We start from the raw sequence: 115343 nt of genomic DNA, 5'->3' as shown, positions 1-115343 counted from the left end.
ATAAATGAAATATCCTATTCACAACAAAGTCACACAGGGCTAGCTCATGAGTTTTTGAAGTAATTGTTTCTAATTTATTAAGAAGAAGTATTTGCCTGATTCTGCATGTATATACGCAATGGATTTCAAGTTGCATCGCGGCGGCAAGGGAATGAATCCCCGGGAGCATAGATAACTATGTGACCGGGGTGAATGAGCGCAGCCAACAAAGAGGCAACTTGAAAGACGAAGGGTATAGCAATCTTAATTTATGTTATACACACAAATTAAATGCAAAAAACGTTCATGCGTTAGTCCTGAGTATTTACATGGCATTTAGAGCGCCAATTAATCTAAGGGCGGTAGCTTACCGGTAATCATTCACTGGGTAACCTCTAAAACTTTTCATAACCGCCTAACTGAGTCACATACACACAGAACACATCTTTTGTAGGTAATGCTACCATCATACTCCCACTTTGTTCTGCTTCGAAAAAAGGAAAATTGGCAGCCGGATATCATCGCCAGAAAATAGATGAATTAGGCGACATATTGCTTGGGCTTGATAAGTATGTTGATTTTTCAGCGCTTGCTGAAACGGTTGACCTCACGGTACTGCGCCCTGTTTCTCCTAAAGGTGGGCGCCCGCCGTTTTCCATTGAGGTGATGGTTCGCATCATTATCCTGAAACATTTCCATAATCTTTCCGATGAAAAAATGGAATATCAATTGATTGGCCGAATGAGCTGGCAACATGTTTTTGTCATTTAACCCATGTTATTAATATCCCGGGCCATACACACGATTTGATGTTTCGAAAAACATATCGGACAGGAAGAGAGCAATACCTTGTTTGAAAAAGCGAAACATCAACTCTCAGTACAGTAGCCCATTCCTCTGGCGATCAACAAACGATGCCAGAAAAGCCCGAGGCAATCTGAACAACAAAATAGGGTAAAAGTTATTTTGGTTACAAATTCACCATTAATGTTGATGTAAAGTACAAAGTCATTCGTCAGATCTCGGCAGGCGCTATCGCTGCCCATGACAGCCAGTATTTTTAAGCTGTTTTGGATAGAGTCAATACGAGTCGGGATATTTATGCTGACAAAAGGCATGTCTTTATGACAGAAAAATACCCATAATTTAGTTTCAAGTTTGAGAATGTAAGAATATCTTCCCGCATAGCGCGAAGACGGAATCTATTCCCTTTTCTCCAGATAGTTTATTAGACTTTTTCTGAGCCTTAACATTCGGTAACACCAATTGACTTCATCGAGTTCACCGTTATAGCCGTGTAGTGGTATGACAACTCCGGACATCTCAAAACTGATGTCGCCCCTAATTTCGGGCACTGTCATTGAGATGATATTCTCACTTCCACAACAAACAAGTGATATAATGCAAAGACATTTTAGTTCAGAATTTAAACGCACTGATACTTAAGCCAAGTTATTCTATTGCCGAAGCTGCTAAGATAATAAACATCAGCAAGTCTGGGTGAGTATTACAACTACATCCGCTCCCGTAGTTTCAACAGGGAGATTTCTCCCGCTGAATACGAAAGACAGTGGAAAGCGGCTAAAAATGTGTCCGGAAGTTCTTGGCCACTACATGTTTTGAGAGGTTTAAATATGTTTGAATATATTTTGAATGTTTCAGAAGAAACAAATGTGATTGAAGGTAGAAAATTTATTAACTTAGACTGGAATAATCAGCATCAGCCAGATTTAATATTTAAGGATTGTACTATCGTTGATTCTGAATTTTCAGGTTCAAATTTAAATGGATTGCATTTAATAAATTGTAAGGTATTTAACTGTGACTTTAGTAAAGCCGACATCTCAACTGGTGAGTTTGAAAATACCTTGTTTTATAATAAAGATACCCAAAAAGGCTGTGATTTTCATAGCGCAGATTTACGCAGTTCGAAGTTTTTTTGCTGTGATATTTCAACAAGTAATTTTTATCGTGCTGAACTATTTGATATCACAATTGATAGATGTCAGGCTCTAGGATGTAATTTTGAGCTTGCTGATTTTACAAAAGCGGCCAGTCGGAAGGTGATATTCAGCTTAGCGACATTAATAAAATCAAACTTTAAATATTCAAATTTTGAAGGAGTATATCTCGAAAAGTGTGATTTATCAGAAAGCAATTTGGTTTCAGTTGTACTTTCAAGAGTAAATCTCGAGGGTGCAAATCTAACCAATACTATTTTTTCCCCATCGAGATATGATGGATTGTCAATATTTAAAGCTGATTTAAGGAATGCGGAAATATACAATATAAATGTTAGATCGTTAGATTTCTCTGGTGTTGAAATATTTGAATGGCAAATGATCCCTTTGATGGAGGAAATGGGGTTTATTATTCATCCCAATAATTAAAATAGAAACCATAAGTAATTTTTTTAGTTCAAATAAAATCTGATCTTATTTTTACACTGTGATTGGATGATGCATTTTCATTTGATTGTTAACATTCTTTGAGTGTTTTTATGATTTTTATTTTAGTGTCTTAGAGCTAAAGACCAAAAGGGGTTAAGTGAAAAATGAAAGTAAGAAAAGATATTGCTGAAATGAAATTTCAAAAAAAATCTCTGATAGAGAAAGAGTTAAATAAAAAAAGAACAGATAATGATAAGGCTGAAACCAATCAAAAATTAAAAGAGTTATTAGATTGGATTAGATTAATTGATAAGTCAGATTTTAATGCTCTCAAAGATAAGGAAATATCGAAGGAATTTATTTATAGTGCGGGTAGGTCTGGGCTTTTTGGAATGAAAATACCAAATGAATTTAATGGACTTGATATTTCTATTTCAGAAACTGCTAAAATAATCCAACAACTAGCCTCTATAAATATTACTATTGCTGCTTTTACTATACTCCAACACTCATGTAGCCATTTGATATTAAAACAAGCTAACCCAGAAATAAAACAGGAATATTTACCTAAAATATCAGCTGGTAAGGTGATTGGATGCTTTGCCTTGAGTGAGTTATCCGCTGGTTCAAATCCGCGAAATATGGAATCTATTCTGATAAAGAATGATGATGACTCCTGGATATTGAATGGGAGTAAATGCTGGTTGGGAGGGGCTTCTATTGCTGATGTATTTATTGTATTTGCAAAACATCAGTCTGTCGATGAATCAGGAATTAGCTGTTTTGTGATCCCAGCATCTGCCTCAGGTGTAGAAGTTGGTGAAGAACAGAATTATTTGGGAGTCCGAGGTCTTGATTTGCGTACTGTCACTTTTAATAACGTGATTGTTCAAAATACTCAGCGACTAGGTGAATTGGGAAAAGGCATGCAAGTTGCCGCAAGTGGTTTACTTTTGGGGCGCACACTAGCGAGCTCACTGACCATTGGGGTAATGAAGCGGTGTGCTCAATTGATGTATGGATTTGCTTCCCAACGTCAAATTAGTACCGGGCTACTGATAAACAATCCAGTGACAGAATTACAACTGAGTTGGTTAACTCATGCGATAACAAGTGCAACTGCAATATCGGATCAAGCATGTGAGGATTTCGATCATGGTGTATTTGTTCCTGCGAGTTTATGCATTGCTGCAAAAATTTTAGGCTCAGAATTTGCCTGGAAAGCTACGGATAATTTAGTCCAATTGATGGGGGCAAGAGGATTGGATGAAAAAAATGTGGCATCTAGTTTATTGAGAGATAGTCGATTTTTAAGAATAGCCGAAGGACCAACTGAAACATTATTAATGGAGATTGGTTCAATATTATCAACCAAAGATGAAGAAGATGAGTTTTATTTTGTTGAAAAACTAGGTGCCAAGGAAATTTGGAGTAAATTGTATTTATCAATAAATGAAATTACAAGATTATGTGAAACAAAAGAAAAAGGTCTAGAATCAGCCTACTATTATTCTGGTAGAATTGGAATTTGGGCTATTTTGCATGCCTGCGTAGAGCATCGACATCCTTCAGCACAGGATACTATCATTGAATGGATAAAAGATAATTATAACCAAGAGTTAACAATTATTAAAAATGATTTAAACAGAACAAAACCTGGAAGCCAGATTGATTATCTTTTTGAAAAGATAAATAATTATGGTTTAGAACTGGATTTTCAAAATGAAGCGATTACGGAAAATATCAATAATACCACCTTTTTTTCTCCCAATAGATGGGTCAATAATAAAGAAAGCAGATTTACTAATAGAGTGGATAAATCCTATAATGATAACAAAAAAAATGAAGCCCCTTTAATAAGCATTATAAAAGACACATTATTACCTTCAGAGTTTACATTGAAGAAAAACATCACGAAAATTTTACTTGATGAAAAAACAAAAAACAAAATTAATAGAGTCGCTAAAATAAATAAAAAATCTGCGATAGAAATTATATTGACCTCGGTTTCTGTATTATTAGCCAGAATATCCAATCAAGAATCTATTTCCATACTCGTTTTTAATGTCAAGGAACACTCGACATATTTTTTAACTTATCAATATAAACCTAACGATTCAATTGAAAGTAACTTAGTTACCTTAACCGGTAAAGTAAAACAGTGGTCAACTCCAAATGAGGCGATTATAGATGTCATTGATACATCAAAAAATGATTCTCCATTAATGAGTTTGACTACAACGACAGTTTGTTTTTGCATTGGACTTCCAGTGCAATATAAAGAGTTGGATGGCATTGATGTTTGTATTGCTTTAGAAGAAAAAAATACTGAGCAATCCATTAATTGGATTCATTCAACTGCTTTTAGACAAGATACGATAAAAAGGCGTGCAAATAATTTAATAGAATTAATTAATTCTATTGAGACACCGAATTTACCAGTAGCAAATTTATCGATTATTCCTGATGATGAAAAAGAAGAAATTAGGAAATATAGTAGTATAAAGAGTACGACTGAAAGTAGAAATAAAACGTTACCTGAATTGTTTTATCAATGCCTGGAATTAAATCCCAGAGGAACAGCATTAGTCGGCCTTAATGAAAATCTGACATATCAGCAATTAGAAGAAAAAACGAATCAGATAGTAGCTATTATGCAACAGGCTGGCGTAAAGGCTCGTGATGTTGTATGTCTCTGCATGGGGAGAACTACCAACTTTATAGCCAGTTTATTAGCTATTGCTAAGATGGGAGCCACTTTTGTTGTGCTTAACGTAAGACATCCTGTGGAAAGAAATCGAGCAATAATAGCTAATACGCGTTGTTCAGTAATCTTGATTGAGCGTTTACTTGCAGATATTGCAAAGGAATTTGGCGAATACGTAATTGAGATTGATAGTGAATTAAAATACGGTAATTTACCTTCTATTTCACTGGGTAACCAAGCTACTCCTGATTCCATTGCCTATATTTCTTTTACCTCTGGTTCGACGGGTGAGCCTAAAGGGGTAATGGTTAATCATGGTGCACTTTGCCTGCAACTGGAAAATCGTAGGTCAATCTTGAATCTTTGTAAAAGTGATAGATTGCTATATTCAGCAGCTCCGAATTTTGATGTTGCTATATGGGAGCTGTTTGGTGCTTTTCCAGCGGGCTGTGCATTGATTTTAAATGGCGACAACCAATTTAATTGGGACCCGAAGGAAGCTATAAACACGATTATTCATTATGGCGTTACTCATCTCCAAGTTCCACCTACTCAGCTTGGCCTACTCATTAATGAAAAAGATATTGAAAAATGTTCTTCTTTAACTTGCATTATTACTGGCGGAGAGTTACTGCCAAGTAACGTAAGAGAAAGTATACATTCAAAGATAAAGGTAAACCTGTATCATTTTTACGGGCCGACTGAGGCAGTTATTGACACCAGTTACTGGCAATGTCAAATAGATGAACAACAATCTTCTACCTATATTGGTTTCCCTTGTCCACACAGGCAGATATATATACTTGACCAAAATATGCAACAAGTCCCAATTGGTGTACCTGGAGAAATGTATATTGCGGGAAAACCTCTTGCAAATGGATATCTATCAAAACCAAAAATGACAGAGTCTCTGTTTATTAGAAACCCGTTTACTGAGAAAGAGGATAAAGATTCATTCATGTATAAAAGCGGCGATAAAGCCCGCTTTATATCTGGAGGTGGATTGGAATTTTTAGGCCGAATTGACCAGCAGATTAAAATTAATGGTATTAGAGTAGAACCTGGAGAGATAGAGAATGTATTAGAAAGTCACACATCTATTATGCAACTGAGGGTTGCATTAAGAAATTTGGGGCAAGATAAGGTTAGTCAGTTCTTGGTTGCTTATTATGTACCATTTGAAGGTTCTACAGTCGATAAAAATGAGCTTAGAAAATTTGCAAAAAAACGGCTGCCAAAGGAAATGGTACCAAGTTTATTTGTCGAGCTAAAAGCTCTACCCTTAACTTCAACAGGTAAGTTAGATATCCGTGCCCTACCAGAAATTTCTGATTTGCATAAAATAGAAGCCCAAGAAATTGATCTTTCTTCAACTATAGGTAAGGTTCGCTATATATGGCAAGAGGTGCTTGGTAGATCCGTTAATGATGAAAATGTTGATTTTTTTGAAATTGGCGGTCACTCGCTGACAGCGGTGAAGGTACTTACTCAGTTAAGAGAGACTGTTTCAACAGATATTAAAATGAGTGATTTTCTGGAAAACTCAACAGTACAAGGATTAGCCAGAATTATTGAAGGAAAAGGGACCAATATCCATGTAGGAAAGCCTATTCCAACGTCAAGGGAAGGAACTATTCCTTTATCAGGTACACAAGAAAACCTCTGGTATCTCTACAAGCTTAACCCATATTCTGCGGCTTATAATTGCCCGGAAGCATTTCGGTTGTCAGGAAAGATTTGTTTAAGTAGTTTAGAAAAGGCATTGAATGATATTTTCAAGCGCCACGAATCCTTAAAAACAACATTTTATGAATTGAATGGTATTCCTTATCAAAAAATTGTACCAATTTCAGAATTTAAACTCGATGTTAGGTATTTTAATAATATATCTGAACAACAGTTCTCGGAAGAGTTTGAAAAAATTGTAGATAAGGAGGCTGCCAGACCATTTAATTTAGAGAAAGATTGTCTATTTAGGTTTTTATTCATTAGTAATCATGACGAAAGTGTTATTTTTTGGAACTTCCACCATATTATTGCTGATGGTACGTCTTCCGCCAATCTATTCACCAATGAACTTAACCAACTTTATAATTATTATTTAAGAGGAGAAAATGTTTCTCTGCCGGATATAGAGATACAACCTATTGATTATATGCGCTGGTATAACACTTTTATGAGTGAACCGAGACATAGTGAAAAACTGAATTTTTGGCGTAATATGCTGGATGGAGCGCCAGCTGAAGTTGACATCACACTCGGGAATGATTTTGTAAATAATATTAGTGATAAAGGCTGTCGGTTCTACTTTCAATTTTCAGAAGAAATTGTGGCTAAACTTGATGAGTTTTCAAAAAATAATGGATTAACCCAATTTGAAATTATGATTGCTGCCTTTTCAGTCCTTATTTATGTTGTCAGCGGCGAAGATGACTTCACTATTGGAACCGTTGTAGCTGGGCGACATCATAGTGCTATTGAAAATAGCATAGGAAACTTTGCCAATGTTGTGGTGACAAGGCATAATGGTTTTAAACAGACGACAATCTTAAATTACCTTGAATCCACAAGAAATAAATTAACAAATATATTTGAGCATTCTGACATTCCTTTTGATGAAGTTGTTTCAGCAATATGTCCTAATCGTAAAAAGAATAAAAACCCATTATTTAATATTTTCTTTTCTCTTTACAATGGAAAAATAAATCACGTTAATATTGGCAATAAAACACCCCAAGAAATTTCATTGAACACCGGCAATTCTTTATTTGATTTAAGTTTGAATTTATTTTCGAATATAGGCTCTATTAATGGATACATAGAATATAAAGTCGATCTCTTTGATAAAGAGACAGTGAATCGACTTTTTCGTTATTATATAAAAGCCCTTAACTATATTTTGACTAATCCAGATCATCGTGTTGATTATATTGAAATAGTTGACGATGAAGAAAGAAACACTCTCGTTAAGTACTGGAATAATGTTAGAGGGCCTGTAGCAACAGACAAAACTTTATATGAAATCTTTGAAGAGCAAGTTAAACTATATCCTGATAATATTGCAGTTAAATTTGAAGATAACTATTTAACTTATGAAGAATTAAATAAAAGAGCTAATATATTAGCACACTATTTAAATAATTATGGCGTCAATCCTACTGATTTGGTTGGCCTTTGTGTTCAACCCTCTATTGAAATGTTTGTAGGTTTGCTAGGAATTGTAAAGGCTGGTGCCGGGTATGTACCATTAGATCCTGCACTTCCTGCAACCAGAATTGATTTTATAGTGAAAAACAGTGATTCAGTTGTGATTTTAACGCAATCAACTCTAGCTAAAACAGTTGCACATTGTGGCATTGACCTAATATTGCTTGACAAAGAAAATCCGTCAGTTAATGAGTATAAGGAGACAAATCCTTCGCACTCGATTCCGGCTGATAGCATCTTATATATGATTTTCACATCAGGATCGACCGGCATCCCGAAAGGTGTTCAGACTCAGCACTATAATGTTGCGGCACTGGTTTGTAATACCAATCATATGGAGTGTGACAAAGAAGATATTTTTGCAAAAGTTAATAACTTTGCATTTGATATTTCTACATGGGAAATTTGGGCGCCGTTATTGCATGGTGCATCTATTACGGTGGTTCCCGATAATATCAAGCTAATTCCACAGGAATTTTCTGCTTTTATTAAACAACAGAAAATAACCATGCTTTACCTTCCCACAGCGCTTTATCATACGATCGCTACCGAGTTGCCGGAAAGTTTTGGTGGGCTTAAATTGCTTGTTGTGGGCGGTGAAGCACTTGACCCGACAAAAGCCCGCTGTGTTTTGGAAAGTCAAACACCACCAAAAGGCTTTATCAATGCTTATGGCCCAACAGAAGTGACATGTTCATCAGCATGGTTTAATGTTAAAGAACTCAATAAATGCGCAAAAAGGGTTCCAATTGGGAAGCCGATCACAAACACACAGTTTTATGTATTAAATAACGAACAAAGAGTGCTTCCGATCGGAGCCAAAGGTGAATTATATATTGGTGGTGCGGGTGTCTCAAAAGGTTATAGGAAACGTCCTGAACTGACTGAACACCACTTTCTAAAAAATAAGTTAGGTTCTGATATAAGATTTGACAAACTTTACCGTACTGGGGATATCGTTAGATATTTATCTGATGGAAATCTAGAATTCATGGGTAGGACTGATCACCAAGTTAAAATCAGAGGGTTTAGAATAGAAATTGGAGAGATAGAAAATGTATTAAGAAAGCACCCATTTATAAAATCCGCTATTGTTTTGGCTCAGGAGGAATCACCAGGAAATAAACGTTTAGTCGCATTTATTGAATTTCACGAAGGGCATAAAAATACATCAGTAAATACGATAAGAAAATATCTATCAGAAAAAATACCAGCCTATATGATTCCTTCGATAATTAAAGATTTGAATGCCTTACCATTGAATAATAATGGTAAGATAGATAGGAAAAAGCTTAATCAGATTGAAATAGAATGGGGTAATGACTGTGGCGGTTTGTACTATCCTCGGAACCATGTAGAATTATCACTTTGTCTTATTTGGGAAGAGGTTGTCGGATTAAAAAAACCAACGTTAGATATAAACTTCTTTGAAAGTGGTGGGGACTCCCTTCGGGCAGTACGCTTAATTTCTGAAATAAATAAAACTTTTGGGAAAAATTTACCTTTAGATATATTGTATGATGGCGGTAATATTGAATCTCTGGCATTAAAGATAAAGAGTAATGATATAGATAACGAAAAACGTATCTTAATACCTCTTGTAAATAATAAATCTAATAATAAGCCCGTATTTATCATTCATCCTCTAAGTGGTAGTGCGATGTGTTATATCCCATTGGCTACGATGTTAGATAACCCAGTTTATGCTTTCCAAGCACCGTTACTCTATAAGCAGTGGGGGCATGAATCAATAAATACAGTTGAAACCCTGGCTTCACTATATATTGATGAAATGCTAAAAATTCAAGAGCAAGGGCCATTTGTGCTTGGGGGATGGTCTTTTGGGGGAATTATAGCTTTTGAGATGGCGAGGCAACTTGAATTAAGTGGTCATGAAGTATCTAAACTATTCTTGTTTGACAGCGCAGCGCCCAGTAAAGCCCATAAAGAGTTGAATATGGTGAAAGTTCTTGGCCTTTGTCTCGAAGAGATTGTTGAGCAATTTGGTGCTCATATCGATATTGATTTAGAAAGCATGAATCAGCTAACTCACAAAGAGATACTTGATGTGGTATTAAATACCATTAAAGAGCATGGCGGATTTGCCCCAGATGCTGATGTCACTATGCTTGAGCGCATGATTGACACTTGCTTGGCTAATTCCAGAATGTCATCAAAATACACTGCTGGTACTGTAAACACTGACACGATTCTTTTTCTTGCTAAGGACCGTTCTCATATGGAAGAGATGCTGGTATTCCCTAATGAGGTTAAAGAAAGATGTTTGGGTTGGAACCAACATATTTCTGGCAATCTTATGATTGAGGATATTGATGGTCATCATATGTCGATAATGTTTCAACCTAATGTTAACGCTATTTCCGGGGTGATAAACAAATGTATGGAGAATAGTCATTAATTGGGAACATAATTATTAAAGTAAAACTTATGTCATATTTTATTATCTTTGAAATTGCACGTGATAAATACTTACCCCATAGTTTAAATTAATACATTTAAAAAACATGAATACTATTTAAATAAAAAAAACAAATTAGTGCTAATACTTATTCTTAAACATAAAAATAAGGTGTGATGCTATGAATGTAATTGGTATCTCTGCAAATTTTCATGATTCTTCTTGTGCACTAATCAGCGATGGCCAACTAATAGCGGCTGTTTCAGAAGAGCGATTTTCCAGATTCAAAAATGATTCCCGGCTACCCATCAGAGCTTTCAGATATTGCTTAGAAGAGGGAGGAATTAACATTACGGACATCGACTGTATTGCTTATTATGAAAACCCCTATAAGAAGTTGTCTAGGCAACTTGCCTCCAATTTCAATTTTTCTGCTACTAACGGGCTTCATTGGCTGGATTGTCACAAGCCATTTCGTGATATTACTGAAGTATTGGGGTATGAGAAAGAAATCAAATTTTATGATCATCACATGGCACATGCCGCCGGGAGTTATCTATTTTCTGGCTTTACTGACGCGGCTATATTGACTTCTGATGGCGTGGGAGAGTGGGAAACCTCTACTTTTGGTTATGCACAAGGTGACAGCATCAATTTGTTTGAGAAAATTGAATATCCCAATTCAGTGGGTCTTTTTTATAGCACAGTTACTAATTACTTAGGATTCCGAGTACTCAGTGGTGAATATAAAGTCATGGGATTAGCGCCTTATGGTAAACCAATATATACCAATAAGTTGCGAGAAATGTTCAGTATGGAGAAAAAATTCAGCTTTAAGCTGAATATGAAGTTCTTTGATTTTTGCCAGATAAATAGAATGTATACAGATGCTTTTATCGATTTGATTGGTTTTCCTCCAAGAGAACAAGAATCTGTGATGCTACAACATCACATGGATTTAGCGAAAAGTTTGCAAGTGGTGCTGGAAGAGATTCTTATCAAACAAGTTCATGATCTACAGGAAAAGGTTGTTTCAACAAATTTATGTCTGTCAGGAGGTGTAGCTCTAAACTGCGTTGCGACACATGCCATCCGTAAAACGGGCCTATTTAATAATATCTTTATTCCTCCTGCTGCCGGAGATTCTGGTTCCGCTTTAGGGGCTGCTGCATTGGCCCATATTGAGTTAACAGGAAAACGACACAGTTATGAGCCATTTAAAACGCCTTACCTCGGCCCAAAATTCAGTAACGACAATATCTTGGAGATGCTAACTTCAATGGAGATTGAAGCGTTGGATTTCCGTGAAGATAAAGAAGGTTTTGAGCAGGCCATCGTTAAGATGCTCACGGATGGAAAGGTCATTGGTTGGTTTCAGGGGAGGATGGAATTTGGCCCCAGGGCCTTAGGAGCACGAAGCATTATTGCGGATCCGAGAGATCCTTTTATGCGAGACAGGCTAAATGCATTGGTCAAAAAGAGAGAAGGATTCAGGCCATTTGCACCAGCTCTTTTGGAAGAGGAAGCCGCAAATCATATTGAATTATCAATTCCAACACCATTCATGCTTGAAACGTGTCAAGTCACCTCAAGCCTCAGTTTACCAGCAATCACACATGTTGATGGCTCTTGCCGGCCACAAACAGTTAATGCTGATACTAATCCAAAATTTCATTCTTTACTAAAGGCGTTTTACAACGCAACAAACTGCCCAATACTGGTGAATACTTCATTCAATGTGAGGAGTGAACCTATCGTTTGTACTCCACTTGATGCGATAAGATGTTTTGGTAATTCAGGAATTGATGTTTTAGTACTTGAAGATTTTATTATTGAGCGAACGATGCTTCCGGAAGCATTTTCTAAGATGGCGGAAATAGAGTTTAGTTTTATTCAGCCACCACAAGATTTATTTACAGGGCAATCAATAGAAGCCATCTATACTTTTATCTAGAATAACCTTATGTTTTAGGAAAATAATATGAATCGTTCTAACGTCAATACCGAAAAATTAGCGGGATTTCTTTCCGATAGCCAAGAAAAATCTTTAGAAGTTATGCGATTAGCTCAAATATATTTGAATAATGAAGAGCAATATACAAATAATTCCGAATTTTACAATAATATCCCTTCATGCAGTGAAAATGTTGATGGATATACTGCCATCGGGACTTGGCACCCAACGAAAATTGATGATGAAGTCATTTTTATAAGGCGCAATCAGTCTGACTCTATTTTTTGGGAAAGTTCACAGCAGCAACTGACTGTGAATAAAAAAAAGGGGGTGAAAAGGGTATGTTTTATCGGCGAGTCGGCGGCACTCGGCATGTTTTTCACCCCTAATATTACACCTACTAAAACATTATCTTACTTGCTTAACCAATATTCTGATATTGAATGGGAAGTTATCGATCTTGCAAGAAGTTGCATGAATGCCGGTGGCTTATTAGATACCTGCAAGGCAAGTTTACAATTACAACCAGATTATGTGATTATCCTTGCGGGTAACAATTGGTTTTCAGATGTGTTGTTTGAGCATAATGCACCTTTAGAAAGACGAAAAAATTATGCTGATGTACTCGCAAATTCAGGCCCTAGCGGAATTGCGGCTAAATATAAAGAAAAATTAGAAAATAATGCAAAAATATTGATAAATAAAATTGATGCAATATCTAGAAAAAGTAATGCTAAGTTTATTTTCGCCTTACCTGCATCAAATTACACAGACTGGGAGCGTAAAACACCGCTCCACTGGCTAGGTAACGGCAAAACTGCCGAATGGTATGAATTATACCGGAATGCATCGCAATTCATAATGAATGGGCAGTATATTGAGGCCTTGGAATTAGGCCTTAACATGGTTGAGATTGATGGTGGTGTATCAGCGACTTCTAACCGTATTGTGGCTAACAGTTTGATTGCATTAAATCGTATTGAAGAAGCGAAATCGTATTTGGATGCAGAATGCAGCTATGCACTGATGCATGATCTTGTTACATCATTCCCTAGCACTCCTTCATTTGTTAAAGAATGTATTACCCAGCAAGATGTTGATATTAATGTTATCGATCTAGAGTATTATTTCTCTAAATATTTAGGTTCTAATATGCTCGGTGACTCATTTTTTGTTGATTATTGTCATATGACTCCAGAAGGTTTTAAAGTTGCAATGTCTCCTATAGCAGAACGGTTAATTTGTCATGAAAAAGATAAACCAGATATAAGCTGGGAGGTAATGGCAAAAAAAAATATTGAATCAGAAGTATCTGCGTATCAATTGGCTGTTTCTTATTTCTATATTGCTTTATATAATAGTCATATGAATCGCCCCGTCAATGAAATTGCAGAAAGAGAGAGAATAGTTAAATTATTTGAGAAACCCGTTCAATATTCAGAGGAAATACTGGATGTTATGGAGCTTTATGTTAAAGCCAGAAGCTGTGAAAAGGGAGCCGGATTTGGCCTAAGCCGAGCAGGTCAAAAACTACTTGAACTTGTCAATTCCCCGCTCGATTTTCCAGTGGCTCAATCGTCACCAGGTTCAGATGAACAAACTATTGACGCAATTTGTGAAATATTTGATAAATACAGCCGTGATGGCAAGATATTAAAAGAATATTATCAAAAGAGTTATATCAACCAACTTAAATATAGTGTAGATTTGACAGAGCCTCAATATATTGAAAAAGTTGGATCAATTATTCGAGTTTCTAAAGATCCTGAAGCAAATACACGAAGAAGTATTCCATATTTTAAATCATGGTGGCCAACATCCTCATTTACTTTGATTACCAGCGGCAATCATGATCTGAATATAGAGATGACGAGTAGAGTTAAGAAGTACATCGAAAAAAACAAAGTTAGAGTTTCAATTAATAATAAATTAATTAAGGATGTTGAGCTATCATCAGAATGGTCCTGTCATAAGCTTATAGTTCCCAGTAATTTTACTAAACCGGGTTTTAATAAAATCACTTTGGAATGGCCTAAATTGGAACAGGATGAAGAAAATGAAGTGTTAAATATATCATCCCGATACAACAAAGGTTTAAAGACTGAAATTTTTCCCATTTTTGGAGAGTTATTCTATCTGAAAGTATCTTTCTCAGAATAACCTAGTTTTATAGTTCTTGTATGATCTGCCGTTAATCCAATAAATATACATTATAGATATTGTTTAATGGCAGTTTTTTTATGTTTATGTTGCATAGGATTTATAATGTTTAGAGGTAAAATAATATGGCACCGTTAATGTTAAAGTTATTACCTATAATACTTATCATTGGAATGGTTCCGTCATTTATAGAAGTTGACATCACTTTGCCAGCTTTTCCCCAAATGCAGAGATTTTTTTCTGCGACTGAATCGGCAGTGCAATTTACTCTAATAGTAAACTTCTTAGGGCTGTGTATATTCACGCCTATTTTCGGCCCACTTTCAGAAAAATATGGGCGAAGAAAAATCATCTTAATTGGAGCTATTCTGTTCTTGATCGGCAGCCTAGGTTGCTCAATCGTGGTTGATCTTAATCAGTTGTATTTATTTAGGTTTATCCAAGGAGCTGGGTGCAGTGCCATTTGGGTTGTCGGGTTCATCATTTGTTCGGATACTTATAAAGATGAGGAGTCAGTACAGGTTTTTGGCGTTCTTAACGCAGCAATATCAGTGGCCCTCATTATTGCTCCCATTGCTGGTTCTCTTATTGTTGAACATTATAATTGGAGATTTACCTATCACCTAGTCGCTTTACTGAGTTTTTTTTCTTTTATAGCAGTATTGATCATTCCTGAAACAAATTATCATACGGTAAATTTAAGTGTAAATAAGGTCGCCAGAAATTATTGTCAACTTATATTAAATAAAAGGTTCTTAATATATTCTTTTACGCCCGGGATATTAGTATCTGCATGTATTTCATATGTATCTGTTGTGCCATTTTTATATGTAGATATAATGGGCATGAGTTACTACATGTTTGCATTTCATCAAGCTATATTAGGCGTGTGTTTAGCTGTAGCCGGATTTTATTCAGGCGCTTTGAATAGAAAAATTGGCTCTGCCAATTGCATTTATCTGAGTATTGTAATTTGTTTGATAGGCTGTGGTTTATTAATTACATTCAGTAATATTTATCCCGAATCTGCAATGCCTTTTACATTTTCCATGGCGGTTATCTGTATAGGTTCTGCTTTTCAATATAGCATGGTGTTTTCTCGTTCTTTGGAGTTGTATCCTCAATTAGTTAGTTCAGCATCATCTTTATTAACTTTTTTTAGACTTATTTTTTTCAGTCTCAGTGTCTTTATTTCAGGATGGGCATTTACTGGAGAATTATTTAATTCAGCAATTATAATATCATCAATAATTTCTATTGGTTTGTTATTTTCATTACTTATTTTAATTGATTTTAGAAAAAATATAATCAATGGATAACTTAATGATAAATAAAATATTGTTTGATTAAATAATCACTAGTTACAAGTGGTGGAGTTATCTTTCCAATAATATTTATTAATGTCTATTTTGTTGAGGTCATTTATGAAAATTAAAGTTATTGTTCCACTGTTGACGTCAAAATATAATTCAGCGGTACAAGAAGAACTGCTTCCTTATATTGCACCCGATGTATCAATTACTGTTGTTAATTTAGCATCTGGCTCTTCATCAATTGAGTCCCGTTATGATGAAATATATTCAACTCCTGAAATTGTTAACAAAATTGTTGAATCCGAAGAGGAAGGATATGATGGTGTTTTCGTGAGCTGTGTCAGTGATCCCGGTATTTCGGTTGCGAGAGAGATAGTTGATATTCCTATCGTGGGAGGGTTCGAGCCTGCCGCTCTCAGTGCTGGCATTATCTCGAAGCGTTGGGGAATAATTACAATTTCCCAATCTTGCGCACGCTTGATTAGAGATCTTGCAACATTAGCGGGTATTCATCAGCAATTGGCTTGTATTTGTAGCATTGATCAACCTATTAATGAATTACACAAAATGCCAGGACAGCTAGAAGATGTTCTCCTTACTAAAGTCAAAAAGATGATTGGGGAAGAGCAGGTAACAGCCATAGTATTAGGTTGTACCGGCATGATGGGGATGGCAAAGTATTTATCCAACGAGATGAAAGCGGTAGGTATCCCGATTCAAGTAATTGATCCTACAGCAGTTGCATTGGGTTATCTACAGATGATGATAAGAGCTGGCCTTACTCATAGTCGTTTGGAGTATCCAAAGCTGACGTTAACAAAAATTAATGATTAACGAGTACTACAGTCGTACACTCCATTCCACCAAACCGCAACTCACCCAGCCGATGCTGGAACGTGCATTAGATGCCGGTGTTCCTTGTCGCTGGGTGACGGTAGAAGCCGTTTATGGTCAAGATCGTCTGCATAAGCGCCACCTTAAAAGATAATGCCGTCCGATTTCGCCAGCAGCCCAATCACCGCAACCAACAGCACTACACCAACCACGATGATCGAACTAAATTGTATTCAGGTGGCTTTGCCGCCCCGCACTTCGGAGAAGGTTTCAACCCCCGTCTAGACAACCTTAAAGAACGCGACCACCACTTTTCATTATGTTCCTTGCATCAGTTGGTAAACTCGCTCTGTGAGGGAAGCGTTCTTACCGGACATTTGTATTCTGGGGCCGGAATTCCCTGAGTAATCGATGAATTGTCGAGTAAAATGTTATACCCACGCCCATAAAGATCATCAAGCATTCCCTCATCAGCCATATGTCGGATACGCTCAATACCAGCCAGCATGAAATCAATTTTTATCCCATTGCTATAATTATCCCATTGCTATAAATAGCAAGGCGCGTGGCCTATTCCTGATGTTCATCTGGATCAAAACTAAGCACAGTAATTAGCTCACTGAACTCATACAACCATTGCCCATCTTGCATCAATAATGCTGGGTTAGATGTAATAATTTCAATATCGATATCTGAAAGGTCATCGCTGGAATGATCCTTTCGGGCCAGAGAGCCTGTTTGAATCAGAGCTTGGACATGATCTACACTTTCTGCCCATTTGATAATGCCTTTCAGGCAGTTATCCCGTAATTCCATACTACTTACCTCATTTCACTAAATATATAATTAAAACAATCGGAAAAAGCCTTTTTAGCGATAGAGGATTTTGCAAAAAACCCTTTGGAACCATCGAAAAGAATAGATTGGATTAATACTAAACACATTGATATAACAGAGAAATATAAACTTTTGGGGTTAGATGGCCTAGGGGATTGAGAGGGAATATGCTCTCCCATCTTATTTTAATCACTCTTATACGTCCTGATACTTCCCAATCAATTCCTGCATTCTGAGCTTAATCTCACTGATTTTCTGCCTCTGGCGTTGATACTTCGCCAAGCAGCACTTTCAATCTTTCCCATATCCATCTGTAAAACCGGATTAGCGGCTGCAACTGACGAACATTAAAACTCTTAAAAAAAGGTGAATGCTGAAAGGTTGCTCTGGCGGCCATAGCCACGACAAAGACAGCCATGTCTCATTAAATATCAATTGATTAAATCCAGTAAAGGAAATAAGGCATGAATCAGTCAATGTCAATGGCATGTGGGCTTTCAATTGTGGGGTTGCGAAAAATATCCGCCTTCGCAATCTGAGCAATGGACGCTATTGCAAACAGGATGCATTCATATAAACACCATGGAAAAATACATAATTCTAAGAAAACCCGGTACACAGGAAAACGAGATTGATACTGGTTTGATGTCTCCAGTACTGTCTATAGCACAACTCGACAAATAGGACAGACCAACATTGAAGGAAAATACAAGGTTGATGATTTTTCCAATAGTCAGGTCACACTAGCCGCTCCCGGTGTTAATATCACTTCAGCGTGGCCCGGAGGAGAGCTGGGGAGCATGAGTGGAACAAGCATGGCATGTCCTCATGTTGCAGGAGTAGCCGCTCTTTGGTGGGAAGAACGCAGACAAGCCGGGGTTGCACCCGATGTGAAAAATGTTGCGGCAGAATTGCTCTCTTCAACCCGAAGAAGGGTATTTGATGAAACAACAATCGAAATTGACATAGGCCAGGGATTGGTTACGGCTCCACAATGATTGGTATCATGGCTTGTATTGCCTGTATTAATGCGATACAGGCCCTTAAATTGACTCCAGAGCGTATCACTGGCAACTGTACAGAGCGACTTAACCCCTCTCTTGTCATGGTGATCAACAAAACTGGGTTCATACCCGCGTCATAGCACCGTAAACCCTGCCGTAATTTGCTCAACTTATTGACCCTTCTTAGCCTTAGTTTCATCACAACGGATGCCTGAATCAGTTACAGCAACAAAATTGATTTAAGCAAAGCCCCCTAAGGATGCATTAGCTATTTTTTTTCCGGAAAGACTATTTTTTTCCGGAAAGACTATTTCTTTTCCGAAAGGAAAATGAAGATATTCCAAAATCTCTTGCGTATACATTTCTCGTCTTGCGCGATAATCTGATTGGTGCGTTGAATTATTATTCAGGAAAAGAACACGATTATATTGCCGGGATCAGTTTGAGAGTTGAGTTATCCATCGAAAATTTACTTTTAATTTAGAGGAAAAAAGAGCGCCCTTCCGACTAACGATAACGGCTGGCATTTGAAATTATTGATGCACCATGGCAATAAAGGGGAGAACATTGATCTCAAATATTTCTCTGCTCATCTGTTCGCCCCGAATGTGTTTTTGCAAAACGTAAAGACAACATCAGCAATGGCTGTCTGCGCCTAAAACCAAGAGCAATGCTCTTAGCTCAGGTTTATGCCTGTTTGGACCGCAAGTCCCTGTCAGGATAACTGCTCAAGCCTCAGATTTTCCAGGGTTTCATAATCTGTGGATTCCCCGGGGTAGAGGATCTGAATATCTAATTCAACATCCTGAACCGGCGTAATCACATGACCAGAAACGCTGTCCAGATAAACCTCACCATTAACGGATTTTTCAGTGTCAAGGGTGATCCAGCTACTCTGGCTCACCAGCCAGTCAGGGTCCGGCTCAGCGCCCTCAGGGAGCAGGAATGACAGTTCCCATGCATATACCGGGTCCTCAGCAGAACTTAATGTGAGTTTATAACTGTAGATATATTCTGGTTTACCCCACTCTTTTTGCCAGTGTGTTATATATTTCTGTGTAACCTGCAAATATCTTGGTGCTGTAACTGTAATAGCAGTGTCCGCTGTATTATCGCCATTATTTATAATCCCTAACGGCGTATACAGCCTGCAATTTAACGTAGCTACCCCTTGGCCTACACCGGTTATGGGAATACGGGCAGAGGAGGCTCCATTGGCGGGGATATCCTCTGCCCACGAAACTAGGCCAACAGTAAAGACGGCTGAATCGCTGGAACTTGCCTCAATGGTCGCACCTGTGACAACAGCGCTACTGTCGTTCTGAATCTGAAGTAAAGCTGAATATTCTTCCCCTGTCTGGATACTGATACCACTCTCCAGAGTCATCTCCAGGTTTACTGTGGTGACATCAGCTGAAACAACAGAGTTGACTGCATCATTCCATGTCCCTGATCCAAGTGGATAATTAACCAGAGACGGGATTTGTTTTCCTGCACTGACCGTCAAAGTTTCTCCGTCCAGATAAAGGCCGGAAATCAAAGTGGCATTCTGGCTCATGTTGTTGACAACACTGGATATGCCGTCATGCCCGCCGACAATGAAGCCATAACCCTCTAATTGCTCGGTATCCAGTTGGATATTTGGGGATATAATTAATATGTCCCCAATTTCAGATTGATTAAAGTTTATGTTTGTATAAAGGGCCAGTTTTCCGGCTGGGCATTTATCCGCACCGGATTCTTGGCTAATAAGGTAAACATCATTTTCAGTCATAAAAACATTCTCTATAATGATAAAATGGTTATTGTTTTTTTATTGAATAAAGAGCAATAAATAACACTCTCATATAAAAGGGGTATAATGTCACCCCCCGAATATAATGAGCTATTTTATCGAAGTGTCATTCATTAAATTTTGACAACTGCATTTCTATCCATAACCCCCAATATATTATTTTTTATTTCAGGACAGCTGATTCTGAAAAAAACAAAATGTGGCAAAATTCAATAAAATTATAAATCGATTAAATTATTGCTCCAATAAAATGCGATATAGTAAAAAAACCGAATAGATCATTTAATTTATCAGCCTGCTAATTTTTGTTTTAGTGAATGGGGATGAACAAGTGACAACAAAAAGAGAATAACGATATAATACCATAAGTTATAAAATAATCAGGCAGTATCATTTACATGCAATACAGGTATTTCAGCACTGTTTACATTTATTAGGGATATATGGATTTATGATATAAACAATATAATAAAACACCATTTTTAATGGTGATTCACTGTATATGCTGAAAAATAAGATCTGTTAATTTTATTTTATACCCAATTAATTTGGAGAGGCTGGCTTTAAAATATGAAAACTCTCATTTAGCCAATAAATGAGTTCTCTAACTCTTTGTGTGCCCATGAAAAGGTGATGAATTATCTCACGAAAACATTTATAGCATATTAGGGAGATCTATCATGTCAAGTTCCAAAAATTCAAGCCTGAAAGACAATCAATTCGTTATCATCCCCGATCCCGGTACAGAAACCAAACCCGGTGATATTTGGGGGGCTGGTGCCACAGAAAAAACCTATGAGGTGAATGAGTTTGATCCCTCAACCGCCGACAGTGATTTAAGTTATACACCAGGTCGAATTGCCAAAAATGTATTTAACCACTATGAATCAGTCTCAGGTTTTGAAGTTTTCGGTTACTTATCTGACTGGGGAATTTATGATTCCCGTTACGGTAATGCACCCGGTGATACCGATGTGGATTATAGCGAAGGCGGCCGTGGCACCGATATTATGCGGCTGCTGGACGAAGGCAGCTCCCTGCCTTATTTTGACCGCATTATTGTCGGGTTCGCGGGTATCATCGGCGATGAAGGGTTGAACGAAGAAACCATTAACCAAGCGGCAATCGATTTCAAAATTGCATCTGATGAAAGCGACATCCCCAATCATATAGGTGCAGCCACGTTTACCGATTATTGGGGCGATACCGGTGCCTACCTCAACTGCGGTTTCCCCGGTTGGAAAGAGACTGATTTTACACCAGAGAACGCACAGGGTGTTTTAGGCGCGCTGGTAAAACTACACAAAAAATACCCCAATATGCCGATTGGCCTGAGTCTGGGAGGCTGGTCGATGAGTCAGGCTTTCCATTTTATTGCGAAAGAACCCGATCAACGCCAGCGCTTGGCTCAGTCACTGAAAAAAATCTTTGATCTCTTCCCCATGTTTACTGATTTGGATCTCGATTGGGAATATCCAAACTACAAAGGTGAAGAACACAATTGCTATGATGAAACTGATCCAGAGCACTTTGCCGAACTCATTAAAGACATTCGCGAAGTACTGCCTGATATTACCATCAGCATTGCCACCATTGCCGTTCCGGATGGGCTGAAGGCCGCCAATATTCCGCTGTTGCTGGAAGCCGGGGTCGATAAGCTTAATGTCATGACCTACGATTTCTTCGGAACACCGTGGGCCGAGACATTAGGTCATCACACGGCTTTAAAACTTAACCCCGATAAAGAAAAGACCCAGAACTCGGCAGATAAGGCAGTCAGTTATCTGCTGGATGAGCTTCATGTCGATCCGAAGAAAATTAATATCGGCTATGCCGGTTACACCCGGAATGCACAGCAAGCATCAATACCCAGCATTTCCCCGATCTACGGCCGCTATACGCCGAGAGACAATATTGCCTTGGGCAGCTTCGAATCAGGTACCACCGAATGGCCGGATTTATTACGTAATTACCTTGACAGCAATATGGATGGCATCAACGGCTTCACCGTATATACCGATGAAGTTGCCAAAGCTGAGTTCCTTTATAACCAGGAATCACGCCTGTTCATGTCACTGGATACCCCGTACAGCGTGAAAGAAAAAGCAAAATACGTCAAAGAAAAAGGGCTTGGTGGCATGTTTATCTGGATGATTGACCACGATAACGGCCTGTTGACCAATGCCGCCCGCGAAGGGCTCGGTGCGACGACTGTCGGTACACCGCGGGTTGATATGGCCCCTTTGTGCCTGTCCGCAGCGGAAAAGGCAAAAAACAGGGCAAAGTAATCTCTATTTATTCCAATCAGGCCACTCCTTAACTAGCGTATTGGATTAATTACCCAACCCAACCAATGCGCGGCGTTCAACGCTGAATCAACAGGCTGTGAACGCCGTGATTTATCTTAACGGGTGATATAAAACATGAATACAACATCGACAGATGAGAAAACGGTAACGCCTCTGCTGGCGTCCGCATTTATGCAGGCCCAGCATGCTGTTCAACGGCTGCAATCAATAGAACAGAGCCACAGTGAGCTGAGTCGTTGGGGATATTTCTCGGTATTTGATATTGTCAAAGTCGGGCCGTCACGCTTCAAACGCCGCCACAAACATCATTTTAACGGTCAGGCAGAAACGCTCTATCAAAACGCACTCAGCTATGCAACCCAACTGATCCACAGCGCCCGCGAACGGGGATTGCGTGATGCCGAAACGCTGCGCATGGCCCGTGTCGCTTCCGGGCAACCGGAACTCCCCAACTATGCGGATCTCTTTCCGGAACCTTGGGACAATTTTTGTAAACCCGGTGCACTTGAGGCACTGAACTCCCCTGCTGCTTATCTGGTGGAGCTATATCAGTTCGCCCGCCAGCTTGAGCTGGATGCAACTGAAGGTGCAATGGCCTTTGCACAACGACGCCCGGATATTCCGGAATTATTGCTGGATCGCGATAACACGGATCAGGAGCTGCCGGCGTTACAGATAGTCAATGAAATTCTCTCTTTTATCGCCGCTGATTATATCGACCACAGTCAGGATACGGGCAAACCCGTTAACCAAGTGCTGGGGGAAACCTACTATCCTTACACTCTGCCGTTCAGCCTTGCGACGCTACAGACCACACTGGGTTTAGCTGATAAAAATACTTCTCTGGCCAGAGTTATTCAGGCACTTCATCAGGAGTTGCCGGATTTTTGCACAGAAATACAACCCGGTGCCGCCAACAGTGTATTGCTGGCAGCGACTCAGCTGAGTCAGGGGCAAATGGAACTGCTCACCGCAGAAACACCTTTTCCTGCCACCAGCCTGACACAGCCTGAGCTGGTTGCCCAATACCGCAGTGGCAGTACCACTGAAACGTCGACGGATCTGGATCTTTCCCAGCATGGTTATATTGTTCCTCAGCAACAGGAAGCACAGGGTCCCGCTTCACTGACCTTAGCACCGCTGCCTGCATCGCAGGAACCTTACGATGAAATTCATATCAAATGTCAAAATAAAGACGGGCAATCAGCGACTGTCACACTGCGCGGGCAATCTGTTCTTATCTGCCAGCGGGCGAAACGCCGGTTAAAACCGTTCAGCGACAACCCGCCCTACCCGCGCCAACTCCAACTGAGCTGGCATGACGAAGACAATAAAGATGTCGACCTCTCTCTCGGTCCGTGGTTCGGTGAACTGACCATTCAAGCACAAAAATGGGATGACCCACAATCTTTTCTGACCCTGAAATACCATCTGGTGTTATCCGACAAAGCATTACCTGCTGAACAGCTTTACCCTCAGGCAGAGGATTTCTTCAGAAAGAACTATGGGCTGGAACTCAGTGAGCGTGACAAACTGCCGGAAATCCTATTTCTTATTGACCGAATCAAGGGGCAAGCCGAAGAGATCGAGCAAGCCATTGCCTGGGGTGATTTCAGCCCGGTCGTTTCCGCCAATATCCGCTTTACCAACCCGATATTTTCCAATAAACAAAGCGAATTACGTTTTCCGCTTCCTTTTCAGGTTGGTGCCTGTTACCTCAATGCCGGCCAGCCTGACGCCGTTGGCATTGATGTTCAGCGCCCACGCAGCCTGACGGCAACCACCAATCCGCGTTTCGATCGACTGCAAAGGCTCATTCGCTTACAACGCTGGCTGGAAATACCGCATCATGATCTGGATGGGTTGTTAACCTGTGCAATGCGGGCAGAAGGTGAGGAAAACCTGACACTGGAGATCAATTTTAATACGTTGCGTGCATTAGGGTTATTCCGTCATCTCAATCAGCGTTATAAATTGTCGGCACCTGCTTTCGCAACTCTCTTACATACACTCTCACCGTTTGCTGTCAGTGGAAATCCCACGTTTTTGGATCAGGTCTTCAATCAGCCCAAACTCTTTGATGAACCTTTCTTTGTTGATAATCGGACGTTTGATTTCAGCGCCACCCGTGGCGGTGATGCGCGAACGATCAAGCAGTTGTGCGCCGGATTGAAAATTACCGCAGCGACCTTCCAATTATTGGCTGAACAGGTAAATGCCGCCTTTGAGCTGCCATCCGGCAAATTAACCTGTTCACTGCCCGTTATTTCCGCCCTGTATCGTCTCGTGACCGTTCCCCGGTTATTTAATTTAACGCCTGAACAGGGAATGATGCTGATTAACGCATTAAGTGCCAGCGGGAAATTCTCACCTCATATTCTGGCTGGCGAACCTCAGTTAAGCCTGTTGACACCCGACGGCTCGGATACCACAGAAGTCGACTTGCTGGATATTATTTTGCTCTTGGAGGAAATGGCTGCCTGGCTGCAACAGAGCAAACTGAAACCGGAAGAATTTTGCCTGATGCTGCAAAGTGTTATGTTGCCGGTGGTTGCCACTGACAGCAGTGTGACATTCTTCGACAACTTGCTGCAAAGCATTCCCAAAACCTTACTCACCGAGAATAACTTCAACGCCGGGGACATTCCCAAACTCCCTGAAGGTGAAAATTGGTTTGACACACTTTCAGTGCTGGTGACCCGCGACGGGCTTGTCAAAGTTTACCCACTCCATTGGGGACAGAGTGATGAAGATTACCTGAAATCAGTACTGACGCCTATCGCCGAACAACTTGTTGGCGATCCGGACAGTGTGGTTATTGCTGTTTCCGCCTTAACGCAGGTCATCACTCAGGCAAAAACTGCGCAGGAAGATCTGGTTTCCGCCAGCGTAACACGGGAATACGGTACTGCACGCGATATCGTTCCGTGGTTATTACGCTGGACTGGCAGCAGTGTCCCCGACTTTCTGGGCAAGATTTATGCACAGAGAACCCTAGATGGCGGATACCTGCGCACCCCACGGGATATCAGCGATGAATTACTGCATGTCACCTATCATCTGGCGATGAATAACATGCTGATTAAGCAGTTACGACTCAAAGCGCAAATCGTTTCATTGCGCATCATCGTCCCTGAATGGCTCGGTCTGGGATCGATAGACGGCAGCCCGCTATCCGTGCATGAGATTTGGGCACTGAGCCGGTTCCGCAATTGGGCGACCGGTTCATTGTTCAGTGAAGACGAGTTGATCGAATATTTCGCTTTTGCCAATCAGCCGGAGCAGAACGTCCGTAACGAGGAAAATTTTAATCGGGACTGTGCTGAAAAGCTTGCCGACATACTTGAGTGGGATGCTGATGAAATTGAGCTGGCAACCCGACATTTCGACCCGGCACCAACGCGTGCCAGAAATATGGAACAAATTGACTGGCTGCGCCGTGTCATGGCGTTGTCACGTCAGACTGGCTTGTCAGTGACTCCATTAATGATAGCCGCAACGTTACCGCCTTTCCCGCCCTATGACCAGATAACCCACTTAGGTGAGGCGATTATTGCGGCAACCCAGTATCCATCAGAGGAGTAAGGAACGATGAGTTCAGTTACCCAACCTATCGAAGAGCGCTTGCTGGAATCACAGCGCGATGCATTGCTGGATTTCTACCTTGGGCAGGTCGTTGCCCATTCCCCTGACATGGCAGCTCAGCGCGACAAAATCAAGGATGTTGACGATGCCTGCGACTATCTCCTGCTGGATCTGCTGACTTCCGCCAAGGTTAAAGCGACACGGCTTTCGCTTGCGACCAATTCATTGCAGCAATTTATTAACCGTGTGTCACTGAATATTGAACCCGGTTTGTTCATGACCGCTGAAGAGAGCGAAAATTGGCAGGAATTTGCTAACCGCTATAATTACTGGTCTGCGGATCGTTTATTGCGGACTTATCCGGAAAGCTATCTGGAACCGCTGTTACGCCTGAATAAAACAGAATTCTTTTTCCAACTGGAAAGTGTCCTCAATCAGGGAAAAATTACCGAAAATTCGGTACAAAAGGCTGTATTGGGTTATCTGAATAATTTTGAAGATGTCAGTAACCTGAAAGTTATCGCGGGCTATGAAGATGGCGTTGACATCAAACGCGATAAATTCTTCTTTGTCGGACGCACCCGTACACAGCCATACCAATATTACTGGCGTTCACTGAACCTTTCGATACGCCACCCTGATACTGATGCACTGTCTCCCAATGCCTGGAGTGAATGGAAACCTATCGACCTGCCGCTGGGCAGCGTGGATTCCAATTTGATACGCCCCGTCTTCCTGAACAATCGTCTGTATATCAGCTGGACCGAAGTTGAAGAACAGCCAGAAGAAAAAGACCCGACCTCATTATTGCTGCGTAGCCAAAACAGGAGCAACCAAAACAGCAACCAAGGCGTTGAGCCAGCGGCGAGTGATTGGGTGCCTACCACACCATACCTGACCCGAATCAAAATCGCTTATGCCAAATATGATGGCAGCTGGAGTACCCCCACCGTTTTGCGCGAAGACAAGCTGCAATACCGGATGACCCAGATGGTTGCAGTGATGGATATACAACAGGACCCGCACAATCCATTGCTGGCCCTTGTTCCGTTTGCCCGCATTCAGGGAACGGATGCTGACAGTCAGCCTTATGATTATGACGAAGCCTTCGGTTATGTCTGCGATACGCTGCTGGTGGAAATTACCGATCTGCCGGACGATGAGTATCCTGATGGGCGAAAAGGGAAGTATGTCGGCAACTTGGTCTGGTATTACTCACGTGAGCACAAAGATGCGGAAGGCAATCCCATTGATTACCGTACCATGGTGCTCTATCCGGCAACCCGGGAAGCGCGCTTTCCCATTGCCGGGGAAGCCAAACAGGAAGGCAGCCCCGATTTTGGCAAAAACAGCATCAAACTGATCGTCAATTTTGTTCACGGCACGGATGATACACTGGAGATAGTCGCTCAGTCTGACTTTGAGTTTGGGGCTATTGAGGATCATGAGTATTACGACGGTTCTTTCCGTCTGATGCATGATGATACGGTATTGGACGAGCAACCCTTAGTGCTGCACGAAAAAGTCCCTGATTTGACGTATCCATCAATAAAAGTGGGGGCAAGTAACCGTATCACACTGAAAGCCGAACTTCTCTTCAAGCCCAAGGGGGGCATTGGCAATGAAAGTGCCACCTGTACGCAAGAGTTCAAAATCGGTATGCATATCCGCGAACTGATTAAACTCAATGAACAGGATCAGGTGCAATTCCTCTCTTTCCCCCCAGATGAAAAGGGTAACGCAGCACAAAACATTCGCCTCAACACGCTGTTTGCCAAAAAACTGATCGCCATTGCCAGCCAGGGCATTCCGCAGGTACTGAGCTGGAATACCCAGCTTATTACAGAGCAGCCCATGCCCGGCGCATTCCCGACGCCCATTGACTTAAATGGCGCAAACGGGATCTATTTCTGGGAACTGTTTTTCCACATGCCATTCCTGGTCGCATGGCGACTGAATATAGAACAACGATTAAAAGAGGCCACCGAATGGCTGCACTATATTTTTAACCCGCTGGAAGATGAACTTGTTCAAACCAGCAGTCAGAATAAACCGCGTTACTGGAATTCACGCCCGATCATTGATCCCCCGCCCACCGTGTACCGCATGCTGACGGAACCGACTGATCCGGATGCCATTGCTGCCAGTGAACCCATTCACTACCGGAAGGCAATTTTCCGTTTCTATATCAAAAACTTGTTAGATCAGGGTGATATGGAATACCGTAAGCTGACATCCAGTGCGCGCATTGTCGCCAAACAAATTTATGATTCTGCCAGTATGTTGCTGGGCACCAGCCCTGATATTCTGCTCGCGGCAAACTGGCAACCCCGTACGCTGCAAGATGTGGCCCAGCATGAAACCAGTGAGGCGCGGTCACAGGAATTAAGGCTCTCTGCCGGAACCCTGCCACTTCTGGCAGCCGCATACGATACCTCCGTCTCCACTGTACCGCCTGATTTATTTGTAAAACCGGTAGATACGGAATACCTCAAACTGTGGCAAATGCTGGATCAGCGGCTGTATAACTTACGTCATAACCTGACCTTGGATGGCAAAGAGTTTCCGGCTGGGTTATACGACGAACCCATCAGCCCACAAGATTTGCTCAGGCAGCGTTACCAGCGTGTTGTCGCGAATCGCATGGCGGGAATGAAACGCCGGGCAATCCCGAATTATCGTTTCACCCCGATCATGAACCGGGCAAAAGAAGCGGTAGAAACATTGATCCAGTACGGCAGCACGTTACTGAGTTTGCTGGAGAAAAAAGACAGCACCGACTTTGAACACTTCCGCATGCAGCAACAACTGGGGCTGTACAGTTTTACCCGCAATCTGCAACAGCAGGCGGTTGACATGCAACAAGCCTCACTGGATGCACTGACCATCAGCCGACGTGCCGCTCAGGAGCGCCAGCAACACTATAAATCGCTCTATGATGAAAATATCTCCACCACTGAGCAGGAAGTGATCGCATTACAATCAAGTGCTGCCGATGGTGTGATCGCTGCCCAATCAGCCGCCACCGCAGCGGCCGTGGCGGATATGGTGCCCAATATTTTTGGTCTGGCGGTCGGGGGCATGGTCTTTGGCGGTATGCTGCGGGCAATCGGTGAAGGGATACGCATTGATGTTGAGAGTAAAAATGCCAAAGCCACCAGCCTGAGCGCATCAGAAAATTACCGCCGCCGTCAGCAAGAATGGGAGCTGCAATACAAGCAGGCGGATATCAATATTGAAGAGATTGACGCACAGATTAATGTTCAGCAACGCCAGTTGAATATCAGCACAACCCAGCTGGCACAACTGGAAGCCCAGCATGAACAGGAGAAAGTTCTGCTGGAGTACTATTCGAACCGTTTTACCAATGATGCGTTATATATGTGGATGATCAGCCAAATCTCCGGGCTTTATCTGCAAGCCTATGATGCGGTTAATTCCCTCTGTTTACTAGCTGAGGCTTCCTGGCAGTATGAAACCGGCCAATATGATATGAATTTCGTCGAAAGTGGCCTCTGGAATGACCTGTATCAGGGGTTGCTGGTCGGCGAACATCTGAAATTGGCATTGCAACGGATGGATCAAGCGTATTTGCAACATAACACCAGACGTCTGGAAATCGTAAAAACCGTATCGGTGAAATCATTGCTGACATCATCACAATGGGAGATTGGCAAAAGTACGGGATCATTCACTTTCGCACTGAGTGCCGAAATGTTCCTGCGTGATTATCCGACCCACGTTGATCGGCGCATAAAAACGGTGGCACTGTCATTGCCCGCATTGCTGGGGCCTTATGAAGATGTACGGGCCTCACTGGTTCAACTTAGCAATACGCTTAACAGTGTTGCCGATTTAAAGACAGTCGATTATCTGCTTAATCCTTTGGAATACACCAAGCCGGAGAATGTCTTGCTGAATGTACAGGCTAATCAGGGCGTGGTGATATCAACGGCCATGGAAGACAGCGGCATGTTCAGGCTCAATTTTGATGATGAACTGTTCCTGCCTTTTGAAGGGACAGGCGCCATTTCACAGTGGAAGCTGGAATTCGGCTCCGATCAGGATCAACTGCTGGAGTCACTGAGCGACGTTATCCTCCATTTACGCTATACCGCTCGTGACGTGAGTAGCGGAAGCAGTGAACTCAGCCAGCAGGTTCGTAGCCGTCTGAATAAACATCAATTAAAACAAGACGATTCCAACTAATATCAGGAGCTGGCCCCGGAATATAACGGGGCCGGAAGTGAAATTATGTCTCAACATGTTTATCGATACCCTTCAGTTAAAGCGATGTCTGACGCCAGCGGCGAAGTAGGCACATCTCTGGTCGCCTGGCAAAATCAATCGGGTGGTCAAACCTGGTATGTCATTTACGATAGCGCTGTCTTTAAAAATATCGGCTGGGTGGAACGCTGGCATATTCCCGACCGCAATATTTCCCCTGATTTGCCGGTTTATGAGAATGCCTGGCGGTATGTCCGTGATGCGACACCAGAAGAAATTGCTGCTCACGATAATCCCAGTACGCCATCCGTACCGCCGGGAGACAAGACAGTGATATTGCAATACGATGAACTGACAGAAAAAACGTATCAGGAGGTGGGATACAAACCTGATGGCAGCGGAACGCCTTTGAGTTATTCCTCGGCACGTGTTGCCACGTCCATGTACAACGAATATGAAGGTGATCCGGAAATTACAGAACCGCTGCCTAAAATCTCGGCCTATATTACCGACTGGTGCCAGTATGATGCGCGTTTGTCTCCGGAAACACAGGGGAACGCAGCGCTGGACAGCGACAACGCCCCCGGCCGTGGTTTTGATCTGGAAAAAATCCCGCCCACAGCTTACGACCGCCTGATTTTCAGTTTCATGGCTGTCAACGGTGATAAAGGCAAATTATCCGAACGGATTAATGAAGTGGTGGCTGGTTGGAATCGGCAGGCAGAAGCCAGCAGCGGCCAAATTGCGCCCATTACGCCCGGCCATATTGTGCCGGTCGACCCTTATGGTGATTTAGGGACTACACGCAATGTCGGCCTGAATTCTGATCAGCGTCGTGATGCCGGCCCGCAAAATTTCCTGCAATATTACCATCAGGAAGCGGCCTCGGGTTTGCTGGGGGGATTGCGTAATTTGAAAGAGCGTGCAAAACGGGCAGGGCATAAACTGGAACTTGCATTCAGTATCGGTGGCTGGAGCATGTCAGGCTACTTTTCTGTCATGGCCAAAGATCCCGCTCAACGTACTACCTTCGTGAATAGCGTCATCGACTTCTTCCGGCGCTTTCCCATGTTTACTGCGGTGGATATTGACTGGGAATACCCCGGGGCTTCAGGTGAAGAAGGCAATGAATTCGATCCGGAAAATGATGGCCCAAACTATGTTTTGTTAGTGAAAGAACTTCGTGAAAAGCTGGATATCGCCTTCGGAACCCGGGCACGCAAAGAAATCACGATAGCCTGTAGTGCCGTCGTTGCCAAAATGGAAAAATCCAGCTTCAAAGAAATCGCGCCTTATTTAGACAACATTTTCGTGATGACTTACGACTTCTTTGGTACGGGCTGGGCGGAATACATCGGCCATCACACGAACCTGTACCCGCCTAAATATGAATATGACGGCGATAACCCGCCTCCCCCCAATCCTGATCGGGAGATGGATTACTCAGCAGATGAAGCAATCCGTTTTTTACTGTCACAAGGTGTGCAACCGGAGAAAATTCACCTCGGGTTTGCTAACTACGGACGTTCGTGTCTGGGCGCAGATCTGGCAACGCGTCGCTATAACAGAACAGGGGAGCCACTGGGCACGATGGAGAAAGGTGCGCCGGAATTCTTCTGTCTGCTGAATAACCAATACGATGCCGAATATGCGCTTTCCCGCGGGAAAAATCAGTTTGAACTGGTAACAGACACGGAAACCGACGCGGATGCACTCTTTAATGCTGACGGTGGGCACTGGATCTCACTGGATACCCCCCGCACTGTGCTGCACAAGGGAATTTATGCCGCCAAAATGAAATTGGGCGGGATCTTCTCCTGGTCAGGCGATCAGGATGATGGCCTGCTGGCAAATGCCGCTCACGAAGGCGTGGGTTACTTACCTGTTCCCGGAAAAGAGAAGATTGATATGGGGCCTTTATATAACAAAGGGCGCCTTATTCAACTTTCTAAAGTCACCCGGAGTAAGCCGTAATTCGTAGGTTATAGGTTATAGACTGTAGTAAGCAAAATTTTCCCGGTGGCCTCACAAGGGTCACCGTATCATCCCCGTACCCTCATTTTGTTCTTCATATTCTATTGACATCCATAAAAAGTGAACCGGTGTACCTATTGAAAAACATTTACACTACCTTGGTGTGATGACCAGCAGAGAGGGTTTCTCTATATCTGATAGGCATAGAGAAACCCTCTCTTTTTTATTGAATGAATAAAGCGATAAATCAGCGTTAATTTGATTAAAGGTAATATTTTTTATCATATTATAATCATAATCAACTTTACCTACCCTAAAGTCATTAATCATTTAATTGACAACAACTTAAGGATTTGAATGATGGAAATTAATGAACTATTAGATAGAATAAATAAAAATAGATCTAATGATATTTTATTATTGACAAACATTTCGTTTATGTCTTTCAGCGAATTTCGTCATAGAACAAATGGAATTTTGACATGGCGAGAAACAGACTTTTTATATCAACAATCTCATCAGGAATTAAAACAGAATAAACTCGAAGAGTTACGCATATTGTCCCGTGCGAATCCACAATTAGCCAATACCGCCAGCCTTAATATTACCCCCTCAACATTAAATAATAGTTACAACGGTTGGTTTTATGGCCGCACCCACCGTTTCGTGAAACCGGGTTCCATTGCTTCCATGTTTTCACCTGCGGCTTATTTAACTGAATTATATCGGGAAGCCAAAGATCTTCATCCTGCAAACTCTCAGTATCAACTGAATAAACGACGCCCCGATATTGCTTCTCTGGCCCTGACTCAGGCGCATATGGATGAAGAAATCTCCACCTTATCCTTATCTAATGAACTATTGCTGCATAATATTCAGGCATTAGAGAAAACGGACTCTCACGGTGTAATAAAAATATTGTCCACTTACCGGCAAACCGGTATGACGCCTTATCATCTGCCGTATGAATCAGCCCGTCAGGCAATTTTATTGCAAGATAAAAACCTCATCGCATTTAGCCGTAACCCAGACGTAGCGAAATTAATGGACCCAACATCGCTACTGGCCATCAAAACTGATATCTCCCCGGAATTGTATCAAATCCTTGTAGAAGAAATCACACCGGAAAATTCAACCGCATTGATGAAGAAAAATTTCGGTACAGAGGATATCCTGATTTTTAAAAGTTATGCAGCTCTGGCCCGATACTATGATTTGTCTTATGATGAACTCAGTTTATTTGTCAATCTCTCTTTTGGTAAAAAAAATACCAATCAACAGTATAAAAATGAGCAACTGATAACCTTGGTCAATGACGGGAATGATACGGCAACCGCAAGGTTGATTAAGCGAACCCGCAAAGATTACTACGACTCACATTTAAACTATGCAGAACTCATTCCAGTAAAAGGCAATGAATATAAATATAATTTCAGCGTAAAGAAAACAGAACCTGATTATATGGAATTTCGTCTCCAGAATGGAGATAAAGAATATATATACCAAGATAAAAATTTCGTCCCCATTGCCAATACCCATTACAGCATTCCCATTAAACTGACGACAGAGCAAATCAATAACGGCATAACACTGCGCTTATGGCGGGTTAAGCCAAATCCGGGGCAGGCTATCAATGCCAATACGCACTTTAAAATGATGGAATTCCCCGGTGATATTTTCCTGTTAAAGTTGAATAAAGCGATTCGTTTGTATAAAGCCACAGGCATATCCCCGGAAGATATCTGGCAGGTAATCGAAAGTATTTATGATGACTTAACCATTGACAGCCGTGTGTTGGGCAAGCTGTTTTATGTTCAATATTATATGCACCACTATAATATTGGCGTCAGCGATGCATTGGTCTTGTGTGATTCAGATATCAGCCAATATTCCACTCAACAACAACCCAGCCACTTTACAACGCTGTTCAATACACCGTTATTAAATGGTCAAGAGTTTTCCGCCGATAATATAAAACTGGATTTAACCCCCGGTGAATCAAAAGATCATTTTCACTTGGGAATAATGAAACGTGCTTTCAGAGTAAATGACACTGAACTGTATACGTTATGGAAACTGGCCAATGGCGGAACAAACCCGGAATTTATCTGTTCCATTGAGAATCTCTCTCTGCTTTACCGTGTTCGCCTGCTGACAGACATTCATCATCTGACAGTGAATGAATTATCCATGTTGTTGTCGGTTTCTCCCTATGCAAACGCGAAGATTGCCCGTTTCCCTGATACAGAATTAACACAGTTAGCCAGCTTCCTGTTCCAATGCACACAGTGGCTGGCGACACAGAAATGGTCTGTCAGTGATGCATTTCTGATGACCACCGATAATTACAGCACCGTTCTTACGCCGGATATTGAAAACCTGATCACAACACTAACTAACGGATTACCAACACCGTTATCCGGTGGTGACGAACTGAACCGGGCGGCTGCACCGCTGATTGCTGCCAGCATTCAAATTGATTCAGCCAAGACAGCAGAAACTATTTTGCTGTGGATTGATCAGATAAAACCACAAGGACTGACATTCGATGATTTCATGGTCATTGCGGCCAACCGTGATCGCTCAGAGAATGAAACCAGTAACATGGTGGCCTTTTGTCAGGTGCTGGGGCAGCTTTCTCTGATTGTGCGCAATATTGGACTCAGCGAAAACGAACTGACCCTGTTGGTGACAAAACCGGAGAAATTCCAATCAGAAACCACAGCACTGCAACATGATCTCCCCACACTGCAAGCACTGACCCGCTTCCATGCTGTGATCATGCGTTGTGGAAGCTACGCGACAGAAACGTTAACCGCATTGGAATTAGGCACACTGACTGTTGAACAATTGGCGGTGGCGTTAAGATTTGATGCCCAGATCGTCGCGCAGGCATTGCAACAGACCGGCTTGGGAGTCAATACCTTTACCAACTGGAAAACCATGGATGTCACCCTGCAATGGCTGGATGTCGCCGCGACCTTGGGCATTACCCCGGATGGGGTTGCTGTACTCATAAAATTAAACTATGTCGGTGAACCGGAAACCCCGATGCCGACATTTGATGACTGGCAAGCCGCCAGTACTTTGTTGCAGGCGGGGCTGAACAGCCAACAATCCAACCAGCTTCAGGCATGGCTGGATGAGGCCATGGCAACAGCGGCCAGTGCTTACTACATCAAGAACGGCACACCTCAACAGATCAAGAGCCGGGATGAGTTGTACAGCTATCTGCTGATTGATAACCAGGTTTCTGCCCAAGTGAAAACCACCCGTATCGCAGAAGCCATTGCCAGCATTCAGTTATATATCAACCGGGCATTAAACAATGTTGAAGGGAAAGCAGTAAACTCAGTGAAAACCCGCCAGTTTTTCCGCGACTGGGAAACCTACAACCGACGGTACAGTACCTGGGCCGGCGCCTCTGAACTGGCTTATTATCCGGAAAACTATATCGACCCGACAATACGTATCGGTCAGACAGGCATGATGAGCAACCTGTTACAACAACTTTCCCAAAGTCAGTTAACTGTCGATACCGTTGAAGATAGCTTTAAAAATTATCTGACTGCATTTGAAGATGTCGCTAACTTACAGGTGATCAGTGGCTATCATGACAGCATCAATGTCAACGAAGGACTAACCTATTTAATTGGCTATAGCCAGACAGAACCCAGAATATATTATTGGCGCAATGTCGATCATCAAAAGTGCCAGCACGGTCAGTTTGCTGCCAATGCCTGGGAAGAATGGAAAAAAATTGAAATACCCATTAATGTATGGCAGGAAAATATCAGACCTGTTATTTACAAGTCACGTTTGTACTTACTGTGGCTGGAACAAAAAGAGCTGAAAAATGACAGTGAAAATGGCAAGATAGATATCACCGATTATATATTAAAACTGTCACATATCCGTTATGACGGAAGCTGGAGTTCACCGTTTAATTTTAATGTGACGGATAAAATAGAAAAGCTGATTAATAATAAAGCCAGCATTGGCATGTATTGTTCTTCTGATTATGAAAAAGACGTCATTATTGTTTATTTTCATGAGAAAAAAGACAGTTATGCTATTAATAGTCTTCCTGCAAGAGAAGGGATGACCATTAACCCTGATATGACTTCCTCTATTCTTACGGGAAATGATCTCAACGCCATTGTTAAAAGCACACTGTCAGAACTTGATACCAAGACCGAATACAAAGTCAACAATCAATTTGCGACAGATTATTTGGTTGAATATAAAGAATCGACAACCTTACAAAACAAACTAGCCAGTTTCACCGGCAATATTTTTGAATTATCCTATACGTCACCAACCAATGGCCATCTTAATTTAACGTTCAATCCTTCAATGGAAATCAACTTTTCCAAAGGCAGTATATATAATGATGAAATTAAATACCTATTGTCGTTGGTAGAAGATGAAACAGTTATTTTATTTGATTATGATAGACATGATGAAACGCTTGGAAAAGAAGAAGACTTTTTTTATTTTGGAACTTTGGATTTTATTATTTCCATAGATCTTAAAAATGCCGAATATTTTAGAGTGTTAATGAACCTAAGAACCAAGGAAAAGATTTCTAGAAAATCAGAACTTGGAGTTTTTATAAATTATGATTTTGAATCAAATGATGCTGAATTCACACTCGATACTAACATAGTATTAGATTGGAAAGATAACACAGGAGTATGGCATACTATATGTGAATCATTTATTAATGATATTTCAATCATTAATAACATGGAAAATATTATAGCAATGTTTTTTCGTCAGGATCCATGCTTGTATTTTTGCTCAATAGCTACAGATATAAAATATGTTTCATCTATGATCAAACAAATCCAAGATAAGCATATTAAATTTTTATTAAAAAATGATAATGATATTTTAGTGGAGTTAAATGCTGAAGACCATGTAACTTCTAAACCTTCGCCCGAATCTGATCCTGTGGTATATGATTTTAATCAAGTAGCCGTAAATATTGAAGGCTATGATATTCCTCTGGTAAGTGAATTTATTATCAAGCAAACCGACAGCGGTTATAACGATATTGTTATTGAATCCCCCATTCATATAAAACTAAAATCCAAAGATAAAAGTAATGTTATCTCTCTGCATAAAATGTCATCCGGCACACAATATATGCAGATTGGCCCTTACAGAACCCGGTTAAATACGTTATTTTCCAGAAAATTAACCGAGAGAGCCAATATTGGCATTGATAATGTTCTGAGCATGGAAACGCAAAATTTACCCGAATTTCAATTGGGTAAAGGTTTCTATGCCACTTTCACCCTGCCACCTTACAATTCAGCGACGCATGGCACCAACCGGGAATTCCAGCTCAACCTCAAACATGTGGTTGATGATAATGTACATGTTATTTACGCAGGGCTGTTGCAGGACACCGAGCTTGCTGTTCGGCTCTTTATTCCTCTGGATGATACACCGCGTAGTAGTGAATTCATTGCCAAGGTGTTTTTAACCACTCAGAAGAACAAAAATGACACTGCATGGGCAGGGCCACATTTTACGAATAAAGACGGCGTAATAGGTATCCATAAAAGCTCAAATGTCAGTATGTTTGCCAACATACAAATACATAACGGCACTACCGAACCCATGGATTTCAACGGTGCCAATGCAATCTATTTTTGGGAATTGTTCTATTACACGCCCATGATGGTATTCCAGCGCTTATTGCAAGAACAAAACTTCACCGAAGCGACACGCTGGCTGCGCTATATCTGGAACCCGGCCGGATATTCGGTTCAGGGAGAGATGCAGGATTATTACTGGAACGTCCGCCCATTGGAGGAAGATACATCCTGGAATGCCAATCCGCTGGACTCGGTCGATCCGGACGCCGTGGCCCAGAATGATCCGATGCATTATAAAGTGGCTACCTTTATGAAAATGCTGGATTTGCTGATTACCCGCGGAGACAGTGCCTACCGCCAGCTTGAACGGGATACCCTGAACGAAGCCAAAATGTGGTATGTACAGGCGCTTGCTTTGTTAGGTGATGAACCTTATTTCTCATTGGAGAATGATTGGTCAGAGCCACGGCTGGAAGAAGCAGCCAGTCAGACAATGCGCCATCAATACCAACACAATCTGTTGCAACTGCGTCAGCGCGTTGCATTGCCGACAAAGCGCATGGCAAATTCGCTGACCGCGTTGTTCCTTCCTCAAATCAATAAAAAACTGCAAGGTTATTGGCAGACATTAACGCAACGCCTCTATAACTTACGCCATAACCTGACCATCGACGGCCAGCCACTGTCATTACCTCTCTATGCTGCGCCCGCCGATCCGTCCATATTACTCAGTGCGGCGGTCACGGCCTCACAAGGCGGCGGGGATTTGCCTCATGCCGTGATGCCGATGTACCGCTTTCCGGTGATTCTGGAAAATGCCAAATGGGGAGTCAACCAATTGATGCAGTTTGGCAATACCCTGCTCAGCATCACTGAACGGCAGGATGCAGAAGCCCTGGCTGAAATACTGCAAACCCAGGGCAGTGAACTGGCCCTGCAAAGTATAAAAATGCAGGATAAGGTCATTGCTGAAATTGATGCGGATAAATTGGCGCTTCAGGAAAGCCGCAATGGTGCACAATCCCGTTTCGACAGTTTCAATACGCTGTATGACGAAGATGTTAATGCCGGTGAAAAACAAGCCATGGATCTCTACCTGTCTTCATCGGTCTTAAGCACCAGCGCCACGGCCCTGCATATGGCTGCCGCGGCGGCAGATCTCGTTCCCAATATCTATGGTTTTGCCGTCGGCGGTTCCCGTTTTGGTGCGCTTTTCAATGCAAGTGCAATTGGCATCGAAATTTCTGCGTCAGCAACACGTATTGCCGCAGACAAAATCAGCCAATCAGAAGTCTACCGCCGCCGCCGTCAGGAGTGGGAGATTCAGCGCAATAATGCCGAAGCTGAGATAAAACAAATTGATGCCCAGTTGGCAACGCTGGCTGTACGTCGTGAAGCGGCCGTATTGCAAAAAAACTATCTGGAAACCCAGCAGGCACAAACGCAGGCACAGTTAGCCTTCCTGCAAAGTAAATTCAGCAATGCCACATTATACAACTGGCTGCGCGGAAGGTTGTCCGCCATTTATTATCAGTTTTATGATTTGGCAGTTTCACTCTGTCTGATGGCAGAGCAAACGTATCAGTATGAATTGCATAATGGGGCGGCACGCTTTATTAAGCCCGGCGCCTGGCATGGCACTTATGCGGGATTATTGGCAGGTGAAACCCTGATGCTGAATTTGGCACAGATGGAAAAAAGCTATCTGGAAAAAGATGAACGGGCACTGGAGGTCACCAGAACCGTTTCTTTAGCCGAAATGTATGCGGGCCTGACAGAGAATAGTTTCATTTTAAAGAATAAAGTCATTGAGTTGGTCAATGCCGGAAAAGGCAGTGCGGGCACAGCGCTTAACGGCCTGAACATCGAAGGGGCGCAACTGCACGCCAGCCTTAAATTATCGGACCTGAACATTGCGGCCGATTATCCTGATGGTTTAGGCAATACGCGCCGCATCAAACAAATCAGTGTGACATTGCCTGCCTTGCTTGGGCCATATCAGGATGTCCGGGCCATACTGAGTTATGGCGGCAGCACAATCATGCCACGTGGTTGCAAAGCAATTGCCATCTCACATGGAATGAATGACAGTGGTCAATTCCAGATGGATTTCAATGATGCCAGATACCTGCCATTTGAAGGGCTTCCTGTGACCGATACAGGGACATTAACCCTGAGTTTTCCCGATATCAGTGGCAAACAGAAAAAATTATTGCTCAGCCTGAGCGATATCATTCTGCATATTCGTTACACGATTTGCTCTTGATCCATTGTTCTCAAATCTGGTTCTTGAATCCAAAAATGAACTGAACAGTGACCCTGTACGGGGTCACTGCCCATCAATAGGCAAAATCCACTTTGTCATCCATGACAAAGTGGAAATCAACATGATTGTTATGCTTCGGATTCGTTGTTGCGTGCAGAGGCATTAAAGAAGAAGTTATTGAAGGCCCGCTTAAAACCGCCCCATGTCACCCGGCTGGCGGCATTGGCAACATCTTCTCCAACGGCATAATGAGCTGCCGCGGCTGTCCCGCCAATGGCTGCCCCCGCCCATTCACTTGGTGTACGGCTATAAGGCAATACTAATTCAGAAACATTTCTCGCTACACTTTCTCCTATCATCCGGCCAAACCATCCCCTGGAACGGATAGCGTGGGAAATCGCAGCACTAATGCCACTTCTGAGCAGTAATCGGCCGATATACCGATAAGGGCCATCCCATAGATTACCAATGCGCCTTCCCCATTTAGCACCGTACATCGCGCCAATCGCTGCCCGTTCACCAAGCTCAGAGCTTCCCTGATGGCGGCCAAGCAACATTCCGCCAATAATTGCGCCTGATAGCGCCCCTAACCGCTCCGGCGCACTGACATTACCGGGCCTGAGCGTATCCAGCGTACCTTGTCCGGCGGGTGTGGCAATACTGATGGACATGCCCGTATTATGTTCTCCGGCCAATGCCATTAATCCTCCCACGGCCGCCGCTGTTGCTGCGGAAATGACGGTACCTGTCGAAGAGCTGTTAAAGAGAGCAGACGTCACAAGCGATGTGACAACAAAAGCGCCTACCTGAACGGGAACAGAGCGTTTGCGCGTCAGGTAACTCAAAACTTCCCCAATTTTTTCTGAGATATTGTTCGCGAAAAACCCCATGATTGCCCCGGAGACAAAACCACCCACTGCCGCCCCGACGATCCCCCAAGGTGTCGCTCCTGCAATCGTGGCAGCCTTAACCCCCAGACTTGCCATTCCCACACCCAGAACAAAAGATCGCAGTCCTCGGTTTAATTTCAAGAACGTATCAAAGGAAGCGCCTTGTTCGAGAAGATGTTCTGTCGTGATGTTGACTGCCTTTCGATACGCTTTTTTCCCTATCCAGGCAAGAACGCCCTGACCGGGGAAACGGCCATCAGAATCCGAAAAAACGATGGGGTTGTTCCTGCACATCCGGAACAAATTGAGACCATCGACCTCACCGGCAGGATCGACACTCAACCATCTCCCTGTCCACGATTGATAATAACGATAGCCATAGTAATACAATCCTGTCGCATCCCGCTCTTTGCCAGAATAACGCACGGTTTTGTAATCGGCTTCTGACTGGCTTCGGGCTGCCCACACGGCGGTTCCGCCATAAGGGTAATACTCTTCCTGACTGATGATCTGCCCGTCACTGTCCAATTCCAGCCCACTGCTGCCAATCAGGTTGCCATAACTGTAGCGCAGCTGATCATTGCTGATGTCCGCCGGTTTGCCTGTTTCCCAATGCAGCACCCGGACTTGTGCCTGACCCGCTTCACCAACCGTGATGACCTGCAAAAACTCTTTCAATGCCTCGCCGCTATATGTCGTGCGCCATTCCAGCTCCGGCAAATATAACGTTCGCTGTATTTGTTCATTATTACCTGTCTTCTGAACATTAGTCTTAATGACACGCTGACTGTCTGCGTCATAACGGTAGAATTCCTGATCAGGTGGCGCATTTTCCCTATTGACCAATATCACTTGTTGCAATTCATCGCGGGGTGTCCAGGAAAGATCCTGACCGGGAACAAGCCGGGTTTGATGCCCGCCGGGGGTGAACAGCATATCCACCTTGGCGGGATCTTCCGCCAGCGCTTCCAGTACAGCCCGGTTGCTGTAATCCGAGACTGTCATGTTCGTTGTGTAGTTATTGCCGGTGATCGGCGAATTGTGGCGGATTTGGGTCAGGTTCCCCCCACGATCGTAGTCGTAACTGCGGGAGTAATTCGTATAAGTATTGTTATCAATCAGCGCGGGGATGGGTAACTGGTTTTTTTGCCGGCCAATATTCGCCATTTCACGCCCGGTGACGGAAACCAGCTGGTACAGGCTGTCGTAGGTATAGGTATTTTCCGGCACAATTTTCTGGTTGCGCCAAAAGCGGGTAGTTTCAGCATCGTTCGTTGATTTCAGCACATTGCCGACAGGATCATATTCATAACGCAGGTTCTGTAACACTTTCTCCCCAGCGGCATGACCGGCAGGCCGTTCTGTTTTGATACCAATAATTCGTTGCGTCTCGGGTTCATGGATATATGTGGTCACTACCCCGTTACCATGCTCCTCCCGTAGTTTCTGGCTGGCGGCGGAATAAGTCAGGGATTTCACGATCACCTGTTCTTGTTTTCCCTTAAGCGCCAACCAGCTGCCTTGAAGCAGACCGGCCACATCATAGGCGATACGTTGCTTGTTTCCGGCCGCATCTGTACTCGTTAATACCGTACCGGTGGCATCGGTTGTGCTGGCAGAAGTGAATCTTTCCGGCGCCAGCGCGTTTTTCCAGCCGGATTCATCCGTACCTTGCCAATTTGCTTCGCTGTCATCTTTCAGTAATTGCTGTGTGACAGACAAGGGGATGCCGGTCAACGATATGCTGTTGGTTTGATTCATTCCGGTGGGATCATAGTGAACCACACACTGCCCGGCCAGATTGTTGTCTTTTTCTGCCGGCGTATTTCCTGACCAGATCAATCGCTCCGTGATACAGGCTTTCCCCTCTTTTACCTGCTCGGTAATCGTCAGCAAGCGTCCCGGAAGGCTGTCACTTTCATACTGAAACGTTCGGCTGACGCCATTGGCGCTGACCGCCAAAACGGGGCGTCTGGCAACATCATGCAGGGCGACACTGGTTCCGGCATCCACACTTTGTGTACGCAATGCTTTCTTACTGAGTGATGACAGGCAAATAAGATTGGGTGTAACGGCGTTCTTGTCACCCTCTGCCTTTTGGCGTTCATAAAATCGCGGATCAATACTCTGGATCAGCGCGCCTTGGGCATCATACTGATAACCGGTGATGCGCTCATCGGTTACCTGAGGGGTATCGGGGTGCCGATACCAAGCTATTTCACGTACTGTCTGACCGCGGTTGTCCAATGCGGTGACGGATGGCGTATTACTGTGAACGAAGTTCTTCATGATTCATTCCTAAATGAAGTGATGCCTGTTCAGTGAACAGGCATCACTGAACTTTATGCTGTCATTTCACCAGCAGTGTCATTTTCATCTTCATTCACCACAAACCAGGGGGTGAATAAGGCCCGGCGTAACCCGCCCTTAGCGGTGATAACCTGATATTCACGCCCCAGCGGATCATAACAATGGGTATCGGCATACAGATCCTGCCGGGCGCTGTCATCACGGACATACTGCCAACTATTCAAGAAATACGGTTGATACGTCCGCAAGGCCTGACCTTTTCCGTCATATTCTGTACGTCCGGAAACGGCCCAACGGAAATCCGTCATGGCTGTTTCAGGCATGCCGTGGCTGTCAGCCACAATGGCACCGTGCTCATCACGCACCCAGGCTTCCCCGTTTTCATGACGTACTGCTGTCTGTAATGTCCGCCCAAAGCCATCACTAAACGTAACCGTTTGACGTAATTGTTGTTCCGGATCGCTATCATAGCGGTCAGTGATCACGCTCAGGATATGGGGTGGGTTCTGTGAATTGGCTTGCACTGGCATGGCGGCGGCAGGATTATTTTGTTGCCAACGACGAAAAGCAAGCGACAGGAGATAGCCATCTTCAGTGATGATCCCGGCTGATTTCAGCTCGCCATAAAGCTCCCCATCACCATAATTAGAAAAGCTGGCCTGAACCATCCAGCTCAGAGGGGCATAAACCATCAATCCCGCAACAGGTATGCCGGGTTTCAATGCCAGGGCATCATCCACCGTTGTGGGGACAATAAAGGGGGTGGTTTCATTTTCCTGAGGGGTATATCCTTGTTCTTCACCGTTTTCAGTCCCCCAGAAACGGAAGCTGGTTACCCTTCCCAAAGCATCAAACGTTGCGGTGTGATGGTTGTCATTGATATCGGTGGTGTTATCCGCAACCATGAATCGATAATCATAATGCGCTTGCATACGCAGGCCAGCCGCATCCTCTGTCGCGGTGACAACACAGTAATGGCTATCCCACGTGACTGTCGTTTTACCCGTGAGCTTGGTTTCCCGTTGCACCAATGGCCGATAGAATCCGTCTGCACCGGCATATTCCGTGAATTCCTTTTGTCCCGCCCAGACACTGAAATCTGCATGTTCACTGAACGGCACATTTGCCGTATTCCAGCCAGCATCTTTCAGCTGTTTTGTCAGTTCCTGCTCATCCATGACCCCCCTAAACGCCGCCAGCGATCGTTCATCGAACTCTGCGGTTTCAATGTAAGCCACCAGCGGAGGAATGGCGGGCCGCTCTTCCGGGCCGGTATATGCCACACGTTGATGTCCCAGATAATCGGCTGCGGCATCCGGCAACAACAATGCCCCTGCACTTGTGGCAGAAAACCATTCAAGGGAAAATCCACCGTCCGGCACTTTGTCTGCATGATAAATACGGGCGTCACTGCGCGAGGCGTCCATAAGCCCTGTGATCCACGTATCATCATCATTCAGATGATGGTAAGAAGAACGCTGGCGTGTCAGGCGAAGGCACATCTGTTGTTCGTCATAACTGCTGGCGAAAAGTGTTTCGGGCAGGGTATCCGGATAAGGCGATAACTCAGGCTGTGGGCGTCTCGGATAGGCAATTTCGAGATTGTCCTGCGGAAATCCCAGCGCATCAGATTTAAGGACGATCTTTTGGCTGCACTGTGGATCTGTTGCAACCCGTTCATATCGGTATTGGCGGGATTCAGCCACCGAAACCAGTACCGCAGGAACGTCCGATGCCATAACCGGCAACAAACGTACTTGGGGGCGGGACTCATCCACTGAATAAGGCGTACCGGCCAGTATAGAATCATCATCCCCATACAACTCACTCCGTAAACGCTGTCCTTTTAACGCCCGAAGCAACCAGTATTCTTCCTGTTCTTTCGGTATGACAGCGATATCATCACCGGATTTTTCGTCATAACGGGTAAAGCGCGGGGTAAAATGAGGAAATGCCTGCTGATCCCCCAGCCAATACTCCCCGGGCAGAAGAATATCAACCTCCCGTACACCAGTGCCGTACCAATTCACCGTGCGTGAAGCGGCGGGGGGTTCGGCCTGTACACCCTGCGTCGCACTTGAGCGTGAATCAATGTCAGTTTGCGTCACACGTCCAAAGCCACGAAACTCCCGTTCCAGGCCATCCCAGGTACCATGTGAATAATTATAATGGCTGGACAATCGGTTACCGGAAATTTCATCCAGAACTTCCGTGCGCCACAACACATGCACGGGGAACGGTAAGTAGCTGACCGCCGTAATCCCGGATTCCGAAGCCTGCAATTTCTCATCCAGCCAGAACTGGGCAGAGCTGCGGTAACACAGTGTGGTTTCTGTGCCCATATTGTTATTGACGGTATTCAGCAGCCAAGGCTTGAATGTGGTCATATCCAATCGCCAGTGCTGCACATTCATATGGGGGACAGTCAGAATAATGCTGGCAGTCCCCAATCCTTGTGTATCCGCAACTTGTAACCGGCAAGTATTGTCAAAACTTACCCCATCCGGCAGGTCAATACGCTGGGGTTCAGCAAAACGATTGCCGCTTTCATTGGTATAGAGTTCAAGGTGGGTATTGCGGGCATAAAGAAAATCGGTGGTGCCTGAGCCATCTATGTCGACCATATACAGCCTGTCGGGGTTAAACGTTTCCCCGCTAATCCGGAAGCCGGTCATCATCAGCGGCTCGCCAAATTTTCCATGCCCCAGGTTCGGCCAGTAACGCACGCTATCTGCCGTCACTTCCACCAGATGTGATTGCCCGGAGCCGGTCATATCACTGAATGCGACAAGATGACACTCATTTCTGCCGGGAACCGGCAATGGCATATCTGACAAATGAATCACATCCTGAGCGCTGTCCCACCCTGTCCGGTTATTTGACCAGACGCGCACACTATTGGGACCGATAAGCGCTAAATCAGGCAGCCCCGCCCCGTCAATGTCAGTCAGTTTTGCCTGCGGATGGAAATACTCCATTGGCACAGCGGATAATGGAATAAAGGGTGTCCATTCCCCTTCCGGCGTCATGGTATGGTAGCCCCGTAACCCTGTTGCCGTAATCACCCAATCCAGACGCCCGTCACCGTTTATATCCAGCAACATCGCGCTTTCTTGTTGTACCGGAATATGTGGCAGTGGTTTTGCCTCCTCATAAGTAACCGCATTCGTTTCTTCCGTTCCCTCGGCAGTGGTATCCCGTACCGGAGCACGATACCACCAGGCTTTCCGGACATCCTGATAGAGCACGCCGGAAATTCCTTCCCCGTATAAATCAACCATTTGGTATGGCTGCAACGTATTCAGTTTTTCCAGCTGCGGCATGGCCTGCCAGTTCAGAGCCACGCCATGATTAACACGTTGGTAATCCATTTCCAGCGGGGACATCATCACTGGCGTACCATCCGCTTCATGTGCCAGTCTGCGGGCAGTTTGCAGTAAGGAAACCTTGTTGTTCAGGTCATAATCCAGAATCAGGCGGGAAACCAGTGCTGGTGTTTCTTCTGCAACATGTTCCCCTGCCAGTGCGTTTAACTGATGAAACATCAGAATCTGGCGACACAAGCGGCGGGTTCGAATTTCAAATCCGTATTCATAGCGGGAGAAACTATCCGGGCGACAAAGCCATTTTCCAGGCACATTGAATTCTGGTATGACGTTTAAGGAAGATGAGCACTCACCGTAATCAAATACCAGATGAAACAACCAGTCATTATCAGCAGGAATACCTGATTTTACAGCGAGAAAAACGGTTTCCGGCTGAATATTGCCATAACTGACTTTTGCCAGATAACGCTGGGCCGTAACACCTGAATGCTGGGCAAGTTCATTCTCATCACAGCCGAGATCGTCTTCTGCCCGATAGTGATAGTAAATATGTTCTCCGGTATGGGTGACGGTTTCCTCTATCAGCCAGCGGGCAATTCTGGTTTCATCTTGCGGGTCAGCAATACGTGCATGGTGGTGCTTACCAAATAGATGCATTAAACCATCCGCAGTAAAAAGCACCCAGAAAGCCGCCTCTTTTTTGCCCCCCTGCTGCGGCTGCCAGTGCTCTAGACGAACGATTTTCTCTGCCACGCGGGGCTGATAACGGGTAACGGTATGGGGTTGTGCCAGAACAGTGCCCAACAGTGAGGTTGCAGTGCGTTGCTCTGGTTGCCCTTGGCTGTCCGGCACAATACCCAACACTTCCCCATCCGGCCCGAGATATTCGTCTTGTCCGGTATATTTGTCTTGTCCGGTATAGCGCGGAACGCCCTTGGCGGTACGCAGGCTGATAAAGCCAGCCCCACACTGCCACCCCATCCCGAATGGCCCATTGCCTGCCGCACTGCTGTAATTCAGCGACAGCACCGGCACCAGACCACGCCCGACAGAAACCGGCAAGGGCAGTGAAAATGACGCGACGCCCTCTGCACCGACGGCATTGAATGCTTCTCCCATTCCTTTTAGTGATCCGCCTCCGGAGGGCAATGACGGTACTTCAAGTTTCAAAGGTGTTGAACCCTGCATAAAAACTCCTTGGGCAGGCTCCCTCAGGAGCCTGCCTGTCACAATGTTTTAAATTAAGAACGAATGGTATAGCGAATATGCAGAATGATATCGCTCAGGCTCTCCAGCAGCGCTTTCTGCCGATCCGTTGAATCCGGGAAACTCAACGTCAGACTGCCATTGTCATTCACCGGAATACCTTCAAATGGCAAATAACGAGTGTCGTTGAAATCCAGTACAAACTGACCGCTGTCATTCACGCCGTGGGAAAGCGCAATGGCGCTGCAACCGCGTGGCATGACTATACTGCCCCCATAGTTCAGCACGGCCCGGATATCCTCATACGGCCCGATCAGTGCCGGCAAGGTGACACTCACCTGTTTCAACTGACGGGTAGTGCCAAGGCTTTCGGGGTAGTCGCTGAAAATGTTCAGGTCGGACAAACGCATTGAGGCTTCTATCTGGCGGTTACTGAGTTTTAATTCATTGCCGGAAGAGCCTGCGTTGCCTTTCCCTTCACGCAGGAATTGAGTGAGTTTCTCTGCCAGATTGAAGTTGTCTGAGGATAAGGCTTGATAGAACTGTGCCAACGATACGGTACGGGTCACTTCCAATGCCCGCTCATCACGCTCCAGCCACGCTTTTTCCATTTCTGCCAGATTCAGTGATAGCGTTTCCCCTGCCATCAAACCCGCGGTAGTCCCGTTCCAGGCATCGCCCCGGATAAAGGTGACGCCGCTGTCATTCAGTTCGCGGCGCAGCGCTTCCTGTGCCATCAGACTGAAGGATTGGGTCAGGTCAAAGAATTGGTAATAAATGGCGCTCAGTTTGCCGCGCATCCAACTGTAAAGGGCTTTGTTGGTGAATTTACGCTGTAACAGCTCTAATTGAGCCTGAGTATGGGCCTGCTGGGTTTCCTGATATTCCACTTGCATCTGTGCGGATTCGCGACGGATTTTCAGTGCCTCCAGTTGGGCATCCATTTGTTTGACTTCACCGTCAGCATTATCACGCTGAATTTCCCACTCCTGACGGCGGCGGCGATAGGTTTCTGAACGGCTGATTTTTTCTGCGGAAGACTGGGAAGCGGCTGCGGAAAGCGACAGCACAGAGGCGGAAGCACGCAGTGCTGCCCCCCAACGGCTTCCGCCAGTGGCAAAGCCGAACACGTTTGGTACTAAATCAGCCACCCCTTCTGCGATTGAGAGCGCCTGCCCGGCCAGAGACTGGCCTGCTGCCGCATCGAGCAGTGCCATTGCCCGCTGTTCTCCGTGGTTGATGTCTTCGTCATACAGCCGCTGGTATTTATCCAGACGGTTCTGCGCACTGCGCCGGCTCTCTGCCAATACAGCGATATCCGCATCCACTTCATCCACGGTGCGTTGCTGAATGCGGATGCTTTGCGTCGCCAACTCCATGCCCTGTTTCAGTAACAGTGTGGTGAGTTCATCGGCATCATCATGCTCTGCCATGCTGAGCAGGGAAGTCCCGAATTGAGTCAATTGCGCCACCAGATTGCGGGCACGCTCCAGCATCACCGGGAAGCGGTATAACGACAATGTGCCGGGCAGCACTGCACTTCCGCCCTGAGAGGCCTGTACCATACTGGTAAGCAGTGCTTTCGGATCGGTAGGTTCGGCGTAAATCGCCAGCGATAGCGGTTGTCCGTCAATGGAAAGATTATGGCGCAGGTTAAACAGGCGCAATCGCAGGGTTTTCCAGTAATCGGTGAGCGCCGGGTTATATTCCGGCAGGAACAGGCCCACCAGCGAGTTAGCCGTGCGGAGATTCTTGGGAACCCCGCCACGGCCCAGCATCGTAAGATCCTGCTGGTAGGCAGCCTGCACGGTTTGGCTCGCCGCGACGGAAAGGGACGGAGCTGCCCACTGGCTGCTGCCGTAATCCTCCGGCTCATCACCCAGCAATTCCAAAGCGCGCACGTACCACATTTTGGCTTCATTCAGCGCATCGCGGGTCAGTTCACGATAAGCCATATCGCCGCGCAGAATCAGTTGATCCAACAGGCGCATAAAGGTGGCAACTTTATAATGCGTCGGGTCATTTTGGGCCACGGCATCCGGATCAATGGCATCCAGCGGATTGGCATTCCATGAGGTGGTTTCTTCCAGCGGCCGGCAATTCCAGGTCCACGGCGCGATTTCCCCGTTAACGATATAGCCGGCAGGATTGTAAATATAGTTCATCCATTTTGTGGCTTCGTCGAACTGTTTTTCCTGTAACAGGCGCTGGAAGCACATCATCGGGGTGTAATAGAAAAGTTCCCAGTAATAGAGGGCGCTGGCGCTGTTGAAATCCAGAGGTTCGGTAGTAGTGCCGTTATGTATTTGTATGTTGGCAAACATACTGACATCTGAGCTTTTATGGATACCTATTACGCCGCCTTTATTCGTAAAATGTGGCCCTGCCCATGCAGTATCATTTTTGTTCTTCTGAGTGATTAAAAACACTTTGGCAATGAATTCATCACTACGCGGTGTATCATCCAGAGGAATAAAGAGCCGAACAGCAAGCTCGGTGTCCTGCAACAGCCCTGCGTAAATAACATGTACATTATCATCAACCACATGTTTGAGGTTGAGCTGGAATGCCTGGTTGGTGCCATGCGTCGCTGAATTGTAAGGTGGCAGGGTGAAAGTAGCATAGAAACCTTTACCCAACTGAGGTTCAGGCAGCCGCTGGGTTTCCATTGTCAGGATAGTATCAATGCCCGTATTGGCTCTGGATACGAGTTGGGGTGCCAAAAGCGTATTAAGACGAATGCGATAAACGCCGAGTTGCATATATTGCGCACCCGAACGGGTTTCGCGCAGAAGCAGAATGTCATCCGGATTATAATTCACCCGTTTCACAGACAGCGTATTATTGATTTTACCCAGCACCCGTCCGTCTTTGGCCCTGGCCTCAAAAATGATCTCCAGCGGAGCGATATTATTGGTAAAGGCCAACGATGAAGCATCAATTTCCAGCGGTTTAAAGGTGTACGGCATGGCATCAAAACTGTTTGCCGGCAAGGAGGCAACATGGTTACTGGCCGTAAAGGTGTGGGTTTTACTGCCAGCTACCACCGTAATTTTGATATCGGTATTATTAACTCCCGTATTAATAAACAACCAACCGGATGATTGATAAGAACACCATATATGGAAGTCATTGGCAGGCCTTGCGCCATCAATAGAATATATACACTTTTCAAAATCACGGCTCTTCATATTGCCAACATCAAAAACTGCGCGTAGGGCAGAGGTTGGGGAAAATGAAAACTCGAAAAGTCGAGCATAATAACTTTCGATTTTCCCTATCGCACCGTTTCCCATATCAACAGGTGTTAGAATCAAACGCCTCATGTTGGTTGAGCTGTAAATATGATCTTGAACTGATGCAATATAGTTTTTCGTTTTGTTATAAACGGTGATTGGTCCCCCCAGATCAGAGTAACCGCCATAATGTTTGAAGGTATTTGCGATGATAAATGCATTGCCGTACTGGGATTTTCCATCCACCCCCGTCAGCTTCATGGCACTGATTTGTTTGTTTCTGATGGCATTGCCACTACCATCATACCTGACGGTAAAAGCGGCATTATGTAGCGTAATAACAAGGTCATCACTGGAATATTTACTGGTTATCTGCGGAATATTCCCGTTCTCCATAACCGTCAAACTATAATCACCGATGGCTGAACCCATCTTCAACAAGGTAGGTACTTCAAAATCCTGAGCGAAACGATAGCTGGCCTTTCTGACTAAGTCTTTATCTTGAGTATTGTCATTACCTTGAGCATTAATGACATCAAAGGTATTTTTCAGTTGGCTATAGTGGCTGAGTACGGTGTTCTCCATTCTTCTCACAGAGCCATCGCCGTAAATGGTCATGCCTGCCACATTTTTGTTGTTGCCGCCAAAATCGTTGTAATCTTTCCCGGTCTTGTACACAAGCACCAGTAGAGTGTCTTCGCCCTGAAAGCCTGATGCCGCCAGCCCCAGCCGTTCAGCGTCAGGGTTGTTACCAGTAACAGCTGTTACCTGTGTGGTAATATCGTAAGACCAAGGGGCACTCCAACTGCCATCATGACGCAAAAACGCCAGTTTCAGTGTAAAACGGTCATAGGTTTTTACCGGATCAGTGCCGTTTTCCGCCACTTCATCTTTTTCTACCCAGATAAGGTGCAGGCGCTCCCTGAATATGACCGGCCGTATTGCATCCCTGTAGGGGTTGACCGCGGTATCAATCTTTGTCCACTCTTTCCAGGCATTGGCTGCCAGTTTACCCGCCTGCATCCGTGATATATCCACGTTACGCCAATAGTATTCCGGCAGGTTCTCCCGTGTTTGGCCAACAAACCAGGTCAGCCCGGTGTTGCTGTTGACGTTGTCGTGATAGGCACTGACCACTTTCAGGTCTGCCACGGTTTCAAAGCGGGTCAGATAGGTTTTGAACGCCTCTTCTACGGTGTCCCGGCTAAGCTGACTCTGGCTGATATTCTCCAGCAGTTCATCCATCATGCGGGTCTGCCCGATACGCTGGGTCGGGTCAATGTAGTTTTCCGGATAATAGACCAGCCGCGAAACCCCGCCCCAAGTGCTGTAACGGTTATTCACCGTCCAGTCGGTGAAAAATTGTCGGGTTGACACATCGGCACGGGCATTGGGCTCTATCCGGTTCAGCGCCCGGTTGATGTAGAGCTGAATGCCGGCAATCGCCTCTGCCAGTCGGGTGATTCTCACGGCAGAAGAGACCTGATTATCGATCAGGAAATAGCTGTACAAATCATCCCGGCTTTGCAGGGACACACCTTCTGGCTGGATATTCGCCAGAAACCAATTGCACAGCACGCTACTCAGGCGCTCTGCGGTATAATCCTCCAGCGCCTGAGCCTGTTGTGTACTCAGACCGGCTGCCATATTTTCTGCCAGCGTTTGCCACTCATCCCAAGAAGGGAGTTCTGGCACAGTTTTGCTTGGTTCAGTCACGTAGCGGATATTCACCAGTGTGCGGATAACCGACGGCATCGTGTGCAGTTCTGATGCCACATCTATCCATTGCAGTACGGTGTTGATATCTTGCCAGCACTGAAGGCGGTTTACGCCGGCGGAAACCATGGCCTGCGTTACCATACTGATGTCCAGCCCCATCACTGCGGCCAGCCTGTCTGCCGCCAGTGTCTGCTGGCGCAGCATATCCAGCGTGTCAGAGCCGGGATTGCCCAGCCCATTAATCCACTGGTGGAATCGGTAGAGTGAAAACAGAGTATCAATATTGTGCTGTCCGGCGGGTTGGCCTTTTGCCCCCAGCACGGCGAAGCCGGAGATGACCAGCACGGAAAGTTCCGCTTCACTGAGGCGCAGTGTCTGTACGGAAAGCGATAACTGTGCCATCACATGGCAGAATTGTACCAACTGGGCCGTTTCACTGGCATTTAACGATTCTCTCAATACCAGTGTGATAAACCCGGCAATATCCAAACTGCCCGGTCGCAGGTTATCGGTCCACAACAGGATATAACGCGCCATATCCGGTGACGCCAGATGCAGCGTTGCGGCAATAAACGGTGCCAGAATTTCAGCCTGAAGTTCTCGATTGTTACTTTGTGCTATATCTTCACTAAGACGCGGCCGGAGGGTATTAAGCAGATTACTGATTTCCGGTGAAATATTCCCGCTGACCTCCGGAGTACATAACAACCAGAGCATTTCAGTGGTTATTTCCGCTTCGGTCAGCCATTGCGTCACCTGATAGAACCAAATGACCAGCCGTGACAACTCACCAGCAGACAATGAAGCTGTTGTTTTGCCATTGAACGGCGAAAAGCCATAAAGCATACCGAGTTCATTGACCGTCAGATGATGGCTGCGGGACAGTAACGTAAGGCGATAAAGTGAAGAGATAACAGAGACAGAAAGTGTAATGTTATTTTGTGCGTCCAGTACCCCCGCCAGTTTGCCCAACTGGTACAGTTCACCACTGTTGACCCCCAAACCACGCATCAGGGCTGAACGGGCGAAGGTGGCCTGCCCCTCACCCGGATCAATGCTGACTGTGCTGCCGTCGGCTTCAAAGATTTTCCCTTTCAGCGGAGGTGTATTAAAGATACGGTTAAAATGACTGGCCCTGTCGTCATCGGCATATTGATTGATGACCGATCCATTCAGCACCTGTGCATCATCAACGCTCAATGTATAACGGTTACTGTAGAACAGAGTATGAAAAACTTTAGTCAGAACTGAATCGGTTATGACGCCCTGTGCATTATCACTGCGTACAATCGTTTGCAGTTCATTCGGCGAAAGCCCGCTAGCCAGACACAAGCGAATGGCTTTATTCAGTTTGAGCGCAAATATTGTCAGGGGATAAGATTCAAAAGTGAATATCCCGCCACCCTGATTTTCGGCGTAGCTGGAAGAGGTATAGCGATAGGCGTATATCTTTACACCGTTTTTGTATTCGCTATCAGATATGTTCGTCAGATAATTACTTTTAAAACTCGTATTGGCAATCAGAGGCCCGGCAAGATTACCGACAATCCCACTTGTTCCTGAATTTTTTCTGAGAGTCGCCCCAAATTCTCTTGAAACTTTAAAATTGGCCCGTATAAAAAACTGATTATTTCCTTCATACATCAAATCAAAATAATTCACATGCTTGTCATAATCATCTGTTTTTACACGTGTTATTTTATAAGCTTCAAGTTTACTCTCATTATTTATTACCAAGCCCGTTGAAATATTATCCACATAAGCAGAGGCGCCGTCAGAATAGCCATTCTGCAACATCCCGAGGTATTTCTGCACTTCGGAAAGCTCAAGACCATAATGCTTGGCTATCCACGATTGTGACGCGAAATTCTCGGGTGTGACATTTTCACTGAAGTTTTTCGCAAATAAATCATCAGCGTTCTCTTCCGTAATCTCTTCAGTCAAGATGTCATAAAGCTCCGGAGAGATATTAGCCAGGATCGCCAGTAATGAAGCCCCTTCCGCCTGTCCCATCACCTCCGGGTTACGGGACAGCGCTGACAGCGTACTGTCATGCGACATAATGACCTGACGGACAGTCTCATAAGGCTGGTGGTAAGGTGTATCAATGGCTTGGCGGTAAGTTGACAGGCTCTCCATCAACGCATCCGAATTCCTTCCGGTCTTGCGGGTAATATGTTCCAGCAACAGTTCGTTGGACAACGTCAGGGTGGAGATTTCCGTATCCATATTATTCTGACTCAGAGTCAGGTCAGCCAGATCCGGGCGGCGATTATCAAGATGATAAGCAGAACTTGTAAAATGCAAGTCTTTTGCTTCACGATACAACTCTGTGAGATAGCCAGCCGGTGAAAACATGGAAGCCACTGAACCCGGTTTCACAAAGGAAGAAGAACGGGAGCCAAACATTTCATCATAGCTGCGTGAAGCACTGTCTTGTTCAATTCCCAGACGGACAGCAGCGGATAATTGCGGGTTGGTGCGGGTGAAAATACGCGCTTCCAACAGGCGATTACGTTTTTTTTGTTCAGCAGCTTCGCGATAGAGATAGTGAGCTTCTCCCCAGCTAAGCTGTTGTTCGAACATACTTCTCAATTCATGGAATGAGAAAGGCTGAAGGTCTGCGAGAGTCATTGCTTGGCTATCGCGGGTTTGATTGATTTTGTTCAGTAACAAATCTGTACTGTACATAATAACCTCAATGGTTTTATAAAATAGGATTGTTGGTTAAGCGTTCAGCTGGAAATTTTGTTTATTTTGCAAGCAATTATTTGTTTTAAATGAGATTAATGATATTAAAGAGGATACCATTCCAAATAAGGAAATAACGTACGGTTTTCTGCTGAAATTTCGCTTTAATCATAAAATTTATCACTGGCTTGAATGCCAAGGCTGTCATCAATATTGTGTCATGCAGGCTTCTTCTTCTCTTCCTTAAAATAAAGAAGAGTACCAAAAGGAATACATGCTCAAGTCCAGGATCGAGCACAAATCCACATATTCTTTCCATCAAGAGTAATTAAATTTTATTTATCATTGATAAATAGGATTACGGCCCTGATCCTGATTTGGCGAGGCCAAGAGTTGATGGGCCCAAGTGACAGCCAGACAAACGTCATTACGGGTTAAATAACCATTTTTAAACTTATCCCTTCAAGTTAATGAGGTATATCTGGCAGGCTTAGCAACGTTAAAGGAATTGTCACGACGACCACCGTTGTTTTATGGGAAGGTTTTATGGGCAGGTTTTATTGGCAATGGCGACAGAGTTGGGTACGCTTTTGCGTCGCGAAATTAACCCCTCTTTAATTCGTGTCATCAGATTTTCCTTCTATATATTTATATTTGTTTCTTGTTATTTTCTGTAAAGTTAATTGATAACAGTCACCTATATGATAATAATAATCAATACGATTTATTATTGGCAATATATGAACGGAATCACGCGATGGGCATGACAATTGACAAAGACTGTATATCTGCTAATGCATTGCCATTTACCCTTGATTATTGCCTGTTATTGTTGCAGAACCCTTCTTCCAATCAGGCTCTGCCTCTTTATACTGCTTCACCTGAAATCTTCCCCATTAACGAACTTGAAACCAGAAGGGACAAGAAGATGATCCTGTCATCTTCCCGGCAAGGTATTGATTTTTTAACTTATGCCGCAATAGCCCGCTTTATATGGGTTTTAAGCCCGGCAGTACGCTTTGCAGATGGAGGATTGAATTATTGCTCAGGCGAGTTGATGCATTTGCCATGACTATATTTAGCCATATTTAACCATGACCATATTTAACGTGTTGTCACCCATAAAGTTTATCAATAGGACAGTAGGAGCCTTTGAGGAGAATTATCATGCCGAATAATAGCTACCAATCTCTGCTTATGTCAGCGCAGGCGACTCTTAAAGAGATACAGCGAAAACCGGATATCAAGGTGTTGATTCAGGCGATTAAACAAGGATTCAGCGAAAGCGGTCATAAATGGACCCCTGAATTGATCGGACAGCAGAAAATGCTGGAGAAGACGTTAGAGAAAGATGCTTACATGCGCTACAGCAATGACAAACCGGCTGATATCAGCGGCCTCAATGAAAGTGAGCAACGGTCATTTGTCAATGATATTAAGACGCTGGCAGCACGTACGACTACGGCCGATATCTTGGTACAAGGCAGCGAGAATACCGCCTTGTCCTCTCAAACCGATGCTGCCCTGGGCACTGCCGATGCTTTCCGGGTCATTCCCAAAGATTTCAAACAACGCCATAGCACTCGCTCCAAGGTGGGTGCCAGGCTAACCATTAACGTTGACAAGGCACATTTCAGCTCGCTTGCCAGTGCGCTGACCCGATTGTTCAATGATGACAACCGTGGCTGGCTGGAGCAGGCCAAAATCATGGGGCCGAAAAATCTGGGCCGCCGTACCGACCAAGCCGTGATCTACCTTTCCAATGCAGGGGTCGAGCATGCACATGCTATCGGCCGTCAGCTCAATGAGTTACTGCCGGCGACAGCCTTTATCAGACATACTCCGATTGGCATGTATCACGTAGACAAAGGCATTTCTTACTCTGAAACGGTTGAAGGTGAATCGAGCAGTCATGGTCAATCCCGGGCACGACTGATCGCAGCGGCAGCAACAGAATCCCTGCTCACCAATGCCCCGCTCGAGAAGACCCTGGGGAAAACCTTGCAAAGGCGGGGATACGATGTATCCAACCCGGCATTGCTGGCACAAGCGGTACGGGATCGTGAACTCAAAGGGGGCTTAATGCCTATAGGAAATGGCACCGAATCCCGCGAAGGGAGTGCCGATATTCAACAATTTGCCGCTGATCCGGTATCGTTCGCTGAATCCAATACCATCAGTGTGGAAGCATTGGTCAGGGCAGGACAACTCCCGGCAGAGGGACACGCTCAATTGGTGAAGGTCAAGCCAGGCCTATACGAAGTTGAATACATTGATCTGGGTACAAATAATGTTGCGGGCAGCACGAACAGCGTACCCGCATATTTCCTCGGCTACAACGGCGCAAATCAGGCTAAGGCGTTGCCTGCCTATGTGGATATTCCTAAACAGGCGGTTCCGGGAAGTTTTCTGTTCACGGGATCATTGTCGGGATGTTCAATCGTGGTGACCCACCTTGATGACAATACTTATCGAGTCTACCACGACGGCCGGGTTAACAGCTCGTTGCTGTATGATAATGTGGTCATGGCCGTGGACTATCAGGATTATCAGGTCGCCGGTACGGCTGAAGGTCTTGCTGCGGCTTACATGCAATACGTTGATGGTGAATGGCAACTGGTGTTCCAGCGTCAGGAGTACCAGCGAGAAGGTCATATGCTCTGGCCGAAGCTGCGCAACGGCGAGGAGCCGCTGTCAATTCAGGTCGCTGACAGTCAGGTAACTGCTCATGGTCAGGCAAAATTCACTGATTACCGTGAAAAAATTCACCAAAAACTCAAAGAGGTTGCTGATCAGTTCGGAATATCAACCGAGGGGATCTCTGATGGTATATATAAAGAAGGGGAATTTTCTCCGCACCATTCAGCGATTGCCGCATGGATTGGGCTGCGTGATAAGGTTCAGGACAAAATCACAGCAGACACTCAACAATTAGTGGACAAGCGAAGCGATCTCTATCAGCTCCGGAACAGCACCAGAGACAGTGCCAAACTTGCCTTTATTGACCAACAGATAAAGCAGCTCAATATCACGCTGGATTTCTACAAAGAGCAATACGATTCCGTTTTGCGTGAAGTGTTCTCCGTCGAACAAAGCTGGTTGTGGCAGCAGATAAAATCCAAGAACGGTATGGATGCCGTGTTGCAGATTAATGATACCGCTATTCAGGGTGGTGGTCAGGAACACAATCTCAGCCTGGGCGAACGTTATGCTATCGCCGAAGCTTATCAACGAAGGGAAACGCCCCCTGAATTTATTGATGGCTTGCGTCACTTTCAAGATGTCAGCATTCCGGGTTTTGACGATAGAATGTCGACACTGGAGATGAAAGACCTGTTTTTTGACAGCCAGCTTACCCCCAAGCAACGGGGAGCCTTAGTCGGCCGCATCACTAAAGCGAGCCAAGCTGAATACATTGATAAAGTCCTGAACCAGACCGCCGTATTCAGCGAAGATTTTCAACGTGCCGGCAGTATCTCCAGCCAGCTGGTACCACAAGATTTCTATCTGTCATTGGTCGGAGATGTCTCTGGCGGCCGTTGCTATCCGTTGGTCAGGGCCATGGCGGTGGCGTTGTCCGGCAATGGTGAGGTGGGTGTCAACAGTCTGGTGGAAAAACTCTTTTCGGCCGCGGCTTCCCCTCAGGAAGGCAGTTCCACGCTGCTAAAAAACAGTCTGGCAAGACTCCACTCCAATGTTGAGGCCGTACAGGCGTCAACGGCGCGGGGACAGGTTACTTTACCCGAAGTTAGTTCCCTGCTGAAAGAATCGGCTGGCACCTCAACCTTCGCCCTCAATACCCGAAATCACGCAATGATGGTGGGAGTGACCGTTGGAGCTGAAGGACGCCGGTACTATTTCTATGACCCCAATGTCGGAATTTTTGCATTTGACAACGTGGAAAATTTCTCCCATGCCATGGAGAAACACTTAGTGACACGCAAATTGGCCGTGCATTATGGCGCATTTGGCAGCAAGTCGACCCCCGCCTTCAACTTGGTGGAGATCGATCCTGCCAAGATGGCAAAAGTACCGGTAGGCAATGGGTTGGATGTTGCTGACTTGACCCGCCCCGATGAACTGGCCACCGTCATAGAGCAACGTCAATGGGCCAAACAAGTCGTCAATACCCAAGAAAAGGTTGCCGAAAGCACCCAGTTACGTACTGCTTTGGTGACCCTTGATGCTGAGCTGTGGGGAGAAAGATTCGACAACGCCATAACAGAGCTTGCCAGGGAAAATGGACTTGACCAGCGCTGGATGCCGGTGATTGACAATATCAAGGAACAGGATGAAGGCCCTTATCGCATCCAATTCATCAATCGCGATAACCTTGAAGAAATGTGGATAAACAGCAGCGATGATACCTTTATCAAATTCCGCCATTTTATTGATGAGCATATGCGCACGTTGGGTCAGCATTTCACCCTCGAACGCGGCCAGATACAGCACAATGGCGGGGTTGGCGAAGCCGCTCCCGTTGATGGGCTGAACGCAGGGTTTGCGGTACAGACGCTGATCCAGTGGTTTGCCAACAAGAACCGCAACGATGCTGCACAAGGGATATCTTCGCCAGATCTGGCCACTGCACTCAAGATCCACAGCTACCTTAACTACGCCCAAATGGCGCACAGCAGCATCAACGATGTGGTTAAAGTGACTGAGCTGGTGCGTACCGCATTGCGCGGTGAAGTGGTGGGTGCCGAAACATCACTCAAGGAGTTTTCTTCCGCTCTAGCGCATACTGCCAACGAAGGCATAGGCTTGCTTTTTGGTGGCGCTTTTGTTGGGTTAGACGCCTATGAACTCGCCCATGCAGAAACGGATACACAGAAAGCGGTATTTGGAACTCAACTGGCGTTCGATTCCGCCAGTTTCGTGACCGGTGCTGCCGGATTTGGTGCCGGCATGGTCGGAGCATCAACAACTGCGGCCGTTCTCGGTGGTGCAGGGGTAATCCTTGGCGGGCTTGCCGTGGGCTTCACCGCACTGGCCCAGGCTTTTGGGGCAGTCGCCGAGGATGCCAAGGCTGTGGGGCGTTATTTCGATCTGCTCGATAAAGCCTACGCGGGTAATGGTTATCGGTATGACAGCGGGCAAGATGTGTTGGTGCCTCTCGCCGGCGCTGTCATCAAGACGTTAGATCTGCGCAATAAACAGGTGGGCTTCGACAGCCAGTACATCTACCGTACCCATTCTGGCCCTACAGGTTCAGGGAAAATCAATTATTTCTTTTGGGTCGGAGATTCTCCGAGAATGGTGCACGATCGCAGCCAGGCAATCGAAGTGCGCAGTGGAATCGGTCATAAAGAGGCTTCCCATAAGCTCGACCACAATGACAGTAATGTGCTGATCTTGCCGGGTACACCCAAATCCTTCATCAAATACGAATATATGATACTCCCGGGGGCAACTACGCGCGGTGATACCGGCTTCGATGTGATCCGCAAGCTCGAAGATGATAAGCGCTTTGACTATGATTTCTACGTTTTCCCGAGTGAGTATACGATCCGCAGGATCCATCAGGAGTATGTGGCGACACCTGTTGAAGTCATACTCGACCAGCGCAGCAGGAAACTGATAGTGCCGGAGCTTCCCAAGGAGCTGCGTGGCTACCTGCATTACGAAATCAAAGGTGCAGGCGGCGAGTACCTGATCGGGTTGAACGAAGGGGCGAGTGTGAAGCTCATGAGCGACGTTATCAAACCGGACGGCACGTCACGCTGGATCATTGATAGCAGCCAGCTTGACAGCGACACGATCAAGGTCACGAAAAACCGACTGGAAATCGGTGGGGTTGTGGTGGAACTTGACCCGTCCCAGAACGGACAGGTGCTGCTGGTCAACAGCAATAACGAAGTGCGCGAAATCAACTTCTCCACACTGACGGCTGATGTGATCAAAGAGGATGCGAGCAAGTGGCAAGTACCCGGCCAGCAAATCGAGCAGCATTTAAGTGATCTTGCCAAAGCGCATCAGTTGCACGGGCAATATGTGGTGGTGGAAAACTACAGCCACAATGGGCATGATGTCGGCCAAGCCTTCTATGATGTCGCTAAAGATCGGATGATATTCACTGACACGACCCAAGAACAGGCCAAACACGCCCAGCTGGGCGCAGTGATGGGCGACCACGCTTATTTCTACGACGCCGACAACGCGGCGGCATGGCGGGTAGACATCGCCACCGGACAGGTTGATGCGCAGTTTATGCCATGGTTCAACCATAATGCGGGCAAGATCAGTCGGCTATGGCAAGAAGGAAATGCAGTTTATCTGGCACGCCATTATCAATTGAAAGAGAGGGCAGCCGAGCTGGGTTACCGGATCGTCGGTGACCGAATGGAGCTCGTCAGTGTTGTGGGTGACCATGAGTTGCTCCAACAGTTGGCAAACACCGACAGACATGGTGATGTGCTCGGTGCGATACGCCAGAGCTACGAGAGCAACAGCACCCGGGGTGAGTTGTCGACATATACGCTGGGCACACAGCAGGTTCAGCCGACGGGTGCGGACCTGATCACGGTATTTGGCGTAGATGCAGATAACGTGAAGCACCGCTACTGGATACGCACCAACGACGGGACGTTGATCAAGCCAAATCTGGCTCCGCCAGCAGATAACACCCTGTCCTTAGAAGAGCTTAAACAAGCCCGCAGCCACTGGCAAATTCCGGCTGATCTGGTATTAGCAGGCAGTATCACCACCCCTGCTGGTAAAGAAGTGTTCTTCTTCTACAGCCATGAGCAAAAGGTCCTGTTCCGTCAGGAAGGCCCGGGGCAGACAGAACTTGACGCCAGCCATCCCACAGCATTGCGCGTCAGCACTCCCCCACTGGCTAACGTGGTCAACCTGAATGGTGGCTTGCTTGCCATCACTGAAGATGGGCGTGTGGCTCAACTCAATGCGTCGGGACAGCTTAACTACGAAGCCGTTAACGAACATTGGCTCAAGGAACGGACTCATTGGTGGCAGGATCTGGCCGGCGTCGCTGGCAGCGGAGCTACCCTGGCCGTGTTTGGCGTCAAAGGCACCGATGGCAAGAGCCAATTGCCGGTGTGGTATCACAACGGACAAGTGGTAGTCGCTTCAGCAGAATTACAGGGCAAGCCATTACAATTTCTGGGATTCGAAGCGGGTAGCACCTCCGCACGGTTCTTTGAACCTGAAAGCGGTAAGCTATATTACCAGCCTGCCATGACCGCAAGTGAGCTGGCTGCCGCTTTTGGCTCTGACCAAGTGCTTGACACATCGGCGCAGATCCCTGTTGCCAGTGAATTGACACCTGAATTGTCCCTAAAAGAAGTACAGCTGGTTGATGTCGGCATGCGCCTGACCACAACCAAGGGCGAGATTTTGTTCCGGGCCAATAATGGCAAGTTGCAGTTAATTGGTGTTGACGAAGTATGGCAGAGCAACAACAAAACTGATCAGGCGCAGGCACTCTCTGAACTTGCCAGTCAGTGGCATGCCCAAGGGGCACTGACCTTACAAAGCCACAACACACCAAGCTGGTTTGATGTTGGCAGCGGTCAGAAATTTGTAGGCAATGGAATCCGAACCTCAGATCATCTGAGTTTTATCGGAGCCGATGCAAAAAATAAGACGGCGTATGTGTATGATCAGACGAATCAGAAACTGTACTGTCTCAATGATGACAAAACCTTAACAATCAATAAACTCAATGACGTAGAACGAATTAATTCCTCTTTGCTGCTTCAAGGAGGGGAAGCCGATGACAATCTGACACCACCACTTATTGACGGTGTCGATAGTCTGCTGCTGTATGGTGGAGCCAATCACGACTCCTATAATTTCACTAGGGAAGCGTGGGATCACTACCGTACCGTGATCATCGATAATAATGATCCGGCACAAAAGTTGGATCGCCTGATCCTGCCGATAGCGAATCCGGAAAGCATTCTGGTGAGCCAGCACAATGATGATTTGATGTTGACTGACACAGGCAACGGGACAGCATTGGTGGTGCGTCAGGCATTTGACCACAAGGTAAAGACCCATCTGCATATCAATCTGGAGGGAACCTCATCAATGATTAACGTGGATGATCTGGTCAAACGCTTAAGCAAAGCAAATGACACTCAAGGCTCTCAGGACATGCTGATGGATTTATCCTGGGCTAGCCGCCAAGCTGTCAAACCTGCCATGATGGCTGATGCAGTTGCTACTTTCTCAGAAGAAGAAAACTTGATCCTGGGAAATCTGGTTGGCGCAATGGCTGCATTCCCTGATGCCGGAAGTGTTCAAGGGAACACGCTGCAAAACCTTCAGCCAGCCGAGGCCGAACAGCCGCTGATGTTGCCTAACCCCAAAATTTCCTTACTATAAATACAAGAAACAACAGGAGGGGCAATCCCCCTCCTTTTTTCAATACCCAACCTTTTCCAATACCTTCCCTGACTCGCTCTCATGTCATCACTGTCGAATAAATTCCGGTATTGCTGGTTTGTATATCGGCTTTCTGTATCCCTAGAAAAACACAGCTGCACCAACAATAAATAAGCCTGAATTGCCGGCATCCAAAATAGGAAACAATTCCCCTATGCTGCCCCGAGGTTTGTGAAATCTGAATAGTTGTACTTGGGTCGATGAACTGGCCATTCCGATAAATTCTTCATTAGGAATAATCATATTCCACCAAATATTGAGTGTAATCTGGTTCACATTTTCTTCATGTCGGAATGTGGTATTTAATTCCTGTGCATAATCAAAATCCCGATAGTGGCAGCTATAGTTAGGGCTTAATTCTTCCAGCAGATCTTCATATTCATTGAGAAACTCACTGTATCGGTAGTCACGGTTATTTTGTAGAATCGCCATGACACCATTATCTGCCAGACTGCTTCTGGCTAACTCTAATACCCTTTCCCGATCCATCCATTGAAAAGATTGTGCGGCTATAATCAAATCTGGATTATTCACATTGGCGAGATGTTGTTCAGTACTACCATGTAACCAATTGACCCATATTAATTATCTGGAACAGCAAAACTAATTAATATCATTTAACAAAGCTAATCACCATAACCAACACGATGGAGTTTTCCTATATAACACATTAATAATGTCATCATTTCTTACAAGATAACCAACATTAAATATTAATCCATAAAAAAACAATGACATTAATTATTTAAAACCCGATTAAAAATTGGCTAAAAATATAAACCTTATCTCTCTATAATAAATAACAACAAATCAATATTTATTCAATACCATTAAAGGAAGCTCCCCATTTGTTCTAATTTAAAGCTTATATTCCCCCTTACCTTTATCTGAATCACCAGACATAATCTGTTTATTGTCAAACTGTTTACTGTCATCTGTAAAATATACATAACGCCCATGTTGAAATATGTAATTCACAATATCAGAAGCCCCCTTTTGGCTGAAAGTCACTTTGATATAATGGCCGGCGTCAATACTTTGCTGACTATCACACCACGGAGTCCACATACCACCGGTAGATGAATCATTTCCCGGAGAAACAGTCACATGGTCAGGAAAGAGGGGGAAGAGTTTATTTTCTGACTCCTGATTAAATAAATTCACTTTGTATTTACAACCAAAATTATTATCAACATTAATAATATTTCGAATATCTGACATGTTAATCACTCCTTAATATACCTTAAAGGGTTTTTAGTTTTACTACATACCAAAGGAACAATAATACCGCCTATACAAACCACTCAATAATTACCTCTACAGGATTATCGGATGATATACCACTATTAAAGACAGGTCAGGCTCACAATTACAAAACTTTAATACTTTTATTGTTAACGGAAAATAAAATTTAATCTGTCGCTATACCATTCGTTATTTTATTGTTGAAGATATTTTTATTAACAGAAAATAAATATGAAAAATAAACAAATAACGCTTAATCAGGCAAAAGAATTTTTCTGTGATGGAATGACCATTATGGTAGGTGGGTTTATGGGCGTTGGGACACCACAACATTTAATTACCGCGCTATTGGAAACCAATGTAAAAAATCTAACCATCATCACCAACGATACTGCGTTTGTTGATACAGGTATAGGGCCATTGATTGTTAATAACCGGGTAAAAAAATTAATTGCATCCCATATTGGCACTAACCCAGAAGCAGGCCATCGCATGCTTTCCGGTGAAATGGAAGTGCAACTGATACCACAGGGTACGCTGGCAGAGCGGATTCGGTGTGCTGGTGCAGGCTTAGGTGGTTTTCTGACACCAACGGGTGTAGGGACTATCGTTGAAGAAGGCAAAGAGAAAAAAGTCATCAATGGCCGGACATACCTTCTTGAACTCCCGCTATATGCTGATCTGGCATTGATTCAGGCCCACCAAGCCGACACTTCCGGCAACCTGACCTATCATCTCAGCGCACGTAACTTTAACCCACTCATTGCAATGGCTGCGGATATCACTCTTGCTGAATCCGATGAAATCGTACCGATGGGTTCCCTCGATCCGGACTGCATTGTCACACCGGGAGCCATCATCGATCATATTATTATTCGGTAAGGAGGATCCACCATGAACACTAAGGAACTGATCGCCCGCCGTGTTGCCCTTGAACTGAATGACGGCGATATTGTTAACCTTGGCATCGGCCTGCCCACTCAGGTAGTGAACTATCTGCCTGAGGGGGTACATATCACCCTACAGTCTGAAAACGGTTTTCTCGGTTTGGGGCCTGTCACGCAGCCGGATAAAGATCTGGTCAACGCAGGAGGTCAGCCTTGTGGAGTACTGCCGGGAGCATCGATGTTTGACAGCGCCTTCTCCTTTGCACTGATCCGCGGAGGTCACGTTGATGTCAGTGTGCTGGGCGGGTTGCAGGTCGATCAACACGCCAATCTTGCTAACTGGATGGTGCCGGGTAAAAAAGTATCTGGCATGGGGGGTGCCATGGATCTGGTAACCGGTGCCCGCAACGTCATCATTGCAATGGAACATTGCGCAAAAGATGGCTCAGCCAAAATTCTGCGTGAATGCACGATGCCACTAACAGCGGTCAACGCAGTGGATACACTGGTTACTGAACTCGCTGTATTTCGTTTCGAAAATGGCCGGATGGTGCTGTGTGAATATGCACCCAATGTGGACATTGACACCATCAAGGCAAAAACAGAAGCCGAATTTATTATCTCTCCAGACGTGAAAATAATGCCGATTAATGTCGCTGGAGGCCACCTATGATCGCCCGCATTGCTCGTGTGATGACACGGATTGTCAGCCGTTATCTGCCCGATCCGCTGATTTTTGCAATGCTGCTCACTATTCTCACTTTTATCACCGCCCTGTCGTTAACACCAAGCACACCAGTGAATCTGGTCAAAATGTGGGGAGATGGTTTCTGGAACCTGCTTGCTTTCGGGATGCAGATGGCGCTGATTATTGTCACTGGTCACGCACTGGCGAGCTCTGGTCCGGTTAAGCGAATCCTGAAACTGACAGCCTCGCAGGCAAAAACCCCCGGACAGGGGGTAATGCTGGTGACTTTCTTCAGCGCTGTCGCTTGTGTCATTAACTGGGGTTTCGGGTTGATTGTCGGCACGATGTTTGCCCGCGAGGTTGCTCGCCGGGTGCCTGGTTCTGATTATCCGCTTCTGATCGCCTGCGCTTACATCGGTTTCCTGACTTGGGGTGGCGGTTTTTCCGGCTCAATGCCTCTGTTGGCAGCAACACCGGGTAACCCGGTTGAACATCTCTCAGGGCTGATCCCTATCAGCCAGACTCTCTTTACCCCTTACAACATTTTTATCACTCTCAGCCTCATCATCATCATGCCGTTTGTGACCCGTATGATGATGCCGAAGAAAGACAATATTGTGATGATCAACCCCCTGCTACTGGAAGAAGAACCTGATTTCCAGAAAAAAATAGCGCGGGACGCCCCATTCTCTGAACGTATGGAAGAAAGCCGTGTTATCACGTGGATCATCGCAATACTGGGTTTCACCTACCTCGGCATATACTTCAGCGAAAACGGATTCAACATAACCATTAACACGGTCAACATGATTTTCCTGCTGATTGGCTTATTACTGCATAAAACTCCGATGGCATATATGCGTGCCATTGGGGCGGCGGCGAAAAGCACGGCAGGGATTCTGGTTCAGTTCCCCTTCTATGCCGGTATTCAACTGATGATGGAAGGTTCAGGACTCGGTGGCCTAATTACTGAATTTTTTATCAATGTCGCCAACAAAGACACCTTCCCAATCATGACGTTCTTCAGTTCCGCACTTATCAACTTTGCCGTGCCATCTGGTGGTGGTCACTGGGTCATTCAGGGACCATTTGTCATACCTGCCGCTGAAGCATTGGGGGCAGATTTGGGTAAATCCGTTATGGCCATCGCCTATGGTGAACAGTGGATGAACATGGCACAACCGTTTTGGGCATTACCCGCACTGGCTATCGCAGGACTCGGTGTACGCGATATGATGGGTTATTGCATCACAGCCCTGCTTTTTTCTGGTTTGATATTCATTATCGGCCTAATCTTGTTTTAACGAGAATATGCATTAAGCTAAAGATATGAGATATTCAAGCTTCAAAATCTCAACCCTCATTTTTAATTTCAAGGATTTTTCATATTAAAAATTAGATTTTAATGAGCAGGAAGATCTATAAAATATGAAGCGCTCCAAAAAAATTGACAGATTAAACTAAAATTCTAATAATGCCTGAGATAGAAATTAAACTGGACTCAAGCTATTTAATTTTAGGGGCTGTCCTCGATAACTAATATAATCTAGCCCCCCCCTTTCTGTTTACTTAATTAGCGGGGTTGGTATAGGCCGTTTGCTTTACTTTAGAGAAATTGGCGTAGATATATGGCAAGGTTTGCAAAACATCAATGAAAGCTTGATGGATTAGAGATTAAAGTTTATCCTGAACATATAGAAATACTTTAAGATAAAACTACTGCTAACACCTTAGAACTCCACTATATTAAAACATATTGGAGAGATCTTAGTCATATGCAACCATATAATCAGGCATATCATTAATATTAAATTTTCAATTGTTGTTGTTTCCAAAAATAGGGTTTATACAAAAGCTTACAAACGTGTACTTGGTGATCTTAAACTCTGATAGGAAAACTTGAAAAAGTTGATATAAAATGTCCTATCGGTGATTCAATATTAATTATGGTCAGTGATGAAAATATTTTTCATATCTGGGAGTCAGAATTTATCTGATTATAGATATGCTCTGCTTTTCTTTGTGATTATGCAGAATATGAGAGCAAAGCACATGATAATGGTAGTTTTTGTGATAGCCATTATATTTATAATAACATAATTTCTAAAATTATGTCTGTGTCAGGTAATGGATTAAAGTCTTATATTTCTCTTTATTTAGACTATGATACTTAGAAGATGCCTATTGCGATAATAAAACAAGAAAGTTTTATAACTATTCTACAAAAACGTAGATGAAAAATATGACCTCATTTTATCTGGATCAAATTCATTAAATGAGCAGAGAAATCACCATTGATTTCCTTGTGTGATATTAACAATTATTGCCTATCGTTAATCAGCTTTCGCTTTGGGAAAAATTTGGCTGTCGAGTGACCAGCAAATTTGCGATACATTAAAATAAAAATATTTTGGCAAATCTGAACACTTAAACCAGATATAACTTGTTAAAGTCAGTACCACCAGTTGCCTTGTCTCATCGGTGTCCATCAGTCTTACGCACTGCATGATTACCATATCACCGAATATCTAGCCTTGATGCCATCTGCCGCTTGCAACCTCGCTATATAAGTGATCGAGACGAATAAAATGCGACTTAACAAGCAACTTTATAGCTTACCTTTTAATTTCGATATAAAGTGGATTGTAAAATAAGAAAGTCTATAATCTTATTATAAATTTATTAGTATGAAGATTTTCATTAGTAATCATGGCACATAAAAATGTACTGTAAAAATAGGTGAAGAAAGATGAAGAGATTAATAGGTGTGTTATCAATGTTAGCAATAATTATCTCAGGTTGTGTTTCAGTACAAAAGCCTTTTTCGATGGATTATAAAACCAATGACTCAACATTTCATTTAACTAAATCATGTATAGAGCAACTTATTCCGAAAGAAAAAAGCAATATGATTTTCATGAAAATAAAAAACAGTGCTGATTGCAGCAAGCCATTCAATCTATTTTGGGAAAGAAATGTAGGAAAAGAAGTGTCTGTTTTCTTTAACGGAAAACCGGCGTTTAAAAATACCAATATAATCAATCCCATTCATACTGAAAATGGGTTTGATCAAGCTGTTGAATCTAACGCAATATTAAATGATATAGTTAGCAAACTAAATTAATATAAATTAATGGCTTCTTTTTTGCCAAAGAAGCCATAAGATAATCATATTAATAATTAATTTATTTAAATAACTATTAATAAGTTACTTCTATTGTTTGACCTATTGAATGACTCTTGAAACGAATACGATCTGTACCAGCGCCATCATTACCTTGAATCGTATAAGAGCCTGGCCCTATCGTACTGACTTGTATCATCCCTGAATTTGATGCAAATTCAATCTCAATATCAAATGATGAGGGCGCTTCAGAAATAGTATCAAATGAAACAGTATAAGCATAAGGTCCTACATGTTCAGCTAAGTCAACCCATGGTCCCCATGTAAATGGAGGTGCCCAAGCTTGTTTTCTCATAATAACCTCTCATTTTAATTAATGAACTTAATAAACATAATGAACTTTATTTTTATTACATAACAACAAAGTAAAATTAATGCATACTACTTAACGCATCCATAAAATGGATGTAACATAAAGAAAAATAAAAGCCAAAAATTTATTTCAAATAAAGTTCACCCAAAATATAAAATAATATAATTATGACCATTAATAATAAAGATAAAACCTCCAGTATAAATCATTTATTATTCATCATAACAACCAAATAAAATAAACCGATACGAAATATTAAATTTTTAATAGTGACTATTATCATATGTTTCGTAAAATATAAATAAAATAATGTAATTAGAATTTACTTGAAATTATTATTTGTCGCAGATAAAATATTCGTACAGTTAACTAATCACATCAAAACAATTAACCAATGTTGCATATCGACCACTCAATGCAGCCATTGCTGCTTTATGTACTGAATCTGCATCAATTAATGAACCATCAATATATCTGAGATCACGACTGGCACATATATCTGCACAGACAAAATTCTCATACCCTAATTCTGACGCTTTAATCGTCGTAGCCGTTACTCACATATGCTTATAAAACCAGCCAACACTAACTGATTATGGTCAGTCAGTGATAATAAATGACTTAATTCAGTATGGTGAAATGAGTTAGGCAGTGATTTAACAATGATTTTTTATTCACAATGAGCCTTAATGTCATTAATCAAACTGACTTTATCTGTTGATAGGATCAAACACGGCAGAACCGGGTTTAGCATGATGTACAATGAAATACAGGAACATGATTTTTTCTGGTATAGACTCACTGTGACGATGTGACTCTTATCTGTGAATGAGATGCACAATGGTCTTTTGTCGGTAACAAAAAGCAACGTCATTGGCTTTGGTATGCGTTTGATACAAAAAGAAAACAGGTAATAGCACATGTATTCGGCCCTCGAACTGATGCGACCTGTCGCAAATTGCTCGACTGACTGATGCCTTTTAGCATTCGTTTCATCACCACAGGTGATTGGGGGAGTTACACCAGAGAAATTGAGCCTGAAAAACATCATTATAACGCTTTGGAGTCATGACCCAAAATTTATTAAGCGACATGCTCTGTGCCAAATCTCATCACATTTATTTTAACTCACTTTCAATATACAGGGTTACTGCCTATCATCGCTAAAAAAGAAGAATAAAAAATATAGGTTTATTATCAATTTTATTTTTCAAGATAATAATAGACAGTATCAAGATCATTATTGATTCTGTTGAGAATAACAAATGAATCTGTCACATATTTCTACGGACTTTGAAATAGAACGTGTTTTACAAGCCAATCTTACCAAGTACTGATGAAAGCTCAGAAGGTTGCCCCTCTATGAGTTATGTATAACGCTTGTTGAGTATTTGCCGTTTCTCCCGTGCTTTTCATTTCTTCTCCAAGCATTGACTTTCAGAAAAAACAGTGTCCAAAAAAAACTCAAAATGTAAACAAACGTAAATTTAATGTTGTTTTTGTTTGTTTATTGTAATTTCCTATACGTCTCGTTCACCAATTGTATTGATAGATACTTATTGGAGTATAGAAAATGACACATGTAAAGGAAATCAAACCGAGCCTAAATGAACGTAAGGCTATCAAGGCATTAATAGATCATATTTTATTTGATGAGAAGTTAGATAACCAATACCGTTTTCTAGAAAAATCTTCTATTTTCGCTCAGGAGTTACCTCGGAGTATTAGAGAAGAGTTTTACCGCTTCAAGCGAGATGAAGAATATGCTGCTATTCATGTCAAAGATAACCCTGTCCTAATCAATGGCCCGGGGCCAACGCCAGGCAGATTAATAGAGTTAGACGATGGATATAAAATTAATGATGCACAAATTTTATTAGGTTTATATGGCTCTTTATTAGGGGAAGGGATAGGATTTACTTCTCAACGAAATGGTAATATCTACAACAACATTATTCCTTTTGAAGAATTAAAAAAAGTCTCTAATCTAAGCAGTGGTTCTGATAAAGATTTCAAATTTCATGTTGAAGATGCCTTTCATCCGGCAAGAGCCGAGTTTTTAGGGTTGGTCTGTATGAGGAATGAAGAAAAAGTCCCGACTACAGTCTCTTGTATTGATGGCATTGAGCTTACGGATCAGGAAATTGATTTACTTTTTCAGAATAGGTTTAATATTTCTCATAACGCGATTCACTTAACGTCAAATGTTATTAATGAAGAAAATCAAGCAATACTCTTTGGCGCTAAAGAAAAACCTTATGTAAGAATTAATACAGCAAATTTGAATTTAGATGAAAATTCACCAGAAGAAATAAATGCAGTAAATAAATTAATTGAACTCCTGGGTAAAAACAAAAAAGAAGTTGTTTTGAATTCATCAGATTGCATATTTGTTGATAATTTCAGATGTGTACATGCCAGAGATGCTTATAAACCTCTTTTTGGAGAAAAAGCTCGCTGGTTAATCAGGGCTGTTTTTACCACTGATTTAAAGAAATCGAGAGGAATGCGGGAATCTGTTCAGAGCCGGGCTATTATTACTTAGTATTTTTATAAAAAACATAAAACTTTATCAGTTTGATAAAGACATTGTGAAATAAACAGCATATCTGGGATATTGATTTTTGACACGAAGATAGGCTTCCATTCTTAATCTGTATATATATTTTCTATAAAATCAAGGTCCTTATCTTTCAGACAATAAGTTTTACCCCTATTCTAATAGGGGTAAAACTTTATTAAGTGATAGTTTTTATCCGGTATGAAAAATAATTCATATCAAAGTCGAACACATTAACAATACATGCCTTAAATTAATTGAAGGAAATTTAATTTTAAAAAAGTTATGCTAAACTGAATTAAAGAGCTTTTCTGAAGCTAAACTAGAATGGTTCTAATTAAAAATTGGGATGTGGAATTAATATGTTTATTTATACATATAAAAACACTATTTTTATAAAAATCATTAATAGTATTGATTCGTGATAAATAAGAATATTGAAAATTACAAATGGGTAGTTTTATTTATAGCCACAATAACTCAAGCATGTGCGTGTTTTTTTGTTCAAGGCATAGGCTCTATCGCCCCGCTATTGCAACAAAAAATGTCACTGTCTGCATTTCAAATTGGGTTATTAGTATCCTCTGCCCAATTTGCTCCATTGATGGGTTTATTGATAGCCGGCGAATTACTTGATCGATTCAATGAAAAATATGTCGTCAGCATCGGTATTTTTTTAGTCGGAATATCGCTGTGTTTTACTCTGTTTTTCGATAGTTATTATGCGATCCTCTTACTGTTATTCATTCTTGGCATTGGATATAGTTCAGCACAGCCCGGAGGGGCTAAATCTGTCTCTAATTGGTTTCCAAAAAATCAATTGGGTTTTGCCATGGGCATCAGGCAAGCAGGGTTGCCTCTGGGAGGTGCACTGGCAAGTTTGATGTTGCCATTTTTGGCAATACATTTTGCTTTCTTTGCAAGTGGGTGCATAGCTATTTTGGGTGCTTGCTTATTTTTTATTTTCTATAAAGATAAGGATCAAAAAGAACAAAAAATACAAAACGTCAATATTAAATCAACCATAAAAAACAAAATTTCAATGATTAAAGAACCGATAATGTTTAATATTATGTTATCTGGCGCTTGTTTAACCGCCATTCAATATAGTGTGGTTATTTATCTCATTTCTTACTTTCATGAAGAGTTAGCAATAACACCAAGCATGGGTTCTATATTATTATTTGCAGCGCTAGTTTCTGGAATTGCCGGAAGAATAATTTTAGCAGCCTGGAGTGATAAAACGAAAACGAGCAGATATTTTCAAGTATTATGTTGTTTATTGTTTTCTTTAGTTGGTATTGCCTTGTTATTTTTCATAAAAAGCAATAGTTATTATTTTTTGTTCCCATTAATGATATTACTTGGCTTTTTTGGCATTGGCTGGTATGGCCCATGGGTTGCCTATATAGCAGATACCGCACCGAAAGATAGAATAGGGTTTGCTTTAGGGTTAGCAATGACCGCTAACCAAATTATGGTGGTGATTATTGCCCCACTAATTGGGTTATTAAGGGATATAACAAATAATTATAATTTTTCATTGATATTACTGATGACTTTCACTTTTTTTACATTATTCATGACCTATTTTAGAAATAAAAAGATCTTACTAAGAAAATATTAGCTTCAGGATTTAATCCATTGGGCAAGAAAAATTCACTCTCTTGCCCTGAACGAATATCAGATCGTTACTCTCCTTTGCCAATTCCTCTGACAAAGGAGAAGTGATTCAGGTTATTTTCTTTCAATTATTCTTCATTCACAAAGTGAATCTAATTCATCACTTAATCTGAATTAATGGATGTCGCTTTCCAATGTTCCTTCTCTGAATCCAAAAGATAGTGGAAATTTTTATCAACCGCCGTATTCCATGTTAATTGACGAAACGCAGCCCCATCGATAGGCAAATATTGCAACTCAAATCCACTTTCAGTTCGTGCTAAAAACCAGATTTTGTCGCCGGTCTGTATCAAAAAATTAAAAAATTCTCATCATGGCCGGCACTCCAAAACATGAATTTGTTCCGGTCGCAGCCCGTTTGCAATTTGATATTTATTATATTCAAACATATTGTCGACCCAGATACCGCTGCCATCTGTATAAAACGTCAATTGCCAATCATGGCAAAGGCGTTTAAATGTCAATGGGTTTGCATCAGAAATGGGATTTCCTTCATCATCACAGGGTCCGGAAACATAAAGTGACTACACTCATCACTCCAACTTGTTTCATCTTTGGATGACATGAATGTGCCACTAATGTTTTCGCCATGCCAAACTGTTGCACTCGTTTTTTCATCCATAAAAGGCGACACACTGCGCAACAGCGCCAGCAACTGCATTAAATCGTCTTCCAGTTCCTGATAATTTATCAAAAGCGCGCAACGTAATCTTAATCCTTTAGTATAAATAATATTCTTATTTCACATACACACGATCCACAATGGATTCCAAAAAGCGAAGCGCCGGAAAAGGAAGGCCATCCTGAGAAAAGAAAAATTTAAGGATTAACCGTTTATAATTGGATTAAAAGAAAAATTAAATCTGTTTAAACTAAATTGGTGAAAGGCTAATACGTTAATATCATATAAAATATTTGCACCCGCTATCAATACGCAAAGGAATGGAGGAATCAATAATGCGTGACAATAAGTTCAGTCGCTTTATCAAAGAATTTGGTGAAGCGACTCAACACAGGGCTGTGCCTAATGAAGCAATAGAGAAATGGAAAGGCAGGTTGCCGGATCAACTACTGCATTATTGGGAAACTGAGGGTTGGAATAGTTATCAGGATGGGCTATTTAGCATTGTGAACCCTGATGATTATGAAAATATTGTTGATATGTGGCTGAAAGATACACCTTTTGAGTCGATGGATCTCTACCATGTCATCGGAAAAAGTGGTTTCGGTGATCTTTGCCTATGCGGCGAAGAAAGGGGCACGAATCTGACCATCTCATGTGCATTTAACGCGATTTACTACAATCAGAAAAACGCTTATGTGAAAAATAAACAAGACGCTGATCTTGATATTTCTACGTTCTTTTCAAGCCGGGCAGCTGATCTTTTTGACCTTGAAGATAACGATGGCATCTGGATTTTCGCCAAGGCCATAGAAAAATATGGCCCATTAAGTGAGAACGAAATATTTGGTTTTGAACCAGCTCTTGTTTTAGGAGGTAAAGTTTCACTGGAAAATATCAACAAACTGGATATGTTTGTTCATTTAGATGCTTTACGGCAAATTGCTGATCCTGAAATTGAACTGGATTGATAATTCTCTCTTCTTTAAAAGAATATAAAATAATTGGCCGTTTTAACAATAGCCAATTATTTTTTCTATTAATTATTTTCATATTGTTCTAATTGTATGATTTTAATCGCAACCGCAGAAGATCCTGCTATTACTTGACCAGAAATACAAATAATTTCCCAAGGATAAACAACGTCTGTAAAAACCATTACTCCATTGAAAATAAATTCAAATACAGCCTTTTCTCCTCTAACAGCAACACTGTCCACTTCAAAAACTTTATTTCCGACATTCAAAATAAAATCGCCAATATCGCTCCACCATTCTTTCAGTATATACCCAATGGATTTCAAGTTGCATCGCGGCGGCAAGGGAATGAATCTCCGGGAGCATAGATAACTATGTGACCGGAGTGAATGAGCGCAGCCAACAAAAAGGCAACTTCAACGTCAAAGCGCTGAAAAATACTTCCGCACAATTTCCCGCCCAATTTCCATGGATGCCGTTGCAGCAGGCGAAGGTGCATTGCACACATGCAATGAACGGCGCCCCACCACAAAATGAAAATCATCGACCAGTTTGCCTTCAGCTGTCAATGCCTGAGCCCGCACGCCTGAGCCCCCGGGGGTAATATCTTCTGGTTGCAGAGCAGGGATAAGCTGACGGGCATTGTCAGTAAAAAGTTTATGCGAAAATGAACGGCGCATTTCTGCCATGCCTTCGTCAAAATAGCGCGTAGCAATCTTCCAGAACCCTTTGTATATCAGGGTCTCGGTGAGATCACGCAAGGAAAAATCTGTTTTGCGATATCCTTCGCGCTTAAACGCCAGCACCGCATTAGGCCCGACATCCCGTTTCCCATTGTGCATTCGCGTGAAGTGAACACCAAGGAATGGAAAATCAGGATTGGGAACGGGGTATATCAGGTGATTGACCAAATAGTTTTTATTGCTGTTCAGCACATAATACTCACCGCGAAACGGAACAATCTTCATCCCCGTTTCATAACCTGCCAATTTGGCAATCCTGTCACTGTGCAATCCCGCGCAATTTACGAGTTGTTTACCCTGATAGCGCGCTTGTGAGGTGTGGACTTCAATATAATCTGCATGTTCATGAATCGCGTTTACCTGCTGCTGGCAATGAATATCACCGCCCTTGCCTTGAATGATTTCTGCCAATTTTTCTGCAATTTCCGGATAATTCACGATCCCGGCATCCGGCACCAAAATTGCCCCAAGCCCATTGACATAAGGTTCACGCTCTTTTAATTCAGCTTGTGACAATCGACTGATTTCCAATCCGTTCTGCCTCCCCCGCTGATAAATATTCTCCAACAAAGGCAGTTCCTTCTGTTGCGTTGCCACAACCACTTTGCCGCACCGGTCATAATACAGCCCATGCTCCTGACAAAATTGATAAGTCGTTCGGTTGCCTTGTTTTGCCAGACGTGCTTTTAAACTGCCGGGGGTATAGTAAATACCAGAATGGACAACGTTACTGTTGTGACCGCTTTGATGGGTAGCCACCCCCTTTTCTTTATCCAGCACCAACAGGCGCAATCGAGGGTTATGCTCCTGCAGGGCATTGGCAGTGCCAAGCCCAACCAGTCCCGCTCCAATGATGATGACGTCATACATTTTTTCATTTTCCCCATGATGAACCGGAAAAATCATTCCCGGCTCATTTGTTCTTCCTGATTCAGAATAGTCATTGAATAACCGCCACTATTCCTTTATCACCCTTTCCTTTATCATCCTTTCTGCCCTTCTATCAAATCCTCAGTGAATCAAACTGTTTGATTGCAATAACAATTCGCTCAACATCACTGTCTGAAAGATGATGGTGACAAGGGAGCGTCAGTATTTTTTGTGATAAACGCTCAGTGTTGGGGAGCACTCGGGAAGGCTGGCTGTTCAACCATGCACGTTGCTGATGAATCGGGTTTGGATAGTGGATGGCTGTTTCAATGCCATTGTTGCTGAGATATTGTTGCAATTTATCCCTGTTTTCTGATTTCACGACATAGTGATAATAGGCATTGCCGGCTTTTCCACCACCGAGATCTGTTCCCGTCAGGGTGCCGGATAATTCTTGATTATAGAAGGCCGCGATTTCCTGACGACGTTGCAACCACTGATGCAAATACTGGGCCTTGATATTTAAGGCGGCTGCCTGCAAGGTATCGAGGCGTGAATTGATGCCGAATACAACAGATTCGTTGCGGGTCTGCAATCCATGATTGCGGGCAAGCCTTGCATATTCCGCAATTTCCGGGTTGGTTGTGACAAGGACGCCACCATCGCCGAAACCCCCGAGTGTTTTCAAGGGATGCAATGAGAAAGCCGCTGCATCCGCCAATGTACCGACTTGTTGGCCATTGATAGTCGTGCCGATGGCCTGGGCACAGTCTTCAATGACAAACACCCCTTTGGCACGACACAATGAGATAATCGGATCAATATCGACAGGCCTTCCACGCAAATAAACAGGGATCACTGCCTTGGTGCGTTCAGTCATCAGCGGGGAAAGGGTATCGACATTAAGCAGTTCGTCATCTCCTACATCAGCAAGGATGGGAGTTGCACCCACCGCCACGATTGCCCCGACAGTGGCCACAAACGTATTCGCACAAGTGATGACTTCATCGCCGGCCCCGACCCCCAGCGCCTGCAATGCAAGCAGCAAGGCATCAGTACCGGAGTTAAGTGATATCGCATGCGCCCCGCCACAACACTGTGACATCCACTCTTCAAATTTTGAAACCTCTTCTCCCAGAATAAAATCCCCTGTTGCCAGAACCTCTTTCCATTGATTGAAGATAAGTTCAGAGAGATCGTGTGCCTGCTCTTGAACATTGTTGCATTTGATCATAATGTCGTTGCCTTTTTTAATTTCTTCGAGTGATGGCAGCCAGTGCAATGACAGCGATTCCCGCGGCACTGACGATGGCTGTTAATGTCAATGTTTCAGAATATCCCACCATTGCGCCAAAAATCCCGGCACCAAGGTAGATGAATGGATGTGCGCCACTGGTCACAAATGTATCGACCGCGACCACTTTTCCCAGATCTTTTTCCGGCGAAAGGATTTGCATTGCCGTTGCCCAGCCCGTTAACCATGACGCCTCAACAACCCCGATAAATGTTGCCCCTAAAATCACCATCCAGGCGACACTGCCAAGCCCCAGCAAGAGCATTGCGCTACAGAGAAACAGGCCGCAAATCACGGCAAGCAAGATGAGGCGCTGATGGCCGGCAGTCAGCACCGTCAGGACGGAACCAATGCACGCTCCCGCTCCCGATGCGGCCAGACAAAATCCCCACATCGTATCGCTGAAACGATCACTGATGGCATACGGGGCGACAACCAAAAAAATGGGAAAACACAAGACATTCAGGATCAGGGTCGCGATAAATCCCAGCAATAAAACAGAATTGCCCGTAATGACCCTGATCCCGTTCAAAGCCTCCCGTATCGAAAATTCATCGTCTGAACCGCGAACCCCGATATTGGGGATCATTGCCGTGAACACTGCTGCGGCGAAAAATGTTATTCCATCCAGCAATATGCCCCATACCGGGTCCCACAATATAATCACGACACCGATTGTGGCAGGGAAAACAACGGCAACAAAGTTGTCGATAAAGTTCATTGCCCCATTGCCGGCCACCAGCGCTTGCTTGGGAAGCAAGTTCACCAACAAAACCTGGGCACACGGGCGGGATACCCCAATGCCGATACCAAATATCAGGTAGGCAAATACAAGCCACCACCAGGGGGCACTGGACATGATTAAAACTGTTGCAGCAACTTGTGCCAGTCCCCTCACGGTATCTGTCGCGATAAGAACATGTTTCGGTGATTTTCTGTCTGCCAGCACCCCTCCGGCAAGTGCGCCAATGACCGTCCCTATCCCCACAGAAGCCATGACAATGCCGAAAACATCCGCACCCAAATTGGCATGGATCAGGGCAACAGGAAGCGCCGCCAGACAAACTGCATCGCCAATCATTGACAGCCCCTGACCAATCAGTAACTTCCGGAATGATGAGGTACGTAATACTTCGGAATAAGGTGATGCGCGTTCAGAAAATGAGGTCATACGTTTTCTCCGTAAGGTGATTCTCCGTAAATAGATTCTCGGTAAATGGATTCATCGCAAAGAGAAATGCGTCCATCCGGGCAATATTCAGTGGCCAGCTTTTCCTCTCCACAATTTTTCTCATCACAACAATAGATATCGACAGTATCGTCGGCAAGTACGGTGATCCGCAGTCGCTTTTTCCGAAAATAGAGAGTGAACCGGAAAGAATGCCAATGAGAGGGCAAGCGGGGACGGAAATACAGCTTTCCTCCGTCAACCCGAAGTCCGGCCAAACCTTCAACAAGCCCCTGCCATGCCCCGGCATAAGCGGATAAATGCAGCCCATTGCTGTAATCCGATATCGGTGTGAAATCAAGATTATAGCGGCTTGCCCGTGATATAAAATCGGCAGACTGGTTTGCCTCACCAATATCAGCAGCAAGCACGGCATGGGGGCCATAGCTTAATGATGATTCATGAACAGTCCGGGGTTCATAGAACTTAAATGCGGCTTGCTTAACTTCATCGGAGAAATCCTCGGGAAACATGGACATGAGCAGAACGATATCAGCCTGCTTGATGGCTCTGGTCGTGAAATTCTCCAGTTGTGCCGCAGAGGAGCGCTCATTGTCATCCATGAATTGCGGTCCTCGTTTCTTCTCATTCCTCAACCCCGTTTCTTCAAGAGCCTGATAACCTTCAAACTCTTCAGGAATGGCAATACCATCAATAACCATCCAGGGGAGATAGACATTATCAGTGATTGTTTGCCAATTTTTGGCTTCGGTAACGGAAATCCCGGGGAAAAATTGACAGTCAACCAGCGAAAGCGCGAACTGAATACACCACCTGAGGAGATAGTTCGTAAAGAAACTATTGTCGACATGATAATGATATTCATCCGGCCCCATCACTGAATTAATGACATAGGCCTGTTTTTCATCGGACCATGTGAAAACGGATGCGGCAAATCTTGCACATTCAGCGATTATCTTATAACCACGCATATCCATATAAGCATCATCGCGGGTTGCCGACCAATATCGGTATAAGGCATAGCAGACATCCGCCGAAATATGCAGCACTTCATCGACACTCCATTCTCGTGCCACGCCGGCATCGGGATAAGAGAGCACATAATGGGGGCCATTCTCTGCTCCGCGATCATTCGATGCTTCAGGGAAACGAGCGCCGGAAAATCCTGCGGATTTTGCATACTCAATCGCTGCATCCATGCAGTGATATCGGTAATCAATCAGCGAGCGCGCCACACGCGGATCGTTCCAGATCCAAAATATACATTTATGGAGTTCGGTATCAAAGAAAGTCGCCCCTGAATGATAAGGGCTGGTCAGGCCGCGGGCGGGGGAAATAAAGCCCGGCATCGGGTCATGTGCTCCAATGCCATGCTGTAAAAGATGAAAAACAGCATACTTAATGCCTAGCTCTATTGGCTCATCAGGTGCATTGACTGTCACATCATGCGCTGCCCACAACCTGTTCCACCGGGTTTGGTGTTCACTTTGGCAAGTTATGATGTCAAACGGGGAAGGCGATATCTCCAATCCCAGACGTTCTTCTTCTGAACGTACCTGCCAGTGTGTCACTAGCTGATGGCTTTCGCTCATAGAAAAATCGAAAGTCACTGATGTGGTGCAGCTCCTCCCTGAGTCTGCCCATATTGTTGTGAAGCCGGAAGAAAGTGGCGATTGCTTGCATTGAACGTCGTAATATAGCTGCCGCTCTGCTGTTGCCACAATAACGCTGCAATTTTTCTCGCTAACGCCATCTTTGCTAACCCCCTTTTCGCCAAACCCCTTTTCACCAAGACCCCCTTCGCTGAAATGACACTGACCAATATTGTAATGACGCGAGGTCAGCCAGGGCGAAGTTCCCAAATATTCATTCACTGCTGAAGTATCAAGGCCATAATCCAGCCGCAATCGCCGTGGCGTTTTGGGGTTTATCTGGCGCAATTCGACAATAGTCGACACTTTCGCTTGATTGGGAACATCAATAAATTGCTTTACCTTCAACTCGAACTCTTCTCCTCTGACATGCAAATATTCGGTACTGATGACAGAGGCTTCATCAAGAGATAAGGTTATCTTTGCTGTTTTCCCGTCCTGATGGCGGACTGATTCACCGGTTTCTACGTCATAGAGCCGGAGAATTCTTGGCGCAGGCAATGACACTATCTCACGTGAAACACCAACACCTGATGTATATACCCCGTCCATAAGAAGCTGTACTCTCTGAGTCCGTTCGGATGACGCGGGTACATGTGGACGTACACCAATAAAGCGATTAGCCAGCGTTGCGACACATGAAATAAATGCAGATGAGTCCGTGCTGATTTCAGTCACCCTTTCATGTTGTTTTCCATAAGAGATGCTCAGCACAACAGACTCCTTGATGGATTGAAAGACCAATCTACCAATTTCATATTCAACATATTGTGGTAGCGGGGATCTCTGAGAACATCGGCACTATCAATAAAATCGCCTGACTGCCATTTCTCACACAGTTCTAAAACCGCATCCCGAATTGTATAAACAAACTGAAATCCCAGCTCTTTCTGCACCAGACCAGAATCAAGCCGGTAAGATCTCACATCATCGGAAGATGTCGTTGTAATGGGCACATGAGTCCCAAAATAGCGGTCAACCACCTCTTTAACTTGCAGTGCGATGTCGGCAACCGTGTGATTCTCATAACCGACATTAATGGCACGCCCACAGAGTGAACCGAGGGAATCACATTGAACGAGTGCTGTATACAGGCGTGTCAAATCACCGATATGAACATTGGGCCGGTATTGGCTGCCGCCAAAAACGGTGATTTTACCTTGTGAAAGTGCGCTGGCCGTCAGAATATTCACCGTCAGATCAAGGCGCTGTCTGGGTGACCAGCCACACACGGTTGCCGCCCTGACTGCAATGGTTTCAAAGCCCGGATCTGTCAGGCCAAAAAGAACCGTTTCACCTTCCGCCTTATATCGATTGTAGTCAGTAATGGGCACACACGGTTGGCTTTCATCGACAACCGGTTGATCATTGACGCCATAAACACTTGCTGATGAAGCATAGATAAAACGTCGGCATCCCAGACGCTTAGCGCTTTCCATCAGATGGGGAAGACACGCAATATTGATAGAGCGACTCACTTCCGGATCGGAGTTAAAGCTGGGATCATTTGCTACCGCAGCAAGGTGTATTACCGTTGTTATTCCCCGTAAAGCATTTTCGACGAGCGCTGCGTCACGAATATCCCCTTTAATGAACTCCAATCGGGGATGAGAAAGAAAATCCCTCAGCCCGTTAGGGAAAAACTGGGCATCCAATACCCGGACTTGGTAACCCGCGGCCAATAGCTTGGGTACCAGCCGTGAACCTATATATCCGGCGCCACCTGTTACAAGAATAGTTGAGGATTGAGTCATATCGCCTCCTTATATTGTGTCAACAATAGGTGTATCTAGAATGGGAATGCTGATGTCATCGAATGAGCGAATAATACGGGCCCGTGGGTCAGTGCTTACCGGCAAGAGTTCATTCCGGTGGATTTGATAGGCCCGAATGCCAAGATGACAAGCCACATCAACAGAATGTGGAGAATCATCAATCAGCGTGACAGCACTTAAATCCTGATCTTTAATCAGCTCCAGAAACAGCGCCTCTCGGGTCTGGTCCCGGCCTTGCTGTACTATATTTATCTGTACTATATTGCTCTGCACTGAGTTCCGCTGCTCCAAGGACAGGTCTGCTTTATGTAACATGGCGCGGAATAAATCCGCTGCGTTTTGCGATGCGGTATAAAATTTGACGCACTGTTGTGATATTTCTATCCGCTTCAATAACCGCAAGGCATCATCAAAAAGCCGGGCATCGACGGAAAGCCGGAGAAATTCAGCCTGTTTAATTTCCGCCAATTCATTGCTGCTGATATCAACAGCCAAACCGTCCTTTTTCAGTTCCAGAAGTCTGGATGCGCCTTCCAGACGGGGCCGCCCTGCTATATTGACAAGATATTCCTCATGGGTAAGTTCACCGGCGCCAATTTGGCGTGCCGCGTTACGCCAGGCTTCATAATGCGGGGTATCGATGAGAGTACCGTCGAGATCAACCAATAAAAGTGTTTGCATTTTTTGCCCCCACTGTTCATATGCTGTCGTGCATAAGTATTTTTGCAATCCGCGATGTCGAGTCCATCACACAATCATCAGTGAAAACGATCTTTCCCCCATGGCTTTCAACCAGCGCCCTTTCTGCCTGCAATCTTGGATCTGTACTCACTCCGTAATCTGCCCCCTTGAAAAAAATATCGGGGCGGAGCGTCGAGAGCATAAATTCAGCTGTCGGGGTGTGGTTCACGATGACATGGTGACAATACCGGATTGATGAAATGAATTTGGCACGGTGGCTATCAGGAAAAATAGGCCGATCAGTGCCTTTATTGACATACTTATCCGCGGTAACGGATACGAAAAGACGATCAACGAGTAAACTGGCCCGTTGAAAATGATGAATATGCCCAATATGGACAATATCAAAACATCCGTGACACAGCCCAATTGTCAGGCCACTTGCCCGGTAGTCTTTGGCAAGGTCTTCCAACTCAGTAATACTGTTGAGAACAGCCATACAGCGCCTCCTATGATATAAGGTGTTTTGCCATTATGTTCAGGTGCTCGGACTTGCCCCAATAATCAGGGAGTTGCCCGACTATCTGAAACCCGTTGCGAAGATGGAACCGATACGCAGCACGTTCTTTGTCAATATTGCCGATATCCAGACACAAATATTTTTTATCGAGACTTAACGCAAATGCCTCAATTTCGTCATAGAGCAAAGAAGCGATGCCGCACCGGCGATAACGTTGGTCAACAACCAACCAATCAGCCCAGAGAGCATGCTTTGAAGGTATTGCACCAGGGCCGCATCCCATTGTTCCGATGACCGTATCCCCTTCAATGGCAACGAAGCGTGCCTCTTCATCGTGGGGAGTTTCCAGCTCACGCATCAGCTGAATGCGTGCAGGCTGAACAAGATCATCTATAGACTCAATTTGTGAAATAAGTTTGAGGAGTGCTTCCATATCAGAGGCATTAAAGCGCCGGATAAGCGTCATGCATGTATCTTTTATTATCATGGTATTCCAACCTGCTCAGGGCGGAGTCCAGACGATCGCACGCACTGTCTATCATCCCGGCAGTGTGCAGGGCAGACAGTGTCACGGGTTCCGGACAATAAGTCAGAGGTAATAAAAAGCCGTATAAGCCATATTCTGTTGACAACATACGGAACAATTTATGGGCGAATTTAACAGGATAGGTTTGTTCAATATCTTTCATGGTCCTTGGGCGCACTGATGTCCCGATATGGACACCCACCCGGCCACCATAGCTATCGATATGGCACGGAATGTGATGGTGATGAAATATTTCCCCCAGATTTTTTATCAGTTGGCTTTCCAAACGGGCTACATGCTGGTAAGCAACCCCCTCTTCTAAATGCTCAATTACGGCCAAGGCAGCAGAAACAGACAAGTACCTGCCTGTATTTGTGCCACTTATCTGTAATGGCCCACGTGGTGAAATCACATCCATGTACTCAGCTTTACCTGCGATCCCCGCAATCGGCATTCCACCACCAAATGCCTTGCCGTACGTTGCAATATCGGGAATAACGCCATAGTCTTTCTGGGCTCCGCCAATATTTGCCCTAAATCCCGTTAATACTTCATCAAAAATCAACAATGCCCCATGTTTTGTCGCGAGCGCCCGCAGATTTTGCAGAAATCCGTCATCCGGCTTAATGCAGCCGATATTCAGCGCCACTGGTTCCAGAATGATCCCCGCAACATCACCAGAATAAGCATCAAATGCCTTTTGCACTGCATTCAGGTCGTTCCATGGCAAAGGAACGGTAAGTTGGCCCAGCTCAGGAGGAATGCCGACAGTTCCTTCAATGCGTTCCAGTTCACCACTTGAGCAGATTGAACCACTTCGCGGAGAAGAATCGATGTTCCATGTCAGGGTGTCATTTAAGCCATGAAAGTGGCCTTCAAATTTGAAAATAATGCGTTTGCCTGTAACGGCCCGGGCTATCCGGGTTGCATACATCGTGGCTTCCAGCCCTGAATTGACGAGGCGCAATTTCTCAGCGCACGGAATGGCAGCACAAAATCGCTCACTTAATAATTGATGTTTTTCAGTTTCATATTGCTGAAGAAAACCACGTGACAGTGCATCAGTAATAGCATTTCGGATAACGGTACTATCGTGGCCCAGGAAACAGGAGCCCCATCCCATAATATAATCATCGTACCATTCACCTGATGGGAGCTGTATTCGGGCACCAGAAGCATTTTGAATTTGTATTGGCCCGATAACAGATAAATGATTCCAACCCGCTAATACATTGCCTACGCGTGTCTCGTTAAAATTATTCATTATATTTCCTTATAAACATGCCCAATTTATTATTCATGATAAATTTTCCATTATGAGTATTAATTCCATTTAGTTATTGAAAATAAGAACATTTAATATGAATGATGGTTATTTCATACGCATTAAACCCCATTCATTGTGATGAAAATGGAAATTCATACAAAAAAATTTTAATCAGTTATGATTAATTCACAGTAAAACCACTCTATTTCATCATTCTTTTTCTCCAAACAAATAAGCCCCAAAAATAACATTTTAATAACATTTATTTTACCATCTGAGTTATTGGGAATAACAGAAACCCATATACCAAATGTAGCGCAATTGTAAAATTTAATTTATATTACAAATAACAAAAGAGAGATTAATTATTGCAGGCATAGCCAAATATGCTTTGCCTTTAGATTCATAGTTATTAATTTAACCTATGTAAATTAATTCGACATTTCCAAATAGAGGCGAATCTTATCAGTAAAAAAAGTTACGCCTCCCACCCTGTGGATTTCAAGAAGAAATTTTATTACAGCTATTATTTTATGCTTTTGACTGTAATTTAAAATTTGAATATTGCATATAATAAAAAAACTCATTAAAACAACAAATGTGAAATTTATAATAAAAATATATTTTCGGAAATGAATTAAACCTTGGTTGAATATAAAATATACTGATTAGCGTCATATGGGTTAGTTAACCCGCATAAATTTCTCAACCTGAAAAGGAATGCCCGGGTCTTATGAACACCTTGGGAGAGGCTGATAAGAAACGAATCACACCCACTTAACGTTCAGATGATAGCAAGCGCAGAGATCGTAAGCGGGGTTTCATCAGATTATCAGGCTGCTCAACATCATGCGATCCACCAACCCCATTAACAAACTATATGGTTATCCATGTTCCCAAAATCAGTTAACCATCCAATACTTATTCAGGCATTTTTTATTCAGCCTTCCCTCCACTATTTCTATTTCACATTAAATTATCTATTGAATCATTTTTAATACACCTTGCGTGTCATTAAGCCATTCTCAAAACATTTTTATTTCCAGGGAAATGAAATTGCATAAAAAGCAATTTGCATTATTGGCAATGTACACATTATGAATTTTTCGGCACGATCGATACCGATATAAAACCAACATAGCCGCATAAAATTTTTCAAAAGAAAGTTTACTTTCATTTTGTGGCGGTAGCTTTATCTCAATATATTCTTTTTAAAACCTCATTTAATTTCACCAACCATAACTAACTTTTATTTAAAGAGAGGCTATTATGTCTACAAGCACGTCTCAGATCGCTGTTGAATATCCTATTCCCTCCTATCGTTTCGTTGTTTCCATTGGAGGTGAGAATATTCCATTCAATAATGTTTCAGGATTGGATATTAATTATGAAACCATTGAATATCGTGATGGCATTGGTAATTGGTTCAAAATGCCAGGTCAGCACCAACCTATTAACATTACCCTGCGCAAAGGGGTTTTTCCGGGCAAAACAGAATTATTTGACTGGATTAATTCCATCCAGCTTAATCAGGTTGAGAAAAAAGATATCACGATTAGTTTAACCAACGATGCCGGCACTGAATTATTAATGACCTGGAATGTCGCCAATGCTTTCCCGACATCTTTGACATCACCTTCCTTTGATGCCACCAGCAATGATATTGCCGTTCAGGAAATTACGCTGGCGGCCGATCGTGTCATTATGCAGGCTATTTGAAACATTGATAATTAATCATTTTGTATAAGGGCTTTTTTATGACAACCGTTACCAGTTATCCCGGCGTTTATATTGAAGAATTAAATAGCCTGGCATTATCTCTTTCCAATAACGCCACCGCTGTGCCTGTTTTCGCTGTAAATGAGAAAAATAATATTTTTACCGAACAAATGGTCTTCCGCATTAATTCCTGGATGGAATACCTTAACAAGGTATCAAACAATTTTGATGCCACCGATAAATTGGCCGTTTCTCTGCGGGCTTATTTTACCAATGGCGGCGGTTACTGCTACCTCGTCAAAACCAGTAATCTGGAAAAAGTGATCCCGGCCTTGGATGATGTCACTTTGCTGGTTGCTGCGGGCGAAGATATTAAAACCGCAACGGCAACTTTATGCCGGCCGGGAAAAGGATTGTTCGCCATCTTTGATGGCCCTGAAGAAGCACTGACTATCACGAATGCCGAAACCATTCAGGGCAAGTATGACTCCACCGCCTTTGCGGCCGTTTACTATCCATGGCTGAAAGCGGATTGGGCAAAAACCCCCATTCCACCGAGTGCGGTCATGGCCGGTGTTTATGCTTCCGTCGATCTGTCCCGTGGGGTATGGAAAGCGCCTGCCAATATTGCATTAAAAGGCGGACTGGAGCCTGTATTTTTGGTCACGGATGAAGTTCAGGGGGTCTATAACACCAAACGTGCCATCAATATGATTCGGAATTTCAGTAATACCGGCACGACTGTTTGGGGAGCAAGGACGCTGGAAGACAATGATAACTGGCGTTATATCCCTGTGCGCCGCCTGTTCAATACTGTCGAACGGGATGTTAAGCGTGCCATGAGCTTTGCCATGTTTGAGCCTAACAACCAACCAACCTGGGAACGTGTCAGGGCGGCCATCAGTAATTACCTCCATGATCTGTGGCAGCAAGGCGGATTGGCCGGCAGCAAGGAAGAAGAAGCCTATTTTGTGCAGATTGGCAAAGGAATTACGATGACGCCAGACCAAATTAATCAGGGGAAAATGATAGTCAAAATCGGTCTTGCGGCTGTACGGCCTGCGGAATTTATCATCCTCCAATTTACGCAAGATGTAGAACAGCGTTAATCTCATTGATTGATGAGGAATTATTATGCCTGCTAATCTGAAAACGCCCGGCGTTTATATTGAAGAAAATGCTTCCCTTGCATTATCTGTCAGCAATAGTCCCACTGCCGTGCCTGTTTTTATCGGTAAATTCACGCCCAACACCGCAGAGCCAACCCAAACCTGTATTCGTATCAGTAATTGGCTTGAATTTACGTCTGCTTTTTCTTTGGCTCCCGTGACAGACATTGTTATCAAATCAAGCCTCTCTCCTGAAGGGGAAACCCAAAAATGGCTCCACAATATTGAGCGAATCAATCAATCTCTGTCTGTAGAAGCCTTAAGGCTCTATTTCCAAAACGGGGGTGGGGCCTGTTATATCTATCCACTGAACAATATTAATGACAATGTGGCCCTGGCCGCCATTCCTGAACTCATTGAGCAAAAAGGGGATATCACCCTGCTGATTTGCCCGGAAGCCGAATGGGACTACAAAAACAAAGTTTATGATGCCGTCAGTTCACTGCTGAATGATAACAAAGTGGGCTATTTTCTGATTGCCGATAGCCCTGATGGTGAATCAATACCAAGTTCGGGAGTCCGCACCAAGATTGCCGCCTATTATCCTCAACTGGAAACTCATCTGACAGTATCTGCCTTGCCTGATGACAAGCACGTTTTTATCAGTGGGTATGAGGATGAATCCGGCAAGGATAAACTGAAAAATCTGGCTGAACTCAGGAAAAAAAATGAAACACTGGCACAAAATATTGATGCCGGATTGCAACAGGAGCAAGAACACCCGCTCACGCTTCCGCCCAGCGCTGCCATTGCTGGAATTTATTGCCAGACAGACAACCAGCGCGGTGTCTGGAAAGCCCCCGCAAACGTTGCACTGAGTGGCATAAAAGGCGTGGCTGATAAAGTTGATGATGAGCGGCAAGGCCATATGAATGATAAGGGCATTAATGTCATCCGAGCATTTACGGATCGTGGCATCATGGTTTGGGGAGCACGCACTTGTGCAGAAGTGAATGATCCCAATTGGCGCTACATTCCTGTCCGCCGTCTGTTCAATTCCGTTGAACGCGACATCCGTCAGGCGCTGCGTGCCGTGTTATTCGAAACCAATCATCAACCGACCTGGATGCGCGCCAAAGCTGCGGTTGAGCACTATCTTTATGCCCTCTGGCAAAAAAATGCCCTGATGGGGAATACTCCCGAAGAAGCCTATTTTGTTCATATTGGTCAGGATATCACCATGTCTGATACGGATATCAAACAAGGCAAAATGATCATGAAAGTTGGCCTGTCAGCGGTCCGGCCGGCTGAATTTATCGTTCTGCAATTTACGCAGGATGTCTCCCGGTAATCTCCGTGATTAAACACAAGGCACTGTGTTAGCTGTATTCACAGCTAACACAGTGCCTATCTCACCCAAAAAAAGGAGATGATGATGAAAATCATTCAACCGGGCGTAACCCTGACAGAAAGTATCATCAGCATGGGGCATCAGGAAATCCCCAGCGCAGTACCGGTATTTATCGGTTATACCGCCCGTCATCAACAACAAGTGAAAACCCCGGTCCGTGTCGGCAATCTGGCGGAATATACCCGTCTATTTGGCGACAATCATTTGATGGCATTGGCTATCAGGCACTATTTCGATAATGGCGGGCAACCGGCTTTTATTTTGCCATTGCAAGGAAATCTGCCTTCAGCAAACATCACCGAAACGGAAGCGGAAGCCCTGATGGCCGCATTAAGTGCCGGTACGGTACAGGAAGCCATTGACGGAGAGTCCCGGATTACCCTGATTTTGGCACCGGATATCGCCCGGCTGAATGACAGTGTGATGGATGACGATGACGGACAAATTTCAGTCAATTTATGGTCTGAAGGTTGGAGTACCCTGCTGCGACTCAGCCAGATCCGCGCTAATTTGTTTGTGCTGCTGGACGCACCGGATGACATTGGGCAAGCAAAACAATGCCTGCAAAATCTCTCGTCACCCTATCGCCAGTGGGGAGCGGCCTATTGGCCACGTCTGGAAACAACTTATCAGGATATTCCCAGCCCCCAAAACAGGGTGCTTTCCCCCACCGCGGCTGTTGCAGCACTTATCCAGCACACGGATAACGAAGCGGGTATCTGGAAAGCACCCGCCAATATTGCCCTGTCTCAGGTTATCCGGCCTGTTAAGTCGTATCTTCAGGGAAATGGGCTGTTTAACACAAACGAAACGTCTCTGAACGTGATCCGCACTTTCCCCGGCAAAGGCATACGCGTATGGGGATGCCGTACGCTGGAAAACACGGATAACACACCATGGCGCTACCTGCAAACCCGCCGCTTGGTTTCTTATGTCACCGTGCATTTGGCGCAATTGGCCCGCATGTACATCTTTGAGCCCAATAACGAACTGACATGGATGAAATGCAAGGGGCAAAGTTATAACTGGCTACGGCAATTATGGCTGCAAGGAGGCTTATACGGTTCACAGGAAGATGAGGCATTTACTGTACTGCTGGGTGTGAATGAAACAATGACGGAAGAAGATATCCGGGCCGGGAAAATGATCATGAAGGTTGCCCTGGCCGTATTGTCTCCCGTTGAATTCATCGAGATCAGCCTGGTATTTGATACCCGAACGGGCGCGCTTTTATCTTAAAAAGGAAAGAGCACAATGAACGATTTTTACACTCCCGTGGTATCCCACCGTTTTATGGCGAGTTTTATTTTTAATGGCATTCCCAATCCGCTGGATATCCGTTTTCAACGCATTTCCGGCCTGAGTCGGGAGCTTCAGGTCACCCAGCACAGCCAGGGCGGTGAAAACGCCCGCAATGACTATCTGGCCGAAAAGATCCAACACGGCACATTAACACTGGAACGTGGTGTGATGACGGTTTCTCCCCTGACCCTGACCTTTGACCGGGTATTGCGCGGTGAAAAAATTGTCTATGCGGATGTGGTGATTATGCTGTTAAACGAACATTCACTCCCCTTGTCCAGCTGGACGTTGAGCAATGCCCTGCCGGTGCGCTGGCAAACCAGCGATTTTGATGCAAACAGTAATGCCATTCTGGTGAATACCCTAGAATTGCGCTATCAGGATATGTGCTGGCTGGGAGTTAAAGTATGACCATTGAAATCAGAGAATTAATTATTCAGGCAAAAGTGATTTCATCCGCACAGCCAACAGGCCCGGCCCAACAAAGCCATTCGTTGATTCAGGAAAGTCTGGATGAGGCGGTCTTGGTTGAAAAAATTAAACGCGAAGTGCTGGCAGCATTGCGCGATGAGGAAGGGTGGCGTCCATGAGTTTAATTGAACGTGGTTTAGCAAAACTGACGATTAACGCCTACAAAGACAGGGAAGGAAAAATACAGGCCGGCACGATCCAAGCCATGTATAACCCTGATTCCCTGCAATTGGATTACCAAACGGATTACCAGCAATCTCTGGCAATCAATAACGAAAAACAGAGCAGCATTTATGTGCAGGCCAAGCCCGCAGGGTTATCTCTTGAACTGATTTTTGATGCCACAATGCCGGACAATAAAATTCCAGTTGAAACACAATTAATGCAACTCAAGCAATTGTGCAGCGTGGATGCCACCAGTTATGAAACGCGATTCCTGCAAGTCAAATGGGGAAAAATGCGTTGGGAAAACCGTGGCTATTTTTCCGGCCGGGTAAAAGGGCTGTCGGTGAATTACACCTTGTTTGATCGTGATGCCACCCCTTTGCGGGCACGGGTCATCCTGACAATGGTGGCAGATGAAAGTCTGGTCATACAGGAAACAGAGCAAAACCTGAAATCCCCCGCGCAAATCGCCTTGCGGGTACAGGATGGCGTTTCACTGGCCCTGATGGCCGCCAGCACGGCATCAACCCTGTCTGGGGGTGTTGATTACCTGACGCTGGCCTCGCAAAACGGTTTGGATAACCTGAACGGGTTTGCACCGGGCCAGATATTGCAGGCCACCAGAGGGGATGCCTGATGAACCATCAACTGAACATCATTGCCGACGGTAAGGCCCTGTCCCTACTGGCTGTCGTTGATGCCGAAACCCACTTCCGGGTTAACGGCATTCCTTCTGCAACCCTGAAACTCTGCCTGCCGGACAGGCCACATTCCTCTTTCAGCCAGCCAGATATACAGGCAGAACTGGCTCAATGTCAGACAGGAAAATCCCTGCTGCTGGAATTGATTGATAACGGCCAGAAATCCGTACTGTTTAACGGCCAAATTACCCGTAATTCATTGAAGATAAAAAACAAGCAACTGCTGCTTACTTTAATTGTCCGGCATAGATTGCAACTGATGGCCGATACGCAACACTCACAACTGTTTAAGGACAGCAACGAAAAAAGCATTCTGAACACGTTGTTGGGTCAGTCAGGCATCAAGGCGCGTTTTGAGCCAATAGCCGCATTGGAACAAAAGCATGAACAGATGGTGCAATTTCGTTGTTCAGACTGGCGTTTTCTGTTGTGCCGGCTATCTGCAACTGGTGTCTGGCTGCTGCCCACAATAGAAGGCGCTCACCTTGTCCAGCCTAACACGCTGAAATCCAAACCAACCCATAGCCTGAAAAGCCGGGGAGATGAAGAAAAAGATATCCTCGTCAAAGATGCCAGCTGGCAATTTGATAACCATCTTCATCCTGCTTCACTGGAAATCAGTAGCTGGGATATCAATAAGCAACAAGAATTATCAGGCGGTCGCCACAACAGCATTGCCATGGGCGAAGCGGCCCTCTCCCCTGACAGGTTAGGATCTTTAAATAAAACAAACTGGGACATTCGTTACAGCAGCCCGCTATCTCCCCAAGAAAGCGGCTATCTGGCACAGGGGCTATTGCTGAATCAGCGCATTTCCAGTGTGACCGGCGAGTTCCTGCTCAAAGGAAGCGGACGTTATCAGCCAGGAGACAACATTCAATTGACGGGTTTCGGTTCACAATTGGATGGCACGGCAAAGATTACGGCGGTTCGCCAGCATTTTAACCGACAGATTGATTGGGAAACGACTGTGAGCATTGGATTGCCGCAAGAATATCTGCCAATGCTGCCGGATGCCACCGAACTGCACATTGCGACAGTCGCAAAGTATCAGCAGGACAAAGCGGCTCTCAATCGCATCCCGATTATTCTGCCGGTACTGAATCGTCCGAATGAATTCCTGTGGGCCAGATTGGGGAAACCTTACGCCAGCCACGAAAGCGGTTTTTGTTTTTATCCTGAACCCGGCGACGAAGTGATTATCGGTTTTTTTGAACATGATCCCCGTTATCCGGTTATTCTGGGAGCGATGCACAATCCCAAAAATAAAGCGCCCTTAGAACCCACTCAGGATAATCAGGAAAAAGTTCTGGTGGTGAAGAAGGGAGAATCGCAACAACAAATCATGATTCATGGCAAAGAAAAAATCATTCAAATCAGTGCGGGAGAAAACCAAGTAATGCTCCGGCAGGATAAAGATATTTCACTGACAGCGAAAGAAGCATTCTCGCTGAAAGCGCAAACCATGAATGCCGAAATGGATAAATCACTCAACATATCCGGCAAGAGCAGTGTTGAGATCAAAGGCAGAAAAATTAATCTTACCCAGTAAAAGGTGAACAATGGAAAACCAAATACTGACACAACTCTATGGTCGTGGCTGGGCTTTTCCCCCTGCCTTTACCCTTGAAAATGGGGTGGAAATGGCAGAAGGCGCAGAAGATGTGCGGCAGAGTTTGCACATTTTGTTCAGAACTGAGCCGGGAGAACGCCTGATGCGCGAAAATTACGGCTGCGGATTAAATGATTTTATGTTTGAAAATATCCGCAACGAATTATTTGCGGAAATGGAATCCCACATTCATGACAGTGTATTGCGTTATGAATCACGGGCGGATATTACCGATATTCAGGTTCGCCAATCGCCGAAGAATAAAAGTACCCTGCAAGTACGGGTAATGTATCGCCTGCGGGGAAGCGATATCCAGCAACAGATCCAAGGCACGCTGGCACTGAATGAAGGCCAGAGAGTGGAGGCTTTATGAGTGGGCCTATTGTAACCGACGGTGACATACTTCAGTTTGATCCCCAATTCGGGCATCGACAAGTGAGAGTGACCATTCCCGGCAAAATAAATGGTACGGGCCATGCACAAATTAACGGTAAAAAAGTTTGCATTTTAGGCGATGAGAAACGGGTTACTGTTTCTGCGACTTATACCACAATAACCCATATGACACCGGGGATTGGCACCCTGACCATCAGTCTGCTGGATATCAGCCAACAAGCTCTTCAGTGTACCAGCGGTGCTGTTTTAATTATCAAGGGAAAAAAATTTACGGCGATGTTTACGCCTAGGTTTCCGGCCATGAATAATACCGTCATTCCGCCACAGCCAGATATTCTGACACCTTCATTAGGTTCAGGTATTTTTATACCCCAACAAAATTTCGCCACCGTCAATTAAGGTATTTTCTGAAAAAAATAAATATTAAATGGTGTGAATAATTTTTTATTCACAGGGAATTGCTATGCCACACAGGAGATATCATGGAACTCAATGAGTTAAATAAAAAATTGTCAGAACTGGTGCCAATGGGCGATTTTAAGTTAGATAATCGAACCAGTTTGCAATTACTCCAATATATTGAAGCATACACCAAAATAGTGCCTTTTAATAAAGACGGTAAGTACTGGAATGATTTTTTCTTTATGGCAAATAATACGCCAGAAAGACTTGCCGAATTATATCAGGGTAAAACTGAAGCCAATGGAAAATTATTACCCCATCAAGCTTTTCTATTGGCAATATTACAATTATTGGAAACACCGGTATCTTTATTTAATGCCTTACCTGCAACTCATCGCAACCTCTATTATCGGGCGTTGCTGGGATTATCCCCCCGCCTGGCACAACCTGATCAGGTTGCCTTATCTATAGAGCTGAATACCACAGTCACAGAACAGCGGCTCACTAAAGGTACTTTATTTGACGCCGGGCAAGATGAACAAGGCAATGCCTTGCAATATGCACTGGACGCCAATTTGCTGGCGAACCGTGGCTATATCAGCAAATTGTACTGGTTGCGTAAAAAAGAAAAACATAAGTGGATAGCTTCTGCCCCCTGGGATTCACAAATGCCGTTATCATTGCCCTCTGAGGGAATACGATTATTCGGTAAAACTGATTCAGACCAACCTGTACCGGGTGGTGTGTTAATCACATCGAAACATCTGGCAATGGAAGAAGGAACAAGGGAGATAACCGTTACCTTTGAAAAAGAGGTTCACAGTCAAAATCTGACGGCACAAATCAGCGGCGGAAACCAATGGCTGACCCTGAATGCAAAAGGAAAAGGAACGGACATCATACTGACGCTGCCAGAACAAGAGCCGGCAAGCCGCGCGCCAGAGGATTTGGATAATCTTGTTTTCGATGAACCTGTACTCAGGCTACAGGGAAAAAACAGCTCACCGCTGCCCACGATAACAAACCTTAAGGTGCAGGATATCGCCGGAGCCTCATTCAAGGCATATTACCTCACTCCCTTTGGATATAGCCCTGATCTTGAGCCACTGGAAGAACATCCTACATTGTACCTTGGTTTCACGGATGTCGAGCCGGAACAAACCTTATCGTTATATTGGAAATTGAAATCACCGCAGCAACCCGAAAAAGTGTCCTGGCATTACCTGAATCAGAAAAATCAATGGATCGCATTGGATGCATGGGTCAATGATGAAACCCAACACCTGTATCAAGATGGCATCTGGCAAGTTGTCCTGCCCGCGGATGCTTCCGCTCAGGCAACCCAAATGCCAACGGGGCACTATTGGTTAAAAGCCGTCGTCACACTGCCAACCCCCAAAGGTTCATGGGGGGAAACACCCTGGTTATACGGCCTGAACTATAATGCGATGACAGCAACACTGGTGAACACCAATAGCATCAGCAACAGCCATTTCTTGACACCATTGCCCGCAGGCACTATTCAGCGCCCGGTTGCGCCGCTCATGATGGTCGCGTCAATCAGCCAGCCATGGGCATCATGGAATGGACGTGTACAGGAATCCTACAGTGACTTTTTTCAGCGGGAAGCACAGCACCTGTCCCACCGCAACCGGGCACTGACCTGGGGCAATATGGCAGCACTGTTGAAAGAGCGTTATGCCAGCATCTTTGATGTCAAATATCCCGGCAATGATGAACTCACCCGAGTCCCTGCGCTTGAAAAACAACAGCTGACGATCATTCCCGCTAACCGATACAACGACAGCGATGATCCCTTGCGTCCGGTGCTGAACCCGGCACGCCTGCGAGAAATGGCAAGGTGGTTACAGCAAAGAAGTTCTCCCTGGGCTGAGATTGAAATCAGCAACCCCAAATACGTCGATGTAAAAATCAATTACAACGTGATTTTCAGAGCAGATGTCAACGAGGATTTTGGCTATCGCCTGCTGCGACAACAACTCAGTGAGACATATATGCCCTGGAGTGTCGATGAGCAACGCCCCGTTATGTTGAATAACAGCATTAATTATTATCAGTTGCTGGCGACCATTCAGCAGCAGCCGCTGGTTGAGCGAGTCATTTCCCTGATACTGAATCGGTCAGATATAGCTCAGGACAGCGATTCCGCCATATCAGCAGAAGCCAAAGATAATGAAGTGCTGATTTTAGTCTGGGGAAACAGTTGACAAACTATAATACTGAGGAAATCGCCATGAGTAATCAAGATGTACTGTTTCGCAAAGTCAAAGACAATATTCACTTTGATACCTTGCTGAAACAGGCCCATCAGGTCGTTGAGCTACAAGCAGGAAAGCTCTGGAGTGACACGGCGGAACATGATCCCGGCATAACGCTTCTGGAAGGGTTCAGCTACGGTGTGTCAGACTTGTCTTACCGCCACACTCTTCCTTTGACAGACTTACTGACCCCTGCCCCCGATAAGCAGCAACAACAAGACGGAATTTTCCCTGTTGAATTCGGCCCTCACAATACACTGACTTGTGGGCCTGTCACCACCGCTGATTATCGAAAAGCCTTGCTGGATTTACACAGCAGTGACTGGACAAAAGGAAAATCGAAACCAGAGCAGGACAAAGGGGATTTTCTGTTCCGCAACGTGCAATTAGTCCGTGAGCCAGAAGCGCAACGTTATACCTATTGGTATGATGCCGCCAAAAGGGAATATAGCTTCGCCAGTAGCCAGGATGCGAAAAAATTTACGCTACGGGGAAATTACTGGCTTTATCTGGAGCCAACCCGTCGGACTCAGGCAAATTTAAATCATGCTACCCAACAATTAACCGATTTTTTAACCAAAAACCGCAACATTGGTGAATCGGTCAGCCAGATTATCTGGGCAAAACCGGTGGATTTTCCGCTATTGCTGGAGGTTGAATTGGATGACGATGTGCAAAATGTCGCGGGTATTTTTGCTGCCGTCTATAGTACAGCAGAACAATATCTGATGCCTGAGGCACAGCGTTATCCCACTGAGGCACTGCAAAATGCAGGCATGCGCAATGATGAAATCTTTGAAGGGCCACAATTAAAACATGGCTGGATACGTGAATTACCGGCAGCGCGTGATTATACCAATCGGCTTACACTCAACCTTAGCCGGCTGGTTAATAAGCTGCTTGAAATTAAAGGCGTTCAGAGTGTTAACCGCCTGAGCCTGGATGACAGCGCTGACAAAAACCTGATTGAACCGATCAACCAAGACAGCTGGTCATGGTCAATTAAAAAAGGTTATTACCCCCGTCTGTGGGGACAAGATCCGCTCCATCAATTGGCACAACATGATGGCCCACTGCGGGTGTTCACCAAAGGCGGGCTTCGCGTTATGGTCAATGAAAACCAGATCCGAGACAATTTACCGGACCGTCCACTGATCCAAAATCAACCTGTCATACTCGCTTACGGGAAACACCGCGATGTAGGCCGTTATTATCCCGTCAGTGATACGTTGCCCGCTTGCTACGAATTACAACAGCCTTTATCTGAAAGTGGGGATGAACAACGCCTGTCGCCACTTCATCAATTTATGCTGCCATTTGAACAAATTTTGGCTTCCGGCTGTCAACAAATTGCCATGCTTCCCAAATTACTCTCCTTTAAGCGTGAAGGCGATGAAGTTTGGGGCGATCAATGGCCATTCAAACCGGATTCTGTCAGCAATAATGCTCATAAACATTACGCTCCGGCATTAAAAGAACGCCTCAAACAAATGGCGCATGATAGTAATCATGAGTTGGATATTGTCAATTATCTGCTCGGGTACTTTGGCACCCAATTGGCCCCCCGAACCTTTACTGCTGACACCAATGAGTTTCGCGCCATACAACAAGGTTATCTGGCTCAACAACCGGTATTGACTTATCACCGTGCCAACATTCAGATTGATCAGGTTTCATCATTACAAAAGCGTATTGCGGCCCGCATGGGGTTAGGCGGCGAATTGTTCAAACCCACTCCTGACCTGAGTAAGCTGCCTTTTTATCTGATTGAGCATCGTGCATTACTGCCAATCAAACCCAACAATCAATTTGATAAAGAACAAAAACCCGATTCAGTGACAGACGAGAATCAAACCAATCAACATTATTTAGTCATTAAGCAAACGGGCATTAAGGGCCGGCTGGCGCAAGGGCAAGTGATTAACTTAGTCATCTATGAAGGTGAGCAGAACCAAAACCAATTTACAATATATAGCCAAATGATAACCAAAACCGAAGGGGATCAATTTTGGCTGGATGTGGGGAATAGTACCCAACTGGAATACAACCTGGAACGGGTCATGGTTGCAGCCAAAGAAAAAAAATTGTTTTGGCAAAACAGCAGGGTCTGGATGGAAGATATGGACTATCGCTTAGCTTACGATAGTGACCAATCGCAAAATGGAAATCCGTTGCCTGAAAACCAACGGCGTCTGTCCCGTACAGCACAAACCCCCTTTCCTTCCCTGATTGCAGTCGGTAATGAAATTACCCTGATCCAGAAATTAGGGGAAACCAGTGCTGCACCCGGTGCTAATCCCGGTACGACACCCAGCACTACACAAGGATATGCTGATAAAGCCGAAAAATTGTATGCAAAAGTCGTCAGCTTTGACCGCATTAAAGGCACCCTGATTATTGAACGTCAGGATCATTCCACATTAAACTTTCCGGCCCCGGAAGAAGCATGGGAATACAGTTGGTATTTTTCAGGGGAAGAATATGAAAAGACAGACCGTTTCTCATTTGTGATTAGCGTTGTAGTCAACATCGAGTTAATTAAAGTTTCCGGTGTTGATCTCTATAAGCTGGAAAACTGGATTAAAGAAACGATGCTGACCGAATTCCCTGCCCATATTTCCATGATTATTCACTGGATGGATCAAGAGGCATTTTTTAATTTCGGCAATACATATCAACGTTGGCAAAATAATGGGACTCCATTAGGGGATGCGGCTTATTCCATTCTGGAAAAATTAACATTAGGTAAATTACCGACGCTTTTACTCGGGATAGGCTCCATGATCATTGCCACACCTCGCCAGAGAGAGGAAGTTGTCGGTAAGAACAATGACCAATGGAATGTCGAAAAAATAAAACAGAATAGTTTGTTCCATGTCCCCAAACAACAAAAATAAAAACCCCACCAATAAAATTTTATATTAAAAATATTTAATGGAGTTAATCATGAAAGAAATCCTTTATTCGGCAAAAATACAAGAGCAACAATCATTATCCAATGAAAAAGGTGTTGGGCCTGAAACTGATAAATTAAAAAATAAGTTTAAAGAAGGGAGTATTCCGTTACAAATTGATTTCAGCCAATTAATTGATATTGCCGATGTTGGCCGAAAAGCCTGTGGCCTGGCACCACAACAAAACGGCCCCGGCACAGGATTAACGCTGGGTGATGATGGTACGCTGAATTTAAAAATGGGTACAATTGACCACAATAATTCTTCCCCATTAACCTTAGACCAAGATATTTTAGCGGTCAGTCTGGGGCGTGGCCTGACGAACAAAAGTGATGGGATATCTGTTGGTCAGGGACATGGCATTTCCGTTTATTCTCAAAGTGTTGCGGTAAAAGTGGCCGCGAATAAAGGCTTGGTTGTTGATGGTAATGGCATCGCCATAAAACCGGGCAACGGGATAAAATTCAACTCAGAGGGGGCATTGGAAGCGGAATCAGCGGATTCAAGCATCACAGTGGATAGCGCCGGCATAAAAGTTAAGGCCGGAAAGGGCATTAAGGTGGGTGATGGCTTAGAAGTCCACCTTCACACAGATGGTGCAATCGGCAATAGTTCGTCAGGCATTCGGATCAAAACGGGTAATGGCCTCAAGATAGACAATGATCAGGTCACTATCGATCCCAATACGTTATTGCCAAAAGGCATGATTGTTATGTTTTCAGGCTCAGCCATACCGCAAGGCTGGTTATTATGTGATGGTACCAAGGGAACGCCCAATCTGATTGATAAATTTATAATGGGCGGGACGATTGCAAATATCGACGGAACAAATGGAAAAACGGCTACAGGTCAAAGCAATGCCAAATCGTTTATCGTCAATAGCAAAGAAAACTCTACGAAAAAAATGGATGTCAGGGTTAATGAAACCCAATTAAACATAAAACAAATCCCCAAACATAAACACATACAAGGCGGGGGTTTCACTGAAAATACAGGTTTAAGATACAGTGCGGTATTAAATAATGATCTGAATGATGAAATTAATAACAAAGATCTTAACCATTATCGCATCATATATAATACTACAGAAGAGCCATGGATAAGATCGGTTAACTATAATCATTGGTGGCCTTATACAAGTTCAGTAGGAAGTTCAGAAGGCCATGACCATACTGCATCGACAACTCTTCCTGCCCATACACATCAAGTCGATATAATACCGCCCTATTACATATTGGCATTTATTATGAAGAGTTAATTCTTTAACAATGGGCGTTGCTCTTTTCGCCCATTGAATATATTCATAGAGAAAATGTAAAGGGAAAACTGTTTTGGAAAAACATCACAAAAAAAATGCCGGTCGTGTCATTGAAAAATTATCGATTTCACTCGAAACAGAGAAACACGACAGTCAAAAAATAACTGAAAAATGCTCTGCTTTATTTAAATCCAAACTGCGTTATCTAATTAATGATGAAGTGGGAAAATGGCCAGATCAGGATAATGCCCCTTCATTACGAAAAATAGTTTTTAATCTTGGTGAGATAGATCTCAACAATTTTGAACAACAATTTATCTGGCGACTGGAAAGAGAATTAAAAAACAAAGCCAACGAATTAAAAGAAAATATCAAACAACACATTGATGATGAATTAACTACTGCAAGGAGAGTTTGGGCTGTACCTGACGGGCTTCGGGGCACATCGGAGCCGCAGAGGAGTAACAAATTTGCCAGGAGTCAGTTTGAACAATCAAGGGTTGGTTTTCCGGGAAAGTCAAAAATCTCTAATAGCGCCTTGAAAATCGAGAATAAGGAGATAGAAAGCGATGTGGGCAGGGCGAATGGGTACAACCAACAAAGGTACACTTTGCAAGATAACGGAGATATCAGTGATATTTCCTCAGTATCCAAACATAACTTAAAGAGCTGCAACACGTTATATTCAGAAAGTTTGATATTAGATAGCATCGATAACTATTTAAACCTCAGCGATCGGGAATTACCTATTTTATGGCAGCAGATAAAAAGTACTGAATTCAGTGATTGGTTAACCGAAAAAATAAACCTCCGGCCACAACAATGGCTTACCATGTTAGCTAAATACTGTTTACACCCTGAAAAAACAAATCGACTAATTAAAATCTGCCAACCCGATGTGCTGAGTATGCTTTTTAATTTATTTTCTGGACCAACAAAAAAAACCGGGATTGTAAATTCTCAAATAATCGCAAGTGAAAAAATGACACCGGAAAAATTGAGTTTATCAGCAAAGCATTATCTGGAACACAAGATACAACAAGAGAATAATACAGACTCAAAAGTCATTTCAAAAATTAAAAACAAACTAATATCGGAACATCGTATTACAGAAAATCACATTAGCCCATTAATCCATGATAATAATGAAACCCATATACTAATAGAACCATCATTAAGAATTCAGAATAACCTGATATCGAAAAGAGACATTGCTGAAAATTACGTTAATTCATTAAAACCGGACCATGATGACTTCCGGGCACAAACAACAGCCACTCTGGGAACTCTAGACAAAGGGCGACCAACGAGCCGCATTGCAGAAAATCACATCCGTTCATTAAAACCGGACCATGATGACTTCCGGGCGCAAACAACAGCCACTCTGGGAACTCAAGACAAGGGGCGACCAACGAGCCGCATTGCAGAAAATCACATCCGTTCATTAAAACCGGACCATGATGACTTCCGGGCGCAAACAACAGCCACTCTGGGAACTCAAGACAAGGGGCGACCAACGAGCCGCATTGCAGAAAATCACATCCGTTCATTAAAACCGGACCATGATGACTTCCGGGCGCAAACAACAGCCACTCTGGGAACTCTAGACAAAGGGCGACCAACGAGCCGCATTGCAGAAAATAGTGCCCATTCATTACAACTGAATAATAATAAATGCCATACGTTAATAGAAAGTCCACTACAAACTAAAATTAAGAAAACATCCGCAGTAAATATCCACCAGAATAAATGCGATCAATTAAAACAAATTGATAACAATACCCATATTCAAAAAGATGCAAGAGCGCTATTTACACGCCATCTCATACAGCCCAATCACCAATCAGAAACGCTACAGCCGCGTGACGGTTTGATAAAGGAGGTTGTAAAACAAGCGCCATCAATTCGACAAAATAAAGCGTTGCCAAGACCCGCGTTATCAACGCAAATATTATCCATACCGCCTAATAATGGAATTCAGACTTCATCTGCACAATCTGTTTTATCCATCAGCAATGCCGGCTGTATACTTTTATGGCCGTTATTGCCGGCATTTTTCCGATCTTTTGATTTATTGGAGAAAAACACCTTCGTCAGCCTTGAAGCACAAAGGATCGCTGTCTGTTTACTTGATTGGCTGATTTGGGCCGAAGAGGAAATACCGGTATGGCGCTTGACGCTCAATAAAGTACTTTGCGGATTATCCATCCATGATAACGCGCTATGGCTTGCACCAAAGCCAGAACAACAAATTGCCATCAACCAATGGCTGGAAAAAACACTTGTACAACTTCCAGCCTGGAAAAAAATGGGCGTCAATGATGTGAGGCACTTATTTTTGCAACGTTCTGGGGAATTAAGTGAATTAAACGGTTTAATCAATATTCATATTAAACCTGAAGTTTATGATGCACTGATAAACGAATGGCCGTGGCCAATAAATATAGCGCGTTTTGGCTGGCTGGAACAAACCATTACCACAACATGGTTATAGCTATCCATAATTATCTGTAACGATCAAACACCATTGCCTTTTACCTTTCAAATTGCATCGTTATTGGCTGCACCCACCTCAATCACATAGTTCTCTATGTTCTGGGGCTTTTTCTTTTGCCACCGCGATACAGCTTGAAATTTATTAAGTATAAATAGCCTGAGTAAGAATTTATGAATACTGCACCTATTTTCCCTCATTTATTTCAGCAAAATAATGACTCTGATTTAGCATTTTTATTGAGCCAACTGGAACGTATCGATCTCACTCTTCAATATCATTTCCATTGCCTGACAGGTCAGCAAGATGAGCGCCTTGATGAATTCCTGTTAAGTGAAGACGATATTATCGCCAGACTGGATAACCCAATGGGTAAACCTCACTGGCTCAATGATGATTATCTGGCTATACCGCAAACTGTCACACCAGTTGCATCCCGGCTCACTGACCTGATTGAGCGTTTTGAGCTGACTGATTTTGAAAGGGACGTTTTGCTGTTAGGCTTACTTCCCCATTTTGATAGCCGCTATTCTCAACTGTTTGCCCTAATCCAAGGAGAACAACAAGCTCGATTGCCTTCTTTTGCGCTGGCGTTGGCGCTATTTTGTCGCTCAATGTCGGAGAAACAGGCACAACAAGCCAGTTTCCTCCATCGTTCCCCCTTGATTGGCTGCCAGCTATTATCCATTGATAACCGCCAGAAAAGATTATCCTGGCTCCATACCCCTTTTATCACTGACAACAGCGTGTATCATTTTTTACTTGGTCACCATCACCTTACGCCTGACTTAGAATATTATTCTGAGTGGTTAACGCCAGAAGAGAATGGTTATTTTCCAATCCAATTAAGGCAGTTACTCAATAACGCATTATTATCTGGGCACAATGATATTCGTTCCATTGTCTTATTAAAGGGCAATACCGGCAGCGCCAGAGCTTATTCAGTTGCCAATATCATGGCGTCAGAAGAGCGCCAAACGTTAATGGTAGATATAGCCAAATTAGCTGACAATGATGATGACGCCCTGCTTTCCCGGATAAAGCACATTTTGCGGGAAATTCGCATGCGCGGCGCCTGCTTATTATTGAGAAACTTTTGCCTATTCGCAGAACAAAATAAACAACTGCTGGAACCTTTATCCACTTTATTGCAGCAACCTGAATTAAGGGTGGTGTGTTTAATTGAACCCTCTTCTCCAATGGTCTGGCCAAGAAAATTATCAGCATTACTGATTGAAATGCCTGCTCTGACGCCAAAAGAAAAAACGAATCTATTGACGACACAATTGCCCGGCCACTGTGCAAATAATATTGATGCCATATCCTTAAGCCAGCGTTACACCTTTAACCCCGAAACCCTGCCATTGATTTTGCAGGAAGCCCAACTTTACCAACAGCAGCGAAACCCTTTGGATACCTTGCAGCAATGCGATATACACAAGGCACTCAATTTACGTGCCCAGCAAAACTTCGGGCAATTAGCCCAGCGAATTACGCCTCAACGTTCAATGGAAGATTTATTGGTATCCGATGATATTGCGCAACAAATACAAGAAATACTCACGGCAATTAAGTATCGGGAGCACGTTCTGGCGGAAGGTTTTAAAGATAAAATTGGTTATGGTACTGGTATCAGTGCCCTGTTTTATGGTGATTCCGGAACAGGGAAAACCATGGCGGCAGAAGTCATTGCCAACTGTATTGGCGTTGACTTAATCAAAGTGGATTTATCCACCGTTGTGAATAAATACGTCGGTGAAACCGAGAAAAATTTATCCCGTATCTTCGACTTGGCCGAACAGGATGCCGGTGTTTTATTCTTTGATGAAGCCGATGCCCTATTTGGTAAACGCAGTGAAACCAAAGATGCGCAAGACCGGCACGCGAATATTGAAGTCTCTTATTTATTGCAACGGCTGGAAAACTATCCCGGATTAGTGATTTTATCCACGAATCATCGTAGCCATTTGGACAACGCCTTTAATCGCCGTTTTACCTTTATTACCCGCTTTACTTACCCGGATGAAGTTCTCCGCAAAAAAATGTGGCAGTCAATCTGGCCTGAAAATATAAACGTTTCCCAAGATGTGGATTTCGATAAATTGGCCCAACGAGCAGGAATAACAGGAGCGAATATTAGAAATATTGCACTATTGTCTTCGCTTTTTGCCGCAGAGAATAACCAAAAAGAAGTTAATAATAATCATATTGAAACAGCATTATCACGAGAATTAGATAAAGTGGGCAGATTAACTTTTAGCAATTCATAAAAAACCATAGCAACAAACATTACTAAAAATTAAATGTATTCATCACTTAATCTTTACCACACACACCAATCAAGAGGATCTTTTTATGTTGAAAATGCAAACCGTTATTGATGCCAATAAAGCAATGAAGGCAATTCTGGAAAAATATCTGGATAAAAAAATAGCAATCCGTTTTGATCTGCCTGAGTTAGATACAGTGCAATCTGATGCCATGGTGAGCGTCTTTCTTTATGATATCCATGAAGATCTACAGCTTCGCTCAACAGAATCCAGAGTATTTAATGCCGCTTCAGGGAGACTGTTGCCAGGTTGGGTCAATATTCAATGTAACTATCTGATTACCTATTGGGAATCAAGCAAGCCTGCAACCGATCCCAACAGTCCGGATAGCCAACCGGATAATCAGGCAATACAAGTTATGTCGCAAGTTTTGAAGGCGCTGATTAATAACCGCCAACTGGCAGGCATTCCTGGTGCCTATACTCAGGTTGTACCTCCAAAAGAAAGTTTAAACAGTTTAGGGAGTTTTTGGCAATCACTGGGGAATCGCCCACGACTTTCTTTAAATTACTCAGTAACAATACCGATTAGCCTCACTGATGAACAAAATAAGACATCCCCGATAAACACCATTTCTTCTACCGTGGAACAGACCACATCACTCAATCAGGAAATGATTAGTCATGCCTTGAGGGAATTATTGATTACAGAACTAAAAATACAACCTGTTGCTGAATTAGAAAGTGAAGAAAATATCAGGCTGGCCCTGAGCAAAGTTGGATTATTGACAATGAAAGAGACTAAACCCACTGATAATTCAACAGAAGTTTTGATCTCCCTATCTGTATCAGGCATTACCCATCAAAAATATCTACAGGATATCAATAAAATCTTTGAACACTGGTTAAACGCTAACAAGATTGTTACTACAATCGATAATGATGTCATCCGAATTAACCACATAGAAAAAAATGATCTTATTGGTATTTAATTCACTGTTATTTTCATAAGTCATGGAATAGTAAACATTGCCCAGAAAAATTAAGCCCTAATAATATTTAAATAAAACTTATAGTTAATAAGATTGACCAATTATACATCAAGAGCACTTCGCTGATATTAAATAAGAATTTTTATTTAATATTCACATTGATATATACAATACACCGTATTATTAATTATTGACAAATATTATCGCATATATATGATTGTTGCGTAATGAATGATTTTTATTTCGATAAGCTATTGCATAAATTTATTTAATCAAACTTAACTACCACCTACTGAAGTAGGTGGGTTAGCGCACTTCGGTGCCGACGACTGAAAGTCGTCGAACCACGCACCTCGTAAACGCGCATAGGTCAAAAAATTAAAGTCAAAGTCACCGTCTAAAGACGGTGGTTTTTACCAATGATATTGAAATAAAAATAACAATTTGTTGATAATTTTATAACACCAGGAATAAACCCTATTTGCATTTAAAAAGGAGTTCAGGTGTTTATTTCAAAAGACTTAGCAAATTTTATTGTTGTAGCCAAAAATAAATCAATAAACAAGGCAACAAAGGAGCTTTTTATCACGGAGTCACCCATTAGCCGAAGTTTAAAAAAGCTAGAGTTTTCATTAGGTGTAAAACTCTTTGTCAGGAAAAGCCAGGGATTAACTCTAACGGAAGAAGGGGAATGTTTGTACAATAAAGTGATATCACTCTACGAACAACTTAAAGATATCGAGGAGGATTATAAAAACGAAAAACGTTCTGATTCTAATTTTTATAAAAAGCAAAACAATGAATTAATAGATTTTGAATTTCTTAGATAGATAAGAACTTATTAAATCATCTCTGAATTGTATTCAATATATTTTATCAAAAAGCAATTCATATCAATAAGGGGGCATTGCATGTCTATCGTCGAACAATTAATCAAAAAACAAAAAGGATCTTCTTCAAGGCAACATTCATCTAAAAAAAACAATACTAATAATTCTATATTAGAGGAAGAATCAGATCACAAAAAATATAATCTGACAAAAGGAAATGTATTAAATCGATATTCATACAGATATGAGAATATACCAACAAAAAGAAATAAGATACCAGAACGCAAAAGAGTACCAGCAGCTTCAGCTCTGCAAAGCAGAAATCCACAATGGCATGAAGTGACACACGCAGGAAAAAATATTTATGGTTCAGACCAAGAAATTAACGTAAATCATATAATAGACCCTCTCAGAAGTATAGCGCGTCGGCCTAGCCATTCTTTACCTAACCCTCGAGATATCACCATTATATCCGGTACTCATAGCACAGATACGGGACAAAATTGGAATCGTTCTGGCAAATGGTTTAGTAGGTGGTTTGGCAAACGGTTCAAATACCTTCTTGAACCTGATTTTTTCACAGAAGATCAAAGAGATTATCAGACGTTAGGAAACAGAAATATCACAGTGCTAGACTCAGGAAATATGACCCGTTCAGATTATGAAAGAGAATTTGATGATGGTAACCATGTCATATTAGGATTTTGTTTTAGTCGGAATGATAGAAGCCTACTTACACATACAGGCAGTGCTCCTGTCACCAGCTATCTTGAACCAGCTTCCTATAATAGTGCCATTAATGATAAGAGATTAAAAAATAACAAATTAAGGTGGAATGGATAATGTATGCAATAGAAAGTAAAAAAGAATCAAAGAAGAAAGAGCTTTCTGAAAGCGATTTTCAATTTGAGGAAAATATGTCATTTAGCAAAAATATAAAATTACCTGAAAATAAAACAAAAAACTCATTAAATTCAAAAAATAAAGAATTTAATAATAATGTAAGCGAATTAACCTTAAAGCAACTAAACGACTTTTCTCAGGAAAAACTCAAAGAAATGGGAGCGGAACTTCTTAAAATCAATCCAAATCATTTAACTGTAGAAAAACTAGATAAAGGAACAAAAATATATAAATTAAGCAAATATAAAAACTTTGATTTAGAAAAAATAAAAGCAGCAGAAAATGCTCAGGATGAATGGGCTGGTCAATATTTTGCGTTAGATTCAAAATTAGCCGAAGGCTATTCGGCCGATTATATTGATGAAGATACAGGAAATGGAAAGGTTTACCTTCATACTTTTGAAGTTTTAAACGATATACCCATTATTAAAAATACAAACAAAGCTCATGGGCATGGAGGTCTGAGTGGAGAAAATAAAGCATCTGCAATAAAAGATTTCTTGATTGAGAATCATGGTGTCATTAATGATAATATTATTGATGAAAATATAAATCATGAAAAACCATTAATGCCAACATTAACAGAGAATGGGTTCGCCTTCAATGGCCCTCATGATATTGAAGAAAATCAAGGTAGAGAAATTATTCTGGGAGCTGAATTATTAGAAGGAAATTTAAAACCGATAAAGTTAGAAGTTCTTGAATATAAGGGATACAAACACAATAAAACCTATGAAGAAAAAATTTAAAACAGAACCATAACCTAAATATAACATCCAGTTAATTACATTGGTTATATCACCATAAAGATACTGATGAAGTTAAACAAAATTTAAGGTTTTGGCAGGATGGAAATTTTGTATCTCATCATAAAATCTTTGGTAAAGCTGGTTGTAGAAATTATAATCCAAAAAATAGGTATCCAAAAATTACTGAGTAATAAATAAATTAACCTTACTGATATTTCAGCTGGCTAAGTCAAAAATCACTTAGCCAGAATTTTCACTATTAAAAACCCTTAAAAACCGCCCATCAAAATAAATATTTTCCAATTCATATTCTCCCCCTAAAACAAAGGGAATTTTAGGGACTAAACGAAAACCAGATTGACTAGGGCCATAAATATTTTGCCAATTATGAGCCAAAGCATATCCAGTTAAGAATTCATAATTTTCCAAGATAATCCCACTCCATTCATTTATACTCTCGGCTAATTTATCAAATAATCCTGTTTCAGGATCGAATGTATGAACACACCCTTCTTTTAAACAAAACTGATTTCCAAAGATATCTTCTGCAAAGAAAAAAGCCCCTTTAGCCATACCTCCGTACGAATTAATACATAACCCGTTGTTATTCCAATCAATTAAACCGATTTCTTCACCTATCGTTTCATATGGAAAAATGTGTAATGCAGATTCAAAGCCATAAAACCCATTTTTTTAGTCAATAAATAGCTCAATTCATTTACCAATGATTTTCCATAATCAGAAGTAATATATTTTTCTGATTTAGCCGAGGAAATATCATGGCTACCAATTGAAAGTAATTTGTCAGTTAAAGGCCACATTTTCTATTTTTCCGTTTCTATTTTGCCTAATTTTTCTGGCTTTTCTGTATTTATAATTACAATCTCACCATTAAATAATGATATGGCCCAGCGCAAACATCAACCCACCTTGTACACACCCAGTGGATTTAGTCCCCCTGTTATCAACTCTGACTCCATATACTAAAACGGGGCTATTGGCGCTAAATAACAATATCAATAAAATCCAATAATTTACCTTCATAGGCAGGTATGTCAGTACAGAGTGTTATATATTTATCTGCCTCATCTGCACAACGTATTTGACGGACAGTTTCCGGTATAATTGCCAGTTTCAATTCTCCCTGGCTTAGATCCTGTTCCAGTGCCATTACCCAAGTTGTGACCTAACCATGGGAAATCAGCCTATTTTGCCTACTACTCATCAATAAACGAATACCCTGAACTCCACATTGCCCATCAGCTAAATCAACCAAACGTTGTAAAGGCACCAATGAGGCATAACCCCTGCCCTGTTAGTATTACCTGCCAGATCACAAAACAAGGAGCTTACGAGAGAATACCAACCGTGAAACTGATGCCACATCATCTGACAAACGCACTCTTGGTGCCTTAACTTACAAGCGTTGTTCCTGCCCTTGCTGTTGTTGTTTTTGATGAATGAAAGGTTGATCGGGTGATTATTTGCCTGTCGGGGTTGGAAAGTAATACAGCCTTGCAAGCATCTTGTTGCAAGCCACCATTACCATAGTTGAACCTGTAAAATACTTAAATATTCTATCCTTTGAATTACCTTAGGAAAATTTAAGACAGGGTCTTATTGGCTGGGTTATTTTATTTTCAAGCTAAATGCGCAACAATTAGTTGATTAAGTATAAATTTGAACGAATCAACTATAATCATGCAATAAAACAAGAGGCAATTGGTATGCTCAAAACATATTCAGCCTAGCCATAAGAATATTCATCTGAATTTCAGCTTGATATAAAATCAAAGCATTGAAAACAGAATGAGTTGCCAGCAATCTGAAAGGCTATTAGTATCATCCCTATAATTCTGAATCACCTTTTCCTCGTTGCGTACTATTTCATCTTTTGTTTAATTCAATTGCAGTTTTACGCGGAAAGTTACTCTCATTACAAAAATAATTATATCTAATTATTTCATGATATTTTATCTTTTTGCGATCTCATTCTTATTATTTTTTTTAATAAATATATTTATATTCAGGAGTTATGATGGAAGAGCAAGCAAGCTATGATTCTATTGGCGAGCATTATGAAAAATTTTCCAATACTGTTGCTCAACGGCAATCTGAGCTTCAAGATATACTCAACATGGTCGGCGACATACCGGGAAAATCAGTCTTAGATTTAGCTTGTGGGTATGGTTACTTTGGGCGGGAATTACACCAACGCGGTGCTTCAAAAGTAGTTGGCATTGATATATCTGAAAAAATGATTGAACTTGCCAAAGCCAAATCCAAATTGCACGGTGATAATATTGAGTTCTACGTACAAGATGTATCAAAAATGGAATTAGGTGAAAAATTTGATATCATCATCGCAGCTTTCTTATTTCACTATGCACAATCCACTGAAGAGCTTGAGTCTATGTTCCAGGCTGTTGCTCATCATTTAAAACCCTCAGGAAAATTAATCGCTTACATGGCATCCCCTGATTATGAATTAAAAAATGGGAATTGCGATAATTATGGTTTCAGAATTTTGAGCGAAGAGCCCTGGCAGGGTCGTGTTCGCTATCACTCAGAATTTTTGACCACACCACCAAGCCCGTTTACATTTTATCGCTGGAGCCGTGAAGATTATGAAAATGCGATTAAAAAAACCGGACTTAATCGTTTTTATTGGCAAAAACCCACAGTCCTGGAAAAAGATTTAAAACGTTATCCAGACGGTTTTTGGGATATTTACTTACAAAATTCCGTTCATACTGGGCTTGTTTGTCAATTTTAAGTCCATTATTTTTGTACTTATGGCTTAAGGTTCAGCCATAAAATATAAATAATTCTTGCAATTCAGTGAGTAAACATAAAAAAATGCCGGGTTCTTAACCCGGCTTTAGCCACAATACTCTACCTGTTTTTATTATATTTTTAGAAAAGAAATACTATTTTATAAATTGCTATTCATGTTATGAATCCAACGCCAGCAATTCTCCAACGGCAAAAGGAGATAGTGTTAATGAATAAGTCAATTCAGTAGATAATATAAAAGCAGCGCAGCGCTGTGCGAAATATACACTTTCCTGAAAGTCCATACCTGCCAACGCACAATGCACTAGCCCTGCCATCATTGCATCCCCTGCTCCCAGGGTATTAACAATATTGACAGGGAGAGCTGGAGAATATCCTGAAATATAATCCAGCTCACTATAATACACTCCCTCAGATTCCATATCTAAAATGACTCTTTGCACACCTTGATCGTGGAACCATAATGTTGCTGATTGTGCCTCTTTGATTGAGTTAATTTTAATGCCACTGATTCTCTCTGCTTCCGATATATTAGGCCTGATAGTATGAATATGTGATAACCAATTACATACTATTCCGGCCTTATGTGCAGAAACCGGATTAACAAATATAGGCACACTCCCTGAATACTTAAATAACCACTCCAAAGCATCTTCTGTCAAATTGCAGTCGATAATAAGGATCCCTGCTTGTTCAATCAGCGACTTAGATTTATTCAACAACTCCGGAGTAAGTTTTTTCAGGATATCCATATCACTCACGGCTGTTTGTAATTGACTTTTACTATTAACTATCGAATTATAACTTGATGTTCTTTCGTCATCTAATTTATGCGTATGACTAACATCAACACCAGCTAATCTCGTTTCGTTAAAAAGTCGCTTACCATATGCATCATCACCAAAAACAGAAATTAAATAGCAGTCATTTTTTAACGCAGCAATGTTATGAGCAATATTTCGAGCAACACCCCCTAACGTGTATTTTGTTTTCCCTGGGTTGGAATCCCTCTTTAACAATTCAGCCGAAGCATAACTAGTAATATCCATATTTGAAGCGCCCACTGTTACAGCATAGTTTCCACTTGAAAAAATGTAACCCTTACCTTTTATGTGCCCTTTCTTTTGTAAATTCAGGATATGGCCTGCTACGCTTGAACGACTGATTCCAATAATTTCGGCTATTTCTTTTTGGGCGAGAAAAGGATTTTTTCTGAGCATTTGTAATATTCTAAATTCCAGATTATCCATTTTTCTCATGCGATTCCCTTTATTATTGTTGTACATGGTTGTTTGTATTCCATTGATTAACAGCAGTAAAGTTTATTTTTGTACATTGTGCTTGTAGTGAGAAAGAGATCGTAAACTTAATGATATATTATTCACAATGAAAAGTGTGACTTTAATCTTAGATTTTACTCTGAAAAATAATAAATAATTAGAACTTTAGAGCGAACATCCAGACATCCATATTTTATCCTGTCAATTTACAATGAAAAA

At 43.4% G+C, this 115343-nt stretch carries 66 protein-coding genes and 3 pseudogenes; 45 read left to right on the top strand and 24 right to left on the bottom strand.

Annotated features, from left to right (window positions below):
• Nucleotides 1-483: 483 nt before the first annotated feature.
• From Xsze_RS09760 to Xsze_RS22155, 9 genes and pseudogenes are all read left to right on the top strand, one after another.
• Nucleotides 484-750, top strand: a complete 267-nt coding sequence (locus Xsze_RS09760; protein WP_051462492.1) for an IS5 family transposase — start codon at nucleotides 484-486, stop codon at nucleotides 748-750.
• A gap of 182 nt (nucleotides 751-932) precedes the next feature.
• Nucleotides 933-1040 (top strand): annotated as a pseudogene (locus Xsze_RS23325) (IS5/IS1182 family transposase); the annotation flags it as partial.
• Between the two features lie 573 nt (nucleotides 1041-1613).
• Nucleotides 1614-2369: a pentapeptide repeat-containing protein gene (locus Xsze_RS09755; RefSeq protein ID WP_051462493.1), complete on the top strand. Its 756-nt coding sequence runs from the start codon at nucleotides 1614-1616 to the stop codon at nucleotides 2367-2369.
• A 164-nt stretch (nucleotides 2370-2533) separates the two neighbouring features.
• Entirely contained in the window at nucleotides 2534-10702 is an 8169-nt protein-coding gene (locus tag Xsze_RS09750) for a non-ribosomal peptide synthetase (protein ID WP_038240560.1), read from the top strand.
• A 181-nt stretch (nucleotides 10703-10883) separates the two neighbouring features.
• Nucleotides 10884-12656, top strand: coding sequence for a carbamoyltransferase family protein (locus tag Xsze_RS09745; protein ID WP_038240561.1), 1773 nt, complete (start codon nucleotides 10884-10886; stop codon nucleotides 12654-12656).
• 27 nt (nucleotides 12657-12683) lie between these two features.
• On the top strand, nucleotides 12684-14816 hold the full coding sequence (locus Xsze_RS09740) for an SGNH/GDSL hydrolase family protein (RefSeq protein WP_038240562.1): 2133 nt from the start codon (nucleotides 12684-12686) through the stop codon (nucleotides 14814-14816).
• A 125-nt stretch (nucleotides 14817-14941) separates the two neighbouring features.
• Complete coding sequence (locus tag Xsze_RS09735; protein WP_038240563.1) at nucleotides 14942-16135, top strand: MFS transporter; 1194 nt, start codon at nucleotides 14942-14944, stop codon at nucleotides 16133-16135.
• A gap of 105 nt (nucleotides 16136-16240) precedes the next feature.
• Complete coding sequence (locus Xsze_RS09730; protein ID WP_038240564.1) at nucleotides 16241-16963, top strand: aspartate/glutamate racemase family protein; 723 nt, start codon at nucleotides 16241-16243, stop codon at nucleotides 16961-16963.
• Nucleotides 16956-17117 (top strand): hypothetical protein, encoded by a 162-nt coding sequence (locus tag Xsze_RS22155; protein WP_156935901.1) that lies wholly within the window; start codon nucleotides 16956-16958, stop codon nucleotides 17115-17117. The genes Xsze_RS09730 and Xsze_RS22155 overlap by 8 nt, the downstream gene beginning before the upstream one ends.
• On the opposite strand, the pseudogene Xsze_RS22695 reads toward Xsze_RS22155, so the two are convergent.
• The 3 genes and pseudogenes from Xsze_RS22695 to Xsze_RS23105 all read right to left on the bottom strand — a co-directional run.
• Nucleotides 17107-17238, bottom strand: a pseudogene (locus Xsze_RS22695) (DUF2976 domain-containing protein); the annotation flags it as partial. The gene Xsze_RS22155 and the pseudogene Xsze_RS22695 sit on opposite strands and share 11 nt — an antisense overlap.
• 56 nt (nucleotides 17239-17294) lie before the next feature.
• Nucleotides 17295-17486: an aminoglycoside 6-adenylyltransferase gene (locus tag Xsze_RS23110; RefSeq protein WP_280113413.1), complete on the bottom strand. Its 192-nt coding sequence runs from the start codon at nucleotides 17484-17486 to the stop codon at nucleotides 17295-17297.
• Nucleotides 17487-17533: 47 nt separating this feature from the next.
• Nucleotides 17534-17779: an aminoglycoside 6-adenylyltransferase gene (locus tag Xsze_RS23105; protein ID WP_051462494.1), complete on the bottom strand. Its 246-nt coding sequence runs from the start codon at nucleotides 17777-17779 to the stop codon at nucleotides 17534-17536.
• Between the two features lie 701 nt (nucleotides 17780-18480).
• Between Xsze_RS23105 and Xsze_RS09710 the strand changes: the two genes are divergently transcribed.
• Nucleotides 18481-18798: a S8 family serine peptidase gene (locus Xsze_RS09710; protein WP_084616321.1), complete on the top strand. Its 318-nt coding sequence runs from the start codon at nucleotides 18481-18483 to the stop codon at nucleotides 18796-18798.
• 721 nt (nucleotides 18799-19519) lie between these two features.
• Here the strand turns inward: Xsze_RS09710 and Xsze_RS09705 are convergent.
• Nucleotides 19520-20578 (bottom strand): hypothetical protein, encoded by a 1059-nt coding sequence (locus Xsze_RS09705; RefSeq protein ID WP_038240566.1) that lies wholly within the window; start codon nucleotides 20576-20578, stop codon nucleotides 19520-19522.
• A gap of 701 nt (nucleotides 20579-21279) precedes the next feature.
• Here Xsze_RS09705 and Xsze_RS09700 point away from each other — a divergent pair.
• From Xsze_RS09700 to Xsze_RS09680, 5 genes are all read left to right on the top strand, one after another.
• Nucleotides 21280-22887 (top strand): glycosyl hydrolase family 18 protein, encoded by a 1608-nt coding sequence (locus Xsze_RS09700; protein WP_038240567.1) that lies wholly within the window; start codon nucleotides 21280-21282, stop codon nucleotides 22885-22887.
• A gap of 135 nt (nucleotides 22888-23022) precedes the next feature.
• Nucleotides 23023-26493, top strand: coding sequence for a Tc toxin subunit A (locus Xsze_RS09695; RefSeq protein WP_038240568.1), 3471 nt, complete (start codon nucleotides 23023-23025; stop codon nucleotides 26491-26493).
• A 6-nt stretch (nucleotides 26494-26499) separates the two neighbouring features.
• Nucleotides 26500-30702: a Tc toxin subunit A-related protein gene (locus Xsze_RS09690; protein ID WP_038240569.1), complete on the top strand. Its 4203-nt coding sequence runs from the start codon at nucleotides 26500-26502 to the stop codon at nucleotides 30700-30702.
• 45 nt (nucleotides 30703-30747) lie between these two features.
• Nucleotides 30748-32694 (top strand): glycoside hydrolase family 18 protein, encoded by a 1947-nt coding sequence (locus Xsze_RS09685; protein WP_038240570.1) that lies wholly within the window; start codon nucleotides 30748-30750, stop codon nucleotides 32692-32694.
• A gap of 357 nt (nucleotides 32695-33051) precedes the next feature.
• Complete coding sequence (locus Xsze_RS09680; protein WP_038240571.1) at nucleotides 33052-40569, top strand: Tc toxin subunit A-related protein; 7518 nt, start codon at nucleotides 33052-33054, stop codon at nucleotides 40567-40569.
• Nucleotides 40570-40697: 128 nt separating this feature from the next.
• Here the strand turns inward: Xsze_RS09680 and Xsze_RS09675 are convergent, their stop codons facing one another.
• The 3 genes from Xsze_RS09675 to Xsze_RS09665 are packed head-to-tail and all read right to left on the bottom strand — an operon-like array spanning nucleotide 40698 to nucleotide 55947.
• Nucleotides 40698-43748 (bottom strand): RHS repeat domain-containing protein, encoded by a 3051-nt coding sequence (locus Xsze_RS09675; protein ID WP_038240572.1) that lies wholly within the window; start codon nucleotides 43746-43748, stop codon nucleotides 40698-40700.
• Between the two features lie 53 nt (nucleotides 43749-43801).
• The gene (locus tag Xsze_RS09670; protein WP_038240573.1) at nucleotides 43802-48283 is read right to left on the bottom strand and encodes a SpvB/TcaC N-terminal domain-containing protein; all 4482 of its coding nucleotides are present in this window, start codon (nucleotides 48281-48283) and stop codon (nucleotides 43802-43804) included.
• Between the two features lie 53 nt (nucleotides 48284-48336).
• Entirely contained in the window at nucleotides 48337-55947 is a 7611-nt protein-coding gene (locus tag Xsze_RS09665; RefSeq protein ID WP_038240574.1) for a Tc toxin subunit A-related protein, read from the bottom strand.
• 757 nt (nucleotides 55948-56704) lie between these two features.
• Here Xsze_RS09665 and Xsze_RS22685 point away from each other — a divergent pair.
• Together Xsze_RS22685 and Xsze_RS09650 are read left to right on the top strand one after the other, a co-directional pair.
• Nucleotides 56705-57019, top strand: coding sequence for a hypothetical protein (locus tag Xsze_RS22685; protein WP_244431836.1), 315 nt, complete (start codon nucleotides 56705-56707; stop codon nucleotides 57017-57019).
• Between the two features lie 95 nt (nucleotides 57020-57114).
• Complete coding sequence (locus Xsze_RS09650; protein WP_038240576.1) at nucleotides 57115-64296, top strand: TcdA/TcdB pore-forming domain-containing protein; 7182 nt, start codon at nucleotides 57115-57117, stop codon at nucleotides 64294-64296.
• A 141-nt stretch (nucleotides 64297-64437) separates the two neighbouring features.
• Here Xsze_RS09650 and Xsze_RS09645 read toward each other — a convergent pair whose 3' ends face one another.
• Together Xsze_RS09645 and Xsze_RS09640 are read right to left on the bottom strand one after the other, a co-directional pair.
• On the bottom strand, nucleotides 64438-64890 hold the full coding sequence (locus Xsze_RS09645) for a class I SAM-dependent methyltransferase (RefSeq protein WP_209435303.1): 453 nt from the start codon (nucleotides 64888-64890) through the stop codon (nucleotides 64438-64440).
• A 324-nt stretch (nucleotides 64891-65214) separates the two neighbouring features.
• Complete coding sequence (locus Xsze_RS09640; RefSeq protein WP_051462495.1) at nucleotides 65215-65577, bottom strand: hypothetical protein; 363 nt, start codon at nucleotides 65575-65577, stop codon at nucleotides 65215-65217.
• A gap of 255 nt (nucleotides 65578-65832) precedes the next feature.
• Between Xsze_RS09640 and atoD the strand changes: the two genes are divergently transcribed.
• From atoD to Xsze_RS09620, 4 genes are all read left to right on the top strand, one after another.
• A complete protein-coding gene (atoD, locus tag Xsze_RS09635) occupies nucleotides 65833-66483 on the top strand; it encodes an acetate CoA-transferase subunit alpha (protein WP_038240577.1) in 651 nt (216 codons plus the stop codon).
• A gap of 12 nt (nucleotides 66484-66495) precedes the next feature.
• Entirely contained in the window at nucleotides 66496-67161 is a 666-nt protein-coding gene (locus tag Xsze_RS09630) for a 3-oxoacid CoA-transferase subunit B (RefSeq protein WP_038240578.1), read from the top strand.
• The gene (locus Xsze_RS09625; protein WP_038240579.1) at nucleotides 67158-68480 is read left to right on the top strand and encodes a TIGR00366 family protein; all 1323 of its coding nucleotides are present in this window, start codon (nucleotides 67158-67160) and stop codon (nucleotides 68478-68480) included. Before Xsze_RS09630 ends, Xsze_RS09625 begins: the two co-directional genes overlap by 4 nt.
• A 1445-nt stretch (nucleotides 68481-69925) precedes the next feature.
• A complete protein-coding gene (locus Xsze_RS09620) occupies nucleotides 69926-70300 on the top strand; it encodes a hypothetical protein (RefSeq protein ID WP_038240580.1) in 375 nt (124 codons plus the stop codon).
• A gap of 76 nt (nucleotides 70301-70376) precedes the next feature.
• Here the strand turns inward: Xsze_RS09620 and Xsze_RS09615 are convergent, their stop codons facing one another.
• On the bottom strand, nucleotides 70377-70655 hold the full coding sequence (locus Xsze_RS09615; RefSeq protein WP_038240581.1) for a colicin Z C-terminal domain-related protein: 279 nt from the start codon (nucleotides 70653-70655) through the stop codon (nucleotides 70377-70379).
• 826 nt (nucleotides 70656-71481) lie between these two features.
• On the opposite strand from Xsze_RS09615, the pseudogene Xsze_RS22680 reads away from it, so the two are divergent.
• The 3 genes and pseudogenes from Xsze_RS22680 to Xsze_RS09600 all read left to right on the top strand — a co-directional run.
• Nucleotides 71482-71721, top strand: a pseudogene (locus Xsze_RS22680) (IS1 family transposase); the annotation flags it as partial.
• Nucleotides 71722-72246: 525 nt separating this feature from the next.
• A complete protein-coding gene (locus tag Xsze_RS09605; RefSeq protein ID WP_051462496.1) occupies nucleotides 72247-73218 on the top strand; it encodes a Fe(II)-2OG oxygenase family protein in 972 nt (323 codons plus the stop codon).
• Between the two features lie 436 nt (nucleotides 73219-73654).
• Nucleotides 73655-74860, top strand: coding sequence for an MFS transporter (locus Xsze_RS09600; protein WP_071991817.1), 1206 nt, complete (start codon nucleotides 73655-73657; stop codon nucleotides 74858-74860).
• Nucleotides 74861-75376: 516 nt separating this feature from the next.
• Here the strand turns inward: Xsze_RS09600 and Xsze_RS09590 are convergent.
• Complete coding sequence (locus Xsze_RS09590) at nucleotides 75377-75610, bottom strand: hypothetical protein (protein WP_141557243.1); 234 nt, start codon at nucleotides 75608-75610, stop codon at nucleotides 75377-75379.
• A gap of 263 nt (nucleotides 75611-75873) precedes the next feature.
• Here Xsze_RS09590 and Xsze_RS09585 point away from each other — a divergent pair, with 263 nt between their 5' ends.
• Complete coding sequence (locus Xsze_RS09585) at nucleotides 75874-76509, top strand: GAD-like domain-containing protein (protein WP_038240584.1); 636 nt, start codon at nucleotides 75874-75876, stop codon at nucleotides 76507-76509.
• Nucleotides 76510-76577: 68 nt separating this feature from the next.
• Here the strand turns inward: Xsze_RS09585 and Xsze_RS09580 are convergent, their stop codons facing one another.
• From Xsze_RS09580 to Xsze_RS09535, 10 genes are all read right to left on the bottom strand, one after another.
• Complete coding sequence (locus Xsze_RS09580) at nucleotides 76578-76841, bottom strand: hypothetical protein (RefSeq protein ID WP_038240585.1); 264 nt, start codon at nucleotides 76839-76841, stop codon at nucleotides 76578-76580.
• A 96-nt stretch (nucleotides 76842-76937) separates the two neighbouring features.
• Nucleotides 76938-78128 (bottom strand): L-2-hydroxyglutarate oxidase, encoded by a 1191-nt coding sequence (gene lhgO, locus Xsze_RS09575; RefSeq protein ID WP_038240638.1) that lies wholly within the window; start codon nucleotides 78126-78128, stop codon nucleotides 76938-76940.
• Between the two features lie 133 nt (nucleotides 78129-78261).
• Nucleotides 78262-79362, bottom strand: coding sequence for a DegT/DnrJ/EryC1/StrS family aminotransferase (locus Xsze_RS09570; protein ID WP_038240586.1), 1101 nt, complete (start codon nucleotides 79360-79362; stop codon nucleotides 78262-78264).
• A gap of 16 nt (nucleotides 79363-79378) precedes the next feature.
• The gene (locus tag Xsze_RS09565) at nucleotides 79379-80593 is read right to left on the bottom strand and encodes an MFS transporter (RefSeq protein ID WP_038240587.1); all 1215 of its coding nucleotides are present in this window, start codon (nucleotides 80591-80593) and stop codon (nucleotides 79379-79381) included.
• Nucleotides 80590-82977 (bottom strand): glycosyl hydrolase family 65 domain-containing protein, encoded by a 2388-nt coding sequence (locus Xsze_RS09560; protein ID WP_209435305.1) that lies wholly within the window; start codon nucleotides 82975-82977, stop codon nucleotides 80590-80592. Before Xsze_RS09560 ends, Xsze_RS09565 begins: the two co-directional genes overlap by 4 nt.
• Nucleotides 82971-84017: an NAD-dependent epimerase/dehydratase family protein gene (locus Xsze_RS09555; protein WP_038240588.1), complete on the bottom strand. Its 1047-nt coding sequence runs from the start codon at nucleotides 84015-84017 to the stop codon at nucleotides 82971-82973. Before Xsze_RS09555 ends, Xsze_RS09560 begins: the two co-directional genes overlap by 7 nt.
• A gap of 9 nt (nucleotides 84018-84026) precedes the next feature.
• Nucleotides 84027-84719 carry an HAD family hydrolase gene (locus Xsze_RS09550; protein ID WP_051462498.1) on the bottom strand — a complete coding sequence of 231 codons (693 nt, stop codon included), beginning with the start codon at nucleotides 84717-84719 and terminating at the stop codon, nucleotides 84027-84029.
• 16 nt (nucleotides 84720-84735) lie between these two features.
• Nucleotides 84736-85218: an adenylyltransferase/cytidyltransferase family protein gene (locus tag Xsze_RS09545; protein ID WP_051462499.1), complete on the bottom strand. Its 483-nt coding sequence runs from the start codon at nucleotides 85216-85218 to the stop codon at nucleotides 84736-84738.
• Between the two features lie 10 nt (nucleotides 85219-85228).
• Nucleotides 85229-85705 (bottom strand): GNAT family N-acetyltransferase, encoded by a 477-nt coding sequence (locus Xsze_RS09540; RefSeq protein ID WP_051462500.1) that lies wholly within the window; start codon nucleotides 85703-85705, stop codon nucleotides 85229-85231.
• Nucleotides 85683-87029 carry an aspartate aminotransferase family protein gene (locus tag Xsze_RS09535; protein WP_051462501.1) on the bottom strand — a complete coding sequence of 449 codons (1347 nt, stop codon included), beginning with the start codon at nucleotides 87027-87029 and terminating at the stop codon, nucleotides 85683-85685. The genes Xsze_RS09540 and Xsze_RS09535 overlap by 23 nt, the downstream gene beginning before the upstream one ends.
• A gap of 1272 nt (nucleotides 87030-88301) precedes the next feature.
• Between Xsze_RS09535 and Xsze_RS09530 the strand changes: the two genes are divergently transcribed.
• The 19 genes from Xsze_RS09530 (at nucleotide 88302) to Xsze_RS09440 (ending at nucleotide 111048) form a co-directional block, all read left to right on the top strand.
• The gene (locus Xsze_RS09530; protein WP_038240589.1) at nucleotides 88302-88751 is read left to right on the top strand and encodes a phage tail protein; all 450 of its coding nucleotides are present in this window, start codon (nucleotides 88302-88304) and stop codon (nucleotides 88749-88751) included.
• 38 nt (nucleotides 88752-88789) lie between these two features.
• Nucleotides 88790-89860 carry a phage tail sheath family protein gene (locus Xsze_RS09525; protein WP_038240590.1) on the top strand — a complete coding sequence of 357 codons (1071 nt, stop codon included), beginning with the start codon at nucleotides 88790-88792 and terminating at the stop codon, nucleotides 89858-89860.
• A gap of 25 nt (nucleotides 89861-89885) precedes the next feature.
• Nucleotides 89886-91211 carry a phage tail sheath family protein gene (locus Xsze_RS09520; RefSeq protein ID WP_038240591.1) on the top strand — a complete coding sequence of 442 codons (1326 nt, stop codon included), beginning with the start codon at nucleotides 89886-89888 and terminating at the stop codon, nucleotides 91209-91211.
• A gap of 84 nt (nucleotides 91212-91295) precedes the next feature.
• Entirely contained in the window at nucleotides 91296-92510 is a 1215-nt protein-coding gene (locus tag Xsze_RS09515; RefSeq protein WP_038240592.1) for a phage tail sheath C-terminal domain-containing protein, read from the top strand.
• Between the two features lie 15 nt (nucleotides 92511-92525).
• Nucleotides 92526-92984, top strand: a complete 459-nt coding sequence (locus Xsze_RS09510; RefSeq protein ID WP_038240593.1) for a phage tail protein — start codon at nucleotides 92526-92528, stop codon at nucleotides 92982-92984.
• Nucleotides 92981-93163, top strand: coding sequence for a DUF5908 family protein (locus Xsze_RS09505; RefSeq protein WP_038240594.1), 183 nt, complete (start codon nucleotides 92981-92983; stop codon nucleotides 93161-93163). Before Xsze_RS09510 ends, Xsze_RS09505 begins: the two co-directional genes overlap by 4 nt.
• A complete protein-coding gene (locus Xsze_RS09500) occupies nucleotides 93160-93846 on the top strand; it encodes a CIS tube protein (protein WP_038240595.1) in 687 nt (228 codons plus the stop codon). Before Xsze_RS09505 ends, Xsze_RS09500 begins: the two co-directional genes overlap by 4 nt.
• Nucleotides 93846-95462, top strand: coding sequence for a phage baseplate assembly protein V (locus Xsze_RS09495; protein ID WP_038240596.1), 1617 nt, complete (start codon nucleotides 93846-93848; stop codon nucleotides 95460-95462). The genes Xsze_RS09500 and Xsze_RS09495 overlap by 1 nt, the downstream gene beginning before the upstream one ends.
• A gap of 10 nt (nucleotides 95463-95472) precedes the next feature.
• Nucleotides 95473-95895: a GPW/gp25 family protein gene (locus Xsze_RS09490; RefSeq protein ID WP_038240597.1), complete on the top strand. Its 423-nt coding sequence runs from the start codon at nucleotides 95473-95475 to the stop codon at nucleotides 95893-95895.
• Nucleotides 95892-96317 carry a hypothetical protein gene (locus Xsze_RS09485; protein ID WP_038240598.1) on the top strand — a complete coding sequence of 142 codons (426 nt, stop codon included), beginning with the start codon at nucleotides 95892-95894 and terminating at the stop codon, nucleotides 96315-96317. The genes Xsze_RS09490 and Xsze_RS09485 overlap by 4 nt, the downstream gene beginning before the upstream one ends.
• Before the next feature lie 83 nt (nucleotides 96318-96400).
• On the top strand, nucleotides 96401-98548 hold the full coding sequence (locus Xsze_RS09480; protein WP_038240599.1) for a baseplate J/gp47 family protein: 2148 nt from the start codon (nucleotides 96401-96403) through the stop codon (nucleotides 98546-98548).
• Nucleotides 98549-98574: 26 nt separating this feature from the next.
• Nucleotides 98575-101496 carry a hypothetical protein gene (locus Xsze_RS09475; protein ID WP_038240600.1) on the top strand — a complete coding sequence of 974 codons (2922 nt, stop codon included), beginning with the start codon at nucleotides 98575-98577 and terminating at the stop codon, nucleotides 101494-101496.
• Between the two features lie 49 nt (nucleotides 101497-101545).
• A complete protein-coding gene (locus Xsze_RS09470; RefSeq protein WP_051462502.1) occupies nucleotides 101546-102811 on the top strand; it encodes a tail fiber protein in 1266 nt (421 codons plus the stop codon).
• Nucleotides 102812-102884: 73 nt separating this feature from the next.
• Nucleotides 102885-105305: a contractile injection system tape measure protein gene (locus tag Xsze_RS09465; RefSeq protein WP_099139116.1), complete on the top strand. Its 2421-nt coding sequence runs from the start codon at nucleotides 102885-102887 to the stop codon at nucleotides 105303-105305.
• Between the two features lie 173 nt (nucleotides 105306-105478).
• Complete coding sequence (locus Xsze_RS09460; protein ID WP_038240602.1) at nucleotides 105479-107575, top strand: ATP-binding protein; 2097 nt, start codon at nucleotides 105479-105481, stop codon at nucleotides 107573-107575.
• Between the two features lie 85 nt (nucleotides 107576-107660).
• Entirely contained in the window at nucleotides 107661-108566 is a 906-nt protein-coding gene (locus Xsze_RS09455; protein ID WP_038240603.1) for a Pvc16 family protein, read from the top strand.
• Nucleotides 108567-109069: 503 nt separating this feature from the next.
• On the top strand, nucleotides 109070-109396 hold the full coding sequence (locus tag Xsze_RS09450) for a helix-turn-helix domain-containing protein (protein WP_038240604.1): 327 nt from the start codon (nucleotides 109070-109072) through the stop codon (nucleotides 109394-109396).
• Between the two features lie 81 nt (nucleotides 109397-109477).
• Nucleotides 109478-110239 carry a hypothetical protein gene (locus Xsze_RS09445; protein WP_038240605.1) on the top strand — a complete coding sequence of 254 codons (762 nt, stop codon included), beginning with the start codon at nucleotides 109478-109480 and terminating at the stop codon, nucleotides 110237-110239.
• Nucleotides 110239-111048 carry a hypothetical protein gene (locus tag Xsze_RS09440; protein WP_038240606.1) on the top strand — a complete coding sequence of 270 codons (810 nt, stop codon included), beginning with the start codon at nucleotides 110239-110241 and terminating at the stop codon, nucleotides 111046-111048. The genes Xsze_RS09445 and Xsze_RS09440 overlap by 1 nt, the downstream gene beginning before the upstream one ends.
• 240 nt (nucleotides 111049-111288) lie before the next feature.
• Here the strand turns inward: Xsze_RS09440 and Xsze_RS09435 are convergent, their stop codons facing one another.
• Both Xsze_RS09435 and Xsze_RS22150 read right to left on the bottom strand, forming a co-directional pair.
• Nucleotides 111289-111621 (bottom strand): hypothetical protein, encoded by a 333-nt coding sequence (locus tag Xsze_RS09435; protein WP_051462504.1) that lies wholly within the window; start codon nucleotides 111619-111621, stop codon nucleotides 111289-111291.
• 430 nt (nucleotides 111622-112051) lie between these two features.
• Nucleotides 112052-112219: a hypothetical protein gene (locus tag Xsze_RS22150; RefSeq protein WP_156935902.1), complete on the bottom strand. Its 168-nt coding sequence runs from the start codon at nucleotides 112217-112219 to the stop codon at nucleotides 112052-112054.
• Between the two features lie 867 nt (nucleotides 112220-113086).
• Between Xsze_RS22150 and Xsze_RS09425 the strand changes: the two genes are divergently transcribed.
• Nucleotides 113087-113824, top strand: coding sequence for a class I SAM-dependent DNA methyltransferase (locus Xsze_RS09425; RefSeq protein WP_038240607.1), 738 nt, complete (start codon nucleotides 113087-113089; stop codon nucleotides 113822-113824).
• A 178-nt stretch (nucleotides 113825-114002) separates the two neighbouring features.
• Here Xsze_RS09425 and Xsze_RS09420 read toward each other — a convergent pair whose 3' ends face one another.
• Nucleotides 114003-115094, bottom strand: a complete 1092-nt coding sequence (locus Xsze_RS09420; RefSeq protein WP_084616336.1) for a PfkB family carbohydrate kinase — start codon at nucleotides 115092-115094, stop codon at nucleotides 114003-114005.
• Nucleotides 115095-115343: the final 249 nt, after the last annotated feature.

It is taken from the genome of Xenorhabdus szentirmaii DSM 16338 (assembly GCF_002632585.1).
GTDB classification, from domain to species: Bacteria; Pseudomonadota; Gammaproteobacteria; order Enterobacterales; family Enterobacteriaceae; genus Xenorhabdus; species Xenorhabdus szentirmaii.
Note: the sequence above shows the minus strand (reverse complement) of the source record. Positions and strands in the feature narration are given on the sequence as shown.

Coding starts and splice junctions, on each gene's coding strand:
- Xsze_RS09665 (WP_038240574.1), bottom strand. CDS start 55,947: ATGTACAGTACAGATTTGTTACTGAACAAAATCAATCAAACCCGCGAT.
- Xsze_RS09435 (WP_051462504.1), bottom strand. CDS start 111,621: ATGGCTAAAGGGGCTTTTTTCTTTGCAGAAGATATCTTTGGAAATCAG.
- Xsze_RS09755 (WP_051462493.1), top strand. CDS start 1,614: ATGTTTGAATATATTTTGAATGTTTCAGAAGAAACAAATGTGATTGAA.
- Xsze_RS09620 (WP_038240580.1), top strand. CDS start 69,926: ATGAAGAGATTAATAGGTGTGTTATCAATGTTAGCAATAATTATCTCA.
- Xsze_RS09510 (WP_038240593.1), top strand. CDS start 92,526: ATGAACGATTTTTACACTCCCGTGGTATCCCACCGTTTTATGGCGAGT.
- Xsze_RS09700 (WP_038240567.1), top strand. CDS start 21,280: ATGTCAAGTTCCAAAAATTCAAGCCTGAAAGACAATCAATTCGTTATC.
- Xsze_RS09550 (WP_051462498.1), bottom strand. CDS start 84,719: ATGCAAACACTTTTATTGGTTGATCTCGACGGTACTCTCATCGATACC.
- Xsze_RS09735 (WP_038240563.1), top strand. CDS start 14,942: ATGGCACCGTTAATGTTAAAGTTATTACCTATAATACTTATCATTGGA.
- Xsze_RS09570 (WP_038240586.1), bottom strand. CDS start 79,362: ATGATCAAATGCAACAATGTTCAAGAGCAGGCACACGATCTCTCTGAA.
- Xsze_RS09555 (WP_038240588.1), bottom strand. CDS start 84,017: ATGACTCAATCCTCAACTATTCTTGTAACAGGTGGCGCCGGATATATA.
- Xsze_RS09485 (WP_038240598.1), top strand. CDS start 95,892: ATGAGTGGGCCTATTGTAACCGACGGTGACATACTTCAGTTTGATCCC.
- Xsze_RS22685 (WP_244431836.1), top strand. CDS start 56,705: ATGGGCATGACAATTGACAAAGACTGTATATCTGCTAATGCATTGCCA.
- Xsze_RS09475 (WP_038240600.1), top strand. CDS start 98,575: ATGAGTAATCAAGATGTACTGTTTCGCAAAGTCAAAGACAATATTCAC.
- Xsze_RS09630 (WP_038240578.1), top strand. CDS start 66,496: ATGAACACTAAGGAACTGATCGCCCGCCGTGTTGCCCTTGAACTGAAT.
- Xsze_RS09500 (WP_038240595.1), top strand. CDS start 93,160: ATGAGTTTAATTGAACGTGGTTTAGCAAAACTGACGATTAACGCCTAC.
- Xsze_RS22150 (WP_156935902.1), bottom strand. CDS start 112,219: ATGGCACTGGAACAGGATCTAAGCCAGGGAGAATTGAAACTGGCAATT.
- Xsze_RS09505 (WP_038240594.1), top strand. CDS start 92,981: ATGACCATTGAAATCAGAGAATTAATTATTCAGGCAAAAGTGATTTCA.
- Xsze_RS09670 (WP_038240573.1), bottom strand. CDS start 48,283: ATGCAGGGTTCAACACCTTTGAAACTTGAAGTACCGTCATTGCCCTCC.
- Xsze_RS22155 (WP_156935901.1), top strand. CDS start 16,956: ATGATTAACGAGTACTACAGTCGTACACTCCATTCCACCAAACCGCAA.
- Xsze_RS09685 (WP_038240570.1), top strand. CDS start 30,748: ATGTCTCAACATGTTTATCGATACCCTTCAGTTAAAGCGATGTCTGAC.
- Xsze_RS09680 (WP_038240571.1), top strand. CDS start 33,052: ATGATGGAAATTAATGAACTATTAGATAGAATAAATAAAAATAGATCT.
- Xsze_RS09640 (WP_051462495.1), bottom strand. CDS start 65,577: ATGTCAGATATTCGAAATATTATTAATGTTGATAATAATTTTGGTTGT.
- Xsze_RS09445 (WP_038240605.1), top strand. CDS start 109,478: ATGTCTATCGTCGAACAATTAATCAAAAAACAAAAAGGATCTTCTTCA.
- Xsze_RS09650 (WP_038240576.1), top strand. CDS start 57,115: ATGCCGAATAATAGCTACCAATCTCTGCTTATGTCAGCGCAGGCGACT.
- Xsze_RS23105 (WP_051462494.1), bottom strand. CDS start 17,779: ATGGAATTACGGGATAACTGCCTGAAAGGCATTATCAAATGGGCAGAA.
- atoD (WP_038240577.1), top strand. CDS start 65,833: ATGAAAAATAAACAAATAACGCTTAATCAGGCAAAAGAATTTTTCTGT.
- Xsze_RS09585 (WP_038240584.1), top strand. CDS start 75,874: ATGCGTGACAATAAGTTCAGTCGCTTTATCAAAGAATTTGGTGAAGCG.
- Xsze_RS09495 (WP_038240596.1), top strand. CDS start 93,846: ATGAACCATCAACTGAACATCATTGCCGACGGTAAGGCCCTGTCCCTA.
- Xsze_RS09545 (WP_051462499.1), bottom strand. CDS start 85,218: ATGGCTGTTCTCAACAGTATTACTGAGTTGGAAGACCTTGCCAAAGAC.
- Xsze_RS09490 (WP_038240597.1), top strand. CDS start 95,473: ATGGAAAACCAAATACTGACACAACTCTATGGTCGTGGCTGGGCTTTT.
- Xsze_RS09605 (WP_051462496.1), top strand. CDS start 72,247: ATGACACATGTAAAGGAAATCAAACCGAGCCTAAATGAACGTAAGGCT.
- Xsze_RS09740 (WP_038240562.1), top strand. CDS start 12,684: ATGAATCGTTCTAACGTCAATACCGAAAAATTAGCGGGATTTCTTTCC.
- Xsze_RS09515 (WP_038240592.1), top strand. CDS start 91,296: ATGAAAATCATTCAACCGGGCGTAACCCTGACAGAAAGTATCATCAGC.
- Xsze_RS09525 (WP_038240590.1), top strand. CDS start 88,790: ATGACAACCGTTACCAGTTATCCCGGCGTTTATATTGAAGAATTAAAT.
- Xsze_RS09615 (WP_038240581.1), bottom strand. CDS start 70,655: ATGAGAAAACAAGCTTGGGCACCTCCATTTACATGGGGACCATGGGTT.
- Xsze_RS09440 (WP_038240606.1), top strand. CDS start 110,239: ATGTATGCAATAGAAAGTAAAAAAGAATCAAAGAAGAAAGAGCTTTCT.
- Xsze_RS09695 (WP_038240568.1), top strand. CDS start 23,023: ATGAATACAACATCGACAGATGAGAAAACGGTAACGCCTCTGCTGGCG.
- Xsze_RS09460 (WP_038240602.1), top strand. CDS start 105,479: ATGAATACTGCACCTATTTTCCCTCATTTATTTCAGCAAAATAATGAC.
- Xsze_RS09535 (WP_051462501.1), bottom strand. CDS start 87,029: ATGAATAATTTTAACGAGACACGCGTAGGCAATGTATTAGCGGGTTGG.
- lhgO (WP_038240638.1), bottom strand. CDS start 78,128: ATGTATGACGTCATCATCATTGGAGCGGGACTGGTTGGGCTTGGCACT.
- Xsze_RS09745 (WP_038240561.1), top strand. CDS start 10,884: ATGAATGTAATTGGTATCTCTGCAAATTTTCATGATTCTTCTTGTGCA.
- Xsze_RS09730 (WP_038240564.1), top strand. CDS start 16,241: ATGAAAATTAAAGTTATTGTTCCACTGTTGACGTCAAAATATAATTCA.
- Xsze_RS09420 (WP_084616336.1), bottom strand. CDS start 115,094: ATGGATAATCTGGAATTTAGAATATTACAAATGCTCAGAAAAAATCCT.
- Xsze_RS09565 (WP_038240587.1), bottom strand. CDS start 80,593: ATGACCTCATTTTCTGAACGCGCATCACCTTATTCCGAAGTATTACGT.
- Xsze_RS09470 (WP_051462502.1), top strand. CDS start 101,546: ATGAAAGAAATCCTTTATTCGGCAAAAATACAAGAGCAACAATCATTA.
- Xsze_RS09750 (WP_038240560.1), top strand. CDS start 2,534: ATGAAAGTAAGAAAAGATATTGCTGAAATGAAATTTCAAAAAAAATCT.
- Xsze_RS09425 (WP_038240607.1), top strand. CDS start 113,087: ATGGAAGAGCAAGCAAGCTATGATTCTATTGGCGAGCATTATGAAAAA.
- Xsze_RS09675 (WP_038240572.1), bottom strand. CDS start 43,748: ATGAAGAACTTCGTTCACAGTAATACGCCATCCGTCACCGCATTGGAC.
- Xsze_RS09480 (WP_038240599.1), top strand. CDS start 96,401: ATGGAACTCAATGAGTTAAATAAAAAATTGTCAGAACTGGTGCCAATG.
- Xsze_RS09530 (WP_038240589.1), top strand. CDS start 88,302: ATGTCTACAAGCACGTCTCAGATCGCTGTTGAATATCCTATTCCCTCC.
- Xsze_RS09540 (WP_051462500.1), bottom strand. CDS start 85,705: ATGACGCTTATCCGGCGCTTTAATGCCTCTGATATGGAAGCACTCCTC.
- Xsze_RS09705 (WP_038240566.1), bottom strand. CDS start 20,578: ATGACTGAAAATGATGTTTACCTTATTAGCCAAGAATCCGGTGCGGAT.
- Xsze_RS09455 (WP_038240603.1), top strand. CDS start 107,661: ATGTTGAAAATGCAAACCGTTATTGATGCCAATAAAGCAATGAAGGCA.
- Xsze_RS09690 (WP_038240569.1), top strand. CDS start 26,500: ATGAGTTCAGTTACCCAACCTATCGAAGAGCGCTTGCTGGAATCACAG.
- Xsze_RS09520 (WP_038240591.1), top strand. CDS start 89,886: ATGCCTGCTAATCTGAAAACGCCCGGCGTTTATATTGAAGAAAATGCT.
- Xsze_RS09625 (WP_038240579.1), top strand. CDS start 67,158: ATGATCGCCCGCATTGCTCGTGTGATGACACGGATTGTCAGCCGTTAT.